Origin of the sequence: Kitasatospora sp. A2-31, assembly GCF_022288725.1 — a bacterium.
GTDB lineage: Bacteria > Actinomycetota > Actinomycetes > Streptomycetales > Streptomycetaceae > Kitasatospora.
In genome coordinates, this window is sequence record NZ_JAKNTA010000007.1 from 1 (window position 1) to 112198 (window position 112198).

The following is a 112198-nucleotide window of genomic DNA, read 5'->3' on the forward strand; positions in this document are numbered from 1 at the left end:
ATGCCGACGTTCTCGATCGGCGGGCCGAGCGTCAACACGTACTCGGCGGGCGTCCTCGGCGCCGCCTTCCCGGACTTCCGTATGGACTACCCGGAGGCGGCGCGGGCCCGGTGGGGCGGGATGACCTTCGAGGCGCAGTACAACGCGGCCGACGAGCTGATCCGTGACCACGGCTTCGTCTTCGTGACCCGGACGCCCCGGCACGCGCCCTGCGTCGTGCTCTGCGGGGTCTTCGCCTTCGGCTCGGCGATGGCGGTGGAGGCGCTGGCGGCGGCGACCCGGAAGTCGCCGCTGGCGGCACTGTTCCGGTCGGGGGAGAAAGGATTCGCCGCGGTCGAGGGCCGGGTGATCGGCCTGGACACCGTGGACGTGACCGTCGAGGTCTGCCGGGTGCTGCCGGTGGTGTGAGGGCCGGGCCACCGCGTCCACCGGGCCACCGGGCACGGCGTCCACCGGGCCCCGGCGTTCGCGTCCACCGGGCCACCGGGCACGGCGTCCACCGGGCCCCGGCGTCCACCGCGCGGCCCCGGCCGATGGGGCAGAATGGTCCGGACCGTGATACGGACAATCCGGACGGGTCGGGCGAGTTCGGGGCGGGAAGTGGCTGGAATCGCAGGGGTTCCGCCTCACCACAGTCACATCATCGGCATAATCGCGCCCATGACGACCAGCCGCGCGAACGTGAGCGCGATCGCCGAAGACCTGTACGTGTGGCTTCCGCCGAAGCGGGGCTGGGGGCTGGCCAACTGCGGTCTGCTGGCCTCGCCGAGGACCGCGCTCTGGATCGACACCCCCTACGACCCCTCCCTCGCCGCGGAGTTCCTCGCCGAGAGCCGCAAGCGGCTGCCCGAGGGCGTCGACGTCGACCGCGTGGTCGTCACCCACGCCAACGGCGACCACCTGTGGGGCGCCGGCGTGCTCCCCGACGCCGAGGTGATCGCCACTCATGAGGCGCTGGAGCACATCCACTACGAGCCGGCCCCGAAGCAGCAGCACGCGCTGGTCGCCGGCGGTGACCCCGACTCTCCGCTCGGCGGCTACCTGCAACGGCATTTCGGACAGTTCGACTGGTCGCAGACCGAGCCGGTGCACCCGCAGACCGTCTTCCGCGGCGAGCTGGAACTGCGGGTGGGGGAGTACCCCGTGCAGATCACCGGTCTGCCCGCCGCGCACACCGGCGGCGACCTGATGGTCCACCTGCCGTACCAGCGCACCGTGTTCACCGGTGACGTGGTCTTCGGCTCGACGCCCGAGCAGCCCGGTGACCACCCCTCGCACTGGTCCGGCCCGCTGGAGAACATCATCGGCGCCTGCGAGCAGGCCCTGGCCACCGGCGCGGAGATCTTCGTCCCCGGCCACGGCCCGGTGCTCGACCGCTCCGGCGTCCAGGCGCACATCGCCTACCTCGCCCACGTCCGCGAGCGCGCGCACGCACTCCACGCCGAGGGCACGCCCGCGCTGGACGCCGCCCGACGGATCATCGCCGAGCAGCGCTACCCCGAACTGGGCCTGCCCGAGCGGCTGGTGCTCACCGTGTCCGCCGAGTACCGGCACCTGGACGGCAGCGCCGCGCCGAACGTGCTGGAGGCGATGACCCAGGTGGCGCTGGTGGCCCGCGAGATCGAGGCGTCGGCGGGACAGACCGGCGCCACCGCGGGACCGCGTTCCGCGCACGCCGCCGCCACCCCTGCCTGATCGGGCTGCGGCCGGTCGGGCCGCGGCCCGACCGGCCGGGCAGTCGCCCGAAGGCCCGCCCCGCGCCACCGGTGCGGCCCCGCTCCACCTCCAGCCCCTTCGACCGAGGACCTCCGAGGACTTCGATGACGCAGATCGCGCTGCTCGCCCTGGCCGTGACGGCGGTCGCCGCGCTCGCGGCGGCCGGTCTCCTCGCCCGCGGACGGTCCCGTGCCCTCGCCCGTGCCGGCGCGGCCGAGACGGCCGCCGCCCACGGCGAGGAACGCGCCCGCGCCGCCGACGCCCGGCTGGCCCGGGGCGAGCAACAGCTCCGCGACGCGCAGGCGGTCACCCGCCGGGTCACCGAGGAGACCAAGCGGGCCGAGACCCGTGCGCTGGCCGCCGAGGGCCGGGTCCGCGAGGCGGACCAGCGCACCGCGGCGGCGGAGCACCGGGCCGCCGAGGCCGAACTGCACGCCCGCGCCGCCGAGGACCGCACCGCCGAGGCCGTGCGCCTGCGCGCGGCCGCCGAGGAGCGCACCGCGGCGCTGCTGGCCGAGATCGGCCACCTGGCCGAGGAACGGGTGGCCACCGCCGCGCTGCGGCTCAGCCACCCCAACGCCCCCGCCGCCGGGCCGCTGGACGCCGAGGCGGTCGGCCCGGAGGCGGTCCGGCTGCTGCAGGCCGTGCTGGACGCCTCGGCCGCCGCGGTGACCGAGGAGCGCGAGCGGGTCGACGCCGCCGCCCGGGCCGCGATGCGCGGTGCCACCTCCAAGATCCAGACCCTGCTCTACCAGATCCAGAGCCTCGTCCAGCAGCTCCAGAACGACAACGACGATCCGCGGCTGCTGGAGGTCGACTTCCGCAACGAGGTCGCGCTGCGCCGGATCCAGACCATCGCCGTGCTCTGCGAGGCCTGGCCGGGCCTGGCCCGGACCGACTCGCCGCTGGCCGAGGTGGTGGTCGGCGCGCTCTCCCGGGTGCCCGGCTACGCCCGCGTCAAGGTGGCCAACCACCTGCGGGAGAACCGGCTGGCCGTGGTGGCCCGCGCCGCCGAGCCGCTCGCCATCACCATCGCCGAGCTGCTCGCCAACGCCACCTCGTACTCGCACCCGGAGACGGACGTGCCGGTCACCGTCCAGCAGGGCGGCCGCGGGGCGCTGGTGATCGTCGACGACAGCGGGATCGGGATGGAGGAGGACCAGCTGGGCCGGGCCCGCCGCCTGTTGGCCGGCCCGTCCGAGGTGCTGCTGACCGAGCTGGGCAACCCTCCGAAGACCGGCTTCGCGGTGGTCGGCAAGCTCGCCCGGCAGTACGGCTTCGCCTGCCACATCGAGCCCTCGCCGTACGGCGGCATGCGGACCATCGTGCGGATCCCGGCCGCGCTGCTGACCGTGGTCGACGGTGCGCAGCCGCTCTCGGTGCTCACCCCGCTTCCGCTGCGGGCCGGCTCCGGCCCGGCCCCCACCGTGCAGGCGCTGCCCGCGCGGCGGGGCCGGTCGGACGAGCCCGGCGGGCAGGAGGGGCCGGACCGGGAGCAGGCGCCGGCCATGCACGTCGTGCCGCCGGTGCACGCCGTGGCGGACGACGGCAGCGGACTGCCCAGCCGGCGCCGGCGGCAGCCGCTCGCCCACCGTCCGCAGCCCGCCGACGGCGCGGCCGCGGCGGACTCGGCGACGGGGTCTGTGCCGCGGGTTCCGGCGGCCGACGACCCGGCGGAGGCGGACGCGCGGACGCCCGAGCAGGCGGCCGCCCGCTGGCAGGCGCTGCAACAGGGCACCGGCTCCGGCCGGGCCGCCGTCGCCGCGGCCGCAGCCGCCGACGAGGCGGCAGCCCTCGGTGGGGCCACTGCCGACCCCGTCCCCGCTGCCCTCCCCGTGGCCGACCCGGCCCCCGTCCCGACGGTCGTCCCCGCGACCGACCCCCTCCCCGCTGCCGACCCGGCTCCCGTGGCCGGCACCGCCCCCGCGACCGACCCGGCCCCCGTGGCCGGCACCGCCCCCGCACCGACCACCACGCAGCCCCTCACTGCGAGGACCAGCACCGACGCCCGGGCCGCCGACCACGGCGACCCCGACGGCGGCGGGGCCGACCACACCGGCCCCGCCGCCGCCCGTACGGGCCGGACCGGCCACCGTCCCGCCCCGTCCCCCGAAGGAGCCGAGCAGTGAGCAGCACCACCAGCCCCACCGCCACCGACGAGATCTCGTGGGTGCTGACCCCGCTGCTGGAGCTGCCGGGCGTCCTGCACGCGGTCATCGCCACCGGTGACGGTCTGGTCGAGGGCGCCTCCGACGGCCTCGGCCGCGCCTCCGCCGAGCGGGTCGCCGCGATGACGGCCACCCTGCACGCCGCCTCCCGGGCGTTCACCACCTCGTTCACCGACGTCGAACAGCCGCGGCTGGCCCAGACCGTGGTCGAGTCCGACCTGGGCTTCGCCATCGTCGTGCCGGCCGGCGAGAACACCTCGCTGGCGGTGTTCACCACCCCGGAGGCCCAGCTCGGCAACGTGGCGTACCAGATGCAGGTCCAGGTGGCCGCTCTCGGCCGTGCCCTGGCGAGCCCGGCCAGGCGGCAGGACGCGACAGCGCGGTCATGACCGCCGTCCCCCGCAGGCGGATGGTCCCCGCCTACCTGGCCACCGGCGGCCGGTCCCGGCCGGGCACCGCCGGTTTCGAGCGGCTCACCGTGCTGTGCGCGACGGGCACCGCGCCGTCGCCGGAGTCGCCGGAGCTGGAGGCCGAGCACCAGCGGCTGTGGGAGCTGCTGAGGCCCGGCGCACTGACCGTGGTGGAGGCCGCCGCGCACCTGCGGCTCCCGGTCAGTGCCACCGTCTTCCTCGCGGCCGATCTGGTCGAGGCGGGCTGCCTGCGCGCCCGCGCCCCGATCCCCCGTGCCCAGCAGACCGACCGCACCATCGTCGAGAGGCTCCTCGTTGGACTCCGCGCACTCCGGTAGCCCGGCCGACCGCACCGGTCGGGCGAGCCGCGTGGGCTACCTGCCCGACCGGGACCAGACCCTGATGAAGCTGGTCGTCGCCGGCCCGTTCGGCGTCGGCAAGACGACGCTGATCCGCACCCTGTCGGAGATCGCGACCCTCCACACCGAGGAGGCGATGACCGAGACCGGGGCGCCCGTAGACGACGCCGCGCTGCTGCCCGGCAAGCGCACCACCACGGTCGCGGTCGACTTCGGCCGTCTCACCCTGCCCGGTCAGGTGGTGCTGTACCTGTTCGGCACACCCGGACAGCGCCGGTTCTTCCCGCTCTGGCGGGACATCGCCCGGGGCGCCGTGGGCGCGCTGGTGCTGGCCGACACCCGCCGGCTGGCGGACTCCTTCGAGATCATGGACATGGTCGAGGAGCAGGGCCTGCCCTACGCGGTGGCCGTCAACGGCTTCCCCGACGCGCCGGTGCACTCCGTCGACGTGCTCCGGGCCCACCTGGACCTGCCCCCCGCCACTCCGCTGGTGCTCTGCGACGCCCGTGAGCGCCGTTCCAGCCTCGACGCGCTGATCGCGCTCGCCGAGCACGTCCTGCACGGCCTGCCCCCAGCCCCCGATCCCGCCCCGGAGGGGCCGTGACCGACACCCGCACCGCCACCGACGCCCCGGCCCCGGGCGCCACCGACGCCCCGGCCCCGGGCTCCGCCGCCCCCGCGACGGCCGAGCGGCCGACCCCGATCTACGGCCCGGCGTTCGCCGCCGACCCGCAGCTCGTCTACGACCGGCTGCGCCGGCACGGCGCCGTCGCCCCGGTGGAGATCGCCCCCGGCGTCGAGGCCCTGCTGGTCACCGACTACCAGGCGGCCCTGGACCTGCTGCGCGACACCGACACCTTCTCGAAGGACTCCCGGGCCTGGCAGCAGACCGTCCCGCCGACCTCCCCGCTGCTGCCGATGCTCGGCTACCGCCCCACCGCCCTGTTCAGCGACGGCGAGGTGCACGCCCGCTACCGCCGGGTGATCACCGACGGGCTCGCCCTGCTCGAACCGCACCTGCTCCAGCGCCGGGTGGCCGAGGTCGCCCACCGCCTGATCGGCGCCTTCGAGGCGGTCGGCACCGCCGACCTGATCGCCGAGTACGCCCGGCAGCTGCCGGTGTCCGTCCTCACCACCTGGTTCGGCGTGCCCGAGGAGCACAGCGCACGGCTGGTGGCCGGCATCGCCGGGATGATCGAGTCCACCGAGAAGGCCGTGGCCGCCTACGGGGACCTCGTCGCGGTGGTCACCGACATGGTCGCCGAGCGGCGCGAGCGCCCCCGGCACGACCTGACCTCGTGGTTCGTCACCCACCCCGCGGGGCTGGACAACGACGAGGTGATCCGGCAGATCACCCTCACGATGATCGCCGGGCACGAGCCGACCACCAACCTGATCGGCAACGCCCTGCTGCGCCTGCTCACCGACGCCCGCTACGCCGGCTCGCTGATCGGCGGCGCGATGACCGCCTACCAGGCGATCGACGAGGTGCTCTGGCACGAGCCGCCGATGGCCAACCTCTCGGCGCACTACCCGCGGTACGACATCACCTTCCACGGCCGGGAGATCGCGGCCGGCTCGCTGGTGCTGGTCTCCTACGCGGCCGCCAACTCCCAGGCCGCGCCGCCCGCGGAGGGCAGCGGGCTGCGCAGCGGCGAGTCCGCGCACCTGGCCTGGGCGGCAGGCCCGCACGCCTGCCCGGCCCGCGACCCCGCGCTGCTGATCGCGATCACCGCGATCGAGCAGCTCACCAGCCGGCTGAGCGACCTGGAACTGGCCACCCCCGCCGCGGAACTCCTCTGGCGCCCGGGCCCGTTCCACCGCGCCCTGGTCCACCTCCCGGTCCGCTTCCACCCGGTCTCCGGATAGCACGCGGGCCCGGGAGCCGGGGGTCGGCTCCCGGGCCCGCGGCCCCGCTTCGTCAGCCCTCGTCGGCCGGCTTCAGCGTCAGCGAGATGCTGTTGATGCAGTACCGCTGGTCGGTGGGCGTGCCGTAGCCCTCGCCCTCGAAGACGTGCCCGAGGTGCCCGCCGCAGCGGGCGCAGCGGACCTCGACCCGGCGCATGCCGAGGGAAGTGTCCTCGATGTACTGGACGCGGTCCTCGGCCAGCGGCGCGAAGTAGGACGGCCAGCCGCAGTGGCTGTCGAACTTGGTCTCCGAGCTGAACAGCTCGGCGCCGCAGGCCCGGCAGGCGTAGACGCCGACCGTCTTGGTGTCCGTGTACTCACCGGTGAAGGGGCGTTCGGTGCCCGCCTCGCGGAGGACGTGGTACTCCTCCGGCGTGAGCTGGGCGCGCCACTCGGCGTCGGACTTCTCGATCTCGTAGCTCATCACGGCTCCCGTCGGGCGGAATCAGACGTTGGTGGCAACGCTGTTGAGGTGCCGGAGGCCCCTCCCCAATTCTTCCAGGACGGCCGGCCCGAGGTTGGTGACGTCGCCGGCGCCCATGGTGAGCAGCAGGTCGCCCGGGCGGGCCAGGCCGGCCAGCAGCGCGGGGGCGGCGTCGAAGGCGTGCTCGGCGGTGACGTCGGCGCCGGCCCGGCGGGCCGCGTCGATGATCAGCTCGCTGGTGACGCCCGGGATCGGGTCCTCGCGGGCCGGGTAGATGTCGAGCACCACCGAGGCGTCGGCGAGGGCGAGTGCCCGGCCCATCTCCTCGGCGAGCTGCTGGGTGCGGCTGAACAGGTGCGGCTGGAAGACCACCAGCACCCGGCCGGACCCCTCCAGGCCCTCGCGGATCGCCTCCAGGTCGGCGGTCATCTCGGTCGGGTGGTGGGCGTAGGAGTCGATCACCTGGACGCCGCCGGCCTCGCCCTTGAGCTGGAGCCGGCGCCGCACGCCGGTGTAGGAGCCGAGCGCCTTGGCCAGGTCGGCGGCCGGGACGCCGAGGGCCGCGCCGGCGGCCAGCGCGGCGACCGCGTTGTGGGCGTAGTGGCGGCCGGGCACCGAGACGGTGAAGGTCAGCTCCTCGCCGTCCAGCAGGACGGCGACCTCGCTGGTCATGCCACGCGCGGTGACCGACAGGACGCGGACGTCGGCGTCCTCGGCGGCGCCGACGGTGACCACGTTCAGGCCCTCGCGGCCGGCCACCCGGGAGGTCAGCTCGCGGGCGCCGTCGTGGTCGGCGGAGACGACCAGGGTGCCGCCGGGGGTGATCCGGCCGACGAAGGTCTCGAAGGACTCGTAGATGTCGTCGATCGAGGCGTAGTTGGCGTGGTGGTCCAGCTCCACGTTGAGCACGATCGCCACCTCGGGCGCGTACTTGTGGAAGCTGCGGTCGCTCTCGTCGGCCTCGGCGACGAAGATCTCGCCGGTGCCGTGGTGGGCGTTGGAGCCGGGGGCGTCGAGGTCGCCGCCGATCGCGTACGAGGGGTCGAGGCCCAGCTCGCCGAGGGCGACGGCGAGCATGCTGGTGGTGGTCGTCTTGCCGTGGGTGCCGGCCACCGCCAGCGCCCGGCGGCCGCCCATCAGCGCGGCCAGTGCGTCGGAGCGGTGGACGACCGGGATGCCGCGCTCGCGGGCGGCGGCCAGCTCCGGGTTGTCCGCGCGGATCGCGCTGGAGACGACGACGCTGCTGACGCCGTCCGGGACGTGCTCGGCGGCGTGGCCGATGTGCACGCTGGCGCCGAGCGCGCGCAGCGCGAGGACGGTCTCGGACTCCTTGGAGTCGCTGCCGGAGACGCTGGCGCCGCGCACCGCGAGGATCTTCGCCAGGCCGGACATCCCGGCGCCGCCGATGCCGATGAAGTGCGGGGCGTGCAGGTCGTGCGCGGCGTCGTTCAAGGCGGGGCTCCGTACGGGCGATGGGCCCCTCCCGCCCGTACGGCGGGCAAGGAGGGAAGGACAGGTGTGCGGCCGGGTCCGCGAGCCGATGTGCGAATCGTCCTCGCGGGCGGACCGCAAGGACGATTCTGCACCACGTGAGCGTCCGGTCAGGAGTCGCTGGCGAACAGCCGCAGGACCGGGACGCCCACCTTGTGCCGGGCCTGGGAGGCCCAGTCGCGGTGGAAGAACTCCTCCACGAAGTGCGGCGAGGTGAGCACGACGACCTCGTCGGCCCGGTGCTCCTCGACCACCGACCGCAGCCGGTCCAGCGGCTTGTCCTCGACCAGCTCGCCGACCGCCTCGGCCCCGGCGGCCCGCAGGTGGCGCAGGCTGTGCGCCAGCGACTCGTCGCCCACCGTCGGCCCGCTCTCGGACTCGTCGTGCTCGTGCACCACCTTGTCCAGGTGGCCGAGGGCGACGTCGTCCAGTGCCCGCAGCAGCTCGTCCTGCTTGCCGCGCGGCTGCATCAGGACGACGAAGGACACCTTCTCGTCGCCGTGGAGCGTGGTGACCAGCTCCACGTCCGCGTCGGAGAGCGCCTTCTCGATCATCAGTACCGTCTTGAACACGTGAGTCCCTTCCAGTGGCCGGCCCCCGGGCCCCGGCATCGCATCCCATACTGCCCGGCGGAAGCTTTCCGCACGCTGCTCGCGGGCCACCTGGGCCGCGCGGGCGGGCCGGCCCCGGAGGGAGCGCGGCCGCGTCCGGCGCTCAGGGGGCCGAAGAGGCGGACTGCGGGTGAAGACGCAGGTAGCGGGTGAAGAGGAATCCTTTCTGCTCGATCAATGAGACCAGCCGCATCCGCTGCACGTCAGGCATTTGCGCATCGCGGATGATCCGCGGCGCGTCGCCGGCGGTGACCAGCGGCGCGACCGACAGGCACAGTTCGTCCAGCAGCCCCGCCGCGGCCAGCTGGCCGAGCAGTCGCGGGCCGCCCTCGGTCAGCAGCCGCGTCCAGCCCCGGTCCGCCAGTGCCGCCACCGCCGCCGTCAGGTCCACCGAACCCCGGCCGGCGACGATCACGTCGGCCACCGCGGCGACCTCGGCGAGGCGCGCGGCGGGCGCGTCCTCGACGGTGATCACCACCGTCCGGACCAGCGGCCCGGTGAACAGCGGCGCCGCCAGGTCCAGCCCCAGCGAGCGGCTGACCACCGCGATCACCGGCGCGGGGGCCTGGCCGGCCGCGCGGCGCGCCGCGGCGAACTCGGCGCGCGCCCGCCCGGGCCGGTAGCCCTCGGCGCGGACTGTCTCGGCGCCGACCAGCACCACGTCGGACAGCGCCCGCAGCACCCCGAAGATCCGCTTGTCGGCGTCCCCGGAGAGCCCCTCCGAGAGCCCGTCCAGCTTCGCCGCCCCGTCCAGGCCGGCCACCATGTTGGCGCGCAGCCACGGCCGGCCCCGATTCACCTGGTCGGGGTACGCGTAGACGGCGGCCAGCGACTCCAGCGAGGCGGGATCGGCGAACGGCTCGGCCAGCGGGCTGATCAACTGATGCATGCCACCAGTCTTCCACCGGCCCCCGCCGGCGGCCCCGGCCAGGCCGGTGCGCGACCAGGCGTACCCTCTACTACCGTGCCCGCAGCAGCCCCACACCCCGACGCCGCGACCGAGTCCATAGCGACCGCCGCCCCGTCCGCCGCGCCCACCGCCCTCACCGACCGGCGCCCCGTCGTCCCCGCCGAGCGCCTGGTGGCCGAGATGGTCCCGCCGCCGCGCTTCTCCGACGTGAGCTTCGGGACGTACCTCCCGGACCCGGGCCAGCCCAGCCAGTACGAGGCCGTGCAGGTCCTGGAGCAGTTCGCCGGCGGTCTCAACGCGGGGAACGGTTCCGCGCCCAGGCGCAGCTGGTTCCGCCGCAGCGCCCCCGAGCCCACCGGCCCGGCCGGCGTGTACCTCGACGGCGGCTACGGCGTGGGCAAGACCCACCTGCTCGCCTCGCTCTGGCACGCCGCCCCCGGTCCCAAGGCCTTCGGCACCTTCGTCGAGCTCACCAACCTGGTCGGCGCGCTGGGCTTCCAGCAGGCGGTGACCACCCTCTCCGGGCACAAGCTGCTCTGCATCGACGAGTTCGAGCTGGACGACCCGGGCGACACCGTGCTGGTCTCCACCCTGCTCGGCCGGCTGGTCGACAACGGCGTGAAGCTCTGCGCCACCTCCAACACCTTGCCCGAGAAGCTCGGCGAGGGCCGGTTCGCCGCCGCCGACTTCCTGCGCGAGATCCAGGGCCTGTCCGCGCACTTCCGCCCGATGCGGATCGACGGGCAGGACTACCGCCACCGCGGCCTGCCGGACGCCCCGCCGCCGTACACCGACGCCCGCGTCGAGGCCGTCGCCGCCGAAACCCCGGGCGCCTCGCTGGACGACTTCGGCGCGCTGCTCGACCACCTGTCCGCCGTCCACCCCAGCCGCTACGGCGCGCTGCTGGACGACGTGACCGCGGTCTGCCTGCGCGGCGTGCGCCGGGTCGACGACCAGTCCACCGCGCTGCGCCTGGTCGTCCTCGCCGACCGGATGTACGACCGCGAGCTGCCGATCACCGCCTCCGGCGTTCCCTTCGACCAGGTGTTCCCGGAGGAGATGCTGCGGGGCGGCTACCGGAAGAAGTACCTGCGGGCGATCTCCCGCCTGGTCGCCCTGGCCCGGGACAGCGCCCGGTAGGGCCCCGCGGGGCCCCGGACGGGCGCCGGCCGGGGCCGGGGCCGCGGAGCGGGCCGTCTTTGTCGGTGGTGGGTCGTACGGTGGACACGTGCGACCCATCACGAGCATTGAGCGGTCAGTGGCGCCCTTCGAGGTCGTCAGTCCCTACCAGCCCAACGGCGACCAGCCCGCGGCCATCGCCGAGCTGGAGCGCCGGATCCGCGCGGGGGAGAAGGACGTCGTCCTGCTCGGCGCCACCGGTACCGGCAAGTCGGCCACCACGGCCTGGATGATCGAGCGGCTGCAGCGCCCCACCCTGGTGATGGCGCCGAACAAGACGCTGGCCGCCCAGCTGGCCAACGAGTTCCGCGAGCTGCTGCCGAACAACGCCGTCGAGTACTTCGTCTCGTACTACGACTACTACCAGCCCGAGGCGTACGTCCCGCAGACGGACACCTACATCGAGAAGGACTCCTCGATCAACGAGGAGGTCGAGCGGCTGCGCCACTCCGCCACCAACTCGCTGCTCACCCGCCGGGACGTGGTCGTGGTCGCCTCCGTCTCCTGCATCTACGGCCTCGGCACCCCGCAGGAGTACGTCGACCGGATGGTGCAGCTGAGGGTCGGCGACGAGATCGACCGCGACGTGCTGCTGCGCCGCTTCGTCGACATCCAGTACACCCGCAACGACCTCGCCTTCACCCGCGGCACCTTCCGCGTCCGCGGCGACACCGTCGAGATCTTCCCGGTGTACGAGGAGCTCGCCGTCCGGATCGAGATGTTCGGCGACGAGATCGAGGCGCTGTACACGCTGCACCCGCTCACCGGCGAGATCATCAGCCAGGACGCCGCCGTCTACGTCTTCCCCGCCTCGCACTACGTGGCCGGTCCGGAGCGGATGGAGCGCGCCGTCAACGGCATCGAGCAGGAGCTGGAGCAGACGCTCGCCAGGCTGGAGAAGCAGGGCAAGCTGCTGGAGGCCCAGCGGCTGCGGATGCGCACCACGTACGACATCGAGATGCTCCGCCAGATCGGCACCTGCTCCGGCGTCGAGAACTACTCGATGCACTTCGACGGCCGCGAGCCCGGCTCCCCGCCGAACACCCTCCTCGACTACTTCCCGGAGGACTTCCTCCTGGTGATCGACGAGTCGCACGTCACCGTCCCGCAGATCGGCGCGATGTACGAGGGCGACGCCTCGCGCAAGCGCACCCTGGTCGAGCACGGCTTCCGGCTGCCCTCCGCGATGGACAACCGCCCGCTGAAGTGGGAGGAGTTCCTGGAGCGGACCGACCAGACCGTCTACCTGTCGGCCACCCCCGGCCCGTACGAGCTGTCCCGCGGCGACGGCCAGGTCGAGCAGATCATCCGCCCGACCGGCCTGATCGACCCCGAGGTGATCGTCAAGCCCACCGAGGGCCAGATCGACGACCTGGTGCACGAGGTGCGCAAGCGGGTGGAGCGGGACGAGCGCGTCCTGGTCACCACCCTCACCAAGAAGATGGCCGAGGACCTCACCGACTACATGCTCGGCCTGGACATCCGGGTCCGCTACCTGCACAGCGACGTCGACACGCTGCGCCGGGTCGAGCTGCTGCGCGAGCTGCGCGCGGGCAAGTACGACGTGCTGGTCGGCATCAACCTGCTCCGTGAGGGCCTCGACCTGCCCGAGGTCTCCCTGGTGGCGATCCTGGACGCGGACAAGGAGGGCTTCCTGCGCTCCGGGACCTCGCTGATCCAGACCATCGGCCGCGCCGCCCGCAACGTCTCCGGCCAGGTCCACATGTACGCGGACCGGATCACCCCCTCGATGGAGAAGGCGATCGAGGAGACCAACCGCCGCCGGGCCGTGCAGCAGGCCTACAACAAGGAGCACGGGATCGATCCGCAGCCGCTGCGGAAGAAGATCGGCGACATCCTGGACACCCTCGCCCGCGAGGACGTGGACACCGACGAGCTGCTCTCCACCGGGTACCGGGGTGCGGCGGCCAAGGGCAAGGCCCCGGTGCCGGCGCTGGGCGCGGACCGCAAGCCGGCCAAGTCGATGCCGGCCGCGGAACTGGCCGAGCTGATCCAGTCGATGACCGACCGGATGCACGCCGCCGCGACGGACCTCCAGTTCGAGGTCGCGGCCCGGCTGCGGGACGAGGTCAAGGAGCTGAAGAAGGAGCTGCGGCAGATGCGCGAGGCCGGGATCGCGTAGGGCCCGCCCGGCAGTGCGCACCCCGCCGGGTTTGGCCGGTTCCGGCACCGGTCAAGCCCGGCGGTGTCTCAGGCTCGCCACAAACGGGTAGGCGGCGGGCGAAGCGCCGGTCCGCAGGCCCTAGGCTTTCCTGCGGTGCCGCCTCCGGGACGGGGCGGGAGCACCAGGGGGCCTCAGCCGGGGGACGGCAACGGGGTGTTCCACCGTGGAGCCTGCGCGGCGAACCGCCGCGCGGCTGGGCAGAGAGGACGACGCCGTGTCGGTGAACCTTGCCAAGGGGCAGCAGGTCAGCCTGCAGAAGGGGACGGGCGAGTCGCTGACGGTCGTCCGGATGGGGCTGGGCTGGAAGGCGGCGCCCAAGCGGGGCCTGTTCGGCAGCCGGACCCGGCAGATCGACCTGGACGCCTCGGCGCTGCTCTACGCCGAGCAGACCCCGTCCGACGTGGTCTTCTTCCAACACCTGGAGAGCAACGACGGCTCGGTCAGGCACACGGGGGACAACCTGGTCGGCGGCACCGGCGCGGGCGGCGACGACGAGTCGATCCTGGTCGACCTGGTGCACGTGCCGGCGCACATCACCCAGGTGGTGTTCACGGTGAGCTCCTACACCGGGCAGACCTTCGCCGAGGTCCAGAACGCCTACTGCCGGCTGGTGGACGAGTCCACCGGGCTGGAGCTCGCCCGCTACGAGCTGGCCGGCGGCGGGCCGCACACCGGGCAGATCATGGCCAAGGTCTTCCGCGAGCCGTCCGGCGGCTGGGGGATGCAGGCGATCGGCGCGCCCGCGCGCGGCCGGACCTTCCAGGACCTGCTGCCGGCCATCGAGCCGTTCCTCTAGCTAGGCGGCCGCCGCCCCGTCACCCAAGGGTTCTTTACCTTCTTTACCTTCCCTTGGAGTTCCTGTTACCCTCGATGGCAGCGGAGGGGAGTATTCCCTGCAGCAGTCCCGTCATCACGGGCGCCCTGGAAGCGGCGTCCCGGGGCGCTGGTCCGAGCGCTCGCGGTCGCGAGCCCCACGGGCGGAAGAGACCTCCGGCAGTGACGATGACCGTCTCGCCTACCTGCCGGAGGAGCAGTAGTGGACGTTTCCGTAAGCATGTGGGTCGGCACGATCGGTGTGCTGCTGGCGCTGATCGTGGCCGACTTCTTCATCGGCGGCCGCAAGCCGCACGAGGTCTCGATCAGGGAAGCGGGAATCTGGACCACGGTCTGGATCGTGCTCGCCGCGGTCTTCGGCGGGTTCCTCTGGTGGCATTCCGGTTCGCAGCCGGCCGGTGAGTTCTTCGCCGGCTACATCACCGAGAAGTCGCTCAGTGTCGACAACCTCTTCGTGTTCATCCTGATCATGGGCAAGTTCGCGGTGCCGAGGATCTACCAGCAGCGCGTGCTGATGTTCGGCGTGATCATCGCGCTGGTGCTCCGCGCGGTCTTCATCGCCGGCGGCGCCGCCCTGGTGGCCCAGTTCTCGTGGGTGTTCTTCCTCTTCGGCGGCTTCCTGGTCTGGACGGCGTGGAAGCTGATCAAGGAGGCCCGGACCGAGGAGGAGGACGAGGAGTTCGAGGAGAACCGCCTGCTCAAGTCGATCGAGCGGCGCTTCCCGTCCACCGACAGGTACCACGGCACCAAGCTGTTCGTCCGGGAGAACGGCCGCCGGCTGATGACGCCGATGCTGATCGTCATGCTGGCGATCGGCACCACCGACGTGCTGTTCGCGCTGGACTCGATCCCCGCGATCTTCGGCCTGACCCAGGACCCGTACGTCGTCTTCACCGCCAACGCCTTCGCCCTGATGGGTCTGCGCCAGCTGTACTTCCTGATCGGCGGGCTGCTGAAGAAGCTGGTCCACCTCTCGTACGGCCTGTCGGTGATCCTCGGCTTCATCGGGGTGAAGCTGGTGCTGCACGCGCTGCACGAGCAGGGGGTGCACGTGCCGGAGATCGGCATCCCGTTCTCGCTGGGCTTCATCGTGGTGGTGCTCGCCGTCACCACCGTGACCAGTCTGACGGCCGCGCGGAAGCAGGAGCGGGAGGCGGTCGCGCAGGCGGAGAAGGTCGACGCCTGATCCCCCGGCCGGTTCGTCGAACGGCGGTGGCCCCCGCGACCGGAGACGGTCGCGGGGGCCACCGCGCGTTCCGGGCTACCAGCCGCGCTCGCGCCACTCCTGGAGGTGCGGGCGCTCGGCGCCGAGCGTGGTGTCGTTGCCGTGCCCGGGGTAGACCCAGGCCTCGTCCGGCAGGACGTCGAAGATCTTCTCGTTGACGTCCTTGTACAGGCTCTCGAAGGCCGCCGCGTCGCCCCAGGTGTTGCCCACCCCGCCGGGGAATCCGTAGGGTTCTCACTCGTGAACACTCTGACCCTGGCGATCCGCACCATCGCCTTCCTGTACGCGCGGATCTCCCTTGACCCGCGGGACCGCAGGCGAGGCGTCAACCGGCAGATGAGCGACCTACGGACGTTCACCCAGGAGAACGCCTGGGAGGTCGGCGGGGAGTACATCGAGAACGACGTCTCCGCTCATACGGGTGAAGAGCGCCCCGAGTACGACCGGCTGATGGCGGACGCCATCGAGGCCGCGCGCCAGCCTGGCGTCCGGGTCATCATCGTCGGCTACCACCCGTCCCGCGTCTGGCGGCGCCCTGTCGAGCGGGCCCAGGCGATCGAGGACCTGCGGCAGGCCAAGTGCTGGGTAGCGTTCGAGTCCGGCGGCCTGTTCAACATGACGAAGGCGTCCGACCGGTCGCAGCTGCGGAGCCTTGGCGAGTCCGACACGGCGGAGTCCGAGGTGAAGTCTGAGCGGGTGGCCCGGGCCGCCCTGGAGCGCGCCCAGGAGGGCCGCGCGAACGGCCCGGTGTCGTACGGGTGGCGCCGCCAGTACGAGTACGACGACCGCGGCCAGGTCTGCGGCTTCCACGACGTCGAGGACCGCGAACAGGCCGCCATCGTCCGCGAGGTCGTCACCCGCCTGCTGTCCGGGGCCAGCCTCCTCGGGATCACAGCTGACCTGAACGCGCGCGGGGTGCCGGCGCCCGGTGCCGGGATGCAGCTCAAGCGGCGCGCCGTGGGCCAGAACGCGGACGGCTCGCTGTGGAACAAAACCTCCGTCAAGAAGCTCGCGCTGCGGCCGGCGAACGTCGGTATCCGTGTGCACCAGGGCGTCGAGTACAAGGCGGAGTGGCCGGCGCTCATCACGGACGAGCAGTACGCGCAGTTGAAGAACCTGTTCGCGGAGCGGACCGTGGTGCGGGAGCTGCCGGGCGCGCGGAAGCACCTGCTGACGTGGGGCGAGGTCGCCACGTGCGGGCCGTGCGGGTCGGTGTTCCGGGTCGCTTCACGAGGCAACTCCAAGCACGGGACGAAGAAGCCGACTTACGTCTGTGACGCGAACGGCTGTGTCGGCCGGAATGAGGAAGCCCTCGACAGGTACGTCGGCAAGGTGGTGGTGAAGCTGCTGTCGAAGCCGGAGGCGGCCGACGTCTTCCGTGGTGACGACTCGGCCGCGCTGGCCGCCTTGGAGCGGGCGGAAGGGCTGAAAGCGCGCCAGGAAGCGGCGGCTGAGGACTACGCCAACGGGGACATCACCCGGGAGCAACTGCGGCGCATCACGGCGAATCTGGCGCAGCAGATCACCGAGGCGCAGAACGAGGCGCGCAGGCTGCGGCCGGCCTTCGACCTCAACGCGTTCGACGGCCTCGTGGGGCCGGGGGCGGAAGCGGCCTGGAAGGCGCTCCTGGTGCCGCAGAAGCGGCGCGTGCTGGACGGCCTCGGGCTGCGGTTGAAGGTGCACCCGGTGGCGCGGCGCGGCCCGGGATTCGACGAGTCCACCATCGCGCTCGGGTGGAGGCAGGCGGCCGAGTAAGGGTCTGGGCGGGCGTAGGTGCGGAGTGGCCCTCGGGGTGTCCTGGAGGCCACTCCGTCATTCCGGTGGGAAGCGAGGAGTTGGGCGGCTGCGCTCAGTCGTCGTGGTTGCCGTGCTCGTCGAACTCGACCGGCTCACCGGAGCCGACTTCGTACAGGCGGCCGTCCTTGTCACGCCGGTAGTACCCGTGGCCTCCGGAGTCCTCGAAGTGGAGGGCCCGGCTGGCCGGTGACCGGTCGTAGCGCCGGATGCCGAGGGGGCGGGCGTAGCGCTGGAAGTCGGCGCTCGCGGTCCCGTCGTCACCTTCGGGGACGGTGAGGGGACGGCGCCCCTCGGCCCAGGCCCACACGAACGTCGCGTCGACCGTGCCCGCGCCAGTCAGGCTGATGCTCCCTGTTCCCGTATGGGGGAGTAGCAGGGCGTTGGGGTTGACGCCCAACGCCGCGGCAAGGGCGGTGAGGTCATCGACGTCGATGCGCCGGACGTTCGTCGGCGGCTCGGCGCCGGGCTCGGGGGTGCGCCCGTTCTCGATCTTGTTGATGGCGTCGGCGCTGAGGTTGTGGCCGCGCCGCTTGAGGTCGGCCGAGAGTGCGCGGAGGCTCAGCCCCCGCGCCTCGCGTAGCCGGCGGATGTTGTCCGCGACGGCCCGGGAAGTGGGGCCGAGGTCCATGGGTCCTGTCGCCATAACCGCGACACTATCTGTCGAGATTTCCGAGACGCGCGCCTCTGTTCTTGCGACGGACGAAGATCGGCGGTAGCGTCTCCGATGTTCCGACAGTTACCGACCTTACGCCGGTTGCTGTCTTGATTACGTCGACAGGAACCTCGGAAATGACGCAGCTTCCCACGCCCGACGAACTCCGGGCCGGCGACTGGATGACGCCGCGCCAGGTGGCGGAGGCCACGCACTACGCCCCGCAGACGCTCGCCAACAATCGGTCGCTCGGCATCGGCCTGCCCTACATCAAGCTCCCGACCGGCCGGATCTGGTACCGGCGCGCGGACGTCGAGGCCCTGATCGGCCGGATGGTCGCCGCGTGAACGTCGACCCGCACGGCTGGTGCACGCCCGCCCCCGGACAGGGCGTCGACGCCTTCCTCGACGAGTTCGTCGCCTCCCGGGCCCCGCTCACCGGGGCGGAGATCACCGGGCTGCGAGCCATCTTCCGGCCGGCCCTGGCCGAGGTCGCGCAGCGCGCGGCCTGCGGGGCGGACGCCGATGCTGCCTGACCGCCTCCAGACATGCGAAAGGCCCGGCTCCCTCTCACAGTCGCCGGGCCTCTCTCAGCACTCCGCAGGGAGCACCGTTCGTGCGTAACACCGTAGCGGGCCCCCCGGCCCGCGCCAACTACCGGGCTGGTTTTGGGCCGCCGGGACGCCACGCCCGGCCTCGTGCCGCCAGCACGCCGGGCGTTCTCTACCCGGAGGCCATGGTGCCCTACCCGCCCGCCCGCCGCGCCGCAGCCGGCCTTGTCCACGCCGGGGGTGCCCGGTGAGCGTCTTCTACCCCCGCGTCACCCGTCGCGGCGCGGCCCTGGACTGGGTGAAGTTCGACGCCGAGCTCGCCCGCGACGGCAGCGTGGACACCGTCGACAAGGCCCTGTACGCCGCCATCGGGTCATTCGTCGACGCGGACACCCGGGAGTCGCCGGAGACGGTCGAGCTCGACCCGAACAACATCCCGCCGTGGGTGCCGACCCGTAAGCGCCTGGCCGAGTGCATCGGCAAGTCCGTGGACACCGTCGACCGGTCCACGAAGCGCCTGGAGGTGCGCGGGCTGCTCCGGGTCCACCGGCAGCCCGACCCGAACAACCCGCGCCGGATGCTCCCCAGTGAGTACGAGCTGCTGGACCACCACATCTGGGACGAGCGCGCGGCGCAGCGCGCGGCGGACCGGGCCGCCAGGAGGACCGGCGGGAGCCAGGACGGCAGCTCAGAGGGTGGCCGCACCGGTGCGGCCACCCCTGGCCGCATGGATGCGGCTACCCCTGGCCGCACCGGTGCGGCGGTAAAGGATCTAGGAGAAGTAGTTGAAGAAGAGGGGGAAGAAGAAGCGCCTTCGGCGCGCAGTGCCGGTGACGTCCGTAGGACTGGTGCAGGTAGTAGCGCGCGCACGGGCGCGAACAGCGGCTCCGCCGCGGCGGACAAGACCGGAGCGCTGACGGGGGAGAGCAACACGGCGGGCGTGCCAGGCCAACGGGCGGCCGACAAGCCGAAGCTGACGCGGGAGGAGGCCGCGGCCGTCCGCGCGGTTGAGGCACTGCTCCCCGCGGCTCTGGTGGCCAAGCTGCCGCACGGGCACATTCCGACGGTGAACCGGACGTCGGTCCTCGACGCCCTGGAGTCCCGGAGCTTGGAGCAGTTGGCGGCGCGGATCACCCGGCGCTGGGAGCTCGGCGGCCTGGAGCGCGACCACCTCGACGGCCTCCTCCGGTCCCCGGTCGGCGCCGCCCTGGCGCTGATCGCCCCCACCCCGTACTGCCCCGACCTCGGCTGCGAGGACGGCGCGCTGATCGGCAAGGGCGGCGCCCGGACGAACGAGGACTGCCTCCTCTGCCTCCAGCGCAAGGCTGACCGCCGCCGCGACCGCCTCGCCGGCCGCCCCGTCCCCACCGGGAAGCCCGGGAAGGGCGGCACCCCGGCCCCGGAGTGCCTGGACTGCCAGCGCCCGTTCTACGGCCGCGTCCCGGAGGACCAGGTGTGCGGTGCCTGCAAGGCGGAGGCCGCCGACTCGTGCGCCGCCCTCACCGCCCAGTGGGCGGCCGAGGAGGAGCCGCCGGAGGAGGAGCCCGTCCCCGAGGAGGACCAGGTCGAGGAGGAGGCGGTGGAGGCCGCCGGGGCGCAGCGCCCCGAGGTCGACGAGGAGACCGCCCGCCTCCACGCCCAGATCCTCGCCGAGAACCCGTGGATGGCCCGGTACCAGCAGCAGCCAGCCACCGCCCCGTTCTAGGGCCACCAGGTCGTCCGGGCGCCGCCATAGCACCCGGACGACCCGCGGGGCCCGTTGAGGCCGCCCCGCCTTCGGGCGGCCAACAGCAGCCACCTGCCGACCCCGGCAGGTCAGAACACACCCAAGGAGCCGACACCATGACCAAGCCCCCCACCGACTACGGACCGCGCCAGCTCGGCGACCGGCTCGACCTGCCCGAGTGGCAGCTGCTCCGCGCGCTGCGCCTGGAGCTGATCCCCGCCGTCGACGCCGGAGGCCGCTGGCCGGCCGCCGTCGTCAACGACGCCGTCGAGCGCCTGGACGCGATCCGCGCGGCAGTCGGCACCCTCCCCGACATCGGCGCGACCCGCGCCGAGGAACACCTCGCCGCCCGGTTCCGCCTCGACGTCGCGCCCGGCACCGCGGCCGAGCTGTCCCGGCGCGGACACCTCCCGCTCCGAGGGCACTACAAGGGCTACCCGCTGTACTGCGGGCTTGCCCTGGAGGGCCCCGGCCTCGACCGCCGCAAGGTTCAGCGGGCCTCGGCCGCCGGCCACCTCCACATGCGCGACCGTGCCGCCGAAATCCTCGAGGTCCGCGCCGCCGACTTCGACCACCTGGTGCGCGCCGGCCTGCTCGCCCCGACCGAGACGGTCCGCTCCAGCTACCACCGGCGCACCCTCGTCCCGCTCTACCGCCGCGGCGACCTCGACAGCCTGCTGCGGTCGTCCCGGATCGACTGGGACGCGGTCCGGGCGACGCCGCCGGGACGGCCGTCCCCGCTCGCCCAACTCCCCACCCGCGCCGCCAACACCTCCGCATGACCAGCCCCGACCACATCACCGAGGAGCCCGAGATGACCGACCGCTACGCCGAGTGGACCGCCCTGGAGGTCCGCCGCCCCGACGACGTCCCCGCCTCGACGCCGCTGTCCTGGCTGACCGAGAAGCACGGCGTGCACGCCGAGAGGATGGCGAACCGGGCGCTCCCCGCCGACTTCCCCTATGAGGTCGAGCGCGGCGACGCCGGCGACGCCCTGGCCGTGCTGGCGCTGGGTGAGGCCACCGCCCGAGCCGCCGTCCAGTTCCGGGCGCTCAAGATCCGCGACGCGCTGACCGCCGGGGCGTCCTGGACCGAGGTCGCCGCCGCCCTGGACGTCGAGCCCGCCGAGGCCCGTGCCCTGCTGCGCACCTGGGCGGACGGGCAGCGGGACCTGTGGGTCCGCTTCGAGGCCGAGGGGTGCCGGCCTTTCGGGCTCGACGCCGAGGAGTACGCCGCGGTGCTCGCCCTGTGCGCCACCGAGGAGGCCGCGCCGGTTGCCCCGAAGGACGACCCGTCGCTACCGCCGCAGCTCCGGGAAGCGCTGGCCATCATGGGCAAGCGCGGGCCGGTGGTGGAACTGACCGCCGTTCCCGGCGCCGTGGCGGCCGGGGCCGCGCAGGAGTGGACCGTGCAGCCGGAGACGCGGGAGTACGTGGCCGAGCTGTACGGACGGGACTCGCACGACGGACACACGGGCTGGGAGTGCGACGGGGGCGCGCCGCTGATCGCGGAGGCGATGACCCCCGGGCCCGGGAAGCTGGGCACCCTGCACGCGGTGATCTACGTCTGCCCGTGGCACTGGAACGAGGCGAAGGAGCGGATCACCCTCGGCGGATACGAAGCGGTGCTGACGGAGGCGCCGGAGGCGCACCGGCGGTCCCCGTGGCCGTGCGGGCACATCACCTCGTACCGGTCCGGGGCCCTGGCTGTTCTGACGGAGGCCGCCTCGAAGGGCTGACGGGCTGCCAGCAGGGCGTAGAGGCAAGGGAGGGCCCGCACGGCCGGGGAAGGTCGTGCGGGCCCTCTGCTGCGCCCTGGCGGGTGCTGGCGGTAGCGTGCGGCACGCTGGTCCTGCTCATGGGTCCATAGAGCCTGACGGCCCGACCGGGGAATCGGTCGGGCCGTCTGCGTGTGCGGGCTCAAGGAAGCTGGCCCCAGCTCAAGGCCCGGCGGGCCCCGGGGTGATCACCCCGGCCTGGGCCTGAGCCGCGCGCTCGGCCGCCCGGGTCTGGTAGGCGGCGGCGAGCGGGTTGTCCTGCTCGCCCTGCGCGGGCTCGACGTAGTGCTCCTGGACGGTCGTGCTGCCGGCCTTCCACCGGCCCTGGCCGGTCGGGTCCTCCCCGGCGTCGGCCATGAACTGGGCCGGGCCGCGGCGCAGGCCGTGAGCGGTCAGGTCGGCGAGCACCAGGCGGTGCGGGTCGGTCGGGGTGAGGAGGGCGAGCGCGGCGGCGGCGTGCCGCTTCACGATCTCACCGACCGAGTCCGGGCTGATCCGGCCCCGGACGCCGGCGGCGGGCATCGTCCCGTACCGGGTGATCCGCCGGAACAACGGCCCGGTGGTGTGGCCGTGACGGCGTAGCTCCTCCAGCCAGGCAGAGACCCGGGCGACCGGGCACACCGCCGGGTCGTCGGGGACGGCCGGGACGAACGTGCTCTTGCCCTTGCCCTCCTGGTCCGTCTTGGAGCGGCCGACGCGCACCCGCACCCCAGTGGGCTTCACCTGGATGTGCGAGATCAGCAGCCCGGACAGCTCGGAGCGGCGGGAGAGCATCCCCCAGCCGAGGGTGAGCAGCGCGGCGTCCCGAAGGCCGGCGGTGCGCCGGTAGCCGGTCTCCGCGTCGCAGGAGGCCACCAGGAGCGCCAGCACCTCGGGGGAGACACCCGGCGCCTTCTTCGGCTCGACGCCCTCCTCCTGGCGGCGGCGGGCGTGCCCGCGCAGCGCCTCGGAGGCCGCCTTGATGCCGGGCTGCTGGCCGTCCTGGTGGTTGGTGCGGATCGCCGACATGTGGACCCGGATCGAGGCCGGCGCCATGTCCCGGCCGATCAGCACGCCCACGTACTCGGTGAACGTCGCGGTGGTGCACGGCCACGGCACCCGCCCCTCTGCCCGGCACCAGGTCTCGAACTGCTGGCGGGCGGACCGGTAGGCGCGGGAGGTGTTCGCCGGGGCGGCGGAGTCGATCAGGTCGGCCGTCGACTGGCTGATCCGGAAGTCCGCTTCCGTGTAGACCGGGGCGTCGGCGGTCGTCGGGACGGCCTGCCCGGGGCGCAGCATCGTGTGCCGGTCGACCAGCGGGCGGGCGTCGGGGTCGGGGGAGCGGTGGCCGGTGCGGGCCGGGAGGAGCGCCGGGTCGAAGAACGGTTCCGGGTGGCGGCCGGGGTCGGCGGGCTCGGGGAACAGCGCGTCGTCGGCGTCGACGAGCTCGGCGTCGACCGGGCCCTCCTCGACGTCCTCCGGCTCCGCCGCGACGGGCAGCAGCTCGGCGACGACCGGCGCGGCGGAGGCCGGCATCTCCTCGGCGCGCAGCGGCTCGACGACGACCAGGTCCTCCTCCACCTCCAGGCCCCGGCGGCGGGCCGCCCGGTTCTTCGCCTCCTGGAGGGTGCCGCGCAGCCGTACGGCGTGCTGGCCCTCGACGGCGCGCAGCCTCTCCCGCGCTGCGCTGTCGGTGATGGCCGGGCCGTCGTGGACGAGGCCGCACCCGTCGCATCCGGCGGTGGCGGCCGAGGGCGGGCACGGGCTGACGTGGGCGCAGCGGGAGCACGTGATGGTGCTGGTGGCCGGGACGACGTCCGCGCCAGTCACGGTGTGCAGGTGTCCGCAAGGCTCGCACCGGACGTAAGCGTCCCCGCCGGTCCAGGCGTCGTCATCGACGCTGACGGCCGGATAGTCGGCGGACGAGGGGCGGGCGGTCAGCCGACAGGACGGGCAGCCGAAGTACAGCAGCATCGGCCGGGGGAGTCCGGTGCCCTCCGGCACCGCGGGCAGATCGGCGCCGGCGACCTCGACGGCGGTGGAGTCGAGCACGGGTGACGCTCCCTCAAGCTAGGTGGCGATAACAGGAATTATACGGACCTAGACGGGAGCGGAAGGGGACATCCGGTCACATGAGGGGGCGCACGGGAGCACGCCGAGCACGGAGGACGGCGGATGGGCTATGGTCCCCCGCCGCTCCCGTATGTCCCGGTGTGTCACCTAATGGCGCCGGGCGGGCCGACCAGCAGGAGACCGCATGCCCGATGACGCCCCGGAGTGGCTGACCCGCGCTCAGTTCGCCGCGCTCCTCCAGGTCCACCCGAAGACGGTGTCCCGGTGGATCGCCTCGGACCCGACCATGCGCATTCAGCGCCTCGGCCCGGCCGGACACCGCGTCCGCATCCACCGATCCGAACTCGACCGAGGCCGGCCGCGTGCCGACGCTGCCGCATCATGACCCCCGAGCGGGCTGCCGCCCCGCCGTCCTCCGGTGCGGTCGTCGACCTGTGGCGCGCCCTCACCGCCGGCCACTGGCGCCGGGACATGCCGCCCGCTCTACGCCTCGGCCGGGCCCGGTTGGCGCTGCACGCCCTCGCGGACCTCGCCGACGCCTCCGGCTGGATACCGGCCGAGGACGACGTCGGCGACGACCTGGCCGTCCGCGTCGCCCGCCGCTGTGCCCTACGACCGGAGGCCGCCGCCCGGCTCCTCGCCGCGTTCACCGCGGCCGGCGTGCTGGTCCACCGCGGCGGCGGCATCGCGCTGACGACCGCCGTCGCACCGGACTGGACAGCCGCGCTGGCCGCCCTCGACACCGTCCCGGTACCCCGCTCCGCTCCCTAGGAGGCACCCGTGCACCCGTACCTCGCCGAGGCCCGCGCCTACGCCGCCCGGCACCCGGAGGACACCAGCCACGCACTGCTCCTCGCCCGGCTCGACCCCGCGTGGAAGCCGCCCGCAGTCACCGCGGCCGCCGCTCCGCCGGTGAACCGGCCGCCGCTCGACCTGCGCGCGGCACGGGAGGCGATGCGGGCGCAGCAGGCCGCGACTGCCCGCCGCCCGGCAGCCGCCTCCGCCGCGCCTCACCGGCCGGCGCCCGCTGCGCCCCCGGCCAAGTCCCGGACGGTCGCCCCGCCCCGGGCCGCAGCAGCGGTCACCTTGGCCCGGGTGCCGATGCCGGAGCCGGGGCCGTGTGCGCTGCGCTTCGTCGCCTCGGCGGCGGAGGGCGGCGGCTGGCGCTGGGTCGACACCGGAAGCCAGACGAAGTGGTCCCGGCTGGCCGCGGGCCTGGTGTCCGCCGGTCCGCTCCAGTGCCTCCGGCTGCGCCGCGGCCGGGTCCTGCGCCCCCAGCACGCCGGGGAGACCCACATCCGGCGCGACCCCGGCGGCGCCCTCTGGGCGGACGTCGTGATCGCCGATGACCTGCGAGACGGCGCTGACCGCGTGATCCGGCACGAGCTCGGCCACGTCGCGGACGAGGTGGCCCGCCTGGCCGCGCACCCCACCGTGGACGCCTGGCGGGCCGAGTTCTCCCGGCCTGGCCGCACGGCCGCCGCCGAGCGCTTCGCCCGGCTCGCGGAGGACCTGATCGAGCCGGAGACCACCGCCGCCGCGCTGCTCGCCAGGGCCCGCGAGGAGCAGCGGAGGGAACGCCGTGGATGAGCGGATCACCGTCGTCTACCTCGGCCGGGCCATCCGGACGCACGCCGTGCAGGTGGCCGAGGAGGCCCGGGCCTCCGGGGGCTGCGGCCACGTCGGCGCGGTGTACGCCTCCGCCGCCGCCCCGGACTCCGGGGCCTGGTGCGTCGGCTGCGGTCACCGCCCGCTGGCCGACCTCCTCCTGACGCCCTGGTGCCTTCTGCCCGGGTGCGACGACATGGCCCGTCCCGGCATCACCCAGGCCCGCGCAGACGGCCTGGAGGTCCTGGTCCGCGCCTGCACAAGCTGCCTGACCCGCAATGAGTGACCACCACCGAGAGGAACCCCGATGACGTCCACCACCCCCGCCGCACCCGCCCTGACCCCGCTCCAGCGCTACCAGGCGATGAGCACCGGCGACCTCCTGGCCGAGCTGATCGACACGGCCCGTACCGCGCTGACCAGCGGCCAGTACTCCGACGTGATCGCCCCCGCCGCGACCGTCCTCCAGCACCGCGCCGGCCGAACCACCTCCATCGGCGGCCGGGACACGCGCGACGCCGCGGAGGTCCTGGCCGAGCAGGTGGACGGCGCCGGGGGCTACCTGTCCATCTCGACCGACACCGTCCGGCGGGCCCTCGGCACCCGCCGACTCTCCGCCCTCCACCGCCGCAACGTCGACCCCGAGGGCGACCACCGAGTCCCGACCCACGAGGAATCCCTGACGGACGTCGGGCTCCGGGTCTACCCGGGCCCCGCTCTGCCCGCCGGCATGCTCCGCGTCGTGCTGTACCTCGACGGACAGTCCGTCGGTGCGCTGCTCTCCGCGCTGACCGCCGGGGAGGACGTCGAGGACCTGGCCGCCGAGCTGCTGGCCACCACCCGCCGCTGACTGAGCCCGCCCCGCTGCGCCCCGCCGGCCTTCCCGACCACGGGGCGCAGCACCGCCCGCCGTCCAGGAGTGCACCGTGAACACCGCCCCCGACCACCCGCCGCGCCCCCGTACCGTCCTAGACCGGGTCGCCGCAGACCCCGCGCTGACTGAAGCCGCGGACCGGATGCGCGTCCTCGCGCAGCTCGGCGCCGCCGGGATCGGCTACCGCGTGATGGCGCGCAGCCTCGGCACGACCCCGGAGGCCGCGCACACCATGGCCCGGGCCGGCGCGCACCTCCTCCTCGCCGAGGGGACCGCACCCGAGCACCTGCGCTCCGCGCTCCAGGACATGCCGCCGCTGGAGCCGCCGCGCCGCCGTACGGCCCCTAGGACGCCCGTAGACGGCCCCGCCGGGCCCGTCCCGTCCGTCGACCTCACGGACGGCCGCTGATGCCCTCCGTGCCGGTCTCCCTGCGCGTCGCCCCTGCCGTCCATGCCCGCCTCGTAGAACTCGCCGAGGGGCGCGGCCGGTCCGTCGCCGGGACGGCCTCTGAGCTGCTGTCCGCCGCCGTCCTGGACGAGGAGGACCGGGCCCCGTTGTCGGACGGCGCTCTCGTCGCCTCCGTGCGGGAGCTGCTGGCTGACGTCACCGACCCGGCGGCCGTCTTCTGCCGGGAGGCCGCCCTGGTCCTCGCCCGCTCCGTCGAGCGCCGGGACCGCGGCTACGTCGCTGCCTGCCACGAGCTACGGGAGACCGTCGCCCAGGCGCAGCGGGCGCAGCGCGAGGCCGACAACCCGAAGCGTTCCCGCAGGAACAGCCTGGACGCCCTCCTCGCCGGCCTCGAAGAGGACTACGGCCTCTGACCTCCGTACGCCCCGCCCAGTCACCAGCACCCCCGCCGGAGAGCACCACCATGCCCACCCGCCGTGACCGCGCCCGCCTGCTGCGCGACGTCACCCAGGCCGCGCACCTCCTCGCCCTCCTCCACCCCACCCGGGTACCGGCACCGCCACCCCGCCCGATCCCTGACCCGGACGGCGACCTCCTCACCGCCGCCGTCCTCACACAGGCCACCCACCTCGCCATCCAGCCTGACGAAAGGCGACGAAACGCTGACGGATAGCAACACATTGCGCGCCGGAGGAGTAAGTGCCGAGACACATCAGCCCAGGTCAGGAGGCCCGCCCGCCGGTACAGATCGGCGGCCGGACGCTGGAACGCTGAAACGCAAAAAGGCCCCCGTGGGCCGCTCCCCAGCGAACGGGGAGCGGCCCACGGGGGCCTAGTGGGTGGTGCTGCTGGTCAGCCGGCCTTTCGGACGCGGGCGGCCTCGACGGTGCCGCCCGGCTCCTGGGCGAGGGCGGCGGCCTCGACTCCTGCGAGCAGCTGCTCGCCGGTCTCCTCGATCGGGCCGACGCCGTCGCCGCGGTAGACGACCAGTTCGCCGGTGGCGGTGCGGATCTCGACCTCGGCCTCGTAGCGGGCGGTGTCCACGGTGGTGTTCCTCCTGGGTGGTGCGGTAGTCGAAGGCCATGACAGTCGGTGAAATCCCGGGAGGCCATGACAGTCCGGGACACGACAAGCGGTTCGGTCAGCCGGTGATCTGGTTCCGCGCGAACATCCCGCGCACGTTGGAGGTGACGTCGGTCCGCTGGGTCACCGTGCCCTGGTAGACGTTCGTGGTGGACGTCGACGGCGGGGCGGCGGCCCGGGCCTTCGCCCAGGCGGCCCCGGCGGCGATGACGACCAGGGCGAGGCCGGCGAACGGCGCGGCGATGGCGAGGACGCCGGTCAGGGTCACCGCGGACAGGCCGTCGAGGACCAGCCAGGCGGCGGCGCCGAGGCCGGTCGCGCCCAGGCCGACGCCGAGGGAGGCGACGGCGATCCCGGTAGCCCACTGCGGGACGGCCCGGGTGTCGGGGAGGGCGGCCGGGGCGGTGTCGCCGACCGCGGGCACCGGGGAGTCGTCGCGGTAGGCGGTGGGGAGCAGCGGCGCGGCCTCCTCCTGGCGGTACGCCTCGGCGATGAGCCGGGCGGCCTCGACGGCGGCCTCGGCCTCGGTGAGCGGGCGGCGGGCGGCGGAGTCGTTCACGGGAGCCTCCAGGGCAAGAGAAGGGCCCGGAGCGGTGTGCTCCGGGCCCGGGGTGATGTGGTCGGGTTGCGCTGCCGGTCAGTCGTCCGGCGTCAGGTTGATGGCGCCGCAGTTCCAGCAGCTCCATTCGCCGGGCAGCTCGTACCAGACCGTGAGGAAGCCCTTCGGCTCCCCGTACACACAGTTGGTCTCCCAGCAGCGCCAGCAGTCGTACTCGTAGTCCATGCGGTCCTCCTGGCACCCCAGCATGGCGGGTGACGGGGCGTCAGGGGGACCGGAATTGATCAGCGGGTCAGGAGCCGTCACCGAGGGCGTACAGGCCCCGGTCGGGGCGGTGCGCTTCACCGGCGTCGACCAGGCCGCCGAGTTCCGTCTTCACGGAGCCGAGGCGGACCTCCTTCCCGCCATCGGCGTTGACGGCCGCGTGGACGTCGCTGGCGGTCATCGGCTCGTCGGCCTCCTCCAGGACGGCGAGGACGCGGTCGGCGAGCCGGGCGGAACCGCGGCCGGCCCCGGCTGCGCCTCCTCCACCGCCCCCGCCGCGGATCGCCTTGACCGGCTGCGCCTTCTCGGCCTGCTCCAGGAGGAAGGCGGCGATCAGGGCGTCCATGCCGGGGGTGCCGCGCATCGCGTAGGCGATGCCGGCCGCGTCGTGGGAGGCGGCCTCCAGGCGCTCCGGCTCCGCGTCGCCGTACAGGGCCAGGATCTCCGGGTCCAGGCCCGGGGTCGGCGCGATCGAGCCCACCCGGAAGTGCCGCATCAGGCTGGTCGGGTGGGGGCCGGAGAGCAGGTAGCCCATGCCCTGGGTGCCGGGCGCGTCCTCGTCGTCGTCGACCAGGTCGAACTGGGACCGGAGGACCTGGGCGCGGAACTGCTTCGGGATCGGCATCAGCTGTGCCCCGGCCGGGAGGAGGCCGTCCGAGACGAGCTGACGCATCATCGCGGACGACCAGCGGAGCAGCGTCACCTCGCCCTCCTTGAGCATCGCGCGGAGGGTGTCGGAGCCGCCCAGCTCCTCCAGGTGCGACGCCTGGGCGTCCAGCTCCTCGCCGACGCCCACTGAGCGGCCGGTGCGGCCGAGCTCCTTCACGAGCTGGGTGGCCTCCGCCCGGTACGGGGCGCCCTTCTCCAGCAACCTGTTCGCCTCGTCGATCCGGACGACGATCAGCGGGTCCGGGTCGAACCAGCGGAAGGCGTTGCGGCCGAGAAGCCGGTACCGGCGCTGCCGGGCCTCGGCGACCGCGACGGCCGCGCGGAGCATCAGGATCGCCTCCTCCTGGCTAGTGGCGTGCCAGTCGACCTGTCCGGCGGCCTCCGGGGCGGACTGGCCGCCCTTGAGGTCGGCGAACCAGGAGACGACCCGGTTCCGCTTCTCGGCGGCCAGGAGGTACTGGACCGTGCGGGACTTCCCGGCGCCGGTCGTGCCGAACACCAGCGAGCGCTGGGCGCTGCCGGTGTCGGGGTCGAACAGGCGGCGCTTCGCCGGGCGGCCGTTGTGGTACCGGCCCACGGTGATGTAGCCGCGGCGGTCCATCAGCATGTCGTCCAGGCTGGGCGGCGGCATGTCCGCGAGCGGGTTCGACGGGTACAGGGTGATCAGCCCGTGCCGGCCGGAGGTCTCGACGGCGATCAGCGACGGGTCGTCCAGCTCCAGCGCGGAGACCAGGGCGTCGAGGTCGTACCGCAGGATCTTGCCGGGCGGGACCTCGACGCTGATCTCGATGATCTCGGCGCGGGCCGGGGCGGCCGGGCGCCGGACGGCGGGCAGGGTGCTCACGGGCGGAGCTCCTTCGGTTCGGTGCTGACGGGCTGGCGGCGGATGCCGGTGATGACGGAGCCGGGCATCGCGTGCGGCGCGATCTGCTGCGCCCAGTAGGCGCCGGGGTCGGTCTCGATGACCTGGCCGACCGTCAGCCGGCGGACGGAGGCGCCGCGGCCGGGCAGGGGCCCGACCGCGATCAGCTCCTCCGGGACGTCCATCAGCGCGGACAGGTGCCGGATCGAGATGTCCGGGACCGGGGTGCCCGGGGTGACGGAGCGGATGACCGCGCGCATCGCCCGGGGGCCGGTGCGCTCGACGTCCTCCAGGACCGTGCCAGGGGCGGTGCCGCCCTCGACGGCGGCGTGCTCGGCCCACCAGCGGGCGGCCGGGTCGTCCGGCAGCGCCAGGTCGACGCCGAGGCCGGGGGCCTCCTCCTCGACCGGGGCCGGCGGGGCCGGGGGGCAGAGCATCCGGCGGGCGGCGCGGGCGGGGCGCAGCAGCCACGTCCCGGCGGACCAGACGGCGACCGCGACGGCCTCGCCCCAGTGGACGCCGGAGACCAGGCGCTCGACGACCAGGACGACGGTCAGGGTCGCGCCGGGCACCGCGTAGAGGATGCCGGCGGTCTGGCCCTGGTGGCCCTCGGCCCTGCCGGTCGGCAGGACCAGGAGGCCGAGGCCGGTCGCGGCGGCGGTGCCGAGGACGGCCGGGCCGGTGTAGTCGCCGGTCCACAGGCCCGCGGTCGCGGCGGCGGTCCCGGCGAGGGTGGCGAGGCGGCCGGTGTGGCTGCGGGCGGTGTCCAGGCGGCGTCGGGCGTCGGTGAGGTGCTGGAGGAACTGGGCGGGTGAGAGCATCGCGGGGTCTCCCTTCCCGGGGCCGTCGGTGCGGCGCCGGGGTCGACGAGCCGGGGGGACGACGGAGGGCGGCGGCCATCGTGAGTGGCCGCCGCCCTCCGCGCTGTCGGGGTGTCAGCGGTTGCTGTAGAACTCGGCCTCGGCCATCTCGACGGGCATGGCGTTGGCGGCCTCGGCGACGGTGCCGTAGTCGGCCTGGTGCTCGGCGGCGGTCTGGTCGAAGAGGACGGCCAGGTCCTCGACGGCGGAGGCCATGGCCTCGGCGTCGGCGAGGACGGACCGCATGACGGCGGCGGCCTGGTGGTGCTCGCCGACCGTGTCCGGGTCGACGGTCAGGCCGGCCATCTGGTCGGCGAGCCGGTCGACGCTGGTGGAGCAGTCCTCGATGTACCGGTACGTGTCGCGGACCCGCTCCGAGAGGCCGCGCAGCGACCAGGCGGCGGCGCCGAGGCCGGCCAGGACGATGCCGTACCGGACGCCCTCGACGATGGCCTCGCCGGTGCGGGCGATGATGCCGCCGTGCGGCTCGATCTCGCTCAAGATCGTCTCTCCTACTCGTTGTGGTAGTCGCGCTCGGCGGGGCGGGTGTGCCCGGCGTCGCGTACGGCGTCGGCCAGCGGGCGGTGCCGCTGCTCGGCGTTGCTGCCCGCGACGGAGATCGCCTCCGAGGCGCGGGGAAGGCCGGCGGAGATGGCCTCGGCGCGGGCCTTGACCTCGCCGGTGCGCTCCATCAGGCGCAGGACCATGCCCTCCAGGGAGCCGGGGACCTTGAGCTCCACGACCTTGGCGTGCAGGGCCTCCAGGCGGCTGATCAACTGGTCGCAGCCATCGGCGGCGGCCCGGGCGTCCTCGGCGCCCTCCATGATCTCCTCGGCCATGTCGGCGTCCGCGTCGGTGACGTCGAAGATGGTCAGCTCGGCGTCGGCGTACTGCGTGCTCGGCCGGGCCGCGGGGGCGGCGGGGGCCTTCGTGGTGGTGGCCGGTGCGGCCTGCCTGACGGCGGGTGCGCTCACGGGCTGGGGTCCTCTCTGCGGTGGTACGGCCGCCGGCGCCGGGGGCGGTGTCGGCGGGGGGGTGCTGGGCGGAACGACCGGCCCGGGCGTAGCAGGCGCGGCCGGGGCGGCGGGCGGTGCCGGAGGAGCGGCCGGGAGGGCCGCGACCGGGGAGGGGGTGGCGGGTAGGACCGTGACGGCCTGGACCGGCGCGGGCTGCGGCGGCTGCGTGGGCGCCGTGGGCATCCGGTGCAGCCACACCTGGTAGGGCGGCTGGGTGGCTCCCGGCGGCGGTCGCATCCCCGCGCCGAAGTTCGGCATCTTCGGCGGAGGCTGGGCGCCCGCCGTGCTGCTGTTGGCCGAGGTGCTGCCCCCCGCCGCGCCGGTCGGCGGAGGCGGAGGAGGCGGTGCGGCGGACCCGGGACCGGCCGGCCCCGTGGGGCCGCCGGGCTTGGCCTTCCCGGGCCCGGTGCCGCCCGGCTTGCCGGTGCCCGGCCCGGCCGCTTCCGTGCCCACGGTCGGCGGCGCGGTCGGCTTCGGCGGGGTCGCTGCGCCGGGCGCTGCTCCCGGCGGCGTGGTGGCCGCTCCGGCCGCCGGTGTGCTCGCTGCGCCCGGAGGGCCGGGCGTACTCGAGGACGGCCCGCCTGCGGGCTTCGGCGGCTTCGGAGGCTTCGGCGTGCTGCCCTTGCCGGTGCCCTTGGACGGGTCGCCAGCGGCCGTACCGCTGCCCGTGCCGCCCGTTCCCCCGCTGGACCCTCCGGCGGCCTTCTGCGCCCCGCCGGAGCCCTTCGCCGGGGCCTTCCCGCCGCCACCGTTGCCGGAGCCTCCTGACGGCCCGCCAGAGCCCTTGGAGCCGCCCGAACCTCCCGATCCCCCGCCGGACCCGGCCGGGGGCTTCTGCGCCCCGTCCTTGCCCTTCGCCGGGGCCTTCTGGTCGGTGCTGCCGGTGCCGGACTTGCCGGGCGGCTTCCCGCCGCCCTTCTGGTCGGTGCCGCCTGCGGGCTTCGACTTGTCGGCCGGCGGCTTGGTGCCGCCCTGCTGGCCACCGGCGCCGGGCTTGCCCGGGTCAGCGGCCTTCGGCTTGCCCGGGTCGACCGCCTTCGGCTTCGGCACCGGGGGCGTGGGCGCAGCCGGCTCCTTCTTGGGCTTGCCCTCGGACCGGAACGTCGCCGGGACCTTTGAGCCGCTGCCGGTGCCGCCGGTGGCTCCGGGCTTCCCGCCCCCTCCGGCCGGGCCGGTGCCGCCCGTCTTCGAGCCGCCGCCCTTGCTGGGCTCCGCCCCGCCGCCGGCCTTCGCCGCGGCCTTGTCGGCGGCCGTACGGGCCTGGTCGGCGGCGGCCTTGCGCTCCGCCGCTCCGGCCTTGGCGCCCTGGGCGGCGTGCCAGGTGCCCCGGGCGGCGGCGACGCCGATCGCGGCCATCACGGCCATGCCCATCATCGCCAGGTCCCGCAGGCCCGGCCGCTCGCCCGCGTCGCCCTCCGGCGCGGGCGGGACGAACGCCCCGGCCTCCTCCTCGGCCTGGTCCTCCTCGTCGTCGCCGCCGTCGATCGGCGGCGGGGGCGGGAGGGTCAGGGAGAACGGGACGGCGGGAATCCGGCCGAGGCCGGCCGGGAGGGTGGGCCAGCCGCCGACCGGCGGCCCGTCCTCCTCCGCCTCCTCGTCGCCGACCGGGTCGTCCGGCGGGTCGGCGGCGGCTCCGGCGGTCACCGGCGGGTCGACGTCCTCCTCGACGTCGAAGATCGGCGGGAGGTCGGTCGGGGCGTCCGTGGCGGCCCCGATCCGGGGCCGGAGAAAGATCACGTTGGGGTCGTCGTCCACTGCTGCTCCTTGACAGACGGTCACCGGCCGGGCAGCCTCGCGTGCGCCCGCGCCCGCATGTCGTGCGCCCGCGTTACGCGCATGCGCGAGGGGCGGCCCGGCCGGTGATGATGATGACGATGACGGCTACTCCGTGTAGCCGTCGCAGTAGTCCTTGAGGTAGGCGGAGAGGCGGGCCCAGGCGTTCGGGTCGCCGGCCTTCTCGCGCCTCTTGGCGATCGCCCGGGCGCTGTCCCACCAGGCGGCGGCGACGCCTCCCGGGCCCCTCGCCATCTGCTCGGCCCGGCGCTGCTCGGCGTGCGCCCGGCGGCGCTGCGCCGAGGTCACCCCGGCTTGCGGGTCGGTGCTGGGCTGCGTCATGCGGACCGCTCCTCACCGGTCCCGTGGACCAGGTCGAGGAAGGCGGCGCCGCTGGTGCTGCGCCCGGCGGCCGGCGCGGCGGCCGGGCGGGGGGCCGGGGCGGGCACCGGCCGGGGGCCGGGCGCAGCGGCGGCGATCGCCGCGGCCTCCTTGGCGCGCTTCTTCTCCAGGGCAGCGGCCTGCTTGGCGGCGGGCACCTCGTGCCGGTTGCGGCGGTAGCCGGCCTCCAAGGCGAACGTCAGCTCCCCGGCCTTCTCCAGGTGGCGCTGGATCTCGGCGAACGGGCTGACGGTCTGGCGGTGCCGCCACCACGCCTCGAAGCTGCTGTAGCCCTCCGGCGGGTTGGCCTTCCACATCGCCTCGGCGTCGCGGCGGACGCGGGCGACGAACTCGGCCTGCGCGTTGATGACGTCGCGGAGCTGGGCGCTGAACGCCTGGACCATCTCCGGGCTGGCGAGCATGTCGCCGGACCACCCGGGCGCTGCTGTCTCGTCCATCGTGATCTCTCCTCTACGGTGGTGGGCGTCGACCAGGACGGTTCGCTCGTCCTGGGCGTTCTGGGCCTGCTTCCGGCAGGCGCAGCGAAGGCCAGCCCGGTTCCTACGGGCTGGCCTTCACTGGTGGTGCCGGATGCTGCTGCCGGGTCAGGCGTTCGCCGTCTCCGGGTCGTAGCCGGTGGCCGGGTCGTAACCGGCCTCGATGAGCTTCATGGCGTCCGTGCGGTGCTCGGACGCCGTGCTCTCGGAGACGCCGATGGCTGCGGCGATCTCCCCGTTGGTCACCTCGGCGCCGTTGGCGGCGAGGAGCAGCCGGGCGACCGTGCGGACCCGGCGCTGGCGCGGGGTCAGGTTCGCGTGGTCCTCGGCGTCGATCGCACGGCGCAGGATCTCGGCCGCCGCCGCGCGGGCTTCGGCCGCTCGCCGGTCGGCTTCGGCCGCTTGCTCACGATCTTCGGCCGCTCGCCGGTCAGCTTCGTCCGCTCGCTGCGCGTCCTCCTTGGCGCGCTTCCGGTCGGCCGCCGCCTTGGCCTCCTCGGCCGCCGTCCGCGTGTCGGCTTCGGCCGCCGCCGCGCGGGCTTCGGCCGCTCGCCGGTCGGCTTCGGCCGCTCGCTCCCGGACCTCCGCGGCCTCCTGGGACTCGACCGCGTCCGTCAGGGCCGCCGCCGCCTTCGCCTGTGCGTCGGCCAGCGCCTCCGCCTCCGCGACGGCACCGCGGGCCTTCGCCCCGGCGACGCCTTGGACGGCCGTCAGGTCGGCCCGGAGCTCGGCCATCTCCCGCTGGTGGGCGAGCTCGGCCTTGTCCCGCTCGTGGTTGGCCCGGGCGGTGGCGAGCTCCAGCTCCCGGGCCCGCTCGTCGGCCGCGTGCTGGCGCTGGAGCTCCTGGCGGGCCATCTCGTCGGGCAGGGCCAGCGCCTCGTCCACGCTCAGCCCGAAGGGCTCCAGCTTGGACGGGAGCAGCGCCAGCGCCTCCGGGCTGCCCTCCGCGAGGCCGGCCTTCTGGACGTCCTGCTTGTACTCGGTCCAGGCGTTGAAGATCGCCCGGTCCCGCTCGATCCGCAGGGCCACCGAGTAGCCGACGTCCCAGAGCTTCATCATCCGGAAGATCCGGCCGGTGCGGACCGGGGCGAACAGCCAGCGGCGGCCGGGGACGACGTCATGGTCGGCGGGCAGCGCGGCCTGGTGCACGAGCGTCCGGCGGCCGGCCTCGACGATGATGACGAACAGCGCGGGCATCAGGCCGTGCGCGGCGGCCTTGTCCGGGTTCTCCAGGATGGAGCCCTGGGCGGCGGCGTTGAAGTAGATGCTCGCCGCCGTGAGGCCGTGCGCCAGGGGCCGCAGGAACGGCCAGGAGGCCCGCAGACAGGCCATGAAGAGGTCCAGGACCAGGCACGTCAGGATCGCCACGTCCACGCCCACGGCGAAGATCTTGCCGTCGTCCTCGGAGAACCCGAAGACGGTGTGCCCGGCCGTGGAGAGGTTCCCGAACGACAGGTAGAACCCGGCCGCGCCGACGACGAGGCCGCCGACGACACCGGCGACGCCGAGGAGCACCTTCACCCGCCGGGAGGGAGTGCCCGAAGGCCGACCCGGAGTCCCCGAAGGTTCCGCCGGAGCGCCCGAAGGCACGTACACGCCGTCAGTCTCCGGGAGAGCCGTGGCGGGCCCCTGGCGGGGCGGTGCGGGACGAGCGCCCGAAGGCCCGGCCGGAGTGCCCGAAGGCCGCCCGGAAGCGGCCGAAGGCGGCACCAGGTTGAGCCTGGTCGCTGCCGAGCCGGGCGGCTCGATGGTGGTCGTCATCGCGTCAGATCCCCTTCACGGTGCTGTAGTCGTGGACGCGGTAGGCGCTGTCGATCCGGATCGAGCGGGGGCCCCCGGACGGGGTGAGCGCCGGGTCGACGTCGTTCACCACACCGGCGAGGACGGCGTACAGGGTGGCACCGATGGCCTGGTCCACGGTGTCCGCCCAGTCGAGGCCGCGCGACTGCCGGAGGAGGGCGTCGAGGGCGTTGGCCAGGTGGACGCCGGAGACCTCCACCGTCACGGTGCTGTCCGCGTTGGTGGTGACCCGGTCGGTGAAGCCACCCCACTCGTCACGGCCGCGCCCGAGGGCGGCCAGGGACAGGCGGGCGGAGACGTCGGGGTGGCAGGTCACCAGGAGGTGGGAGATCCGCGCGGCGGTCTCCATCAGCCGGCGGTGCGTGCGGTTGGCGGCGAGTCGCTTGATCATGTGGGGCTCCTTCCGGCCGGGGGCTCCGGCCTGGGCGTGTGGTGCGGGGGCACGCCGCCGCCCGGTCACGCTGGGCGGCGGAGCGTACTTCGTTGAGGGGTCAGCCGGCGGCCGGGGCGGGCATCGACCGGCACTCGGTGGCGTGCGTGTTGGCGTCGCGCCGGGCGAGGTCGCGTTCGACGTCCAGGTACAGGCCGCCGTTGAACTGGATGCCGTCCGTGCCGTGGCTCTTGCCGGTCGCGCCGCACCCGGCGCAGCTCCAGCGGTAGCCGTCGCACTCGCGGGTGGAGCGGTCGCTGTGGACCATCGGGCGGCCCTGGTGCGTGTACCGGGTCACGAACCGGTGCGGCCAGAGCTCGACGGCCGCGCCGCCGACGGTGAGGAACCGCATCAGCGGAACCGGCTCCGGCTCCGGGGCGGCCTCGGCGGCGGCCGGGCTCTGGAGCAGCGGGGCGTACTTGGCGGGCTGGAGGGTGCCACCGCGGCGGCGGAGCTGACGGGGGAGACGGATGCGCATCGGGTGCCCTTTCAGGTCAGGTCAGGTCAGGTCGGCGCGGAGCCGGGCCAGGTCGGCGCGGAGGGTGTCGAGACCGGCGAGGAGGTCGTCCAGGCCGGCCGCGTCGAGGTCGGTGTTCATGGGCTCGATCCAGACGGCGACGGTCGGCGGGGCGCCGGGCTCGTCGGGGTCGTGGAACAGCTCGCAGCCGCCCAGGGGCGGCAGGTCGGCGGCGGTCACCGGGTGCCGTCCTCCTCGTCGTGGAGGACGTCCAGGAGGACGCCGAGGGCGTCGGCCCGGGTCTGCCAGGTGGAGCCGTCGCGCTGCCGGAGGCGGTCGGCCTCGGCGCGGGCGGCCTGGGCGGCGGCGAGGCTGGCGGAGGCCGACCGGAGGTGCTGGGCGGTCAGCTTCACCAGCTGGTCGTGCGCGACGTCCTCCAGCCAGGCCGGGACGGCGGCGGCGCTCTCGGCGCCGCAGCCGCTCACCGGCCGCGCCCGGCGCGGACCCGGCGCAGCGCCTCGTCCATGTCGGGGTCCGAGTCGCCGGGGGCGGAGGCGAGGCGGGTAGGGTTGATCATCGGTTCCTCCAGTGATGTGGTCGGGACCAGCAGGCGGCCCCCGGGCCCGGCGTCGGAAGCGCTGGGGTGAACCCGGGGGCCGCCGTCATGGGGGCGGCCGGTCAGCGGTGCAGGGGGCACCGGCACGGCGGCCAGACGTCCACCAGCGGCGGCGTCAGGTCGTCATCCGTGGTGTACGTACGGGCGGGCCGGAAGGTGCGCCCTCCGTCGTCGCTGACCCGGATGGTCAGCAGGACCCGCGGGCGGCCCTTGCGGGCCGGGCGGGCGCTCACGCCGCGACCGGCACGGCGGCCGGGGCCTCGGCGGCCTTGCCCGCCTTCTGCGCGCCGGACAGGTCCGTGACCCGCAGGGACGGCGCGCACGGCTTCATCGGGACGGGGCCCAGGCCGAGGGCCTTGTACGTCGCCCGGATCTCCTCCAGGTCCGGCGTCTGCCGGGAGGACGGCACCCGCTCGACGTTCCAGGACCCGTACATCCCGGCGGGGAGGCGGTCGAGGAGCTTGCGGCTCCGGCGCTTCCCCCGGTCGGCGGCGCGGGCCTGGTCGGCCGCCGCGTGGTAGTCGGCGGCGGCCTCGGCGATCTCCCCCTCCGAGGGCATCTCCTCCGGGGTGAAGACGTCCGCCGGGTCCGGCACCTCCTCGGCGGCGTTGCGGGTGACCAGCGCGGCCGGCGCGACGACCGAGCGGACGGCGTCGGCGACGGTGCGGACCAGGCGCAGCGCGCGGCGGGCAGTACGGCGGGTGGTGATGCGGTCGGACACGGTGGCCTCCAGTGGTACAGGGGTTGGTGCTGCGCCCCGTGGGCGGCGTCGGAAGCGCCGGCCTTCGGGGCGGTGGAGCGTAGGCGCCGGGGGCGCCTCGTGTCTCAGTCGGGACTCGAACCCGGTGCGCACCCTGTGCGGCTGAGACTCCGTCACCGTTACCCCTGCTCGCAGGGGCTCTCAGGTCGGTGACGACCGTCCGGGATGCCAAGGGGCCCGGCGACCTAAGGGGGTGACCGGACGGCGGACCGCCGGTGCCTTCCCTACTCCGGGCCTCGCTTCCGCTAGCCCGACTCTCCGCGCCCCGTAGGGAGCGGCCGTTGCCGTAGGTACTTACGTGTACCTTGCGACCCCTTGAAGGTACATGAATGTACTTGGAATGGCAAGCGTTGTACCTTCGGCGGGTATTGATGTACCTTCGAGGGGTACCGCCCAACCCGACCAAATAGGAGAAGTCGTGGCATACAAGACACCGGGGAAGGGGTACGCCGACGTGGCCGACCACTTCCGGAAGCTCATCAAGGACGGAGAGCTCGCCCCCGGCGAACTGCTGCCCTCCGTCGCGGAGATCCGGGTCCAGTTCGATGTCGCGGCGAAGACGGTCAGCCGCGCCCTGGGCGTGCTCAAGAGCGAGGGCCTGGTGACGTCCCGCGGTTCGCTCGGGACGGTGGTCGCCAAGTCGCCGATGGTCATCACCGGCACCGACCGGACGGCCCGGATCGCTCGGAACGGACGCCAGTACGCGCCCGGCGAGGACTCGACGGACCACCGCGTGATGCGCCGGTCCGTGCACGACGGCGATGTCTGCCAGGCCCTCGACCTGGAGCCGGGCGACGAAGTCGTGATCCGCATTCGCACGTTCCGCCAGGATGGCCGGCCGACCTCGGTCAGCCTGTCGGTCTACCCGCCGCGCACCGTGGCGCACGTGCCGGAGCTTGCGGCGGAAGGCCGGATGACGGCCGGGTTCTTCGGGCCGCTCTACACGGAGCGCACCGGTCGGGAAGTCACCGAAGGACAGCGCACGGCTTCCGCCCGGCAGGCGTCCCAGGACGAGCTGGACGCCCTCGCCATCGACGCCCCGCAGCACGTGGCCGTGGCCGTGCTCGTCACCCAGGTGACCTTCCACGACGAGGAGGGCCCAGTCGGCTACTGGGAGGACGTCTACGCACCCGGCACCAAGATGCCCGTCCCGAAGTGAGCCGATCCCGCCGATCGCTACGAGGGCCCGCCACCACCAGTGGCGGGCCCTATGTGCCTCAGAACCCATCGCAGCCCGCGTACAGCAGCCTGCGGTCCGCGCACGACATGAGGAGGTCACCATGCCCGCAGTCCTCGGGGGACGCCCGCAGTGCACCGCGCTGACGGTCACCGGCCGGCGCTGCAACGCGGTGGCGAACACCGGCGACATGTGCAAGACCCACGCGGAACGGGCGAGCAGCGGAGCCTACGTGCCGGACCGGACGTACGCCCCGGGGATCGTCTACGCCTTGGTTGACCGGAGGAACGGGGACGTTCGGTACATCGGGCAGTCCGTCCGGCCGCCCGGCGAGAGGCTTGCCGGGCACCTCCTCAGCCCGCCCAGCATCGCGTTCCGCGCGTGGCTGGCCGAGTGCGGCCGGCAGGTGGATATCCGGGTTCTCCGCGAGGGCGTGCCCGACGACGGCCTGGACGCCGCGGAGCACGAGGAGATCAGGGCCCACCTGGACGCCGGGTGCAACCTGCTCAACGAGGCCGGCGTCACCAGGCCGTTCCGGGGGTTCCCGGCCTCACGCCGGCCGCCGACCACCCAGGCGTGACCAGCGAGCAGCAGCGGCAGGGCCCGCCACCGGCCGGGGGCGGGCCCTGCCGCATGCTCGGGACGTCGGAGCGAAGCAGCGGTCACCAGCCTCGTGCACGCCACTCTGGCAGGTGCGGGCGCTCGACGCCCAGCGTGGTGTCGTTACCGTGGCCCGGGTACACCCAGGTCTCATCCGGGAGGACGTCGAACACCTTGGCCTCCAGGTCGCCCATCAGCGAGGCGAACTCCTCTGGGGTTGTTGTCCGTCCAGGACCGCCCGGGAACAGGCAGTCGCCGGTGAAGACGTGCGGGTGGCCCTGCGGGTCGTCGTAGACCAGCACGATCGCCCCCGGGGTGTGGCCGACCAGGTGCCGGACGGTCAGCTCCACCTGGCCGACCCGCAGCCGGTCGCCGTCGGCCAGCCGCAGCTCGGTCGGGACGTCGATGCCCTCGGCGTCGTGCTCGCCCGCCGCGGTCCGGGCGCCGGTGGTGGCGACCACCTCGGCGAGCGCGCCCCAGTGGTCGTGGTGGCGGTGCGTGGTGACCACGGTGGCGAGGTCGTCGCCGACGGTCTCCAGCAGGACGGGCGCATCGGCCGCGGCGTCGATCAGCAGCTGCTCGTCGGTGGCCCGGCAGCGCAGCAGGTACGCGTTGTTGTCGTACGGGCCGACGGCCACCTTGGTGATGATCAGGTGGGCCAGCTCGCGCACGTCCGGCGGTCCGCCGACCTTGACCGCTCCGTGGTACGTCATCCGTCCGCTCCTCGCTCTGTCGGTCCTGGGATCATCCTCGCGCGGTCAGCCCAGCGGGGGAAGCTGGGGGAGCGCCGCGTCGGGGGTGCGGCGCAGGCCGTCGCCGTCGGAGCGGCCGGAGAGCCAGGCGAGCAGCGCCCGGACCGGCCCCTCGACCGTCAGCGACGGCGTGCCGGTGCCGATCACGCCGCGGTCCTGCGTGTCGTCGGCGACCAGCTCGACGGCGGGCAGGTCGGCGCCGGCCAGTCGCGCGGAGAGCTTGCGGAACTCGGTGACCGCGAACAGCTCCGGCCAGTGCGCGGGGGTGTAGCCGGCGTCCAGGTCCACGTGGTGGTACTCGACCTCGGCGAGGCGCTTCCAGGGGATGTCGGAGGCCGGGAAGACGTAGCCGGTGCGGTGGCGGACCTCGGCCGTCCAGGCCTCGGCGGGCAGCAGGGCGGCGGCGGCCGCGAAGCGCTCGTCCGACGCGCGCAGGTCGGCCAGCTGGACGTCCACCGGGCGCGGCGCGCCGTCCTCGATGCCCCGGTCGCGCGCCTCGCTGCTGGGGTACTGCGGGATGTCGGTGCCGGTGCGGGCGCCCTCCAGGAGGTTGACCAGGGAGTCGGCGTTGCGGGCGACGTGCGCCAGTACGTGGCCCCTGGTCCAGCCGGGGAGCGCGGAGGGCTCGGCGACGGCCTCGGGCTTCAGCCCGGAGACGGTGTGCAGCAGGTGCCGGGTGCCCTCCTCGACCAGGCTCAGCCGGTCGGCGGCGAGGGCGGCTGCGGTCTGCGGGTCGGTCATCGAATCGGCCTTCCGGTCAAGGCGGGGCGTTGCCCGCGGGGGCTCCGCTCGTTCACCAGGTGACGCTATCGCCGATCCGGGCGCTGAGCAGGTGCTTTCCGGGACCGGGCGCGGACGGCCGGGGCCGGGCCTTCACTCGTTCGGGTGGACTCCGCTTGACGAGCTCGATAATCGAACGCCTGAGCTATAGGCTGGCTGCCGCATCCTGGAAAGAAGAACACCTCTCACCGCAAGCCGTCTCGCCCCGGAGAAAGGCGCCAGAAGCAGTGGCCGACCGCCTCATCGTCCGCGGTGCTCGCGAGCACAACCTCAAGAACGTCTCGCTCGACCTGCCCCGCGACTCCCTCATCGTCTTCACGGGCCTCTCCGGCTCCGGCAAGTCCTCGCTGGCCTTCGACACGATCTTCGCCGAGGGCCAGCGCCGCTACGTCGAATCGCTCTCCTCCTACGCCCGGCAGTTCCTCGGGCAGATGGACAAGCCCGACGTCGACTTCATCGAGGGCCTCTCCCCGGCCGTCTCGATCGACCAGAAGTCCACCAACCGCAACCCGCGGTCGACCGTCGGCACCATCACCGAGGTCTACGACTACCTGCGCCTGCTGTTCGCGCGGATCGGCAAGCCGCACTGCCCGCACTGCGGCCGGCCGATCGCCAAGCAGTCCCCGCAGGCCATCGTGGACAAGGTGCTGGAGCTCGCCGAGGGCACCCGGTTCCAGGTGCTCAGCCCCGTGGTGCGCGAGCGCAAGGGCGAGTTCGTCGACCTCTTCGCCGACCTCCAGTCCAAGGGCTACGCCCGCGCCCGGGTGGACGGCGCGACGATCCAGCTCGCCGAGCCGCCCAAGCTCAAGAAGCAGGAGAAGCACACGGTCGAGGTGGTCATCGACCGGCTCACCGTCAAGGCGAGTGCCAAGCGGCGGCTGACCGACTCGGTGGAGACGGCCCTGCGGCTGGGCGGCGGCATGGTCGTGCTCGACTTCGTCGACCTCCCGGAGGACGACCCGGAGCGCGAGCGGATGTACTCCGAGCACCTCTACTGCCCGTACGACGACGTGTCGTTCGAGGAGCTGGAGCCGCGCTCGTTCTCCTTCAACTCACCGTTCGGCGCCTGCCCGGACTGCTCCGGCCTCGGCAACCGGATGGAGGTGGACCCGGAGCTGGTCGTCCCGGACGAGGAGCGCTCGCTGGACGAGGGCGCCATCCACCCGTGGTCCGGCGGCCACACCAAGGAGTACTTCCAGCGCCTGATCGACGCCCTCGCCGGCGAGCTGGGCTTCCGCACCGACATCCCCTGGGCCGGGCTGCCGGCCCGCGCCAAGAAGGCGCTGCTGTACGGGCACAAGCACCAGGTCGAGGTGCGCTACCGCAACCGCTACGGCCGGGACCGCTCGTACACCACGGGCTTCGAGGGCGCGGTGCCGTTCATCCAGCGCCGGCACAGCGAGGCGGAGAGCGACTCCAGCCGCGAGCGCTTCGAGGGCTACATGCGCGAGGTGCCCTGCCCGACCTGCCAGGGCACCCGGCTCAAGCCGATCGTGCTCGCGGTGACGGTCGAGGGCCGCTCCATCGCCGAGGTCTCGGCGATGTCGATCAGCGACTGCTCCGAATTCCTGGGGGCGATGAAGCTCAACGCCCGCGACAAGAAGATCGCCGAGCGGGTCCTCAAGGAGGTCAACGAGCGGCTCCGCTTCCTGGTCGACGTCGGGCTGGACTACCTCTCGCTCAACCGCGCGGCCGGCACCCTCTCCGGCGGCGAGGCCCAGCGCATCCGGCTCGCCACCCAGATCGGCTCCGGCCTGGTCGGCGTGCTCTACGTGCTGGACGAGCCGTCCATCGGCCTGCACCAGCGGGACAACCACCGCCTGATCGAGACGCTGGTCCGCCTGCGGGACATCGGCAACACCCTGATCGTCGTCGAGCACGACGAGGACACCATCAAGACGGCCGACTGGGTGGTCGACATCGGCCCCGGCGCCGGCGAGCACGGCGGCAAGGTGGTGCACTCGGGTTCGCTGAAGGAGCTGCTCGGCAACAAGGAGTCGCTCACCGGCCAGTACCTCTCCGGCAAGCGCAGCATCCCGATCCCGCTCGTCCGCCGCCCGCGGGACGCCAAGCGCCAGCTGACCGTCCACGGCGCCCGTGAGCACAACCTCAAGGACGTCACGGTCGGCTTCCCGCTCGGCACCTTCACCGCGATCACCGGTGTCTCCGGCTCCGGCAAGTCGACGCTGGTCAACGACATCCTCTACACCCACCTCGCGCGGGAGCTGAACGGCGCCCGCAGCGTGCCCGGCCGGCACACCCGGATCACCGGCACCGACCTGGTGGACAAGGTGGTGCACGTCGACCAGTCGCCGATCGGCCGGACCCCGCGTTCCAACCCGGCCACCTACACCGGCGTGTTCGACCACGTCCGGCGGCTCTTCGCGGAGACGCAGGAGGCCAAGGTCCGCGGCTACCTGCCCGGCCGGTTCTCGTTCAACGTCAAGGGCGGCCGCTGCGAGAACTGCTCCGGCGACGGCACCATCAAGATCGAGATGAACTTCCTCCCCGACGTCTACGTGCCGTGCGAGGTCTGCCACGGCGCCCGGTACAACCGGGAGACGCTGGAGGTGCACTACAAGGGCAAGTCCATCGCCGAGGTGCTGGACATGCCGATCGAGGAGGCGCTGCACTTCTTCGAGGCCGTCCCGGCGATCGCCCGCCACCTGCGGACGCTCAACGACGTCGGCCTCGGCTACGTCCGGCTCGGCCAGTCCGCGCCGACGCTCTCCGGCGGTGAGGCACAGCGCGTCAAGCTCGCCTCCGAGCTGCAGAAGCGCTCCACCGGGCGGACGGTCTACGTGCTGGACGAGCCGACCACCGGTCTGCACTTCGAGGACATCAGCAAGCTGATCAAGGTGCTCACCGGCCTGGTGGAGAAGGGCAACACGGTGATCGTCATCGAGCACAACCTCGATGTGATCAAGACCGCCGACTGGATCGTCGACATGGGCCCCGAGGGCGGCTCCGGCGGTGGCACGGTGGTCGCCGAGGGCACCCCGGAGCAGATCGCCGCCGTCCCGGACAGCCACACCGGCAAGTTCCTGCGCGACATCCTGCCGGGGGAGTTCAACGACGCCCCGGTCGCGGTGAAGGCCCCGCGCAAGCGGGCCGCCGCCAAGAAGTAGCCGGCCCGACACTGCCGGCAGCCCTTCCGGCACCGCACCCGGCCGTCCCGCCACGGGACGGCCGGGTGCGGCGCATAGACTGCCGCTGACCGCCCCCACCCTTCGAGGAGCAGCCACCGATGTCCGAGGCCCCCGAGAGCCCCGCCGCCTCCCGTCGCACCGTGCTCTGCGGTGCCGCCGCCGTCCTGGCCGCCGGGGGCACGGTCGCCCTGTCCGGCTGCGCCTCCGGCGGCTCCGCCACCACCGCGAAGGCCTCGGCCCCCGCCACGCCCAAGGAGCCGGTGGTGGTCGGCCCCGCCGCGGACGTGCCGGTGGGCGGCGGCAAGGTCTACCGCGAGAAGAAGATCGTCGTCACCCAGCCGTCCGCCGGCCAGTACGAGGCCTTCAGCGCGGTCTGCACCCACGCCGGGTGCGTGGTCGACAAGGTCGAGGACCAGCTGATCAAGTGCCCGTGCCACGGCAGTTCGTTCAACATGTCCACCGGCGCCCGCGTCGAGGGCCCGGCCATCAAGCCGCTGCCCGAGTACCAGGTGGCCGTCGACGGCGGCAACCTCAAGGTGACCCCGGTCTGAGCGGCCGCGCCCATCACGGGGTCGCCTCGGCACCCCGCCTCGCCGCCCCACCCCCGTCGGGGCGGCGAGACCTCCTGCACGGGCTGCACGGCTCCATCGTGCGGTGGCGGGGCCGTGCAGCGACAGGCTTTTCGGTCCAGGCTTAAAACCCCTGCTGGACGGCGCGCGGCGGGGAGCGCGAGACTTCCGACAGCGGCGGAGGCATGGGAGGGACTTCGGTGCTGCGGATCCACTTCACGGCCGACGACCTGGCGCGGACGAGAACGGTCTCCACGGTCGGGGCGGCGGCCGAGACCGGCCACGCGCTGACGCTGCTGACCTGTCCGAACGTCCCCGCGGTCTTCCACCCGTGGCGCCAGGGCCTGCGGGGTCGGCTGGACGCCTCGTTGAGCCGCCGGTTGCGCCCGCTCGCCTCGCTGTTACCGCACAGCGGGCCGGGCCTCGACCTGATCGCCCTGACCGGCACCGAGCCGACCATCGAGTCCGGCGTCGACCGCCTGCTGAGCACCTCCGACACCGTGCTGCGCCTGGAGTTGGAGCACCTGTCGCTGCCCGGGGCCGCCCCGGGCTGGCTGCGGGCGCTGGCGGACGGCGACCAGGAGGCCCGGCGCGTCCTCGCCGACTCGCTGGACGCCTGCTACCGCGCGGCGGTGCAGCCCCACTGGCAGCGGATGCGCGGGCAACTGGACGCCGTCCGGGCCGACTGGGCGCGCACCGTGCTGGAGGGCGGCATCGAGCGGCTGCTGGAGGCCGTCTCCCCGACACTGGTCCGGTGGGAGGCCCCCGTGCTGAAGGTCCGCTTCCACCGGGAGGTGGACGTCCGCCTGAACGGCCGCGGACTGGTCCTGGTGCCGACGGTGTTCCTGGTCGGCCGTGCGGAACTGCTGACCGACGTCGCCGACGAGAGCGCATCGCCGGTCCTGGCCGTGCCCGCCCTCGCGGACCCGCTCGCCGCGGCCGCGTTCTGGGGGGACGGCGAGCCCGATCGCAGGCCCCTCGGCGCGCTGCTCGGCCGGACCAGGGCCGCCGCCCTGGGCGTGGTCGCGGAGGGCTGCAGCACCGGCGAACTGGCCCGCCGGCTCAACATCTCGGCCGCGGCGGCGAGCCAGCACGCGGGCGTCCTGCGCGAGGCGAACCTGATCACCACCCGGCGCCGCGGCGGCGCCGTCCTGCACTCGATCACCCCGCTCGGCACGGACCTGCTCAACCGGGGAGGCGGCCGGTGACCGCCCGAACCCCGGCCGCCCAGCGGGCCACCCGCCGGGCCACCGCCCGAGCTGCGGACCGGCCCACGGGGCGCCCCGCGGACTGGGTACGGTGGACCCATGGCTGACCCGTCCACCTACCGCCCGGCGCCCGGCGCGATCCCGACGTCGCCGGGGGTCTACAAGTTCCGCGACGCCCACGGGCGGGTCATCTACGTCGGCAAGGCCAAGAGCCTGCGCCCCCGGCTGTCGTCCTACTTCCAGGACCTCGCCGGGCTGCACCCGCGCACCGCGACGATGGTCACCACCGCGGCCTCGGTGGAGTGGACGGTGGTCGCCACCGAGGTCGAGGCGCTCCAGCTGGAGTACTCCTGGATCAAGGAGTTCGACCCCCGTTTCAACGTCAAGTACCGCGACGACAAGAGCTATCCGGAGCTCGCGGTCACCCTCAACGAGGAGTACCCGCGGGTCCAGGTGATGCGCGGGGCGCACAAGAAGGGCGTGCGCTACTTCGGCCCCTACGGCCACGCCTGGGCGATCCGCGAGACGGTCGACCTGCTGCTGCGCGTCTTCCCCGTCCGCACCTGTTCCAACGGAGTCTTCAAGCGTGCCCGGCAGGTCGGCCGGCCCTGCCTGCTCGGCTACATCGGCAAGTGCGCCGCACCCTGCGTCGACAAGGTCTCGGCGGACGAACACCGGGCGCTGGCCGAGGACTTCTGCGACTTCATGGCCGGCCGCACCGGCAACTACCTGCGCCGGCTGGAAGAGCAGATGCAGGAGGCCGCCGCGGAGATGGAGTACGAGCGGGCCGCCCGGCTGCGCGACGACATCGGGGCGCTCAAGCGCGCGATGGAGAAGAACGCGATCGTCCTCGCCGACGCCACCGACGCCGACCTGCTCGCCGTCGCCGAGGACGAACTCGAGGCGGCGGTCCAGATCTTCCACGTCCGCGGCGGCCGGGTCCGCGGCCAGCGCGGCTGGGTCACCGACAAGGTCGAGGACGTCGACACCGCCGGCCTGGTCGAGCACGCCCTGCAGCAGCTCTACGGCGGTGCCAGCGCGGAGGAGCGCAGCGAGTCCGTCCCGCGCGAGGTGCTGGTGCCCGCGCTGCCCGAGCCGGTCGAGCCGGTCCGCGACTGGCTGTCCGGCCTGCGGGGCAGCCAGGTCGACCTGCGCGTCCCGCAGCGCGGCGACAAGAAGGACCTGATGGCCACCGTGCAGCGCAACGCCCAGCAGGCGCTGGCGCTGCACAAGACCAAGCGCGCCTCCGACCTCACCACCCGCAGCCGCGCCCTCCAGGAGATCGCCGACGCCCTGGAGCTGGACTCCGTCCCGCTGCGCATCGAGTGCTTCGACATCTCGCACCTCCAGGGCGAGGACGTGGTCGCCTCGATGGTGGTCTTCGAGGACGGCCTGGCCCGCAAGAGCGAGTACCGCCGGTTCCAGATCAAGGGCTTCGAGGGCCAGGACGACGTCCGCTCGATGCACGAGGTGATCAGCCGGCGGTTCCGCCGCTACCTGCAGGAGCGCGAGGAGACGGGGGAGTGGGCCGTCCCCGAGGCCGACGACCCGGTCGCCCCGCACGCCCCGGACGCCCCGGACGCCCCGGACGCCCCGGACGCCCCGGTCGGCCCGGTCGGCCCGGTGGGCGCGGACCGGTCCGGGCCGGACGGCGCCGAGGCCCCGGCCGGCCCGATCGACCCCGACACCGGCCGCCCGCGCCGCTTCGCCTACCCGCCGCAGCTGCTCGTCGTCGACGGCGGTCAGCCGCAGGTCGCCGCCGCCAGGCGCGCCCTGGACGAGCTGGGCATCGACGACGTCGCCCTCTGCGGCCTGGCCAAGCGCCTGGAGGAGGTGTGGCTGCCCGGCGAGGACGACCCGGTGGTCCTGCCGCGCAGCAGCGAGGGCCTCTACCTGCTCCAGCGGGTCCGCGACGAGGCCCACCGGTTCGCGATCGCCTACCAGCGCAACAAGCGTTCCAAGCGACTCACCGCCGGGGAACTGGACTCCGTCCCCGGCCTCGGCGAGACTCGCCGCCAGGCACTGCTCAAGCACTTCGGCTCGCTGAAGAAGCTCCGGGCGGCCACCGTCGACGAACTCTGCGCCGTCCCCGGCATCGGACGCCGGACGGCGGAGACTGTTGCGGCAGCGTTGTCGTCCCGTACACCCGCGGCACCCGCGGTGAACACCGCCACCGGCGAGATCATCGATGACGGCGCGGACGCGACCGGCCCCGCCGGCGACGCCGCGGCCGGCGCAGCGCCCCAGACCGCACCATCCCAGGAGACGCCATGACGGCCGACGCCGCCCGTCAGCCGGCGCGCCCCGGGCTCACTCGCCCGAGTGAGCAGGGGAAGCGTGCCCGCGCGACGCGCGTTCTCCTCAGCAGAACCACCGAGAGCGGGGAACCGAAGTGAGCATGTCCGACGATGGGGGCACCCGGCCGATGGCCGGCGAGGAGAACGCCCCGGAGCTGGTGATCATCTCCGGTATGTCCGGAGCCGGCCGGTCCACCGCCGCCAAGTGCCTGGAGGACCTGGGCTGGTTCGTGGTGGACAACCTGCCGCCGGCCCTGATCCCGACCATGGTGGACCTCGGCGCCCGCTCCCAGGGCAACGTGGCCCGGATCGGCGTCGTGGTGGACGTCCGTGGCCGGCAGTTCTTCGACGACCTGCTCACCTCCCTGGACGAGCTGGAGAAGCGCGGCGTCCGGCTCCGGGTCGTCTTCCTGGACTCCTCCGACGACGCGCTGGTCCGCCGCTTCGAGAACGTCCGCCGCCCGCACCCGCTGCAGGCCGACGGCCGGATCGTCGACGGCATCGCCCAGGAGCGCGACCTGCTGCGCGAGCTGCGCGGCGAGGCCGACCTGGTGATCGACACCTCCAACCTCAACGTGCACCAGCTGCGGGCCAAGCTCGACGCCCAGTTCGCCGATCACGACGAACCCGAGCTGCGCGCCACGGTGATGTCCTTCGGCTTCAAGTACGGTCTTCCGGTCGACGCCGACCTCGTGGTGGACTGTCGCTTCCTGCCGAACCCGCACTGGGTCCCCGAGCTGCGAGCCCGTACCGGCACCGACGCCGACGTCGCCGACTACGTGTTCCAGCAGCCCGGGGCCAACGAGTTCCTCGACGGCTACGCGGAGCTGCTGCGCATCGTCGCCGAGGGGTACCGGCGCGAGGGGAAGCGCTACATGACGCTTGCCGTAGGCTGCACCGGTGGAAAGCACCGCAGCGTCGCGATGTCCGAGCGCCTGACCAAGCGCCTCATCGCCGACGGTGTGGAAACGGTGCTGGTCCACCGTGACATGGGACGGGAGTAGCCGCCGCACCCCTGCCGGGCCGCCGGTGGAGGCCGGCGGCCGGCAAGTTGGAACGCGAGGTGGGTGTGACGGGATACGTGCCCGGGCGGCAGCTGCAGAACAGGACCGCCGACCGGACGGGGGTCCCGCCGCGAGCCACGGCGCCCAGCCGGGCGCGCACCGGGCCGGTCCGCACCAGCCAGAGCCGTGCCAGCCAGGCACCCCGCCCCAACCAGGCCCCCCGGATCACCGCCCTCGGCGGCGGCCAGGGCCTGTCCGCCTCGCTCTCCGCACTGCGCCGGCTCACCACCGATCTCACCGCGGTCGTCACGGTGGCCGACGACGGCGGCTCCAGCGGCCGGCTGCGCGCGGAGCTCGGCGTGCTGCCCCCGGGCGACCTGCGCAAGGCGCTGGCCGCGCTCTGCGGCGACGACGACTGGGGCCGGACGTGGTCCGAGGTGATCCAGCAGCGCTTCACCGGCACCGGTGACCTGGGCGGCCACGCCGTCGGAAACCTGCTGATCGTCGCGCTCTGGGAGAAGCTGGGGGACCCGGTCGCCGCACTGGACTGGGTGGGGCGACTGCTCAACGTCCAGGGCCGGGTGCTGCCGATGTCGGCGGTCCCGCTGGACATCGAGGCGGTCGTCCGGGGCCACGACCCGGCCAACCCCTCCGAGCTGTCCGCCGTCCGCGGCCAGGCCAGCGTCGCGGTGACGCCCGGCACCGTGCAGTCGATCCGGCTGCTGCCGGACGAGCCGCCGGCCGTCCCGGAGGCCGTCACCGCCGTCCGCGAGGCGGACTGGGTGGTCCTCGGCCCCGGCTCCTGGTTCACCAGCGTGCTGCCGCACCTGCTGGTGCCCGAGCTGGCCAAGGCGCTCACCGAGACCCGCGCCCGCCGTCTGCTCACCCTGAACCTCGCCCCGCAGCCCGGCGAGACGGAGGGCTTCACCCCGCAGCGCCATCTGGAGGTCATCGCCGACCACGCCCCGGACCTCGCGGTGGATGCGATCCTGGTGGACGAGCGCGCCGTCTCCGGCGGCGCCTTCGGCCAGGCGGACCTGGCCGGTCTGGAGAAGGCCGCGGGGCGGATGGGCGCCGCCCTGGTGCTCGGCCGGGTCGCCCGCGCGGACGGCACCCCGCGACACGACCCGGAGCTCTTGGCCGCCGCGTACGACCGGATTTTCCGGACACATGGAAGGATCGGGCCATGGCGATGACTCCAGCGGTGAAGGACGAAATCAGCCGGCTCCCGGTCACCCGGGCGTGCTGCCGCAAGGCGGAGGTGTCGGCGATCCTGCGATTCGCGGGCGGGCTGCACATCGTGAGCGGCCGCATCGTGATCGAGGCGGAGCTCGACACCGGAGCCGCGGCCCGGCGGCTGCGCAAGGACCTCCTGGAGATCTTCGGGCACTCCTCCGACCTCGTCGTGATGGCCCCCGGCGGCCTGCGCCGCGGCAGCCGCTACGTGGTCCGGGTGGTCAAGGACGGCGAGCTCCTCGCCCGCCAGACCGGGCTGGTCGACGGCCGCGGCCGACCGATCCGGGGGCTGCCCCCGGCCGTGGTCTCCGGGGCGACCTGCGACGCCGAGGCCGCCTGGCGCGGAGCCTTCCTGGCCCACGGTTCGCTCACCGAGCCCGGCCGCTCGTCCTCCCTGGAGATCACCTGCCCCGGCTCCGAGGCCGCCCTGGCGCTGGTCGGCGCCGCCCGCCGGCTGGGCATCCCGGCCAAGGCCCGCGAGGTGCGCGGCGTGGACCGGGTGGTGATCCGCGACGGCGACGCCATCGGCGCGCTGCTGACCCGGCTCGGCGCCCACGAGTCGGTGCTGGCCTGGGAGGAGCGCCGGATGCGGCGCGAGGTCCGCGCCACCGCCAACCGCCTGGCCAACTTCGACGACGCCAACCTGCGCCGCTCCGCCCGCGCCGCGGTGGCGGCCGGCGCTCGGGTGCAGCGCGCGCTGGAGATCCTCGGCGACGAGGTGCCCGAGCACCTGGCCGCCGCCGGCCAGCTGCGGATGCAGCACAAGCAGGCCTCGCTGGAGGAACTGGGCGCGCTGGCCGACCCGCCGCTCACCAAGGACGCGGTGGCCGGCCGGATCCGCCGCCTGCTGGCGATGGCCGACAAGCGTGCCTCCGAGCTGGGGCTGCCCAGCACCGAGGCCAATCTGACCGACGAGATGGCGCTCAACTGACGCCCGCGCGCAGTCGCGGCGAACGGCCGGTGTCCCGGGTGTCCGGGGCGCCGGCCGTTCCGTGTCCGAACCGTGGGATGGCGCCGTCCGCGTGCGGCCCCGCGGCGCGCGCCCCAACTTTCAAAGCGGACAAGGGTGGACGACCTGGTCACATCCTCTTGACACGCCACGCCCGGGCGGCGTACCGGGCGTGATGTGCCCATACCGGCTTGAGAGGGGTAGGGTCAGAGGCGGTCGGGGACATCCCAAAATTCCACCCCGTCGGCTTAGCTCCGGCGTACCTAACGAGGAGATCGGTTCGTGACGATCCGGGTAGGCATCAACGGATTCGGCCGCATCGGCCGCAACTTCTTCCGGGCGGTGAAGTCCCAGGGCGCGGACATCGAGATCGTCGGTGTCAACGACCTCACCGACACGAAGACCCTGGCGCACCTTCTCAAGTACGACTCGATCCTGGGCACCTTCCCGGGCGAGGTGTCCCACACCGCGGACAGCATCACCGTCGACGGCAAGACCTTCAAGGTCGTCGCCGAGCGCGACCCGGCGAACCTGCCCTGGGGCGAGCTCGGTGCCGACATCGTCATCGAGTCCACCGGCATCTTCACCAAGGCCGAGGCGGCCAGGAAGCACGTCACCGCCGGCGCCAAGAAGGTCATCATCTCGGCGCCCGCCACCGACGAGGACATCACCATCGTCATGGGCGTCAACGACGACAAGTACGACCCCGCCCAGCACACGATCATCTCCAACGCCTCCTGCACCACCAACTGCGTGGCGCCGCTGGCCAAGGTGCTGAACGAGACCTTCGGCATCGTCAAGGGTCTGATGACCACGGTGCACGCGTACACCAACGACCAGGTCACCCTGGACTTCCCGCACAAGGACCTGCGGCGCGCCCGTGCCGCGGCCCTCAACATCATCCCGACGTCCACCGGTGCCGCCAAGGCGACCGCACTCGTGCTCCCGGAGCTCAAGGGCAAGCTGGACGGCACCTCGCTGCGCGTCCCGGTGCCGACCGGCTCGATCACCGACCTGGTGGTCACGCTGGAGCGCGACGTCACCGTCGCCGAGGTCAACGAGGCCTTCAAGAAGGCCTCGGAGAGCTCGCTCAACGGCATCCTGCAGTACACCGAGGACCCGATCGTCTCCTCCGACATCGTCAACTCGCCGTTCTCCACGATCTTCGACTCGCTGCTGACCATGGCCCAGGGCAACCAGGTCAAGGTCTTCGGCTGGTACGACAACGAGTGGGGCTACTCGAACCGCCTCGTCAACCTGACCGCCCTCGTCGGTGGCCGGCTTTGACGCAGCGGGAGCTGAAGTGAAGTAAGGGGGAGGGCCCGGAAGGCTTCGACGCCGTCCGGGCCCTCGTCTGCGCACCCTCAACTCCCCCTTGACGGCCCGCCGTTGTGCCGTCGCCTGCTCCACCATCTCGCCAGGAGACCGAAGACCGTGAAGACCATCGAAGACCTCGACGTCGCCGGTAAGCGCGTGTTCGTGCGCGCTGACCTGAACGTGCCGCTGTCCGGCGCGACGATCACCGACGACGGCCGGATCCGCGCTGTCGCCCCGACCATCGCCAAGCTCCTGGAGCGCGGTGCCAAGGTCGTGGTCGCCTCCCACCTCGGCCGCCCCAAGGGCGAGCCGGACCCGCAGTTCTCCCTCGCCCCGGTCGCCGTCCGGCTGGGCGAGATCCTCGGCAAGCCGGTCGCGTTCGCGGCCGACACCGTGGGCGAGAGCGCGAAGGCCACCGTCGCCGCCCTGGCCGACGGCGAGGTCACGCTGCTCGAGAACCTGCGCTTCAACGCCGGCGAGACCAGCAAGGACGACGCCGAGCGCGGCGCGTTCGCGGACGAGCTCGCCCGGCTGGCCGACCTGTACGTCGGCGACGGCTTCGGTGCGGTGCACCGCAAGCACGCCTCCGTCTACGACCTGCCGGCCCGCCTGCCGCACGCCGTCGGCGACCTGATCGCCACCGAGGTCGGCGTGCTCAAGCGCCTCACCGAGGAGGTCGAGCGCCCGTACGTGGTCGTGCTCGGCGGCTCCAAGGTGTCCGACAAGGTCGGCGTGATCGACAACCTGCTCGGCAAGGCCGACCGCATCCTGATCGGCGGCGGCATGGCGTACACCTTCCTGTACGCGCTGGGCCACGAGGTCGGCATCTCGCTGCTGCAGAAGGACCAGGTCCCGACCGTTCTGGAGTACCTGGAGCGGGGCAAGCAGAACAACGTGGAGTTCGTCCTCCCGGTGGACGTCGCGGTCTCCGCGAGCTTCCCGGACACCAAGACGCACGCCCCGGTCGAGGACTTCGAGGTCGTCGACGCGGACGGGATCCCGGCCGACAAGGAGGGCCTGGACATCGGCCCGAAGACCCGGGCCCTGTTCGCCGAGAAGCTGGCCGACGCGAAGACCGTGTTCTGGAACGGCCCGGTGGGCGTCTTCGAGCACCCCACCTTCGCCGAGGGGACCAAGGCCGTCGCGCAGGCCCTGACCGACAGCGACGCGTTCACCGTGGTCGGCGGCGGCGACTCCGCCGCGGCCGTCCGCATCCTGGGCTTCGACGAGGAGAAGTTCGGGCACATCTCGACCGGCGGTGGCGCGAGCCTCGAGTACCTGGAGGGCAAGACGCTCCCCGGTCTCGCCGCCCTGGAAGGCTGAAGCAATGACTGAGCGTCTCCCGCTGATGGCGGGCAACTGGAAGATGAACCTCAACCACCTCGAGGCCATCCAGCACACCCAGAAGCTGGCCTTCGCGCTGGCCGACAAGGACTACGAGTCGGTCGAGGTGGCGGTGCTGGTGCCGTTCACCGACCTGCGCTCGGTGCAGACCCTGGTCGACGGCGACAAGCTGAAGATCAAGTACGGCTCGCAGGACATCTCGCAGCACGACTCCGGTGCCTACACCGGCGAGGTCTCCGGCCCGATGCTGTCCAAGCTGAAGTGCACCTACGCGGTGATCGGCCACTCGGAGCGCCGCCAGTACCACGGCGAGAACGAGGAGATCGTCAACGCCAAGGTGAAGGCCGCCTTCCGCAACGGGATCGTCCCGATCCTCTGCATCGGCGAGCCGCTGGACATCCGCAAGGCCGGTACCCACGTCGAGTACACCCTGGCCCAGCTCGACGGCGCCCTCCAGGACGTCCCGGCCGCTCAGGCCGAGACCCTGGTGGTGGCCTACGAGCCGGTCTGGGCGATCGGCACCGGCGAGGTGGCGACCCCCGAGGACGCACAGGAGGTCTGCGCCGCGATCCGCGCGCGGCTCGCCGAGCTCTACAGCGCCGAGCTGGCCGGCAAGGTCCGGGTGCTCTACGGCGGTTCGGTCAAGTCCTCCAGCGCGGCCGGCCTGATGGCCAAGCCCGACGTCGACGGCGGCCTGATCGGCGGTGCCTCCCTGGACGCCGAGGAGTTCGTCAAGATCGTGCGCTACCGTGAGCAGGCAGTAGGCTAACGCCGCCGCAGCAACGTAGGCTTTGGGGCCGGACCGCTGATCGCGGGTCCGGCCCCTTCGCCGAAGATACGAGAGAGTTGGTCCCGTCGTGGTTATCGGGTTCTCGATTGCCCTGATCATCTTCAGCCTGCTGATGATCCTCCTGGTGCTGCTGCACAAGGGGAAGGGCGGCGGCCTGTCCGACATGTTCGGCGGCGGTGCGATGTCCACCGGCGGTGGTTCGGCGGTGGCCGAGCGCAACCTGGACCGCATCACCATCGTGGTCGGTGTCGCCTGGTTCGCCTGCATCGTCGTGCTCGGCCTGGTGCTGAAGTACAAGAGCTGACGTATCTCTGACGTCCCGTCGCCCCGAGGCCTATGCTGGAACGGTCCGGGGCGGAGCCGGTGGGTGGCACATCCTTAACTCCTGCTTACACTAGGACGACTTTCGCCACCGACGCGCACCGCGGCGGGTCGGCGCACCAGCACGCAGGGAGTCAGACCGTGGCAAGTGGCAACGCCATCCGTGGCAGCAGGGTCGGAGCCGGCCCGATGGGGGAGGCGGAGCGCGGCGAGTCCGCCCCGCGCAACCGGATCTCCTTCTGGTGTGCCAACAAGCACGAGACCCGCCCCAGCTTCGCCGCCGAAGCGGTCATCCCGGACACCTGGGACTGCCCGCGCTGCGGCTTCCCGGCCGGCCAGGACGAGCACAACCCGCCCGCCCCCTCGCGCAACGAGCCCTACAAGACCCACCTGGCCTACGTCCGCGAGCGGCGCACCGACGCGGACGGCGAGGCGATCCTCGCCGAGGCGCTGGCCAAGCTGCGCGGCGAGATCTGAGCCCTGTCCGGCACGTGACGAGCGACGGCGAAGGGCGCCACCGTCTTCCGACGGTGGCGCCCTTCGGTGTCTCCCGGACCGGGGCCGGTCAGGCCGAGGCCGGCGGGTAGAGCTGGGGCGGGATGCGGTCCGCCGCGGCCCGGTCCAGCAGCCACAGCGTGCGGGCCCGCCCGTACGCGCCCGAGGCGGGCGCCTGCAGCGCGCCGGGGCCGGACAGGGCGAGCGCCACGGCGTCCGCCTTGTCCTCGCCCGCCGCCAGCAGCCAGACCTCGCGGGCCGCCCGGATCGCCGGGAGGGTCAGCGAGACCCGGGTCGGCGGGGGCTTCGGTGCGCCCCGCACCCCGACCACCGTCAGCTCGGTCTCCCGGACGCCCGGGTGCTCGGGGAAGAGCGAGGCGACATGGGTGTCCGGGCCGACGCCGAGCAGCAGCACGTCGAAGGCCGGGACGCCGAGCCGGTCGCCCGGCCCGGCAGCCGTGGCCAGCTCCTCCGCGTAGCGGGCGGCGGCCGCCTCCACGTCCGAGCCGTCCACGCCGTCCGAGGCGGGCATCTCGTGAACCCGCGCCGGGTCGAGCGGGACGGCGTCGAGCAGCTCCGCCCGGGCCTGGACGGCGTTGCGCTCCGGGTCCCCGGAGGGCACGAAGCGCTCGTCGCCCCACCAGAGGTCCAGCCGGCCCCAGTCCACCGCGTCCCTGGCCGGGGAGGCCGCGATGGCGGCCAGCAGCGCGTTGCCGTTGCGCCCGCCGGTGAGCACCACCGAGGCGGTGCCGCGGGCGGCCTGGGCGTCCACGATCCGGGTGATCAGCCGGGCCGCGGCCGCCTGGGCCATCAGCTCCTTGTCCCGGTGCACGACCAGCTGGGGGGTGGCGGCGGTCATGCGCCCTCCCCGTGCCGTCGGTCGGCGCCGGCCCGCCCGGGCGACCCCGTGACGGTGAACCCGCTGCGCCGGCTCATGAGTCGCTCTTCCGGGTCGTCCGCCTGCCCGCCGCCCTCGCCGGGCTCTTGGCCTCGGCGCCGCCGTCGGCCGTCGCGGGCTCGGCCGCGTCGGTCCCGGAGGCCGGGGTCTCGGCCGCCGGCAGCTTGGCGGTCACCCGTACCGGGTCGGCCACCGCGGCCTCGGAGACGGCCGGTACGGCCTTCGGGCCCGACGAGGTCCCGGCGTCGCCCGGCTCGCGCAGCCGGTCCACGGGCGTGCGCACGGCCGTCGCGTAGATGTCGTCCGGGTCGAGCCGGCGCAGCTCCTCCGCGATCAGCTCGGAGGTCTCGCGCCGCTTGAGCGCCACCTGGCGGTCCGGCGAGCCGGGCATGGAGAGCGTGCCCATCAGGCCGTCCGGGCGGTCCAGGGTGATGTCCCCGTCCTTGGTGCGCAGGTGCACCGCGGTGATGCCCGGTCCGCCGGTGACGATCCGCTCGACCGGCACCCGCAGCCGGTTGTGCAGCCAGAGGCCGAGCAGCTCGACGCTGGGGTTGTACGACTCGCCCTCGACCACCGCGGAGACGATCGTGGAGGGTCGCTGGTCCAGCGCGGCGGCCAGCATCGAGCGCCAGCCGGTGATCCGGGTCCAGGCCAGGTCGGTGTCGCCGGGGGTGTAGCTCTCGGCCCGCTGGGCGAGCTGTCCGACCGGGGACTCGGCGGTGACGGCGTCGGTGATCCGGCGCTGGGCGATCGAGCCCAGCGGGTCCTGCGCCGGGTGCAGCGGGGCGTTCTCCGGCCACCAGACCACCACCGGGGCGTCGGGCAGGAGCAGCGGCAGGACGACCGACTGCGCGTGCGAGGCGAGCTCGCCGTGCATGCGCAGGATGACCGTCTCGCCGGAGCCGGCGTCGGAGCCGACCAGGACCTCGGCGTCCAGGCGGGTCTCGGCGCGGGCACGGGGCGAGCGCCCGGCGCGCTTGATGACCGCCAGGGTGCGCGACGGGTGCTCGCGGGAGGCGTCGTTGGCGGCCTTGAGGGCGTCGTACGCGCTGCCCTCGTCGGTCACGATCACCAGGGTGAGCACCATGCCGGCCGCGGTGGAGCCGCTGGCCCGCCGCGCCGCCATCAGCGCGGCGTTGATCTTGCCGGACGTGGTGTTCGTGAGGTCGATCTTCATGGCCGGCGCCAGCTCCTGCCGTCTCGTGCGAGCATCTCGTCCGCCTCGACGGGGCCCCAGGTCCCCGCCGCGTACTGGGCGGGCTTGCCGTGGGCGTCCCAGTACTCCTCGATCGGGTCGAGGATCTGCCAGGAGAGCTCGACCTCCTGGTGGCGCGGGAACAGGTTGGCGTCGCCGAGCAGCACGTCGAGGATGAGCCGCTCGTACGCCTCCGGGCTGGACTCGGTGAAGGACTCGCCGTAGGCGAAGTCCATCGTGACGTCCCGGACCTCGAAGGAGGTGCCCGGCACCTTGGACCCGAACCGGACCGTCACGCCCTCGTCCGGCTGCACCCGGATGACCAGGGCGTTCTGGCCCAGCTCCTCGGTCGCGTAGGAGTCGAACGGCAGGTACGGCGCGCGCTGGAAGACCACCGCGATCTCGGTGACCCGGCGGCCCAGCCGCTTGCCGGTGCGCAGGTAGAACGGCACACCCGCCCAGCGGCGGTTGTTGATCTCCAGCTTGATGGCCGCGTAGGTGTCGGTCTTGGAGTCCGGGTTGATGCCGTCCTCGTCGAGGTAGCCGACGACCTCCTCGCCGCCCTGCCAGCCGGACGCGTACTGGCCGCGCACGGTGTGCTTGCCGAGGTCGGCCGGGAGCTTGACGGCGCTGAGCACCTTGAGCTTCTCGGCCACCAGCGCCTTGGGGTGGAAGGACGCCGGCTCCTCGATGGCGGTGAGCGCCATCAGCTGCAGCAGGTGGTTCTGGATGACGTCCCGGGCGGAGCCGATGCCGTCGTAGTAGCCGGCACGGCCGCCGATGCCGATGTCCTCGGCCATGGTGATCTGCACGTGGTCGACGTACGACCGGTTCCAGATCGGCTCGAACATCTGGTTGGCGAAGCGCAGGGCCAGGATGTTCTGGACCGTCTCCTTGCCCAGGTAGTGGTCGATCCGGAAGACCTCGTCCCGGGGGAAGACCTCGTGGACGATCCGGTTCAGCTCCTGGGCGCTCTCCAGGTTGTGGCCGAAGGGCTTCTCGATGACGGCGCGCCGCCAGGAACCCTGCGGCGGGTCGGCCAGGCCGTGCTTCTTCAGCTGCTGGACGACGGTGGGGAAGAACTTCGGCGGGACGGACAGGTAGAAGGCGAAGTTGCCGCTGGTGCCCTGCGCCTTGTCGAGCTCCTCGATGGTCTGGCGGAGCTTGTCGAAGGCGTCGTCGTCGCCGAAGTCGCCCTGGACGAAGCGCATGCCCTTGGCGAGCTGCTGCCAGACCTCCTCGCGGAACTGGGTCCGCGCGTGCTCCTTGACCGCGTCGTGGACCTCCTTCGCGAAGTCCTCGTCCTCCCACTCGCGGCGGGCGAAGCCGACGAGCGAGAAGCCCGGCGGCAGCAGGCCGCGGTTGGCCAGGTCGTAGATGGCCGGCATCAGCTTCTTGCGGGACAGGTCGCCGGTGACCCCGAAGATGACCAGGCCGGACGGCCCCGCGATGCGCGGGAGCCGCCGGTCTGCGGGGTCACGAAGCGGGTTGACGGGGGTCCGCAGGGGGTCGCCCGCGTCCGAGTCCGACGTCAACTCAGGGAAATCGTTGCTCACTTGGTGTGCTCCGCTTTCGTGCGCTGGCTGTGAGCAGGAATCACTTCTCGGCGGCGAAGGAGGCCAGCGAGGCGGTGACGGTGTCGAGCAGCTCGTTCCAGGACTGCTCGAACTTCTCGACGCCCTCGTCCTCCAGGACCTGGACGACGTCGTCGTAGTCCACGCCGGCGGCCGCGATCGCGTCCATGACGGCCTTGGCGTCGGCGTAGTTCGGGACGATGGTGCCGCCGGTGACGACACCGTGGTCCCCGGTGGCGTCCAGGGTGGCCTCGGGCATGGTGTTGACGGTGCCCGGGGCGACCAGCTCCGTCACGTACAGGGTGTCCGGCAGGGCCGGGTCCTTGACGCCGGTGGAGGCCCAGAGCGGGCGCTGCGGCTTGGCGCCGGCGGCCTCCAGGGCCTTCCAGCGGTCGCTGCCGGCGGTCTTGCCGTCGACGGTGCCGAAGACCTCCTCGTACGCCTGGTAGGCGAGGCGGGCGTTGGCCAGGGCCGCCTTGGAGCGCAGGTCCCTGGCGTCGCCGCCGATCTTGTCCAGGCGCTTGTCGATCTCGGTGTCCACGCGGGAGACGAAGAACGAGGCGACCGACTCGATCTGGGAGAGGTCCAGGCCCTTGGCCTTGGCGGTCTCCAGGCCGGTCAGGTAGGCGTCCATGACGGCCTTGTAGCGGTCGAGCGAGAAGATCAGCGTGACGTTGACGCTGATGCCCTTGCCGATGACCTCGCTGATCGCGGGCAGGCCGGCCTTGGTGGCGGGGATCTTGATGAACACGTTCGGGCGGTCCACCAGCCACCACAGCTGCTTGGCCTCGGCCACGGTGGCCGCGGTCTCGTGGGCCAGGCGGGGGTCGACCTCGATGGAGACCCGGCCGTCGCGGCCGTTGGAGGCGTCGTAGACCGGGCGCAGCACGTCGGCGGCGTCGCGCACGTCCGAGGTGGTGATCATGCGGACGGCCTCGTCGGTGGTGACCTTGCGGACGGCGAGGTCGCGCAGCTGGCCGTCGTAGGAGCTGTCGCCGCTGCCGGCGATGGCCTTCTGGAAGATGGTCGGGTTGGTGGTGACACCGACCACGTGCTTGTTCTGCACCAGTTCGGCCAGGTTGCCGGTGTTGAGTCGCTTGCGGCTGAGGTCGTCCAGCCAGATCGCCACGCCTTCGTCGCTGAGGCGCTTCAGTGCGTCAGTCATGGTGCTTCAGTCCTTATTTCTTCTGTTCTTCGTGGGGTAGATCAGAGGGCCGCGCGTCCGCTGTGCGGGCGAGCGCGCGGCCGGGGGCCCGCGGGGGCCGGGGCGACCGCTAGCGGTTGACGGCTTCCAGCGAGCGCAGCGCGTTGTGGGCCTCGGCGACGACGCGCTCGGCGGTCAGGCCGAACTCCTCGAACAGCACCTTGTAGTCGGCGGAGGCACCGAAGTGCTCCAGCGAGACGATGCGGCCGTGGTCGCCGACCAGCTCGCGCCAGCCCTGGGCGATGCCGGCCTCGACCGAGACGCGGGCCTTGACCGACGGCGGCAGCACGCTGTCGCGGTAGGCCTGGTCCTGCTCCTGGAACCACTCGAAGGACGGCATCGAGACGACGCGGACCGCCACGCCCTCGGCCTCCAGGACCTCGCGGGCCTTGACGGCCAGCTGCACCTCGGAGCCGGTGCCGATCAGGATCACCTGCGGGTCGCCGTTGGAGGCCTCGGCCAGGATGTAGCCGCCCTTCGCGGTGCCCTCGGCGGAGCCGAAGACCTCGCGGTCGAAGGTCGGGACGTTCTGGCGGGTGAGCGCCAGGCCGACCGGGCCGGGGTGGCTGGTCTGCCGCTCGATGACCGTGCGCCAGGCGACGGCCGTCTCGTTGGCGTCGGCCGGGCGGACCATGGTGAGGCCCGGGATGGCGCGCAGCGAGGCCAGGTGCTCGACCGGCTGGTGGGTCGGGCCGTCCTCGCCGAGGCCGATCGAGTCGTGCGTCCAGACGTAGGTGACCGGCAGCTTCATCAGGGCGGCCAGGCGGACGGCCGGGCGCATGTAGTCGGCGAAGACCAGGAAGGTGCCGCCGAAGACGCGGGTCCGGCCGTGCAGCGCGATGCCGTTCATGGTCGAGCCCATGGCGTGCTCGCGGATGCCGAAGTGGATCGTCCGGCCGTACGGGCTGGCGCTCTTCAGCGGGTTGCCCTCGGGCAGGAAGGAGCTGTCCTCGTCGATCGTGGTGAGGTTGGACTCCGCGAGGTCGGCCGAGCCGCCCCACAGCTCCGGGATCACCGCGCCGATCGCCTTGAGGGTCTCGCCGGACGCCTTGCGGGTGGCGACCTCCTTGCCGGCCTCGAAGACCGGGACGGCCTTCTTCCAGCCCTCGGGCAGCTCGCCGGCCTGGATGCGGTCGAACTCGGCGGCGCGGTGCGGGTGGGCCGCACGCCAGGTCTCGAAGGACTGCTGCCACGCGTCGCGGGCGGCCTTGCCGCGCTTGATCACCTGGCGGGCGTGCTCGATCACCTTGTCGCTGACCTCGAAGGTCTTCTCCGGGTCGAAGCCCAGGACCTTCTTGGTGGCGGCGATCTCGGCGGCGCCGAGCGCGGAGCCGTGGGCCTTGGCGGTGTTCTGGGCGTCCGGGGCCGGCCAGGCGATGATCGTGCGCATAGCGATCATCGACGGGCGGGAGGTCTCGGCCTTGGCGGCGGCCAGCGCGTCGGCCAGGGCGGCGACGTCGATGTCGCCGTTGGGCTTCGGCGTCACCCGCTGGACGTGCCAGCCGTAGGCCTCGTAGCGCTTGAGGACGTCCTCGGAGAAGGCGGTCTCGGTGTCGCCCTCGATCGAGATGTGGTTGTCGTCGTACAGGGCGACCAGGTTGCCCAGCCGCTGGTGGCCGGCCAGCGAGGAGGCCTCGGCGGAGATGCCCTCCTCCAGGTCGCCGTCGGAGACGATGGCCCAGATGGTGTGGTCGAACGGGGACTCGCCGGCCGGGGCGTCCGGGTCGAAGAGGCCGCGCTCGTAGCGGGCGGCCATGGCCATGCCCACGGCGTTGGCGATGCCCTGGCCGAGCGGCCCGGTGGTGGTCTCGACGCCCGCGGTGTGGCCGTGCTCGGGGTGGCCGGGGGTGCGGCTGCCGGCGACCCGGAAGGCCTTGAGGTCGTCCAGCTCCAGGCCGTAGCCCGAGAAGTAGAGCTGGGTGTAGAGGGTCAGGCTGGTGTGCCCGGGAGAGAGGACGAACCGGTCGCGACCGGCCCAGGACGGGTCGGTCGGGTCGTGGCGCAGGAAGCGCTGGAAGATCAGGTACGCGGCCGGGGCCAGCGACATGGCCGTCCCGGGGTGCCCGTTGCCGACCTTCTGGACCGCGTCCATGGCCAGGACGCGCGCCGTGTCCACGGTCCGCTCGTCCAGCTCGGACCACTCGAATGCATTCGTCGGCGTCGTGCTCACCCTGTCTCAGGGCTCCTTCCGTATTGAAGAGTGACCCCGTGAGGGGGACCGGGTCGGCCACGTCGCTGGGGCCTGACGCTTGGGTGGTGCCGGTCACGGAGGGTAGATCCCGCTTCTCGGTGTGAGCCTACCGTCCGGGCCGAGGCTCACCCTCCGTGCTGAGAGAACGGTGATTTCGGTATGGCGATTCCCACGAGAGCCCTGTGGGCGGGTTTGTCCCAGGCTCTCCTGTTTTCACGGCCGCCGCCTGCCCGAGGGCCGGGACGGGGGACCGGTGCCGCACGGAACCAGCTTCGTCTGTTCACCCAGGGGTGTGCGTTACGCCTCGCCGGGGGACCCCGGAGCCGGTGGGGAGATATGGAGCGTCTAAGGTGGCGTGGTACGCGCAGAGCGGACGATTCGGGAACTTCGTTCCGGAGGACGCCTGCGAAGGTTCATCTTCAGTTGGGGTGTTAGTGACCGCCGTCGAATCCCGTCCCGCCGGGGTCACCGGGGCGACGCCTGCGCACCGGCCGTTCGGGGCCCGTGTCGGCGCATTCGTCGCACTGACCAAGCCTCGGATCATCGAGCTGCTGCTGATCACCACCGTACCGGTGATGTTCCTAGCGCAGCGCGGTGTTCCGGATCCGCTGCTGGTGCTCGAGGTGGTCGTCGGCGGCTACCTCTCGGCGGGCGGCGCCAACGCCCTCAACATGTACATCGACCGGGACATCGACGCGGTGATGTCGCGCACCGAGCGGCGCCCGCTCGTCACGGGCATGGTGTCCCCGCGCGAGGCGCTGGTCTTCGGCATCACGCTGGCGGTCGGTTCGACGCTCTGGCTGGCCGCCCTGGTCAACCCGCTGTCGTCGCTGCTGGCGCTGTCGGCACTGCTCTTCTACGTCTTCGTCTACACGCTGGGCCTGAAGCGGCGCACCGCGCAGAACATCGTCTGGGGCGGCATCGCCGGCTGCATGCCGGTCTTCGTCGGCTGGGCCGCGGTCACCAACTCGGTGTCCTGGTCGGCGCTGGTGCTCTTCCTCGTCATCTTCTTCTGGACGCCGCCACACTACTGGCCGCTGTCGATGAAGGTGCGCGAGGACTACGAGCGGGCCGGCGTCCCGATGCTCCCGGTGATCAAGGGCAACCTGGCGGTCGCCAAGCAGATCGTCGCCTACTCCTGGGTGATGGTGGCCGTCTCGCTGGCGCTCTGGCCGCTGGCACAGACCAGCTGGCTGTACCCGGTCTCCGCGGTGGTGCTGGGCGGCGCCTGGCTGAAGGAGGCGCACGGACTGTACGCCCGGGCCAAGGCCGGGATCGTCGGCGCGAAGCTGAAGGAGATGCGGCTGTTCCACTGGTCGATCACCTACCTGACGCTGCTCTTCGTGGTGATCGCGATCGACCCGTTCGTGAAGTAGCCCCGTTCGTCATCAGGAGGGCTCCGGTCTGCGGACCGGGGCCCTTCGGCGTTCCGGCCCGGCGGGCTCCGGCCCGGCGGGCTCCTAGCGGGGCGCGAGCTCGGACGGGCCGACGTGGCCGTCCAGCCAGTCCTTGAGCGGCTGGGAGGCGCGCAGGAAGGCGGTGATCCGCTGGTACGCCGTCCGGGTGCCGAGCCACTTCGCCGGCGGCCACTCCTGCCAGGCGACCAGCCCCTTGTGGCGCAGCAGCTCGATCCGGGGGTGGTCCCTGGGGTAGCCGCGCGGGGCGGACTTCAGGCTGTCCCGGCCGACCACCTGCGGGCCGGCCGCACGGACGGCGTCGATCACCCGCTCCAGCTCCGCGCCGGTGACGTCCTCGGCGACGGCCGTCCGGTAGCGCTCCAGCTGGTCGGGGGCGAGCCGGTAGAACCCGTTGCCGCAGGCAAGGCCGTCGGCGGAGAGCTGTACGTAACCGCCGGCCGTCAGGTGGGCGCCGATGTGCGTCTTGTACGGGGACTTGTCGGCGCTGAACCGGACGTCGCGGTTGGGGCGGAAGATCTTCCCCGGCCCGAACTCCGGCTCCAGCTCGGCCAGCAGCCGCTCCATCGGCTCGCGGACGGCCTGCTCGTACTGCTCCTTGTGGGACTGCCAGAAGCTCCTGGAGTTGTCGGCCTCTAGGTGTTCGTAGAAGTCGAGGGCCTCGGCGGGCCAGCCTTGGAAGGTCACGCCACCAGTATGTGGCCCGGTGCACAGCCCGCTCCCGTCGCCAGCGCCGCTACCGATGGGTAGCATGCGGGCATGAGCAGCGCAGAGACCGCCACCCCCGCCGCGCCGGACGCCCGCGCCGAGCGCCGCGCCAAGCGCATCGCCAAGAACCTGTCCAGCTTCGCCGAGCAGCACGGCGGCAGCGCCGACGGCGTCGTCGAGTACATCGGCGGTGTCGCGACCCGGATCGTCGTGGTGGGCGCGGACGGCGCCTGGGGCGACCAGGTCGCGCCGAGCTACGCGGTCGGCCGCCGGGCCGCCGAGCTGGCCGGGATCACCCTGCACGACGACTTCGAGGGCGAGCTGGCCCTCAAGGTGAAGACCGGCCCGTACGAGTGGAAGCGCATGGCCGGCATCCAGATCGGCGGCTGACCGCCCGGTCGCACGAACGCCGCAGGGCCCCCGGTCGACGAGACCGGGGGCCCTGCGGTGCGCTCGGCCCGCTCGGGGCCCGGGGCGGTGATCAGGCCGCTGTGGGCTGGCGTTCGCCGGCGGGGCGGAAGGCCGCGGGCGCGCCGTCCGTGCGGACCCGCAGGGCCAGCGGGACACGCAGCACGGCGATCCAGGTGAGCGCGGCGCCCAGCATGTGCAGGCCGACCAGGAGCTCCGGGACGTCGGTGAAGTACTGGACGAAACCGAGCACGCCCTGGAGCAGCAGCACCGCGAGCAGCTCCTTGGCCCGTGCTCGGGCGGCCGGCGGGGCCTTCACGGCGGCGAACACGAAGATCACCGCGACGGCGAGGCCGACCGAGAGGAAGGCCAGGTCGGCGTGGGCCTGGGCGAGGCGGTCGTAGTCGACCGGGATACGCGGGACGATCTTGTTGTCCCGCGGGGTGCCCGGGTGGTGGCCGGCACCGGTGACCAGGCTGCCGGCCGCGACCAGCAGGCCGACCACGGTGACCAGGACGTACGAGAGGCGGACGATCGGCCGGGCGACCGACGGCTGCGCCGGCCCGTCGCCCTCCTTGGCGCGCTCCCACATCAGCAGGGCGACCCAGACCAGCGCCATCGCGGAGATCAGGTGCACCGCGACCGTGTACGGGTTGAGGCCGGTCAGCACCGTGATGCCGCCGATCACGGCGTTGCTCATCACCAGCCAGAACTGGGCCCAGCCGAGCTTGGTGAGGCTGCGCCGCCAGGGGGTGGCGGACCCCTCGGCCGACGGCCGGCGGTGGCAGCGGGCGGCGAGGATGGCCCAGCCGACCGCTGCGCTCAGCACGTAGGTGAGCATCCGGTTGGTGAACTCGACGACGCCGTGGAAACCCATCTCGGGGGTGGGCGTCAGGCTCTCACCGGTACAGCGGGGCCAGGTGGTGCAGCCGAGGCCGGAGGCGGTGAGCCGGACGGCGCCGCCGGTGACCACGATCACCACGCTCATCACCAGCGCGGCGAACGCGGCGCGCCTGACCGTGGCGGCGGACGGCTGCCAGCGCTCGGCGAGCAGGGAAAGGGGGGTACGCACGGTGTCAATCGTAGGCGGCCTTACATGCGATCTTGGGCCGGGGCCGGGCCGGTGCGGCGCGGCACCGCCCTTCACGGGGTGCAGGTCGTGATCCGCGGGTGCGCCGGGGCAAAGAGGATCATTCGGGCAAGCCGGCGAGCGGTTCGTCGTCGCCGCCGGCGGCGCGATCGTGGTGGACACCCGCCGACGGGCGGCCGGGAAGGCCCGAGCCGTCCGTCGACCGGTCCGGGGTCGACCGTTCCGGTGCCCCCGGTGGTCGGGTTCGACCACCGGGGGCACCGTTTTCCGGCCGGCATGACGGAGATCGGTCAAGTGTGGCGATCCGGTGTTCTCCGAGGTCGCGGATGTGATGGGCTTCCGATGCACATCCGCGGCCGGACGGACAGCCGAAATCCGGTCGTGCGGCGGGGTGTGGGCAGGCGCGGGAGTGCCGGTAGAGTCCCCCGGACAGTCGTAGCGGGCCACCGCCAGACCACTCAACACGCCTGCTGCACAAGACCGTTCGGAGGAGACAGCGAAATGGCGCGACAGCAGCGGCAGCGGGGGATCAGGGGCGCGGCACTGGCCGGGACGGCGGCGGCCGCCGTCCTGCTGCCCCTCGCCCTGGCGGGGAACGCCTCGGCGCACTCGCCCAAGTGGCAGGTGACCTGCGACAAGATCGTGATCGACCTGATCAACTACAGCGACAAGGAGGGTGTGAAGAACGTCGTCAGCCTGACGGTGGACGGCGAGAAGGTGCTGGACCAGAAGGTGTTCGGCAAGGAGTTCCACGAGACGTTCCCCGTGAAGGACCACGACAAGCCGGTCAGCGCGACCTTCACGGTCACCACCACCGAGGACCCGAAGAACGCCGAGTGGAACAAGAGCGAGACCAAGACGATCGAGGTCTGCCACACGCCGACTCCGACGCCGACGCCGACTCCGACTCCCACCAAGACGCCGACGCCCACGCCCACTCCCACGGTCACGCCGACCGTCACGCCGACCCCGACCCCGACTCCCACGGCGACGCCGAGCCCCACCGCGTCACCCACCGCCACCCGGACGGCAACCCCCACCCCGACCCGCACGCCGACTCCGGCGCCGAGCACCACCACCCCGGCCCCGGCTCCCGCGCTCGCGGCGACCGGTAGCAGCGACGCCACCCCGCTGATCGCCGCCGCCGGCGGCGGCGTCCTCCTCCTCGGCGGCGCCCTCGTCCTCGTCGCCCGCAAGCGCCGCGGCGGCAACGAGAGCTGACACCTGCGGCGGCATCACGGCGGTCCCGTGCTCGACTCCGAGCGCGGGACCGCCGTGGCGTTCGGCGTGGTGGCCCCGGGCACCGGCCGCTGTCCCGTGACGGCCTGCCGTCACCGGATGGCGGCGCCCGGGTGCGGGGAGTCCTGCGGGCGGTGATCGTCTAGTGTCGGCGGTAGCCGATGGGGCAACCGAGGACTCGTGCTGAACGCCGCGGCGACCGACACGCGTGCCGGTCGGATTCCGGTCGGGACGGCCGCCGATTCCACAGTGCTGTTGCCCGTCGGCTCGGCCGTCGGGACCGCCGATCGCCCGACGGTCGCTCATGACGAGAGAGACGAGCACCCACGTGCCGACCGCACCCGTGATCCGCATCGACGTCCCCGGGTCCTTCGCCTGGGGCGTGTTCCACGAGCGCCACCCGAAGCTCGTCCAGCGGGTTCTCGACGCGCTGCCGTACGGCCCTGCCGAGCGCGCAGCGGTGGAGCGACTTCTCGCGGACAGCACCACCGGCATCCTGGAGCCGCCGGCGGAGAGCGACCACGACCACGCCCGGTGGACGGAGTGGGGCGAGGGGCTGTGGGGCCGACCCTGGAGCGAGGCCCCGTTCCTGTGGGCCGAGAGCTACTTCTACCGCCGCCTCCTGGGCGCCGTCGGCTACTTCCGGCCCGGTCCCTGGCAGGGCGTCGACCCGTTCGCGCCGTTCAAGAGCGCGGAGCTGGCGGGGGCGGCGGTGGACGAGGAACTGGCCGCCCTGGAGCAACTCGACGGTCTGCCGACCACGCGGAGGGCGGACGCCCTGCTGTCGTCCGCCCTGTGGGGCAACCGGGCGGACCTCAGTTTCCAGATGACCGCCGGGACCGGCGGGCCGACCGCGGCCGACCTGGTGGCCGACGAGAGCGCCGTTCTCCGGGCCGAGCTGGAGCGTACGCGGGGCGGGCGGATCTGCGTCGTCGCGGACAACGCCGGCCGGGAGCTGCTGCCGGACCTGGTGCTGATCGACCACCTCCTGAGCGGCGGCCTGGCCGCCCGACTCGACCTGTACGTGAAGCCCCAGCCGTACTTCGTGTCGGACGCGACGATGGCCGACGTCCTCGCCTCGGTCGAGCGGCTGCGCAGCGCGAACTCGCCGGCCGCTGCGGCGGTCGGCAGACGGTTGTGGCAGGCCATGAACGGCGGCGCTCTCGTGGTCCGTACGCATCCGTTCTTCTGTGCGCCGCTGCCGTACCGCGATATGCCCGCCGACCTCCGGGCCGAACTCACCGGTGCGGCGATGACGGTCCTCAAGGGCGATCTCAACTACCGCCGCCTGGTCGGCGATCAGCTCTGGCCGCCGACCACCTCCTTCATCGGGACGGCGGGCCACTTCCCGTCGTCCGTGGTGGCCCTGCGAACGCTGAAGTCGGACGTGATCGTCGGCGTCGACCCCGCCACCGTCGCCCGCCTCGACGGCAGCGGGACACCGTGGCGGACCGACGGCCGCCACGCCGTCGTCCAGGTCGCCCTCCGCCCGTAGCCGGAGCGCTCCGGAGGAGCCGGCAGCACGTCGGTCTGCTGCTCCGGCCCCGTCCCGTCGAGTGCAGGCGCCGGGTGCGTTGTTCGCGGGGCGTGCTCGAGGGTGTCGATCAAGCCACTCTGCCGCCGTGATCATGAGCGCAGCGTGACGGCGTTCGGTCACTGACAGCTACCGACCCGGCCCCGTGATCCGGTCGGCAATCGTCGATCGATCCTCCTCTATGTCTTCACAATCCCTTCACGAAAGATCCTTCGATGCTCCACTCGGTGGCGGGCGGTCGGCCGGGAGCGATCGCGCGTGGACGGTGTCCGCACAGTCTGTGACGCCTGTTGCACAAGGTGACCAGAGGGGCATGGCGGTGGCTGGAATCCCTCCTGGCCGATGCGTGGCAGCTCTGCCAGCATCCTGGCTCAGGCGGGCGGCTCCGCCGAGGCGCGCCCAGCGCCACCGAGCAGCCCGGCGTTCAGCGGTGGACGGCTTGAGAAGGCATCGACGCCTCCCGGTCCGGATCTGCGCTCATGCCGGCCGTGGGCGGGCCGCGACCCCCGCCGTCATCGGACATCTCCCATGGGAAGAGGACAATGAACCTCAGGAAGTTCGTGGTCGGCGCTGCACTCGGCGCCACCGTGCTCACCGCCGTACCCGCACTGGTCGCCCCGCACGAGGCCTCCGCCTCCGCCTGCGACCAACTGACCGAATGCGGAAACGGCCCGGGTGACCCGGGCGACGGCGACCTGGGTGGCGGCTCGGGCGGCGGCGGCGACGTCGGCGGCGGTGGTGGTTTCGGCGGTGGCGGCGGTGGTTTCGGCGGTGGCGGCGACGACGGCTACTTCGACGTCAGTTACGGGAACGTCGGCGACTCCGTGAGTGGCCTCCCCGCAGTCGTCATCCTGGGCAGGCGCATCGTGGATGTCTTCACTCCCGGCGACCCGGGGATCCCGACCGAGACCTACTTCGCGAGCAGCGCCGGCGGGAGTACCGGCGGCGGGTCGTCTGCCACGGTCTGGAGCGAAGGCCGGAAGTGGAGCGAGCATCAGAACTGCTACGGCAACACGAGCAATGTGCCGACGAAGCTGACCAGGACCGCCCAGTTCCAGTGGAGCGTCAAGGTCAGCGCCAACCTCTCGGCCAAGGCCAAGGAGGTGCTCACGGCCAGTCTCGGCACCGAGGTCAACACCCAGCTCACCGATACCCGGACCGTGGAGTTCACACTCAACCCGGGGGACAGCTGGGCGTTGGACGTGGAGTACCAGACCGTGGTCTACCAGATCACGATGACGGACTTCTGGGGCGATTACACCAAGGAGTACGTCAATGTCACCAAGCCGACCGGCGTTGTGAACGTCACCTCCTGCAAATGACCGACCGCTCCCTCACGACGACGGTGCGACGGGTGCTTCCCGTCGCACCGCCGCTCGACGCCGTGGCCGTCCCGCCCACCGCCCGCCGCCGGGCACTCGACGCGCTCGCCGAACTGGCGACCGCCGTCGGCACGCACCTGGACGACCCCGACCTCTTCCACCGCCCCCGATGGCGACCCAAACTCCACCTGAAGCGCATCGCCGGAATCGACCCGGCGCAGCTGGCCGAGCAACTCGCCGGCGCTGCCGAGAACCGCACCACGACCGGTCTCCTCGCCGTCCATTCGGTCCGCGCCGAACTGCTCGAAAGCCCGGGCCGACGGCCCTGCTTCACCCCGGAGGCGCTCGCCGAGCTGCACCGCATGCTGATCGCGGGGGATCCCAACATCACCGCCCCGGGCGGGTACCGTCGCTCGGCCTCCACCGTCACCTGGTCCGACGGGCAGACCTTCTCGATCGCGACCGAGGCCGGTGCGCAGCTGAAGGAGCGGATGGAGCACTGGCACCACTGGGGCACCCACACCACCGCGCACCCGCTGGACGCCGCCGCGCTCGCCATGGCGGGGCTGCTGACGATCCATCCGTTCCCCGACGCCAACGGCCGCATCGCCCGCCTGCTCGGCCAGTGCGACCTGGTGGCGGCCGGCCTGCTGCCCGGCCTGCTGCTCGATCTGGACGCCTGGGTCGAACAACACCGCGCCGAGCACGACACCGCCCTGGTCGCCGCAGCCGACGGTGACCTCGTCCGCTGGGGAGCCGTGTTCGCCCGCGCGGTGACCGAGACCGCCCGCCACCGGACCGGAACCCTCGCGGCGCACGGCCGGCTGCTCGACGCCGCCCTAGCGCAGGTCCCCGACGACCCGGCCGCCGTGGCCGTCCTCACCCGGCTCCGGGCCACCCCGGCGCTCTCGGCCGGCTGGCTGCGCGACCGCATCGCGTACGAGCCGCAGCCGGCGCTCGAACGCCTGCGCGCAGCAGGCATCCTCACCGACCACCCCCGCCTCCCCGGAGCTCTGATCCACCCACAGCTCCTCGAACTGCTCGACACCCCGTACCAGCCCGACCCGGAGCGGGAATCCGCCGCGACGGAAGAAGGGCTCGCCGCCGCCGTGCCGCGCCGGGCCGCAGCCGGCTGACGGCGGCGCCCCTCCTGATGCTCGTGGTCCCGGTCGCGGACGACAGCCCGGTGTTCCCGGAGGCCCGCCTCTCGGCCTACCGGGCTGAACAGCCGACGCGAAGGCCCCCGCCCACCGCCAAGCGGGGACGGGGGCCTCGCGGCGCCAGCGGGGCGGCTACTCCCAGCGGAAGAAGCGGGCCGCAGCCGCCAGAGCGACGACCGCCCAGCCGCCCAGGATGCCGAGGTCGGCCCACGGCACCCCGGCGCCGGTCTGGAGGACCGAGCGCAGGCCGTCGGAGAGGGCGGCGATGGGCAGCAGCTCCAGCACCGACTGCACCGCCGCGGGGAACTTCGACAGCGGGACGACCACCCCGCCCGCCAGCAGCAGCAGGATGAAGACCAGGTTCGCCGCGGCCAGCGTGGCCTCGGCCCGCAGCGTCCCGGCCATCAGCAGGCCGAGGCCGGAGAAGGCCGCCGTGCCGAGGACGAGGAGCGCGAGAACGCCGAAGGGGTCGCCGTGCGGGGACCAGCCGAGGGCGAGGGCGATCGCCGAGAGCAGCGCCACCTGCAGCGCCTCCGTGACGAGCACGCACCCGGTCTTGGCGGTGAGCAGTGCCCAGCGCGGCAACGGGCTGGCGCCCAGCCGCTTCAGTACCCCGTACCGCCGCTCGAAGCCGGTGGCGATGGCCTGTCCGGTGAAGGCGGTGGACATCACGGCCAGCGCCAGCAGCCCCGGCGCCAGGAAGTCGACCCGCTTGCCGGGGCCGTCCACCGCGACGATGTCCACGGCCGAGAAGAGCACCAGCAGCACGGTCGGGATGACCACGGTCAGCAGCAGCTGCTCACCGTTGCGCAGCAGCATCCTCGTCTCGAACGCCGTCTGGGCGAGCAGCATCCGGCCGACGGGCGCGGCGGCCGGCTTGGGGGAGTAGTCCACGGGGGTCACGAGCGCAGGTCCCGTCCGGTCAGGTCGAGGAAGACGTCTTCGAGGCTGCGGCGCTGCACGGCGAGCCGCTCGGGCAGGATGCCGGAGGCCGCGCACCAACCGGTGACGGTGGCCAGCAGCTGCGGGTCGACGGGGGCCTCGATGCGGTAGCTGCCGGGGACCGGCTCGGTGGCGGTGGCGCCGTCGGGCAGCTCCTTGAGCAGCGGGCCGAGGTCGAGACCGGCCGGGCCGTCGAAGCGCAGCGAGGACTCGGCGCCGCCGCGGCAGAGCTCCTCCGTCGTCCCCTCGGCGATCACGCGGCCGCGGTCGACGATCGCGACCCGGTCGGCCAGCTGCTCGGCCTCGTCCATGTGGTGGGTGGTGACGACCACGGTGACGCCGTCCCGGCGCAGGTCGCGGACGAGGTCCCAGGTGGCGCGGCGGGCCTGCGGGTCGAGGCCGGCGGTGGGCTCGTCCAGGAAGACCAGCTCGGGGCGGCCGACCACGGCCATCGCCAGGGCGAGCCGCTGCTGCTGGCCGCCGGAGAGCCGGCGGTAGGTGGTGCGGCCGCAGGAGCCGAGGCCGAGCCGCTCCACCAGCGCGTCCACGTCCAGCGGGTGGGCGTGCAGCTTCGCGGTGTGCCGGAGCATCTCGACGGCGCGGGCGCCCGCGTAGACGCCGCCGGACTGCAGCATCACGCCGATCCGGGGGCGCAGCGCGGCGCTCTGCGCGACCGGGTCGAGGCCGAGCGCCCGGACGGTGCCGGCGTCGGGGCGGCGGTAGCCCTCGCAGGTCTCGATGGTGGTCGTCTTGCCGGCGCCGTTGGGGCCGAGCACGGCGGTGACGGCGCCGCGGGCGATGGTGAGGTCGAGACCGTCCACCGCGGTCTTCTCGCCGTAGCGCTTGACCAGCCCGGTGATCTGGACCGCGGGTTCGGAATGCATACCGGCGAGTCTAAGAGGGGTGGACACGGCATCCCGCGCCGAGGCCGCGCCGACGCACGGCCGTGGCCCGCGGACCCGCGGCGCGGGCGCGGCCGCCCTGCCCGGCCTGACGTGGAAGCCTCGCAGGTCAGCCCGCTGCGGCCCGCGACGGCCGCGGCCCGACCGGGCGGGACGAGGCCCGTCCTGATCGTTCCCGCAGGTCAGGTAAGCCTTACCTGCGTGACAGATGACACGAGTGAGGCCTGCATCACGGCTTGTCTCGCCGGAAGTAATTACGCAACAATCGTGTTGTGAAAAACATGCGCGAGCACACCCCGCAGCAGGAGGCCGAGTCGGCCCCCGGCTGCGCCGTGCCCGCGACGGCGGCCGAGGTGCTGCTGGAGGGCCACCGCGCCACCCGGGACCGGGTCGCCCGGTCGATCCTCGACCACGGCCCCTCCTCCGCCGCCGACCTGGCGAGCCGGCTCGGCCTCACCGCCGCCGCCGTCCGCCGCCACCTGGACGGACTGACCGCCGCCGGCCTGGTCGACGCCCGCGAGCAGCGGGTGTACGGCAGCCGCGGCCGGGGCCGTCCGGCCAAGGTCTTCGCGCTCACCGACGCCGGCCGGGACGCCTTCTACCAGGCGTACGACCAGCTCGCCGCCGACGCGCTGCGCTGGATCTCGGACACCGTTGGCGGTGGCAAGGCCGGCGAGGAGGCGGTCGCCGCCTTCGCCCGGGCCCGGTTCGGGCGACAGGGCGAGCGCTACCTCGACGCCGTGCGCCGGGCCGAGGCGGGGGAGCGCGCCGAGGCCCTCGCCCAGGCCCTGAGCGCCGACGGGTACGCTGCCACGGTGCGGCGGGTCCCGTCGGCCGCGGCGAAAGCCCCGGCGGGCGCCCAGCTCTGCCAGCACCACTGCCCGGTCGCGCACATCGCCGAGCAGTTCCCGCAGCTGTGCGAGGCGGAGACCGAGGTCTTCTCCCAGCTGCTGGGCACCCATGTGCAACGGCTGGCCACCATCGCCCACGGCGACGGGGTCTGCACCACCTATGTGCCGGCACCCGGTGCCGCATCGTCGCCCACCCTGCGTTCCGCGGGCGGTTCCGATGCAGTGCCGACTGCCGGTACGTCCACCGAAGACTCAGCGTCCGCGCGTTAGGAAGCTCGCATGACTGACACCGTTTCGCACCCGGAGCTCGAAGGCCTGGGCACCTACGAGTACGGCTGGGCCGACCCGGACACCGCGGGTGCCGCTGCCAAGCGCGGTCTCAGCGAGGACGTCGTCCGCGACATCTCCGCGAAGAAGAACGAGTCCGAGTGGATGCTGAACCTGCGGCTCAAGGGCCTCAAGCTGTTCGGCAAGAAGCCCATGCCGACCTGGGGCTCCGACCTCTCCGGCATCGACTTCGACAACATCAAGTACTTCGTCCGCTCGACCGAGAAGCAGGCCGAGTCCTGGGAGGACCTGCCCGCGGACATCAAGGCGACGTACGACAAGCTGGGCATCCCGGAGGCGGAGAAGCAGCGCCTGGTCGCCGGTGTCGCCGCGCAGTACGAGTCCGAGGTCGTCTACCACCAGATCCGCGAGGACCTGGAGGAGCAGGGCGTCATCTTCCTGGACACCGACACCGCGCTGCGCGAGCACCCGGAGATCTTCCAGGAGTACTTCGGCACCGTCATCCCGGCCGGCGACAACAAGTTCGCCGCGCTGAACACCGCGGTGTGGTCCGGCGGCTCCTTCATCTACGTGCCGAAGGGCGTCCACGTCGACATCCCGCTGCAGGCCTACTTCCGGATCAACACCGAGAACATGGGCCAGTTCGAGCGGACGCTGATCATCGTCGACGAGGACGCCTACGTCCACTACGTCGAGGGCTGCACCGCGCCGATCTACTCCTCCGACTCGCTGCACTCCGCGGTCGTCGAGATCATCGTCAAGAAGGGCGGCCGCTGCCGCTACACGACGATCCAGAACTGGTCGAACAACGTCTACAACCTGGTCACCAAGCGCGCCGTGGCGTACGAGGGCGCGACCATGGAGTGGATCGACGGCAACATCGGTTCCAAGGTCACCATGAAGTACCCGGCCGTCTACCTGATGGGCGAGCACGCCAAGGGCGAGACCCTGTCGATCGCCTTCGCCGGTGAGGGCCAGCACCAGGACGCCGGCGCCAAGATGGTCCACATGGCGCCGAACACCTCCTCCAACATCGTCTCCAAGTCGGTGGCGCGGGGCGGCGGCCGCACCTCCTACCGCGGTCTGATCGAGATCGGCGAGGGCTCCAAGGGCGCCAAGTCCAACGTGCTCTGCGACGCCCTGCTGGTCGACACCATCTCGCGCTCGGACACCTACCCGTACGTGGACGTCCGCGAGGACGACGTGTCCATGGGCCACGAGGCGACGGTCTCCAAGGTCAGCGAGGACCAGCTCTTCTACCTGATGAGCCGCGGCATGACCGAGTTCGAGGCGATGGCGATGATCGTCCGCGGCTTCGTCGAGCCGATCGCGCGTGAGCTGCCGATGGAGTACGCGCTGGAGCTGAACCGGCTGATCGAGCTGCAGATGGAGGGCTCCGTCGGCTGACGGGAAGCCGCACGCAGTCCTTGTCCGCATTCTTAGGAAGAGAGCACTACGACAGCCATGGCTGACGTCAACACCCCCACCGGCTCCACCACCGCCGGGTCGATCGAGGTCGGTACCGCCGGCGCGGGCGCGCAGCTCGCCGGCCCCGGCACCGGCCGTGCCACCGTCCAGCAGCCGATCGACGCCCGCGTCGCGGTCAGGCCCTCCTACGAGGTCGGCGACTTCCCGGTGCCGACCGGCCGCGAGGAGGACTGGCGGTTCACCCCGCTGCACCGCCTCGGCGGTCTGCACGACGGCAGCGCCGCCGCCGCGGACAAGGGCGAGGACAAGGTCGAGCTGAGCCTGCCGGACGGCGTCACCGCCGAGACCGTCGGTCGTGACGACGCCCGCCTCGGCAAGGCCGGCAAGCCGGTCGACCGGGTCGCCGCGCAGGCGTACAGCGCCTTCGAGCAGGCGCTGGTCGTCACCGTCCCCAAGGAGACGGTGCTCACCGAGCCGGTCAAGATCGACGTGCACGGCGAGGGCGGCACCCGCTTCGCCCACGTGGTCATCGACGTCAAGCCGTTCGCCGAGGCGGTCGTGGTGCTGAACCACACCGGCACCGGCACCCGCGCCGCCAACGTCGAGCTGCTGCTCGGCGACGGCGCCAAGCTCACCTTCGTCTCGGTCCAGGACTGGGACCGGGACGCGGTGCACGCCGCCCAGCAGACCGCCCTGGTCGGCCGGGACGCCTCGCTGAAGTCCGTGGTCGTCACCTTCGGCGGCGACCTGGTCCGCATCCACCCGCGGGTCACCTACGCGGCGCCCGGCGGCGAGGCCGAGCTGTTCGGCCTCTACTTCGCCGACGCCGGCCAGCACCTGGAGCACCGTCTGGTCATCGACCACGACACCCCGCACTGCCGCTCCAACGTCGTCTACAAGGGCGCGCTGCAGGGCCAGGACGCGCACGCGGTCTGGGTCGGCGACGTGCTCATCCGCGCGGCCGCCGAGGGCACCGACACCTACGAGCACAACCGCAACCTGGTGCTCACCGACGGCGCCCGGGTCGACTCGATCCCCAACCTGGAGATCGAGACGGGCGAGATCGTCGGCGCCGGACACGCCTCCGCCACCGGCCGCTTCGACGACGAGCAGCTGTTCTACCTGCAGGCCCGCGGCATCCCGGCCGACGAGGCCCGCCGCCTGGTGGTGCGCGGCTTCTTCGCCGAGCTGGTCCAGCAGATCGGTGTCGCCGAGATCCAGGACCACCTGATGGAGAAGATCGAGGCCGAGCTGGAAGCGGCGGTCTGAACCCGATGAGTTTTCTCCGCGCCTGCGCGCTCAGTGAGCTGGCCGAGGACGTGCCCAAGCGGGTCGACCTCAACGGCGTGCCGGTGTCCGTCGTCCGCACTGACGAGGGGGTGTTCGCGATCAACGACACCTGCTCGCACGCGAACGTCTCGCTCTCCGAGGGCGAGGTCGAGGACTGCATGATCGAGTGCTGGCTGCACGGCTCCAGCTTCGACCTGCGCACCGGCAAGCCCTCGGGCCTGCCCGCCACCAAGCCGGTCGCTGTCTACCCCGTAAAGATCGAAGGGGACGATGTGCTCGTCTCCGTCAACCAGGAGTCCTGAGTACACATGGCAACCCTTGAAATCCGTGACCTGCACGTCTCCGTCGAGGCGGAGAACGGCCCCCGGGAGATCCTGAAGGGCGTCGACCTGACCGTGAAGCAGGGCGAGACCCACGCCATCATGGGTCCGAACGGCTCCGGCAAGTCCACCCTGGCCTACTCGCTCGCCGGCCACCCCAAGTACACCGTCACCGGCGGCTCGGTGCTGCTGGACGGCGAGGACGTGCTGGAGATGTCGGTCGACGAGCGCGCCCGCGCCGGCGTCTTCCTGGCGATGCAGTACCCGGTCGAGGTTCCCGGCGTCTCGGTCTCCAACTTCCTGCGCACCGCCGCCACCGCGGTCCGCGGCGAGGCCCCCAAGCTGCGCACCTGGGTGAAGGAGGTCAAGGAGGCGATGGCCGCCCTCCAGATGGACCCGGCCTTCGCCGAGCGCAACGTGAACGAGGGCTTCTCCGGCGGTGAGAAGAAGCGCCACGAGATCCTCCAGCTGGAGCTGCTCAAGCCGAAGATCGCGATCCTCGACGAGACCGACTCCGGCCTGGACGTCGACGCGCTGCGCATCGTCTCCGAGGGCATCAACCGGGTCCGCGAGACCGGCGAGGTCGGCACCCTGCTGGTGACCCACTACACCCGCATCCTGCGCTACATCAAGCCCGACCACGTCCACGTCTTCGCGGGCGGCCGCATCGTCGAGTCCGGCGGTGCCGAGCTGGCCGACAAGCTGGAGGAGGAGGGCTACGAGGCCTACGTGAAGGGTGGCGCTTCCGAGTGACCCGTGCTCACGAGTCGGCGGCCCTGAAGGGCCTGCTCGACACCGACGCGATCCGCAAGGACTTCCCCGTCCTGCAGCGGCTGCTGCACGAGGAGAAGCCGCTGGTCTACCTGGACAACGCGGCCACCTCGCAGAAGCCGCGCCAGGTGCTGGACGCGCTGAACGCCTACTACGAGCGGCACAACGCCAACGTCCACCGCGGCGTGCACGTGCTGGCCGAGGAGGCCACGGCGCTGTACGAGGGCGCCCGTGACAAGGTCGCGGCGTTCATCAACGCGCCCAGCCGCAACGAGGTGATCTTCACCAAGAACGCCTCGGAGTCGCTGAACCTGGTCGCCAACATGCTCGGCTGGGCCGACGACCCCTACCGGGTGGACCAGGACTCCGAGATCGTCATCACGGAGATGGAGCACCACTCCAACATCGTGCCGTGGCAGCTGCTCTCGCAGCGCACCGGTGCCAAGCTGAAGTGGTTCGGGCTGACCGACGAGGGCCGGCTCGACCTCTCCGCCATCGACGAGCTGATCACCGAGAAGACCAAGGTGGTCTCCTTCACCCTGGTCTCCAACCTGCTCGGCACCGTCAACCCGGTCGAGACGATCGTGCGCAAGGCCCAGTCGGTCGGTGCGCTGGTCGTGATCGACGCCTCGCAGGCCGCGCCGCACATGGTGCTGGACGTGCAGGCGCTGGAGGCCGACTTCGTGGCCTTCACCGGCCACAAGATGCTGGGCCCGACCGGCATCGGCGTGCTCTGGGGCCGCCAGGAGCTGCTGGAGGACCTCCCGCCGTTCCTCGGCGGCGGCGAGATGATCGAGACCGTCACCATGGGCTCGTCCACCTACGCACCGGCGCCGCACAAGTTCGAGGCCGGCACCCCGCCGATCGCCCAGGCGGTCGGGCTGGGCGCGGCCGTCGACTACCTGTCCGGCATCGGCATGGAGAAGATCGCCGCCCACGAGCACGCGATCACCGAGTACGCGGTCGAGCGCCTGCTGGAGGTCCCGGACCTGCGGATCATCGGCCCGCGCACGGCCGTGGACCGCGGCGCCGCGATCTCGTTCACGCTGGGCGACATCCACCCGCACGACGTGGGCCAGGTGCTGGACGAGCAGGGTATCGCCGTCCGGGTCGGCCACCACTGCGCGCGGCCGGTCTGCCTGCGGTACGGAATTCCGGCGACCACGCGGGCGTCGTTCTACCTGTACTCGACGCCGGGCGAGGTCGACGCCCTGATCGCCGGCCTGCACCACGTCCGGAACTTCTTCGGCTGACGGGACGGGGCACGCGATCATGAAGCTCGACTCGATGTACCAGGACATCATCCTGGACCACTACCGCAACCCCCACGGCAAGGGGCTGCGGGACGGCGACGCCGAGGTGCACCACGTCAACCCGACCTGCGGCGACGAGATCACCCTGCGGGTGAAGCTCGACGGTGCCAAGGTCGCGGACGTCTCGTACGAGTCGCAGGGCTGTTCCATCAGCCAGGCCAGTGCGTCGGTGCTGAACGACCTGGTGGTCGGCAAGACCGTGGGCGAGGCGCAGACCGTCCAGGAGGCCTTCTTGGAGCTGATGCAGAGCAAGGGCCAGGGCGAGGGGGACGAGGAGGTGCTGGAGGACGCGATCGCGTTCGCCGGCGTCTCCAAGTACCCCGCCCGGGTCAAGTGCGCCCTGCTGAGCTGGATGGCCTGGAAGGACGCCACCGCCCAGGCGCTGGCCGCACGACCCGCCCTGAACGACTGAAGCAGAAGAGGAGGACAGACCATGAGTGACACCGAGACGCCCGCCCCTTCCGCCGAAGAGGCGCCGCTGGGCATCGTCGGCACCACCGCCGGCACCGTCTCCGTCGAGGACCTGACCGAGGCCCTGATGGACGTCGTCGACCCCGAGCTGGGAATCGACGTCGTCAACCTGGGCCTGATCTACGGCATCCACATCGACGAGTCGGACGTGGCCACCATCGACATGACGCTCACCTCGGCGGCCTGCCCGCTGACCGACGTCATCGAGGACCAGGCCAAGACCGCCACCGACGGCCTCGTCCAGGACCTGCGCATCAACTGGGTCTGGATGCCGCCGTGGGGCCCGGACAAGATCACCGACGACGGCCGCGAGCAGCTGCGCGCCCTCGGCTTCAACGTCTGACGGTCGGGCCTTCGTCAACCCGCTGCCGCGCGAGTCTCTCCTTCGGGGGAAGTGTTCGCGCGGCAGTGGTATATCTGCCAGCGGGCGGCCAGGGTGGTGCCGCGACCGCACCTCCTGCCGGAGCAGATCGGCCTGGTGGTCGAGGTGACGTCCTCCTCCAACGCGCACAACGATCGCCGTCCCGTACTCGGTCGACGGGTCAAGCCCACGAAGTGGAGCGGCTACGCCCGCACCGGTGTGCCGTACTACGTGCTGGTGGACCGGGACCCACGAAACCCGGGGATCACCCTGTTCGGAGAACCGGACCGTAAGGAGGGCAGCTACGCGGTGCTCGGTGAGTGGAAGTTCGGCGATCAGGTGCGGCTGCCGAATCCGTTCGGATTCGACTTCCGTACGAGCACCTGGAAGCCCCGGACCGCTTAGGAGCCCTCACACGACGCCGCCGGCGGGACGGAGATCCGTCCCGCCGGCGGCGTTCGTGCGTGGGGTCAGCCGCGCTTCGGGCTCCGGGCCACGGCCAGGGCCAGGCCCGCGCAGGCGACGGCGGCGAGGGTGGCGAAACCGCTGACGGCGGGGAGCAGACCGTAGCGCTGGGTGAGGGCGCCGACGGCGATGATGGGTGCGGAGCTGCCGAGGTAGACGATGATCCACAGGGAGCTCAGCTCCGAGCCCCGCCGCTCCGGGTTCATCGCGGCGACGGCCGCGGTGAAGAGCGAGCGGAAGGCGACGCCCTGGCAGATGCCGCCGAGGACGCTGCCGATGAACAGCAGCGCCGGGGTGCCGGTGTACTGGGCCGTGACGACCAGGCCGAGGCCGGTCGCCAGGCCGGTCATGCCGAGGGCGATGACCAGGCGGTCCGCGGTCGGCGGGACGAGCAGCTGGGCGACGGCGGAGGAGCCGAGCAGCAGGGCGGCCACGATCGCACCGGTCAGGTGCGAGGAGGTGTGCAGCAGCCGGGCGGAGAAGGCCGGGGCGAGCGCCAGGTAGACGCCGAAGACGCCGTAGGAGACGAACCCGGCGCCGGCGGCGAGCAGGAACTCGCGGCGGCCGGCGGTCGGCAGGGCGAGGCGCTGCGGGCGCAGGTGGGCCGGGGTGGTGATGCGCGGCGGGGAGGCCGGCGGGCGGTTGCGGCCGGGCATCCGCGGGTGCACCACGGCGAGCGGCACGCAGAGCGCCAGCAGGCCGACGGCGTGCAGCAGGAACGGCGTCAGCAGCGGGTCGGACCCGCCGGACAGCAGGGCGCCGACGATCGGGCCGATCGCGACGCCGCCCGCGGAACAGGCCAGGGTGAGCTTGGCGGCCAGGGTGGGGCGCTCCGGCAGCAGGTCGCCGAGGGCGGCCCCGGCGGCACCGGTGGACAGGCCCACCGCGATGCCCTGGACGGCGCGGCCGGCGGCGAGCTGCCAGAAGCCGCCGGCGGTGGCGAACACGACGTCGCCGGCGGCGGCCAGCGCCACGGCGGGCAGGATCAGGGCGCGCCGGCCGAGGTGGTCGGACCAGTGGCCGACCACGGCCAGGACGGGGACCAGCGCGAACACGTAGACCGTGAAGAGGATCGTGGTGTCGAGCGGGGTCAGGGAGAGGCGCTGCTGGAGGAGCGGGTAGATCGGCGTCGCCAGATTGGCACCGATCAGCATCAGCAGCAGCGCGGTCGACACCAGGCCGACGCGGACGCCGCGCAGCGCGTTCCAACGGCTGATCGCGGCGAGCTGGAGCTGGGCGCGCGGCGCGAGCTCCAGAGGAAGCAGGGCCTCCGACAGTCGGCGTCCGTCGAGCTGCGCGGTGCGCAGCCCGGGGCCGGCGGGGGAGAGGTCCGCCATGTAAGGGATCTCCTGAGGCAGGGCACCACCGGGTCGGCGGGGTGTGCCGGCGCACCCGTCCTGAGGCGCTGTGGTGGTGGCCGCGGTGCGGGGGCTCCCTGGTGGAGCGGATGAGCTGTGGGGTGGGCGTCGTTGCCCGGTGGGCCGCGCGGGGTGGGCACGGCACCGCTTCGAAGGATAAGGGGTGGGCGCACGGTCGCGGCGCGCGCCCCTGGAGGCCGGGCGCCGGAGGTGCCCGGCCTATACGCTGAGGTGGTGGACCGGCACACGGAGCTGATTTCCGGGGTGTCGATCGGCTGACCGCTCGGTGTAGGGAGAACGCACAACGATGGCCGGACGACGTCGGAAGAACGCTGGGCCCTCGTCGGAGGGGGCGCCGGACGAGGGGTCGGCCGGGGCGGTGCTGCCGGCGGATCTGGAGCTGCAGGACCTCTACGGGGCGTTCGCCGCGCACGGTCTGGACGACGACGAGGACCTGGACGACGCGGCCGTGCTGGTGCCGCCGGTCAAGCTGCCGTCCGAGACGGAGCTGACCGCGCAGGCGAAGGCCGTACCGATGTTCGGGTACGCGCTGAAGCTGGCCCGCTGGACGGCCCCGCACCGGCCGGTGGACGAGCACGGCGACCTGACCGGCCCGGACCGGGTGCCCGCGGCCCGGCTGCTGGGACTCGCCCCGGAGCAGGGCGACGCGCCGGAGGAGGCGGTGGTCGAGGCGATGCGGGCCTGGTCGCTGGCGTGCGACCTGGACCTGATCGAGATCGGCACCACCGCGGCCGGCGAGCACGTGGCCATCCCGGGACCGGACCTGGAGCCGGCCGAGCAGGGGGACCCGGAGACCGTCCTGGAGCTGTGGCTGACCGCCGCCGGGATCGTCCGGGAGCTGGCCGTGGAGGCGGACTCGCTGCCCGAGGGCGAGGAGGCCGGCGGGGCGGCCGAGCCGGGTGCCGAGGCCGAGGAGGACGAGGAGAGGCTGGCGCAGGTCGAGGACGCCCGGGACGAGGCCGCCGAACTGCTCGACGAGGCGCTGCAGGTGCTGTACGAGACCACGGCGTTCGCCGAGCCGGGCACCGAGACCGTGCCGCTGGGCGTGCTGGCCGCGCTGCTGGTGGTGCCGGAGGGGGAGGAGCCGAGCGAGGAGCTGCTCGGCGACATCACCGATGTGATGGTCGCCCTGGATCCGATGCTGGGCGATCTCGCCGAGCTGGGCGTACTGGACTACCGCCCGATCGACCCGGAGCTCTTCGACGAGGAGGAGGGCGAGGAGGGCGGGGAGCCGGCGCTCACCGCGGCCGGCGAGGAGCCGCTGGACGAGGAGGAGTCGGCCCGTTTCGGGCTGGTCCGGCTGACCCCGCTCGGCCAGTACGGCATCCGGAAGTGGCTGCTGGAGGACGGCTACGACGCCCCGCTGGTCGGCGACCTGGCCCGGGGCGACGCCGTCGAGCTGCTGCGGGGTGTCTGCGAGGCCGCCAACGTCCTGCCGGACGAGGAGCTGAAGGTCTGGATCACCGGCCGGGAGCCGGCGGCGGCGGCGCGCGAGCTGCTGGCCGCGGCGCGCGGCAGCGATGCGTACGCGCCGATGCGGCGGATGCTCTGCCAGCTCGCGCTGACCATGCTGGGCGAGGGCGCCGAGCCCGCCGTCCGGGAGGTGTTGGACGACCCGGAGCTGGGCGGGGGCGCGCGGGCGTGGCTGGTCGGTCGCGGGGCCGCCGACGTGCCGGCGCCGGAGCGGGCGATGGCGCTGTGGACGGTGGTGGACACCTTCGCCGCCCAGCTGCTCGACACGGGCGGCGATGCGGAGATGCTGCGCGAGCTGATCGCCGACCTGCCGGTGACGGACAACCCGGCGAGCTACTTCGGCGAGCTCTGGCGGGTCGACCACCCTTACACGGCGGACGTGCTGGAGGTGGTGGGCGAGCTGCACCTGGACCGCGCGGTGGCCAAGGAGGCCCGCAAGGCCGCCTTCAAGGCGCGTTCCAAGGGCTGACGCCTGGATCGCCTGGATCCGCCCCCCCCCGCGGGAGCCCTCGGGCCCTGCGGGGTGCCGGGGCTCACGGCGGCAAGGCGTACGGCGGGCCGGGCTCGTGGCGCCGGCTCAGGCCGGGCGGGGCCCGGCCGGGCGGGCTCGTGGCGGGCCGCGCTCACGGGAGGTCGAGCGAGCCGTCCTCGGTGAAGGGGAAGAACGGGTTGTGGGCCAGCTCCCAGAGGTGGCCGTCCGGGTCCTCGAAGTAGCCGGAGTAGCCGCCCCAGCTGGTGGGCTCCGGCGCCTTGACCACCGTGGCGCCGGCCTCGACGGCCGTCCGCAGGGCGGCGTCCACCCGGTCGGGCGACTCAAGGTTCACCGCCAGGGTGACGCCCCGGAAGGACGGCTCGCCGGTGTCGGGCACGCCCGCGTCGGCGGCCAGCTCGTCGTGGGGGAAGAGGCCGAGCACCGAGTCGGCGGTGCGGAACCAGACGATCTCGGGGCTGGAGGCGGACGAACGGCTCCAGCCGAGCGCCTCGTAGAAGCGGGCGCTGCGGTCGAGGTCGCCGACGCCGAGGGTGACGATGCTGATCCGGGCCGGGAAGTCCTTGTGCGCTGTCATGCCCGACAGCGTAGGAAGCCGGACTGACAACCCGGGCCCTGACACGGCCGCGCCCGGCGGATCCGTGCCCCGGTCCGCCCCGGCGAACCGCCCCCCGATCCGTCCGGCGGGGCGCCTGAACTGGTGACCCGGCAGGTCGGGCGACGTATCGTGTCCGGAGGCGGCACGCAGACGGCGAGGACAGGGGGTGCGGCCCGGGATGACGCGGGAGCGGGAGCGGGAGAGCGGTGGCCGGCGGGACGGCCTCCGGGGCGGCGGTGAGCGGCCCGCGGAGCCGTGGGGCCGGGAGGACGGCTGCGCCGAGCAGGAGGACTTCGCCCGCCGCGCCCTCGCCGCGGCGGACTTCCCGGTGTACGGCGTCGCGGGCGGCGTGGCCCCGGACGGCGACGCGCTGGCCGCGTTCGAGACCTCGGACGGCCTGCTCTGCTGGGTCGAGGTCCAGTCCGGCGACTGGACTTCGGCCGACGGCCCGTACGTGACCGTGCGCACCTACCGGCCGGGCGCCGAGCGGTTCGGCGCGCTGCCGGACCTGGAGGACGTGGTCGAGGACGAGCGCGACCGGGTCTACGAACAGCTCGGCGTGGACGAGGGCGACTGTCCCGGGAGGGTCCGGGAGCTGCGCGAGTGGATCACCGTCGACGGCGAGCCGCAGGCGGTCGAGGTGCACGAGGACCGGCGCGAGCGCTGGGCCCGGGCGGACGCGCCGCTGCCCGACGTCTGCCCGCAGCCGGGTGCCGGGCCGGTCTGGGCCGGCCGGCTCCGGGTGGGCGGACTGACCGTCACCGTCTGCGCGCGGGGGGTCCGTCCCGGGGGCCTCGAACTGGCACCGGTGGCGGAGACCGAGCGGTACCTGGTGGGCCGCACGGCGCTGCTCCGCTCGCTCGCCGCGCGCCGCGGCCGGTACGTGCCGGTGGAGGAGCGCGAGCTCCCGCCGGTCACCGGGCTGGAGGCACACCGGGCGGTGATCGAGCACAGCATCGCCGAGTCGGCCGCGATCGAGGCGCAGGTGCGGGCCGGCCGGACGCCCCGGCTGCCCCGCGACCTGCGCGGCGAGGCCGGTGCGCTGCGCTGGGAGGCAGCGGTGCGCCAGCAGATGCGCCTCGCCTCGGAGTCCCGGACGGAGGCGGTGGCGGCGGTGACAGCGATGGTCGACCACCTGGAGCGGTTCGCCCGGCAGGTCCCGTGGGCACTCGGCACCCCGGACGGGGCGGCCGCCGTCGAGGAGGTGATCCGCCACACCGTGTTCGCCAGCGAGGTGCCGAGCCTGCCGGCCCAGCGGGCCTGGGCGCAGGTGTGGCGGGACCGGTCCTGCGCCGAGGGTGAGCACTGGGAGGAGCACCGGCTCGCCGAGCAGCTCTGGCTCGCCGCCTGGGAGCAGTGGCGGGTGGCGCGCACCGCGCGGTGAGGCCCCGCCGTCGGCCGGGCCGGGCGATGCGGCCGGCCGACGCCGCGTGACCTGTGGTGCTCACGGCAAAGGGCGGGTCATGGGTTCGAATACGGTTGGCAAATGACCACCCTGACGAGGGGTCCGATTCACCGGGTGTTCACCGCAGCGGCGGAGTCTGCTGGGCGTCGACGACCAGCCTCGACACCTCGCTCGCCACGCACCGGGCCCGACCCGGTCGGCGGCCCACCTCTCAGGAGTGACTGACATGTCGCTGTCCCGCCGGGACTTCGTCAACCGTTCCACCCTCGTCGGGGCCGGTGTCCTGATCGCCGGCAGCGCCGAGGCGCTGGCCAGCGCCCCGGGCGCGATCGCCGCCCCGGCCGGCGGCGAGGTGCAGGCCGCTGCGACCGCCGACGCCGAGCGCGCGGCGGTCGGCTACGGCCCGCTGGTCAAGGACGCCGAGGGCCTGCTCTCGCTGCCCCAGGGCTTCAAGTACACGGTGCTCAACCGCGCCGGCCAGACCAGGCTGCGCACGGGCGAGTTCACCCCGAGCAACCACGACGGCACCTCCGCCTTCGAGGACGAGCACGGCGGCAACCTGCTGGTCGTCAACCACGAGCTGAGCGGCGCCCGCGCCAACTGGCCGCACCCGGTGCCGCTGACCGAGGGCCACGTCTACGACCCGGGCGCGGCCGGCGGCTGCACCATCGTGCACGCCAAGGCCAACGGCAAGGTCGAGCAGTGGGTCGGCATCGCCGGCACCGCCACCAACTGCGCCGGCGGCGTGACCCCCTGGGGCACCTGGCTCTCCGGCGAGGAGACCGAGGACAAGGCCGGCAAGAACGGCTTCACCAAGGACCACGGCTACATCTTCGAGGTCGACCCGTTCGACGACGACTACAACCGCGACCCGCAGCCGGTGAAGGCCTTCGGCCGGTTCGCGCACGAGGCCGTCGTCGTCGACCCGAAGCGCGGCCAGGTCTACCTGACCGAGGACGCCTCCAACCCGAACGGCCTGCTGTTCCGCTGGACCCCGCCGGCCGGCTTCAAGCACGGCCGCTACCAGCTGCGCAAGCTCGCCGCCGACGCCGGTGTGCTGGAGGCCTTCAAGGTCTTCGACGCCCAGGGCAAGCTGATCGACGACCTCTCGCGCGCCACCAAGGTCGGCACCACCTACGGCGTGGACTGGGTCAAGGTCCAGGACCGCGACGCCAGGACGGTGTCCATTCGCAAGCAGTTCAAGGACGGCGAGGTCACCCGCGCCCGCAAGCTCGAGGGCATGTGGTGGGGTGACGGCGGCTTCTACTTCGTCTCCAGCTTCGCCCGCTCCGAGAGCCCGCTGCAGCACGACGGCCAGGTCTGGTTCTACAACCCGGTCCGCCGCACCATCACCCTGAAGGTGCTGCTCGGCGTCAACACCGACGTCTGGGGCGACCACGACAACTACGACGGCCCGGACAACATCACCGTCTCGCCCTACGGCGGCATCGTGATCGCCGAGGACGGCGAGGGCGTCTCGCACCTGTTCGGCGCCACCGAGGAGGGCCTGACCTACCCGATCGCCCGCAACGAGCTGAACATCGGCACCGCCGAGAAGCCGGAGTTCAGCGAGTTCACCGGCGTCACCTTCTCGGACGACGGCAAGACCCTGTTCGCCAACATCCAGACCCCGGGCATCCAGCTGGCCATCACCGGCCCGTGGCACCGGCTGAAGGAGCACAAGCGCGGCCAGGGCTACGGCGAGTGAGTTCGCAGCGCTGACGGCGGCTGACGGCAGCCGACGGGAGGGGCCCGCTCCGGCGGGCCCCTCCCGGCGTTCCGACCCCGGCGGCGGACTTCCCGGTGCGCTGGGTGGTCAGTCCTCCGGCGGCAGCCGCAGCTGGAGCATGGCCAGCAGCCGCTGCTGCGGCTGGGCCAGGTCGATACCGGTCAACTGCTCCGCCCGGCGGACCCGGTAGCGCAGCGTGTTGGGGTGGATGTGCAGGGCGTCCGCGGCCACCCGGACCTCGCCCAGGGCGTCCAGCCAGGCCAGCACCGACTCGGCGAGCCGGGTGCCGTGCCGCCGGTCGTACGCGGTGAGCGCGGTCAGCCGCGGGTCGCGCAGGCCGCCGCGCTCCTGGAGCAGCGCCAGCATCTCGCTCACCAGCACCTCGGCCTGGACGTCGATCAGTGCCGCGACCTCCAGGTCCACCCCGCCGCGGCCCATCGCGTCCAGGATCCGGTCCGCCTGGGCCCGCGAGTCCGGCACCCGGGCGAGGCCGTCCACGGTCGAACCGATCGCCGCCCGCAGCGGGACCCCCAGGTGGTCCTGCGCGGCCTCGACCACGTCCTGGGCCCAGCCGCGCACCGTCGTCATCGGCAGCCCCGGTGGCAGCTCGGGCAGCAGCACGTACACCCGGGACTCGATCGGGGCGAGCAGGGCGCTGCGGTGCCGGGCCGCGGTGTGCACCGAGATCAGGCCGGTCACCTCGGCGCGGGTGAGCGCCTCGGTGGTCCGGGCGCTGTACGCCAGCACGGTCGCCGGGCGGTGCAGGTCCAGCCCCAGGTGGGTGGCGAGCGACTGCGGGCCGGTGGAGCCCTCCAGCAGCCCGGTGAGCAGGGTCTGGGTCAGCCGGACGTCCGCCGACAGCTCGCGGCGGCGCCGGACCAGCTGCGCCGCCGCCACCCGGGCCGCGCCGACCAGCGCCTGTTCGGCGAGCGGGGCCAGCGGCTGCGCGCCCTCCTGCACCCAGATGGTGCCGAGCGGCTGCGCCCCGGCCCGGATGCCGATCGCCAGGCGCCGGCGCAGGCCGAGCTCCGGGTGCGGGTCGACCGCGATCGGTGCGTCGGAGGTGCGCAGGTGCTGGAAGATGCCCCACTCGCGGAGCTTGGAGAGGTAGGGCTCGGGGCCCTGCCAGCCGAGGATGGAGAGCCGGCGGAGGTCGTCCACCTCGTCCGAGTCCGAGGAGCGGGAGTAGGCCAGCACGCGGCTGGAGGTGTCCTCGATCGAGACGATGCCGTTGGTGAGCACGGCGACGGTCTGGGCGAGCGAGAAGAGGTCGCCGGCGTTGTGCTCGGGGGCGCCGGCCGTGTCCGGGGCGTCCGGCCCGGCGATGATCGCGCGGGCCAGCGAGTCCAGGTGCTCCCACCGCGTCTCCCGGCGGACCGAGAGCAGCGCGACGCCGGCCTCGGTGGCGGCCTCGCGCAGGGCGTCGGCCTGGCCCGGCGCGTCCAGCTTCACCGCGACGGCCGCGGCACCGGCCCGGCCGGCCGCGCGCAGCGCCGGGAGGGCGGCGCGGCCGCGGGCGCCGATGGCGAGCACCAGCTCGCCGGTCGCGGCGGTCGGCGGGTCCTCCGGGTCGAGGATCGCGACGTCGCGCACCGGGACGTCCAGCCCCTGCGGGGCGGCCTGGAGTTCGACCAGCGGCTCGCCGAGGGACATCAGCAGCCGGCGGAGCGGGAGTCCGGGGGTGGTCATCCGGCCCTCCTTCATCCGCTCGGACAACGCCGTGCGCCCGATTTTAGCCGGGCGGACAGGTTCGGCGGCCGTTCGCGGCTGGGGCGGGCGCGGGCGGCGAGCACTCCAGGCTCACGGGACCGGGCGACCGAGGGTGCGCCGTGACCCGCCCGTGACCCCCTTCGTCGGAGCGGACAACGCCGTACGGGGGACTTTAGCCGCCCGGCCAATCAAGTCGGGTCCTGCGCAGGAATAGCGTTCGTCGTGTGGCCGACGTGCGACCCGCGTCGGCATCCCCCGCATCAACCGAAGGAGAGCGTGCGCTCTATGGACGCTGTGACCCAGGTCCCCGCGCCGGTGAACGAGCCGGTCCACAGCTACGCCCCCGGCAGCCCGGAACGGGCCCGCCTGGAGGCCAAGCTGAAGGAGCTGGGCGGCCAGGAGCCGGTCCAGCTGACCATGACGATCAACGGTGAGCGCCGGATGGGCGGCGGCACCGAGATCCACGTCGTCCAGCCGCACAATCACGCGGCGAGGCTCGGCACCCTGCGCAACGCCACCCAGGCCGACGCGCAGGACGCCATCGACGCTGCCCTGGCCGCTGCTCCGGCCTGGCAGGCGCTCTCCTTCGACTCCCGCGCCGCGATCTTCCTCAAGGCCGCCGACCTGCTGGCCGGTCCCTGGCGCGAGACGCTGGCCGCCGCCACCATGCTCGGCCAGTCCAAGACCGCCCAGCAGGCCGAGATCGACACCCCCTGCGAGCTGGTCGACTTCCTGCGCTTCAACGTGCACTTCGCCCGCCAGATCATGGCGGAGCAGCCGATCTCCTCGGACGGCGTGTGGAACCGCAGCGACCACCGCCCGCTGGAGGGCTTCGTCTACGCGATCACCCCCTTCAACTTCACCGCCATCGCCGGCAACCTGCCGACCGCGCCGGCGCTGATGGGCAACGTGGTGCTCTGGAAGCCCTCCCCGACCCAGCAGTTCTCCGCGCACCTGCTGATGCAGCTGCTGGAGGAGGCCGGGCTGCCCAAGGGCGTCATCAACATGGTCACCGGCGACGGCCTGGACGTCTCCGCCGTCGCGCTGAAGCACCCGGCGCTGGCCGGCATCCACTTCACCGGCTCCACCGCCACGTTCCAGCACCTGTGGCGCGAGGTCGGCAACAACATCGCCGGCTACCGCACCTACCCGCGGATCGTCGGCGAGACCGGCGGCAAGGACTTCCTGGTCGCCCACCCGTCGGCCGACCCGGCCGTGCTGAAGACCGCGATGACCCGCGGCGCCTTCGAGTTCCAGGGCCAGAAGTGCTCGGCGCTCTCCCGCGCCTACGTCCCGGCCTCGATCTGGGCCGGCCTGAAGGACGCGTTCCGCGACGAGGTCGAGGGCCTCACCATGGGCGACGTCACCGACCTGGGCAACTTCATGTCGGCCGTCATCGACGAGCGCGCCTTCGCCAAGAACAAGGCCGCGATCGACCGCGCCCAGGCCGACCCGCAGGTCGAGGTCCTGGCCGGCGGCACGTACGACGACTCGGTGGGCTACTTCGTCCGCCCGACCGTCCTGGTCTGCCAGGACCCGGCGAGCGAGTACTTCAAGGACGAGTACTTCGGCCCGATCCTCGCCGTGTACGTCTACGAGGACGAGAAGTACGAGGAGATGCTGGCCCAGATGGAGTCGGTGTCGGCCTACGGCCTGACCGGCTCGATCATCTCCCAGGACCGCGCCGCGGCCCAGGACGCCATGCACAAGCTGCGCTTCGCGGCCGGCAACTTCTACATCAACGACAAGCCGACCGGCGCGGTCGTCGGCCAGCAGCCGTTCGGCGGCGGCCGGGCCTCGGGCACCAACGACAAGGCCGGCGCCAAGCAGAACCTGGCGCGCTGGACCTCCACCCGTTCGGTGAAGGAGACCTTCGTCCCGCCGACGGACTACCGCTACCCGCACATGGGCTGACCCTCCGCCCACCGGCGCCCGGCCCCGCAGCCGGGCGCCCCCCGCCGGGGCGGCGGACCACCCCCGAGCCGCCGCCCCGGCCCTTCTGCCACCCTTGGAAGCACCAGCCCCAGGAGTCACGATGCTCCGTTCCGCCCTCCTCGCGGCCTCGCGCTCGTCGCAGGTCCGCACCGTGGTCGAGAAGTTCCCGCCGACCCACGCCATAGTCGAGCGCTTCGTCGCCGGCGAGAAGCTCGACGACGCGGTCACCGCCTGCGACGACCTCGTCGCCACCGGCCGCAAGGTCACCCTGGACCACCTCGGCGAGGACACCCAGGACGCCACCCAGGCCGCGGCCACCGCAGAGGCGTACGAGCACCTGCTCGCCGCGCTGAAGGACACCGGCCTCGCGGCCGGCGCCGAGGTCTCGGTGAAGCTGTCCGCGGTCGGCCAGTTCCTGCCGGTGGACGGCGAGAAGATCGCCCTGGAGAACGCCCGCCGGATCTGCGAGGCGGCCGCCGCCGCCGGCACCACGGTGACCCTCGACATGGAGGACCACACCACCACCGACTCCACCCTCTCCATCGCGCGCGAGCTGCGGGCCGACTTCCCCTGGCTGGGCGTCGTCCTCCAGGCCTACCTGCGCCGCACCGAGGCCGACTGCCGCGAGTTCGCCGGCGCCGGCTCCCGCGTGCGCCTGTGCAAGGGCGCCTACAAGGAGCCCGAGTCGGTGGCCTTCCAGGGCAAGCACGAGGTCGACCTCGCTTACGTCCGGGCGCTGAAGATCCTGATGGCCGGCGAGGGCTACCCGATGATCGCCTCGCACGACCCCCACATGATCAAGATCGCCGACCAGCTGGCCCAGTGGAACGGTCGCAAGCGCGACTCCTACGAGTACCAGATGCTGTACGGCATCCGCCCCGAGGAGCAGCTGCGCCTCGCCGGCGAGGGCAACACCATGCGCGTGTACCTGCCCTACGGCCAGGAGTGGTACGGCTACTTCATGCGCCGCCTCGCCGAGCGCCCGGCCAACCTCACCTTCTTCCTGCGTGCGATGGCCACCCGCGGCTGACCCGCCGCCCCGCAGGACCGCTCGGCGGCGGTGCTGCCCGAGCGCAGTGCCGCTGTACCCGGACGGCCCGCACCCCTTGTGGAAGGGGGGTGCGGGCCGTTGCGCGTGCTCGCTCGCCCGGGCGGCGGGGGCGGCATAGGATCGCCACGGGCCGGTCAACCGGCCCGGGAGCCGGAGGAGTTGGCGTGCAGAAGAGATTCGCCGAGTTGTCGACGCCGCTGCTGGCGGACGCCTGCGTGCGGCTGGGCGTGGAGCCGCGCCCCGCGCCGGCCGGGATCGCGCCGGTCGCCGCCGGGAGCCGGATCGCCGGGCGGGCGCTGCCGGTGCGGCACTACGGGAGCGTGGACGTCTTCCTGGAGGCGTACGGCGCGGCGGGGCCGGGTGACGTGCTGGTGATCGACAACGACGGGCGCACGGACGAGGCCTGCGTCGGCGACCTCGCGGTGCTGGAGGCGCGGGCCGCCGGGGTGGCCGGGGTCGTGGTGTGGGGCCTGCACCGGGACACCCCGGAGCTGGTCGAGATCGGGCTGCCGGTGTTCAGCTACGGGTCGCTGCCGCTCGGCCCGCTGCGGCTCGACGAGCGGGAGCCGGAGGCGCTGGTCACCGCGCGCTTCGGGCCGCACCTGGTGAGTGCCGGGGACGCGGTGTTCGGGGACGCCGACGGGGTGCTGTTCGTGCCCGGTGACCGGGTGGACGAGCTGCTGGAGACGGCGGCCGGGATCGCGCGCACCGAGCGCGCGCAGGCGGACCGGATCCGCTCGGGCGACACGCTGCGCCGGCAGACGGCCTTCGACGAGTACCTGGCGCGGCGCGCCGCCGATCCGTCCTACAGCTTCCGGCAGCATCTGCGGCGGGTGGGCGGCGCGATCGAGGAGTAGTCGGCTACCGGTCCGGCTCCGATTCCGATTGCGGCTCCGATTCCGCCTCCGGCCCCAGGCGCCGGCTCAGAGCGCGCGGTGCATGATGTGCAGGCCGACGTAGCCCAGCTCGGGGTGGCGGAACCCCTCGGGGAGGGTGCCGATGACGTCGAAGCCCAGCGACCGGTAGAGCCGCACGGCGCGCTCGTTGGTGGCGACCACCGCGTTGAACTGCATGGCCCGGTAACCGGATTCGCGCGCCCAGTCGAGGGTGTACTCGGCCAGGGCCCGGCCGACGCCGCGGCCGGAGTGCGCCGGGTCGACCATGTAGCTCGCGCTGGCGATGTGCGAGCCGTTGCCCTGGTGGTTGCGGTTCATCTTCGCGCTGCCGAGCACCGCGCCGGTCGCCTCGTCGACGGCGACCACCGTGCGGTTCGGGGCGTCGAGCAGCCACCAGCCCCGGCCCTGCTCGACGTCGAGGTCGAGCGGGAAGGTGAAGGTCTCGCCGGCGGCGACGATGGTGCGGAAGAACGGCCAGATGGCGGGCCAGTCCGCGGCGGTGGCTTCCCTGATCAGCATGCGGACATGATGACAGCGGGGTCGATCGGGTGCCACGGGTTTACCGTGGTGCCCGGGCCGGTGCCCGGGCACCACCGACGGTGCGTCAGAGCATCGACGCGGCGGGCTGGACCATGGCGCGGGCGGTCTTGGCGTCGACGTACTCGCCGATCGCGGTCATCACCCACTCGCCCGAGTACTGGCGGACCAGCTTGCACATCACCACGCCGGTGCGCGGCTCGGAGGAGGTGAGGTCGAAGCGGACCAGCTCCTGGCCCGAACCGGCGTCCACCAGGCGGCAGTAGGCGTTCTTGACCTCGGTGAACTTCTGGCCGGAGAAGGAGTTCACCACGAAGACCAGCCCGCAGACCTCGGGCGGCAGGCCGTTCAGGTGGACGGTGATCGACTCGTCGTCACCGCCGCCCTCGCCGGTGAGGTTGTCGCCGGAGTGGGCGATGGCGCCGTTGAAGATGCCCAGCTTCATGAACCAGGCGGTGTCCAGCTTCTGGCGCTGGGCGTCGAAGGCGATGCAGGAGGCGTCCAGGTCGATGTTGCGGCCGCGGCCGGCGGGCTCCCAGCCGAGGCCCATCCGGACCGAGGAGAGGAAGGGCTTGCCGTTCTTCTCCAGCGAGACCGAGCCGCCCTTGGTGAGGCTGACCCGGCCCTTGTCCAGGGTGACCTTGGTCAAGGAGGGGGCGGGCTCGGCCGGCGGGGCGGGCGGCACCGGGCCGCCGGCGGCCATCGCGACGCGCGGGTCGACCGGCGCGGCGGGCGGGGCCGGGGGTGCCTGCGGGGCCACGGGCGGGGCCGGCGGCGCGACCGGGGGCGCGACGGGTGCGGCGACCGGCGGCGCCACCGGGGCGGCGGTCGCGGGGGCGGGCGCGTCGTCGACGCTGACGCCGAAGTCGGTGGCGATGCCCGCCAGCCCGTCGGCGTAGCCCTGGCCGACCGCGCGCACCTTCCAGGCGCCGTTGCGCTGGTAGACCTCGACCACGATCAGCGCGGTCTCGCGGCTCAGCGGCGGCGGGGTGAAGGTCACCAGGACCTGGCCGGAGTCGGCGTCGCGGACGGTGGCGGTCGGCTCCATCCCGGCGAAGGTGGCGCCCGCCTCGTCGGGGCTGGCGGTCACCACGATCTTGGTGATGCCGGCCGGGACGGCGGCGGTGTCGATGGTGATGGCGTCCGGGGTGCCGGCGGAGGCCGGGCGGTGGGTGACGCCGGGGCCGACGGGGGCGTTGTAGAAGACGAAATCGGCGTCCGAGCGGACCTTACCGGAGTCGGTCAGCAGCAGGCCGGAGACGTCCAGCGCCTTGGGCGCGGTGACCTCGACGGTCACCCGCGCGGCGGTCAGCGGGGCGTTGCCGCCTTGGGTCAGGACCGTGGACACGAACTCCTCCTCGGATGCGGTGGCACGGCATCGATCCCGCCTCAGGGGCGCCGTGCCGAGTGGTACCCACAGTAACGAACGGGCCTGCGCGGAAGAGCCCGCGCGGGCCGGTGACCTGTCGGGCTGTCGGGCGGACGGTCAGCGTGCCGCGGCGGTGAAGGTGCCGAGTGCGGCGACGGCCCGCGGGTGGTCGATGGCGAAGGCGGCGGCGTTCCAGCTCTCGACCGCGGGGGCCTTCGGGGCGGCCGTGCGCGGTGCCCCGGTCGGTACGGCCGCGCCGGAGGGGGCGCTCGGGCCGGTGGGGGCCCCTGCCCGGGGGCGGCTCGTGGAGCCCGGGCCGACGGTGCCGGTCGGGCCGACGGCGCCGCTGTGGCCGGCGACGCCGGTGCCGACCATGCCGGTGCCGACGATGCCGGTGCCGGGGCGCCCCGGGACGGTGGTGGCGGGAAGCGGCGCGGTGGTCGGCAGGGGCTCGGCGGCGGGCAGCGGGCGGACGCCCCGGACCCCGAAGCCGTACCGCCCGGGCCGGACGTCGGTGCCGGGCAGGGTGGTGAACCGGTAGACCAGCGTGCCGCGCTCCTGCTGGACGGTGGCCACGGCGCCCGGGAGGTCGGTCCACGCGGTTCCGCTGCCGGGCGCCAGCTCGCCGGGGGAGAGGCGGAACTCGGCCTGCAGCGCGGTGACCGGCTCGGTGACGGTGAGGGTGAGCAGGTGGTGGCTGCCGTCGCGGCCGAGCGGCTGGACGACGGCGGTGCCGGTGAGCGCCAGGTCGGCGGCGTCGTCGTCGGTGGGACCGTCGGTGGGACCGTCGGGGCTGCCGGTGCCCTCGGCGGGGCCGGGCGCGCCGTCGGCTGGCCGGCCGTCCCGGCCCGACCCGGTGGTGAGGACCTCGGGGAGCTGCGGCCCGGGCGCGCCGGTGCCCGGGAGGAGCGGCCGCGGGGAGACCGGCTGCTGCTCGGCCGGCTGCGGGGAGCCGGGGTGCGCGGCGGACGGCGAGGCCGAGGGGGTCCCCGACGGGCTCGCGGCCGCCGGACCGGTGGTCGGCTCGCCCGGCGCGGCCGTACCGCCGGTCGCGGTCGCGCGGCCGTCGGGGACGCCCCCGAGCACCTCGGCCGGCGCGCCGGACCCCCGGCCGGCTTCGGCCCGGCCCGCCTCGCCCCGGGCGGCACGGCCGCCCTCGGCGAGCGGCAGGGACGTGGCCGGGGCCGAGGGCTGCGGCGCGGGACCGCCGGAGGCCGGCGGGTGTGCCACGGCGGCGCTGGGCGAGGACTGCTCCGCCGGACGGACCCCGGGGCGGCCGGGCGGCGGCGCGGTCCTGTCGCGCGGTGCGGCGGCGGAGGTGTCCTCCGTCGCGTCGCCGGTGTCGGGCGTGGGCGGCGGCGTCGAGCCGACCCGGGACACCCCGGCGCGGCGGCCGACGCCCTGCTGCTCGTTGAGCAGGAAGGTGGTGGCGATGCTGATGCCGACCACGGTGGACATCGCCATCGCGGCTCCGGAGAAGCGCAGGGTGGGCAGCCGGAGCCGGCCGCCGAACGGCTTCGGCCGACCGTGCCGGCCGCGGCGCTCGCGCTGCCGCTCGTAGCCGTACGGCGCCCCCTGCCCGGTGTCCTCGCGCACAGCCACCGGACCCCTCCCCTCCCCGAAGTCCCCCGAAGTCGCCGTTGCGGTCGCCGCATTCTCCCATGCGACGCCGTCGGTCCCGCATCACCGCCGCGAGCGCCGGGTGTGCCCCGGCCGCCCCTGGATCCGGCCGCGACGGTCCTCGGGCGCGCACGCGGGCGCGCCGGTGGACGCGCGCGGGCCCGCGTCGGCAGGGGGACGAGCGTACCAGCGGGGGCCGGGCGGGCGGCCAGCCCTCGGCCGGAATCGATCCGGTCCTCGGAGTCCTTTCGGGTAGCGGAAGTTGACGGTCCGTCCGACAAGCGGCGCCGGGTCTCCGCGGCCGGGTGCCGGGGGTGGTTGCAACCCCCTTGCAACCCTTGCCGGTTCGGCGCCGGGTAGCGCAGTCTGAGGGCATCCCACGCCGTCCCGGAGAGACCGTCATGCCGCCCGACCCGCTGCCCGCACCCTCCAGTGCCCCTCTCGCCGCCACCCCCACGGGCGGCGATGAGGCAGGCTCCACCGCCGCTCCGGCGGCGGTGGAGGAGGTGCTCACGCTGCGGATATCGCTGGGCGAGGAGGTCGTCGGCGAGGTCCGCACCCGGTTCCGGTTCGACGCCGAGCGCCCCTACGAGGTGCTGCTGACGTTCCACTTCGGCCGGCCGGACGAGGCCGACTGGGTGTTCTCGCGCGACCTGCTGCGCGACGGACTGCGCTCCCTGAGCGGCCAGGGCGACGTCAAGCTGTGGCCGGCGTACTGCCCGTGCCACGGCTCGACGTTGCACCTGGCGCTGGAATCGCCCCACGGCAGCGCCCTGTTGGAGGTCTCCAAGCCCCGGGTGCGGGCCTGGCTGGACCGGACCTACGCGCTGGTCTCCGAGGAGGCCGAGCAGGCCTTCGGCCCGACCGACGCCCAGCTGTCCGCGCTGCTCGCCGGCGGCTGACGGCGGGTCGGCACGGCCCCGGCGTCCCCGGGGCCGCGCGGCGCCGGGACCGCCGCGGCGCCCGGCGGGACCGCCGCGGCCGGTGGCGGGGCGCCGTCCACACCCGGGAGCCGGACCGTCCCGGCGGCCAGACCGGCCCGCAGCCGGCGCACGGCCGGGGCCGAGGAGGCCGGCAGCAGGTCGTACGGATCCTCCGGCCCCAGCACGGTGACCAGCACCGAGTCGGCGAACCGGTAGGGCCGGTGGGCCAGGAGGCCGCCGAGGTGGCGCCGCAGCCGGGACAGTTCGGCCCGCACCGTCACCGTCCGCCCCGGGTCGCCGAAGAGCGCGTCGGCGAGCTGGGCCGCGCTGAGCCCGTCGCGCTCGACGGCGAGCAGCAGGAGCAGTTCGGCGTGGCGCGGGCTCAGCGCGTGCGACCAGCTGCCGGCCACGCCGTGCACCGACAGTTCGGGGCGGTCCGGGCGGCGCAGGTCGACGCGGAGCCGGGCGCCCTGGGCCTGCTCGGCGACGGCCGCCCCGGCGTCGTCCGGACGGCCGCTCCCCGGCCGGTGGACCGGGCGGATCAGCCAGCCGTCGGCCAGCGGCTCGATGGCGCACTCGCCCAGGCTGGGCAGCCAGTGCACGGTGGCCGGGTTCCAGCCCTCGGAGGGCAGGCGCAGCCGGGTGGGCGGCGGCAGCCCGGCCGCGGCGGCCGTCCAGCCCGCGGCGTCCACCACCAGCGCCGGGCCGTTCACCCGGGCCAGCAGCGGGGCGGCCAGCGTGCGCAGCTGGTGCAGCGACTCCAGGCGGCGGGCGCGCAGCTCGGTCTCGGCGAGCCGGGCGGCGGTGGCGGTGAGCTGCAGCAGGTAGGGCTGGAAGGTGTGGGCCGGGCCGCTGAGGTTGATCGCGCCGACCAGCCGGCCGGTGCCCGGATCGTGCACCGGGGCGGCGACGCAGGTCCAGGAGTGGTGGCTGCGCAGGTAGTGCTCGGCCGAGTGGACCTGCATCGGCCGCCGGGCGCGCAGGGCCGCGGCGATGCCGTTGGTGCCGACGGCCTCCTCGACCCAGCGGGCTCCGGTGAGGAAGCCGATCCGGTCGGCGCTGCGCCGCAGCCCCCGTTCGCCCTCCTGCCACAGCACGTGGCCCTCGGCGTCGGCGATGGCGAGGAGCAGCGGGGCGCTGCCGGCCGGGTCGAGCAGCGTGTCGCGCAGCACCGGCAGCAGCGGGTCGAGGCCGCTGGCCCGGCGGCGCTGCTCGACCTCGGCGGGGCCCAGGTGGACGGCGGCGGCGCCGGCGTCCGGGTCGAGGCCGAGGCGGCGCAGGCGGGCCCAGGAGTCGCCGATCTCGGGGCGGGGCTGCAGGAACGGCCGGTCGCCGTCGGGCGGCGGCGCGCCCTCCCGGGCGAGGTCGCGGGCGGCGGCTTCGGCGAGGGTGCGGTCGTGGACCTTGGCCAGTTCCGCCGCCGACTGCGGGGATCGGCGCTCGGGTCGTCGGGTCTGCCGTCCGGTCTGCCGCACTCGGTTCGCTCCTCGCCGCCGTCCGAGGGCGCGCCGGGGCCGACGCGCTGACGAAAGCGTACGGGGGGCGCCCGGTCCTGCGGGTGGGGTCTGCCAAGTCGGCACGGGCGAGCCCATGAGAGTGGACATGCCAAGGCGGAATGGCGGGCCGCCGGTTCCGTAAGGCCCGGACGACCACCCCCGCGCCGCGGCGGCGGACCCGCGGTGACGGCGCCCGGATCGTCTAGATTCGAGTGGATCGTCCGCCGCCCCGGAGGCGGTCGAGGGCGTGCGCCGCCGTGCCGCCCGTCAACGCACGGAGGTCCGCCGCCCTTGCTCCCCTCGCCCGCCGGTCCGGCCGTCGCCGCCCTCGCGGTGAATCCGTTGGACGCCTCCTCGCTGCTCACCGCGTTCGGCGCGCTCGGCATCGCCGTGGTGCTCTTCGCCGAGACCGGCCTGCTGGTCGGCTTCTTCCTGCCCGGTGACTCGCTGCTCTTCACCGCCGGGCTGCTCTGCGTCCCGCGTGCGACCGAAGGGCCGCAACTGGAGCTGTACCAGGTGATCCCGGCGGCGCTGGCCGGCGCGCTGGCCGGCGCCCAGGTGGGCTACCTGATCGGCCGGCGGGGCGGGCGGGCGCTGCTGCGCCGCAGCGGGCGGAGGAGCCTGGAGGAGGGGGTGCGGCGGGCGGAGGGGCTGCTGGCCAGGTACGGACCGGGCAAGGCGATCGTGCTCGCCCGGTTCATCCCGGTGGTCCGCACCGTGCTGAACCCGCTCTGCGGCGTGCTGGAGGTGCCGGTGCGCCCGTTCACCTTCTGGCAGGTGGCCGGCGGTTCGGTCTGGGTGATCGGCCTGGTGCTGGCCGGGTACGCCCTCGGCTCGTCCGTGTCGGATATCGACCGCTACCTGCTGCCGATCGTCGGTCTGGTAGTACTTGTCTCCGTGATTCCCATTGTTCTCGAAGTGTTCCGCGCCCGGAAGTCCCGTCGTGGGGGCGGTGACCCCCGGTGACGGTTCCGGTGGTGCCCGCGGCGGTGCCGGCCCGCGCCCTGGCCGTGTACGACGGCAGCGGCATCGACGGCGGCCTCTACCACCGGGTGGTCGGGTGGGCGGACGCCGCGCCGTACTGGCTGGACGAGCTGGTCCGGATCTGGTCCGCGCTCGGCCTCGGGCTGTTCGCCGTGCTGATGGCCGTGGCCTGGTGGCGGGCGCGCGGCGCCGGACCGGCCGTGATGGCCCGGGTGCTGGCCTCGCCGTTGATCGTGGTCGCGGCCTACGCCGTCAACTCGGTGTTCAAGGGCGTGGTGGAGGAGGTCCGTCCCTGCGCCCAGCTGGGGGTGCGGAGCACGCTGGAGGCCTGCCCGGCCACGGGTGACTGGTCCTTCCCGAGCAACCACACGGTGATCGCCTTCGCCGCCGCGGCGGCGCTCTGGAGCGCGAACCGGCGGCTGGGCGCGATCGCCGCCGTCGCCGCCGTACTGATGGGCGCGTCCCGGGTCTGGGTCGGCGTGCACTACCCGCACGACGTCCTGGTCGGTGCACTGGTCGGCGTGCTGGTGGCCGTCCCGACGGCCCTGGCCGCCGGGCGGGCCGCACCGCTGGTCGACCGGGCGCGCGGCGGGGCGCTGCGGCCGTTCCTCGGCGCCGGTGCCGCCGCGCCCGCCCCGGGCGGCGTCCCGTTGGAGCCGCAGCGGCGTTAGGGCCTCCGCTTCGCGTGGCCCGGCCCCTGCCGGTCGGGCCATGGCGTAAGGCCCTTGTGTGGCCGGGGCGGCGGGGAGAGCATGTGAGCCGGGCGTGAGGCCCCCGGGGAACCGGGGCGTCCGCCCGGCTCAGTCGTGCGTGGGGCGCGACGGCGCCCGGCCGTGCCAGCGGAGGGATGTGCCCATTGCCGTACCGACTCGACATCACGCAGGGGGAGTGGCCGGAGGGGGAGCTGCGCAAGGGCGTGGAGGGCCTGCTGGCCGAGGCCATGGTGCTCACCCTCGCCACCGCCGGGCACGAACACGGCCCGCACGCCAACCTGGCCTTCTTCGCGTACGACGACGACCTCGTCCTGTACTTCGTCAGCGAGCGCGCCACCCGGCACAGCCACCACCTCGCCGAGGAGGCCCGGGCGGCGGCCACCGTCTTCCTGCCGCCGCCGGTCTTCGGCGAGCAGCTGCGCGGGATACAGCTGACCGGGAGCGCGGGCGAGGCGTGGGGGCGGCAGGCGGAGGCGGCCTTCGCGGCGTACCAGGGGCGATTCCCGTCCTTCGGGCAGGACCCGGAGGTGCGCCGGCAGTACCTGGCCAACGCGGGTGCGGCGGCGCTCTACCGCTTCCAGGTGGAGGAGCTGACGGTGGTGGACGAGCCCGCCTTCGGCCGGCGCAACTACCTGCGGGCCAGCGTCGTCCGCTGACCACCGGTGCCGGCCGGCCGTTCGCTCGGGTTGTCTGTACAACTTTTCGACCGGTTCACCTCCGGGACCGGCTTCGGCCTCCCCCCGTCCACCTCGCCGCATCAGCCTGGCCGCATGAGAGTCATCGTCGTAGGAGCAGGCGTGCTCGGCACCATGCACGCCTGGCAGGCCGTCGAGCGCGGCCACGAGGTCGTCCACCTGGAGCGCGAGGCGCAGGCGCGCGGTGCCTCCGTGCGCAACTTCGGTCTGGTCTGGGTCAGCGGCCGCGCCGCGGGCGAGGAGCTGGACACCGCGCTGCGTGCCCGCGAGCTCTGGGAGCGGATCGGCGCACGGGTGCCCGACCTCGGCTTCCGGGCCAACGGCTCGCTCACCGCGATCCGCACCGAGGCCGAACTCGCCGTCGCCGAACAGGCGCTGACGCTGCCGGACGCCGCCGCGCGCGGCTACGAGCTGCTCGACGCCGACGAGACCCGCGCCGCCAACCCGGCCCTGCGCGGCGAACTGCTCGGCGCCCTGCGGTGCGGACGGGACGCCGCCGTCGAGCCGCGCACCGCCCAGCCCGCGCTGCGGGCCGCACTGGAGGCCAGCGGCCGCTACACCTTCCTGCCCGGGCGCGAGGTCCGCGACGTGATCGGCGAGAACGCCGTCCGGGACGACCACGGCGACGTCCACACCGGCGACCTGGTCGTCCTCTGCACCGGTGCCTGGCTGGGCGGCCTGGTCCGCGAGCTGGCGCCCGCCCTGCCCGTCCGCAAGGTGCGGCTGCAGATGATGCAGACCGACCCGCTGGGCGAGGACCTCACCACCTCGGTCGCCGACGGCGACAGCTTCCGCTACTACCCCGCCTTCGCCGGCAGCGCGCTGGAGCGGCTCCGGGCGGCCCAGCCGCAGCCGCCGGTCGCCGCCGAGCACCGGATGCAGCTGCTCATGGTCCAGCGCCGTGACGGCGCACTGACGATCGGCGACACCCACGAGTACGACCAGCCGTTCGGCTTCGACGTGGTCGAGGACCCGTACGACCACCTGGTCGGCGTGGCCGAGGAACTGCTCGGCCGCCCGCTGCCACGGATCCGTCGCCGCTGGGCCGGCGTGTACGCGCAGTGCCTCGACACCACCCGGGTCGTCCACCGCGAGCGCGTGCGTGACGGCGTCTGGCTGGTCACCGGCCCGGGCGGCCGGGGCATGACCTGCTCGCCGGCCATCGCCGAGACCACCGCCGACCTCGCCAACCTGTAAGGAACACCGCACATGTCGCTTGACATCCGCTTGGTCGTACTCGACATGGCCGGCACCACCGTCGCCGACGACGGCCTGGTCGAGCAGGCCTTCCAGGCCGCCGCCGGCCGGCTCGGCGTCGAGGCCGGCAGCCCCGAGCACGCGCGCATGCTGGACCACGTGCGCGCCACCATGGGCGAGTCCAAGATCTCCGTCTTCCGGCACCTGTTCGGCGAGGAGGAGAAGGCCCGGACGGCCAACGCGGCCTTCGAGGCCGCGTACCACGACCTGGTCGACGCCGGTCACTGCGCCGCCCTGCCGGGTGCGGCCGAGGCGATCGCCGAACTCCGCGGCCGGGGCCGCAAGGTGGTCCTGACCACCGGCTTCTCCCGGTCCACCCAGGACCGCATCCTCGCCGCGCTCGGCTGGGAGTCGATCGCCGACCTCACGCTCTGCCCGGCCGAGGCCGGCCGCGGCCGCCCGTACCCGGACCTCGCCCTCACCGCCCTGCTGCGGACGGCCACCGACTCCGTCCGGCAGGTCGCCGTCGCCGGGGACACCGGCTACGACATGCTGACCGGCACCCGGGCCGGCGCCGCAGTGGTCGCCGGTGTGCTGACGGGCGCCCACGGCGAGGAGCGGCTGCGGGCCGACGGCGCCACCCACGTGCTGGCGTCCGTCGCCGAGCTGCCGGCCCTGCTGGCGGGCTGAGAGCCCCCGGACGGCCGGGCGGGCGCGGCCAGCGCCGCTCCCGCCCGGCCGCCGGCACCTGGTGCGGGTGGGCGGTTCAGCCGCCGGTGATCCCCACGCGACCGGACGTCGCCCCGGACACGCGACCCTCAAGGTCAAGGCTGCATCCGTCCACTTCTCGGACCAGTTCTTCAACGGCGACACGGCGGTGAACCCCCTCGGATTCGACGGCCTTCGGAAACGCCTGATTAGTCGACAGGTCATCGACGCCAAGGGAGTTGGCCCGGTCGCCAACGGTTACGAGTTCTTCGACGCGCTCGACGCGCTGACCGCCCAGGTGCGCGGGCTCACCGGCCAGAACGGCGCCCTGTACATGAACGCCGCGATCATCGCGAAGATCCGGTCCGGCTTCCGCCGGTTGGGCGGCGCCGAGCTGCTGACCGCCGAAATTCTCGGCAAGGAGACGACCATGTGGAACGGCATCCCCATGCTTGACCCGGGCCAGAAGCTCGACGGCACGGACGTACTCCCGCTGACCAGCGGGACCGGGGGCAAGGACACAGGCGACATCTACGCCGTGCGCTTCGGCACCTCCGAGGCGGACGCCGGAGTTACCGGGCTGACCAACGGCGGAATCCAGGTGACGGATCTGGGTGAGGCTCACGACAAGCCCGTCTACCGGACTCGCATCGAGTTCTATTGCGGTATCGCGTTGTTCGGCGGCAAGGCCGCGGCGCGTCTCATGAACGTACTCGCTGGCTGAGTTGCCGGTAGATCAGAACGGCCCCGTGCCTTCCCTGCGCTGCGGCGGTGGGCACGGGGCCGTTCTGCGTTTTCCGCTACTCCGTGGGGGGAGAGCCGTACTGCGCAAGGACTTCGTCGGCTGTCGACTTCTCCAACAGACGAAGCTCCCAGGGGCCGGTATTCACGTCAAATTCCTTGCCGAAGCCAACCCATTTCCCGGCCATCCGCCGCCCAGTGGGATCAACCAGAAGCTGAATTGCCCCGTGATATCTCGCGCCTTGGTAGTAGCCATCCTGTGCGGTTTGCTCGACCCACGTTCCAGTCACGATGTTCCGATCTGCGGTCAGATCGAACGAGACTGGCGAGTCCGGGTTGGACGATGCGCCGGGCAGCGATCGCCCAGTGATTCGGTTTCCGTGCTGCGTCAGCACGACGTGATGGAGGCCGGTGAACGTCCCGTCCCGGCTGCTGCTGTAGAACTCGTACCGGCTCAGCCACACCCCGGAATAGTCCTCGCCTATCGGCGCTGGCGCCGCCTGCACCGGGACTCCCGGCTCGCCGCTGGCCATATCGTGTCCTCCTGTGCCATCCACGGTTACCCCGGACGGTAGCTGCGCTGACTCGAAGCCGAGGCGGTCAACGGAAAGCTTCGTGACAGCCTCAAGGGCACGAACGTACACCGGTCGAGGTGCCCGTACCTCCCCGGATTCCCAGCGCTGAACAAGGCGCTTGCTCGCCTCGTTGGGCTCCCCTTGCTCCGTTCCCACCGCACGCAGGCGCTTCGCAAACTCGTCTTGGCTCAGGCGCAGGCGAAGGCGCACGGCCCGCAGAGTCTCGTTCGGCGTCGTCATGAGTCCAAGGTACGTCCAAGCGTCGCCCAACGACACCAAAATGACGCCTTGTCAGGACACCTGAGAGACGCCTTCCCGTCGTCGCAACGGCCAGGTCGGACAGGACACTATCTCGGGGTCAGCAAACGGAGCGACGCAGGACCAGAGGTGGCCAGCCGTGGCAAAGACCTACGAGGAGTACAAGGCCGAGCAGCTCAAGCGGCTTGCAGCGGGCAACCCTCTGGACGAGTACGACCCCGAAACGAGTGCCCGAGTCGGCAGGCACCCCGCGAATGGCTGGCCGCCTTGCACGTGCGTCAACTGCACTGCGAAGGCCGCGTGATGGACCCGTATGCGGCCCCGGTGTTCGGTGTGGGCGCCTTCTCGGCGGGTGCACGTCGGGCCCGGACCGGGCTGCCCCCGCCTGTTCCGTGGTGGGCGCAGGGGCGGCCCGCGTGGGCTCCGGACAACGAGGAGAGGCGCATCTATGGCCGTTCGCAAGCGGTACCGGTTCCTGAACTGGACCATCACCCACGACAGTGCGCCCGATGCGCCCCCGACCCGGCACATGTTCCGGTGCCTCGGCGAGGACGAGTACGGCAAGCCGTGCGGCGTAGAAGGTCCGGTGGTCGAGGACTTCCAGGAGGCACAGCGCTGGCCGTTCGAGCACCTGCGAGAGCACCAGGACCACCGCAGCTTCGCGCACGTCGCCGAAGTGCCGTGGCTGATGATCCCCGAGGTGGAACCGTCATGATCGGCGCTGACCAGGACGAATACCGCCACGCGCGGGGGAAGCCGGTCAGCCGGCGATCCGCCTATGGGGTGTCGGTGGCGGCCGTGGTGCTGCTCGCAGTGACGCTGCTCGCGCTGGCCCGGCCGCACTGACTCAAGACTCCCGCTCCGGCCGTCATCCCTGGCAGGCAGCCGACCGGAGCGGGCTCCGCAACACCGCACGCCCCGGATACCAACCGGTGCCGGGCCGCAACGATGCGAGGAGACACCAGTATGAGCACACCGACCGAGCGACCGCCGGGCGACACCGGGCCCGGCCTGTTGCCGCTCGACCCCCGCGAGTTGATCACGGGGCAGACCTTCGACGCGGTGGTGTACACCGTCTGCGACAACAACCCCGGTATGGCCGTCGAGATGGCGGAGCGAATCGTCACCGACGCGCTCAAGTTCGTGGCCGCCGCAGCCACGTTCCCCACCGTGAGCATCACCCCGACCAACGTCGTGGACGAGGGCTGGCACGCGCTCATCCTGCACACCCGCCCGTACGCCGAACTGTGCGAGCGGCTGGGCAGGTTCGTTCACCACTACCCCGAGCGCCCCGACCCGACGCGCCACAACGAGGCCGCCGTTACCCGGACGGTCGCCCTGATCGAGGAGACCGGATACCGGCCCGACTACGAGTTGTGGACCGGGCCCACCCGGGCGCTGGTGTCGGTGGCGGCGAACTGCTCCCACACGCCCGTGCCCGGTGGGTGCGGCCCCATCAACCCCGGCGGGTGTGCCTCCCACTGCAACGGCGGTGGTGGCGGTGGTGGGGGCGGCGGGGGTAGCAGTCAGGGCCCGAGCCGGGGCATGTGAGGCCGCTAACCTGACCCCACCCCAACAGAGAAAGGGCGGGACATGAGCGAGGACGAAGCCGAGCGGGCGGCAAGTGCGCTTCGACGTCGGGGCGTTCGGGCGGCCGCTGTTCCGGAAGACCCGCACAACCCCGACGGGGAATGGCGGGTCTACGACAGCACCGACCCGGTCAGCCGGCGGGACATCACCGAGGAAGCGCGAGAAGCGGCCATGGACAGGCCCGGTACGGGCGGCCCGACGCGCGGATTCGTCATCCCTCCCCGTCCCTAACAGGCACCCTTGAGGCCCCGTCCCGCTGGTGAACTCCGGCAGGCGGGGCCTACTGCTCTCCGCGCTCGCTCGGGTGGGTCACGAAGCTGCCCATGCCGGTCCGGGTGACCACCAGACGGTCAGCCCGAAGCGCGGCAACCGCCTTCCGGACCGTCTTTCGGTCTACGCCGAATTCCTCGGTCAACTCAACCTCGGACAGCTTGTCGTCCGGGCGAAGCTCACCGGACTTGACCCGCTCCGCGACGGTCTCGGCGATCTGTTCCCACTTTGAGCGGGTTGGGCTGAACTCGAACACCCCCCGACCGTAGCCGTAGGGGCCTACCAGGCATAGCCAGGGATGGCCATGGACAGGTATGGACAGGTTGAGTACCGTCGTCAACGAAAGAACCCCCAGCGGCCTGGCCGGGCCACCGGGGGTCAACAGCATCGACCAGCTATTTGGGAGCTGAATCGACATGCGCGAGCTTATCGCGGACCTGTTCGCCGCACTGCGGCTGTTCCTCGCCCCCGGAGTCGGACGCAGGGGGAAGCCCTCGCCCCTCACCCCGCTTCGCCGGCGAGCCCTCGCACTGATCACCCCCGACACCGAGCCGGAGCCCGCCGCCCCGGTAGCAGTCGAACAGGACGACACGGAGCAGCCGGGCGAAGAACTGGTGTGGGGGCCGCTGGTCCGCCCCTACATCGACCCCGCCGCATGGCGGGCCGAGCTTGACGAGATGCAGCGTCAGTACGAGCGGCGCGAGGCCCTGCGGGCGGTCGCCGAGGGGAAGCCCGATCCGGGCTACACGTACCCGGGTGCGCAGCGTCTCGCCGTGGCGGGTGTGTGATGACCCTCGCTGCCACCAGGAAGCCCATATGCGGCGCCCCTCGCCCCGGGCAGTACGACGGAGCCCCGTGCAACCGTGACCCGTTCCACCGGGGCGACCACGCGAACGCCCTCGGCGAGACGTGGCCCCGGCTCGCTCCGGTGCGCTGCGCGCGCTGCAAGGGTCCGGCACCCACGCCGGTCCCGATCGGCCACCAGGAAGCCGCGAGTGGCCCCGGGCACACCGTGTGGGCGTGCTCGCTGACCTGCCCCGAGTAGAACCCCTCGCCCCGTCCGGGACCGATCCGGGCGGGGCTCTCTCGGCTCTGCCGTAGAACCGCTAATCGCCTGTGTCCGGAGATCCCGAGGGGAACGAATTCTGCGTCCTGGAGCCGAAGCGCTCGCTGGTGGCCTGACGGCCCGCCGGCCTGCCCGACGGACCGCCCGCCGGCCTGCCTGGCGGACCGGCGGGCTCAGCCGGCGGCGAGCAGGGCCGGCAGGTCGCGCATGTCGTGGAAGACGGTGGCCCCCGCGCCCGCCAGCCGCTCGGCCGGGGTGAGGCCACCGGCGTAGCCGAAGGCGCGCATGCCGGCGGCGCGGGCTGCCTCGACACCCGGCCGGCTGTCCTCGACCACCGCGCAGGCCGCCGGGTCGACGCCCAGCTGCCGCGCGGCGTGCAGGAAGAGGTCGGGGGCCGGCTTCCCGCGGGCGACCTCGGTGGCGCTGAAGATGCGGCCGGCGAAGTGGTCGTGGAGGCCGGTGCGGCCGAGGGTGTGGCGCATCTTCTCGTGCGAGCCGCTGGAGGCCACGCAGGTCGGCAGGGTGATCGCGGCCAGCGCCTCCGGGAGGCCGTCGACCGGCGTGAGGCCGGCGTCGACCGCCTCGGCGTGCAGTTCCTCGAAGCGCTTCGACCAGACCGCGGCGGTCTCCGGGCCGAGCCGTTCGGCGACCTGTTCCCCGATGGCGGCGTGGGAGCGCCCGATGAACCGCTCGACCACCTCCGCCTCGGTGAGCGGCCAGCCCAGTTCGGCGCCCAGGGCGACCTGGACGCGGGCCGCGATGCGCTCGCTGTCGACCAGGACGCCGTCGCAGTCGAAGACGACGAGTTCTATCGGCTTGATCATTCCGGCAGCCTACGGGCGGACGCCGGGCCGGCGGGCGCGTTCGCGCAAGGCTGAGCGGAGAGCCGCAGCGGAGGGCCGGAGCGGAGGGCCGGAGCGGGACGCCGAAGCAGGGAGGTCGGACGCGGCGGGCCCGGCGGTGCCGACACCGCCGGGCCCCGCCCGTTCCTCAGTGGCTGCCCTTCAGATTCAGCACCACCACTCCGACGATCACCAGGGCTATGCCCACCCACTGCAGCCGGCCCAGCGACTCGCCGAAGGCGACCACGCCGATGCCGGCCACCGCGGCCGTGCCGGCACCCGACCAGACCGCGTACGCGACCGAGACCGGGATGTGCTTCAGGGCCCGGCCGAGCAGCACGAAGGAGAGGACGTAGCCGATGGCCACGCCCACGCTCGGCCAGAACCGGCTGAAGCCTTCGGTCAGCTTCAGGCAGCTGGTGGCGCAGACCTCGCTGAGGATCGCCAGGGAGAGGAGTACGTAGGGCATAGGAGAATCAAACCCCGGGCGCAGTGCTGATCTTTCCGAGGAGGGCGAGGTCGGCCCGCTCCAGGCTGTCCAGCAGGGTGATCCGGGACCCGTCCGGGATCGGCACGTCGCTCGACGGCACGGCCAGCACCGCGCACCCCGCCGCGGTGGCGGAGGCCACGCCGGTCGGGGTGTCCTCGACGGCGACGCACACGGCCGGGTCGAGGCCGAGGCGCTCGGCGGCCGCGAGGTACGGGTCCGGGGCGGGCTTGGTGCGCGGGGTGTCCTCGGCGGCGAGGGTGACCGCGAACCAGTCGCGGCCGATGGTGCCCAGCACCATGTCGACCACCCGGCGGGGTGAGGCGGAGACCAGCGCGGTGGGCACCCGGGCGTCCCGAAGCTCGGCCAGCAGGGCGAGGGCCCCCGGCCGGGGGACGGTCTCGGCCGCGACCTTGCCGGCGAAGGAGTCGCCGAGCCGGGCGGCGAGCTCGGCCTCGCTGAGCGCGGTGCCGCTGACCCGGTGCAGGTGCGCGGCGGTGTGCTCGACGGCCTGGCCGAGAACCTCGGGTGCGTCGGTCTCGGTGAGCGGGTGGTGCAGCTCTTCCGCGAGCTCGGCGGCGGCCCGCCACCACAGGTGCTCGGTGTCGACCAGGGTGCCGTCCATGTCGAAGAGGACGGCGGCGGGCAGGGCGGGAACGGCGGATTCAGGCATGGCGGTACCTTCGGTGGATCGTCAGGAGGGAGCGGCGGATCAGACGGTACGGCGGTCCACCAGGACCGGGCGCTCCGGCAGCGCCAGCGCGGCGCGCGATCCGATCGGCAGCGCGGCGGCGGCCTCGGTCGGCAGGTCGGCCTTCACCTCGGTGCCGTCGTCCAGCCGGACGGTCAGCCGGGTCACGGCGCCCAGGAAGGACGCGCCGACCACCAGCGCCCGGCCGTGCTCGTTCGGGGCGAGCGCGACGTTCTCGGGCCGGACGAGCACCTCCAGGGAGCCATCGGCGGGCACCTCGCCGTCCACCGCGTGACGGCGGCCGAGCACCTCGACGCCGTCCCCGCCGCGCACGCACGGGATCCGGCTCATGGTGCCGACGAACTCGGCGACGAAGGCGGTCGCCGGGCGGGCGTACAGCTCGGACGGGGTGGCGCACTGCTCCAGCCGGCCGGCGCGCAGCACCGCGACCCGGTCGGCCATGGACAGCGCCTCCTCCTGGTCGTGGGTGACGAACAGGGTGGTGATCCCGAGCTCCTGCTGCAGGCGGCGGATCTCCTCGCGCAGCGAG

117 protein-coding genes and 1 pseudogene (1 of these 118 cut by a window edge) are annotated in these 112198 nt (G+C 73.3%); 71 read left to right on the forward strand and 47 right to left on the reverse strand.

Annotation, left to right across the window (positions count from 1 at the left end; genetic code table 11):
• From MCM47_RS20195 to MCM47_RS20225, 7 genes are all read left to right on the forward strand, one after another.
• Positions 1-408: hypothetical protein (locus MCM47_RS20195; RefSeq protein WP_238863054.1), on the forward strand; the 408-nt coding region annotated here is incomplete at its 5' end.
• Between the two features lie 252 nt (positions 409-660).
• The gene (locus MCM47_RS20200) at positions 661-1695 is read left to right on the forward strand and encodes an MBL fold metallo-hydrolase (protein ID WP_238863055.1); all 1035 of its coding nucleotides are present in this window, start codon (positions 661-663) and stop codon (positions 1693-1695) included.
• Between the two features lie 125 nt (positions 1696-1820).
• Positions 1821-3845 (forward strand): ATP-binding protein, encoded by a 2025-nt coding sequence (locus tag MCM47_RS20205; RefSeq protein WP_238863056.1) that lies wholly within the window; start codon positions 1821-1823, stop codon positions 3843-3845.
• Positions 3842-4273: a roadblock/LC7 domain-containing protein gene (locus MCM47_RS20210; protein WP_238863057.1), complete on the forward strand. Its 432-nt coding sequence runs from the start codon at positions 3842-3844 to the stop codon at positions 4271-4273. Before MCM47_RS20205 ends, MCM47_RS20210 begins: the two co-directional genes overlap by 4 nt.
• Positions 4270-4632 carry a DUF742 domain-containing protein gene (locus tag MCM47_RS20215; RefSeq protein WP_238863058.1) on the forward strand — a complete coding sequence of 121 codons (363 nt, stop codon included), beginning with the start codon at positions 4270-4272 and terminating at the stop codon, positions 4630-4632. The genes MCM47_RS20210 and MCM47_RS20215 overlap by 4 nt, the downstream gene beginning before the upstream one ends.
• Complete coding sequence (locus tag MCM47_RS20220) at positions 4610-5257, forward strand: ATP/GTP-binding protein (protein ID WP_238863059.1); 648 nt, start codon at positions 4610-4612, stop codon at positions 5255-5257. The genes MCM47_RS20215 and MCM47_RS20220 overlap by 23 nt, the downstream gene beginning before the upstream one ends.
• Positions 5254-6522, forward strand: coding sequence for a cytochrome P450 (locus tag MCM47_RS20225; protein WP_374209177.1), 1269 nt, complete (start codon positions 5254-5256; stop codon positions 6520-6522). The genes MCM47_RS20220 and MCM47_RS20225 overlap by 4 nt, the downstream gene beginning before the upstream one ends.
• A 52-nt stretch (positions 6523-6574) precedes the next feature.
• On the opposite strand, the gene msrB is transcribed toward MCM47_RS20225, so the two are convergent.
• The 4 genes from msrB to MCM47_RS20245 all read right to left on the reverse strand — a co-directional run bounded on the left by msrB (position 6575) and on the right by MCM47_RS20245 (position 9976).
• On the reverse strand, positions 6575-6985 hold the full coding sequence (msrB, locus tag MCM47_RS20230; RefSeq protein WP_238863060.1) for a peptide-methionine (R)-S-oxide reductase MsrB: 411 nt from the start codon (positions 6983-6985) through the stop codon (positions 6575-6577).
• 21 nt (positions 6986-7006) lie between these two features.
• Positions 7007-8437 (reverse strand): UDP-N-acetylmuramate--L-alanine ligase, encoded by a 1431-nt coding sequence (gene murC, locus MCM47_RS20235; protein ID WP_255752587.1) that lies wholly within the window; start codon positions 8435-8437, stop codon positions 7007-7009.
• A 149-nt stretch (positions 8438-8586) separates the two neighbouring features.
• The gene (locus MCM47_RS20240; protein ID WP_238863061.1) at positions 8587-9048 is read right to left on the reverse strand and encodes an indole-3-glycerol phosphate synthase; all 462 of its coding nucleotides are present in this window, start codon (positions 9046-9048) and stop codon (positions 8587-8589) included.
• 142 nt (positions 9049-9190) lie between these two features.
• Positions 9191-9976 carry a pyrimidine reductase family protein gene (locus MCM47_RS20245; RefSeq protein WP_238863062.1) on the reverse strand — a complete coding sequence of 262 codons (786 nt, stop codon included), beginning with the start codon at positions 9974-9976 and terminating at the stop codon, positions 9191-9193.
• 75 nt (positions 9977-10051) lie between these two features.
• On the opposite strand from MCM47_RS20245, the gene zapE reads away from it, so the two are divergent.
• The 4 genes from zapE (at position 10052) to MCM47_RS20265 (ending at position 15381) form a co-directional block, all read left to right on the forward strand.
• A complete protein-coding gene (gene zapE, locus MCM47_RS20250; RefSeq protein WP_374209178.1) occupies positions 10052-11137 on the forward strand; it encodes a cell division protein ZapE in 1086 nt (361 codons plus the stop codon).
• An 88-nt stretch (positions 11138-11225) separates the two neighbouring features.
• The gene (uvrB, locus tag MCM47_RS20255; protein WP_238863063.1) at positions 11226-13319 is read left to right on the forward strand and encodes an excinuclease ABC subunit UvrB; all 2094 of its coding nucleotides are present in this window, start codon (positions 11226-11228) and stop codon (positions 13317-13319) included.
• Positions 13320-13575: 256 nt separating this feature from the next.
• The gene (locus MCM47_RS20260) at positions 13576-14157 is read left to right on the forward strand and encodes a TerD family protein (RefSeq protein WP_238863064.1); all 582 of its coding nucleotides are present in this window, start codon (positions 13576-13578) and stop codon (positions 14155-14157) included.
• 240 nt (positions 14158-14397) lie between these two features.
• The gene (locus MCM47_RS20265; RefSeq protein ID WP_238863065.1) at positions 14398-15381 is read left to right on the forward strand and encodes a TerC family protein; all 984 of its coding nucleotides are present in this window, start codon (positions 14398-14400) and stop codon (positions 15379-15381) included.
• Positions 15382-15456: 75 nt separating this feature from the next.
• Here the strand turns inward: MCM47_RS20265 and MCM47_RS20270 are convergent.
• Positions 15457-15642, reverse strand: a pseudogene (locus tag MCM47_RS20270) (MBL fold metallo-hydrolase); the annotation flags it as partial.
• Between the two features lie 18 nt (positions 15643-15660).
• Here MCM47_RS20270 and MCM47_RS20275 point away from each other — a divergent pair.
• A complete protein-coding gene (locus MCM47_RS20275; protein ID WP_238863066.1) occupies positions 15661-17175 on the forward strand; it encodes a recombinase family protein in 1515 nt (504 codons plus the stop codon).
• 94 nt (positions 17176-17269) lie between these two features.
• Here MCM47_RS20275 and MCM47_RS20280 read toward each other — a convergent pair whose 3' ends face one another.
• Positions 17270-17860, reverse strand: coding sequence for a helix-turn-helix domain-containing protein (locus tag MCM47_RS20280; protein ID WP_238863067.1), 591 nt, complete (start codon positions 17858-17860; stop codon positions 17270-17272).
• A gap of 146 nt (positions 17861-18006) precedes the next feature.
• On the opposite strand from MCM47_RS20280, the gene MCM47_RS20285 reads away from it, so the two are divergent.
• The 5 genes from MCM47_RS20285 (at position 18007) to MCM47_RS20305 (ending at position 21883) form a co-directional block, all read left to right on the forward strand.
• The gene (locus MCM47_RS20285; RefSeq protein WP_238863068.1) at positions 18007-18216 is read left to right on the forward strand and encodes a hypothetical protein; all 210 of its coding nucleotides are present in this window, start codon (positions 18007-18009) and stop codon (positions 18214-18216) included.
• Positions 18213-18404 (forward strand): hypothetical protein, encoded by a 192-nt coding sequence (locus MCM47_RS20290; RefSeq protein ID WP_238863069.1) that lies wholly within the window; start codon positions 18213-18215, stop codon positions 18402-18404. The genes MCM47_RS20285 and MCM47_RS20290 overlap by 4 nt, the downstream gene beginning before the upstream one ends.
• Positions 18405-18666: 262 nt before the next feature.
• Positions 18667-20124: a helix-turn-helix domain-containing protein gene (locus MCM47_RS20295; protein WP_238863070.1), complete on the forward strand. Its 1458-nt coding sequence runs from the start codon at positions 18667-18669 to the stop codon at positions 20122-20124.
• A gap of 137 nt (positions 20125-20261) precedes the next feature.
• On the forward strand, positions 20262-20927 hold the full coding sequence (locus MCM47_RS20300; protein ID WP_238863071.1) for a hypothetical protein: 666 nt from the start codon (positions 20262-20264) through the stop codon (positions 20925-20927).
• Positions 20924-21883, forward strand: coding sequence for a hypothetical protein (locus MCM47_RS20305; RefSeq protein WP_238863072.1), 960 nt, complete (start codon positions 20924-20926; stop codon positions 21881-21883). The genes MCM47_RS20300 and MCM47_RS20305 overlap by 4 nt, the downstream gene beginning before the upstream one ends.
• Before the next feature lie 201 nt (positions 21884-22084).
• Here the strand turns inward: MCM47_RS20305 and MCM47_RS20310 are convergent, their stop codons facing one another.
• Positions 22085-23953 carry a hypothetical protein gene (locus MCM47_RS20310; protein WP_238863073.1) on the reverse strand — a complete coding sequence of 623 codons (1869 nt, stop codon included), beginning with the start codon at positions 23951-23953 and terminating at the stop codon, positions 22085-22087.
• Between the two features lie 205 nt (positions 23954-24158).
• On the opposite strand from MCM47_RS20310, the gene MCM47_RS20315 reads away from it, so the two are divergent.
• The 8 genes from MCM47_RS20315 (at position 24159) to MCM47_RS20350 (ending at position 27538) form a co-directional block, all read left to right on the forward strand.
• Positions 24159-24359 (forward strand): helix-turn-helix domain-containing protein, encoded by a 201-nt coding sequence (locus tag MCM47_RS20315; RefSeq protein WP_238863074.1) that lies wholly within the window; start codon positions 24159-24161, stop codon positions 24357-24359.
• The gene (locus tag MCM47_RS20320) at positions 24356-24745 is read left to right on the forward strand and encodes a hypothetical protein (protein WP_238863075.1); all 390 of its coding nucleotides are present in this window, start codon (positions 24356-24358) and stop codon (positions 24743-24745) included. Before MCM47_RS20315 ends, MCM47_RS20320 begins: the two co-directional genes overlap by 4 nt.
• A gap of 9 nt (positions 24746-24754) precedes the next feature.
• Entirely contained in the window at positions 24755-25564 is an 810-nt protein-coding gene (locus MCM47_RS20325; protein ID WP_238863076.1) for a hypothetical protein, read from the forward strand.
• Positions 25557-25868, forward strand: coding sequence for a hypothetical protein (locus MCM47_RS20330; protein ID WP_238863077.1), 312 nt, complete (start codon positions 25557-25559; stop codon positions 25866-25868). Before MCM47_RS20325 ends, MCM47_RS20330 begins: the two co-directional genes overlap by 8 nt.
• Positions 25869-25889: 21 nt before the next feature.
• Complete coding sequence (locus MCM47_RS20335) at positions 25890-26432, forward strand: hypothetical protein (protein ID WP_238863078.1); 543 nt, start codon at positions 25890-25892, stop codon at positions 26430-26432.
• A 76-nt stretch (positions 26433-26508) separates the two neighbouring features.
• Positions 26509-26865 carry a hypothetical protein gene (locus MCM47_RS20340; protein ID WP_238863079.1) on the forward strand — a complete coding sequence of 119 codons (357 nt, stop codon included), beginning with the start codon at positions 26509-26511 and terminating at the stop codon, positions 26863-26865.
• Positions 26865-27278: a hypothetical protein gene (locus MCM47_RS20345; RefSeq protein ID WP_238863080.1), complete on the forward strand. Its 414-nt coding sequence runs from the start codon at positions 26865-26867 to the stop codon at positions 27276-27278. The genes MCM47_RS20340 and MCM47_RS20345 overlap by 1 nt, the downstream gene beginning before the upstream one ends.
• A gap of 50 nt (positions 27279-27328) precedes the next feature.
• Positions 27329-27538, forward strand: a complete 210-nt coding sequence (locus MCM47_RS20350) for a hypothetical protein (RefSeq protein WP_238863081.1) — start codon at positions 27329-27331, stop codon at positions 27536-27538.
• A 179-nt stretch (positions 27539-27717) separates the two neighbouring features.
• Here the strand turns inward: MCM47_RS20350 and MCM47_RS20355 are convergent, their stop codons facing one another.
• The 16 genes from MCM47_RS20355 to MCM47_RS20430 form a co-directional block, all read right to left on the reverse strand.
• Complete coding sequence (locus MCM47_RS20355; protein WP_238863082.1) at positions 27718-27909, reverse strand: hypothetical protein; 192 nt, start codon at positions 27907-27909, stop codon at positions 27718-27720.
• A 97-nt stretch (positions 27910-28006) separates the two neighbouring features.
• A complete protein-coding gene (locus MCM47_RS20360; protein WP_238863083.1) occupies positions 28007-28507 on the reverse strand; it encodes a hypothetical protein in 501 nt (166 codons plus the stop codon).
• A gap of 78 nt (positions 28508-28585) precedes the next feature.
• Positions 28586-28732, reverse strand: coding sequence for a hypothetical protein (locus MCM47_RS20365; protein WP_238863084.1), 147 nt, complete (start codon positions 28730-28732; stop codon positions 28586-28588).
• Positions 28733-28799: 67 nt separating this feature from the next.
• Positions 28800-30284: a transfer protein gene (locus tag MCM47_RS20370; RefSeq protein WP_238863085.1), complete on the reverse strand. Its 1485-nt coding sequence runs from the start codon at positions 30282-30284 to the stop codon at positions 28800-28802.
• Complete coding sequence (locus MCM47_RS20375) at positions 30281-31123, reverse strand: hypothetical protein (protein WP_238863086.1); 843 nt, start codon at positions 31121-31123, stop codon at positions 30281-30283. Before MCM47_RS20375 ends, MCM47_RS20370 begins: the two co-directional genes overlap by 4 nt.
• Before the next feature lie 114 nt (positions 31124-31237).
• Positions 31238-31663: a hypothetical protein gene (locus MCM47_RS20380; RefSeq protein WP_238863087.1), complete on the reverse strand. Its 426-nt coding sequence runs from the start codon at positions 31661-31663 to the stop codon at positions 31238-31240.
• Between the two features lie 11 nt (positions 31664-31674).
• Complete coding sequence (locus MCM47_RS20385; RefSeq protein ID WP_238863088.1) at positions 31675-33933, reverse strand: hypothetical protein; 2259 nt, start codon at positions 33931-33933, stop codon at positions 31675-31677.
• A 126-nt stretch (positions 33934-34059) separates the two neighbouring features.
• Complete coding sequence (locus MCM47_RS20390; protein ID WP_238863089.1) at positions 34060-34293, reverse strand: hypothetical protein; 234 nt, start codon at positions 34291-34293, stop codon at positions 34060-34062.
• Entirely contained in the window at positions 34290-34790 is a 501-nt protein-coding gene (locus MCM47_RS20395; protein WP_238863090.1) for a hypothetical protein, read from the reverse strand. Before MCM47_RS20395 ends, MCM47_RS20390 begins: the two co-directional genes overlap by 4 nt.
• A gap of 147 nt (positions 34791-34937) precedes the next feature.
• Positions 34938-36350: a DUF2637 domain-containing protein gene (locus MCM47_RS20400; protein ID WP_238863091.1), complete on the reverse strand. Its 1413-nt coding sequence runs from the start codon at positions 36348-36350 to the stop codon at positions 34938-34940.
• 244 nt (positions 36351-36594) lie between these two features.
• Entirely contained in the window at positions 36595-37020 is a 426-nt protein-coding gene (locus tag MCM47_RS20405; RefSeq protein WP_238863092.1) for a hypothetical protein, read from the reverse strand.
• Between the two features lie 100 nt (positions 37021-37120).
• Positions 37121-37537, reverse strand: a complete 417-nt coding sequence (locus tag MCM47_RS20410) for a hypothetical protein (protein ID WP_238863093.1) — start codon at positions 37535-37537, stop codon at positions 37121-37123.
• A 21-nt stretch (positions 37538-37558) separates the two neighbouring features.
• Entirely contained in the window at positions 37559-37756 is a 198-nt protein-coding gene (locus MCM47_RS20415) for a hypothetical protein (RefSeq protein WP_238863094.1), read from the reverse strand.
• Positions 37753-38001 (reverse strand): hypothetical protein, encoded by a 249-nt coding sequence (locus tag MCM47_RS20420; protein WP_238863095.1) that lies wholly within the window; start codon positions 37999-38001, stop codon positions 37753-37755. The genes MCM47_RS20415 and MCM47_RS20420 overlap by 4 nt, the downstream gene beginning before the upstream one ends.
• A gap of 193 nt (positions 38002-38194) precedes the next feature.
• Positions 38195-38365: a hypothetical protein gene (locus tag MCM47_RS20425; RefSeq protein ID WP_238863096.1), complete on the reverse strand. Its 171-nt coding sequence runs from the start codon at positions 38363-38365 to the stop codon at positions 38195-38197.
• Positions 38362-38853 (reverse strand): hypothetical protein, encoded by a 492-nt coding sequence (locus tag MCM47_RS20430; protein WP_238863097.1) that lies wholly within the window; start codon positions 38851-38853, stop codon positions 38362-38364. Before MCM47_RS20430 ends, MCM47_RS20425 begins: the two co-directional genes overlap by 4 nt.
• 457 nt (positions 38854-39310) lie before the next feature.
• Here MCM47_RS20430 and MCM47_RS20435 point away from each other — a divergent pair, with 457 nt between their 5' ends.
• Entirely contained in the window at positions 39311-40051 is a 741-nt protein-coding gene (locus tag MCM47_RS20435; RefSeq protein ID WP_238863098.1) for a GntR family transcriptional regulator, read from the forward strand.
• A gap of 121 nt (positions 40052-40172) precedes the next feature.
• The gene (locus tag MCM47_RS20440) at positions 40173-40649 is read left to right on the forward strand and encodes a hypothetical protein (RefSeq protein WP_238863099.1); all 477 of its coding nucleotides are present in this window, start codon (positions 40173-40175) and stop codon (positions 40647-40649) included.
• An 82-nt stretch (positions 40650-40731) separates the two neighbouring features.
• On the opposite strand, the gene MCM47_RS20445 is transcribed toward MCM47_RS20440, so the two are convergent.
• Together MCM47_RS20445 and MCM47_RS20450 are read right to left on the reverse strand one after the other, a co-directional pair.
• Positions 40732-41382 (reverse strand): MBL fold metallo-hydrolase, encoded by a 651-nt coding sequence (locus tag MCM47_RS20445; protein WP_238863100.1) that lies wholly within the window; start codon positions 41380-41382, stop codon positions 40732-40734.
• Positions 41383-41427: 45 nt separating this feature from the next.
• The gene (locus MCM47_RS20450; protein WP_238863101.1) at positions 41428-42162 is read right to left on the reverse strand and encodes a maleylpyruvate isomerase family mycothiol-dependent enzyme; all 735 of its coding nucleotides are present in this window, start codon (positions 42160-42162) and stop codon (positions 41428-41430) included.
• Between the two features lie 266 nt (positions 42163-42428).
• Here MCM47_RS20450 and uvrA point away from each other — a divergent pair, with 266 nt between their 5' ends.
• From uvrA to MCM47_RS20510, 12 genes are all read left to right on the forward strand, one after another.
• Positions 42429-45329 (forward strand): excinuclease ABC subunit UvrA, encoded by a 2901-nt coding sequence (gene uvrA, locus MCM47_RS20455; protein WP_238863102.1) that lies wholly within the window; start codon positions 42429-42431, stop codon positions 45327-45329.
• A 119-nt stretch (positions 45330-45448) separates the two neighbouring features.
• On the forward strand, positions 45449-45901 hold the full coding sequence (locus MCM47_RS20460; protein WP_238863103.1) for a Rieske (2Fe-2S) protein: 453 nt from the start codon (positions 45449-45451) through the stop codon (positions 45899-45901).
• 203 nt (positions 45902-46104) lie between these two features.
• Positions 46105-47127: a DUF5937 family protein gene (locus tag MCM47_RS20465; RefSeq protein WP_238863104.1), complete on the forward strand. Its 1023-nt coding sequence runs from the start codon at positions 46105-46107 to the stop codon at positions 47125-47127.
• 99 nt (positions 47128-47226) lie between these two features.
• The gene (gene uvrC, locus MCM47_RS20470; RefSeq protein ID WP_238863105.1) at positions 47227-49401 is read left to right on the forward strand and encodes an excinuclease ABC subunit UvrC; all 2175 of its coding nucleotides are present in this window, start codon (positions 47227-47229) and stop codon (positions 49399-49401) included.
• 124 nt (positions 49402-49525) lie between these two features.
• Entirely contained in the window at positions 49526-50428 is a 903-nt protein-coding gene (gene rapZ, locus MCM47_RS20475; RefSeq protein ID WP_238863106.1) for an RNase adapter RapZ, read from the forward strand.
• 92 nt (positions 50429-50520) lie between these two features.
• Positions 50521-51624: a uridine diphosphate-N-acetylglucosamine-binding protein YvcK gene (gene yvcK, locus MCM47_RS20480; RefSeq protein ID WP_255752612.1), complete on the forward strand. Its 1104-nt coding sequence runs from the start codon at positions 50521-50523 to the stop codon at positions 51622-51624.
• A complete protein-coding gene (whiA, locus tag MCM47_RS20485) occupies positions 51615-52595 on the forward strand; it encodes a DNA-binding protein WhiA (protein WP_209411690.1) in 981 nt (326 codons plus the stop codon). The genes yvcK and whiA overlap by 10 nt, the downstream gene beginning before the upstream one ends.
• Positions 52596-52895: 300 nt before the next feature.
• Positions 52896-53900, forward strand: coding sequence for a type I glyceraldehyde-3-phosphate dehydrogenase (gap, locus tag MCM47_RS20490; protein ID WP_238863107.1), 1005 nt, complete (start codon positions 52896-52898; stop codon positions 53898-53900).
• Positions 53901-54047: 147 nt separating this feature from the next.
• Positions 54048-55253 (forward strand): phosphoglycerate kinase, encoded by a 1206-nt coding sequence (pgk, locus tag MCM47_RS20495; protein WP_238863108.1) that lies wholly within the window; start codon positions 54048-54050, stop codon positions 55251-55253.
• Positions 55254-55257: 4 nt separating this feature from the next.
• Entirely contained in the window at positions 55258-56043 is a 786-nt protein-coding gene (tpiA, locus tag MCM47_RS20500) for a triose-phosphate isomerase (protein ID WP_238863109.1), read from the forward strand.
• 88 nt (positions 56044-56131) lie between these two features.
• Positions 56132-56368, forward strand: coding sequence for a preprotein translocase subunit SecG (gene secG, locus MCM47_RS20505; protein WP_238863110.1), 237 nt, complete (start codon positions 56132-56134; stop codon positions 56366-56368).
• Between the two features lie 206 nt (positions 56369-56574).
• The gene (locus MCM47_RS20510; protein ID WP_030308030.1) at positions 56575-56862 is read left to right on the forward strand and encodes an RNA polymerase-binding protein RbpA; all 288 of its coding nucleotides are present in this window, start codon (positions 56575-56577) and stop codon (positions 56860-56862) included.
• 88 nt (positions 56863-56950) lie between these two features.
• Here MCM47_RS20510 and pgl read toward each other — a convergent pair whose 3' ends face one another.
• From pgl to tkt, 5 genes are all read right to left on the reverse strand, one after another.
• Positions 56951-57739 (reverse strand): 6-phosphogluconolactonase, encoded by a 789-nt coding sequence (gene pgl / locus MCM47_RS20515; RefSeq protein ID WP_238863111.1) that lies wholly within the window; start codon positions 57737-57739, stop codon positions 56951-56953.
• A gap of 73 nt (positions 57740-57812) precedes the next feature.
• The gene (opcA, locus tag MCM47_RS20520) at positions 57813-58955 is read right to left on the reverse strand and encodes a glucose-6-phosphate dehydrogenase assembly protein OpcA (RefSeq protein WP_238863112.1); all 1143 of its coding nucleotides are present in this window, start codon (positions 58953-58955) and stop codon (positions 57813-57815) included.
• Positions 58952-60478, reverse strand: a complete 1527-nt coding sequence (gene zwf / locus MCM47_RS20525; RefSeq protein WP_238863422.1) for a glucose-6-phosphate dehydrogenase — start codon at positions 60476-60478, stop codon at positions 58952-58954. Before zwf ends, opcA begins: the two co-directional genes overlap by 4 nt.
• A 91-nt stretch (positions 60479-60569) precedes the next feature.
• On the reverse strand, positions 60570-61712 hold the full coding sequence (tal, locus tag MCM47_RS20530) for a transaldolase (protein ID WP_238863113.1): 1143 nt from the start codon (positions 61710-61712) through the stop codon (positions 60570-60572).
• 109 nt (positions 61713-61821) lie between these two features.
• Positions 61822-63921, reverse strand: a complete 2100-nt coding sequence (gene tkt / locus MCM47_RS20535) for a transketolase (RefSeq protein WP_238863114.1) — start codon at positions 63919-63921, stop codon at positions 61822-61824.
• A gap of 455 nt (positions 63922-64376) precedes the next feature.
• Between tkt and MCM47_RS20540 the strand changes: the two genes are divergently transcribed.
• Positions 64377-65318, forward strand: a complete 942-nt coding sequence (locus tag MCM47_RS20540) for a heme o synthase (protein WP_238863115.1) — start codon at positions 64377-64379, stop codon at positions 65316-65318.
• Positions 65319-65402: 84 nt separating this feature from the next.
• Here the strand turns inward: MCM47_RS20540 and MCM47_RS20545 are convergent, their stop codons facing one another.
• Positions 65403-66044, reverse strand: coding sequence for a DUF2461 domain-containing protein (locus tag MCM47_RS20545; protein ID WP_238863116.1), 642 nt, complete (start codon positions 66042-66044; stop codon positions 65403-65405).
• Positions 66045-66116: 72 nt separating this feature from the next.
• Between MCM47_RS20545 and MCM47_RS20550 the strand changes: the two genes are divergently transcribed.
• Positions 66117-66455, forward strand: coding sequence for a hypothetical protein (locus MCM47_RS20550; RefSeq protein WP_238863117.1), 339 nt, complete (start codon positions 66117-66119; stop codon positions 66453-66455).
• 91 nt (positions 66456-66546) lie between these two features.
• On the opposite strand, the gene MCM47_RS20555 is transcribed toward MCM47_RS20550, so the two are convergent.
• Positions 66547-67554, reverse strand: coding sequence for a heme A synthase (locus MCM47_RS20555; RefSeq protein ID WP_238863423.1), 1008 nt, complete (start codon positions 67552-67554; stop codon positions 66547-66549).
• A 510-nt stretch (positions 67555-68064) separates the two neighbouring features.
• On the opposite strand from MCM47_RS20555, the gene MCM47_RS20560 reads away from it, so the two are divergent.
• From MCM47_RS20560 to MCM47_RS20575, 4 genes are all read left to right on the forward strand, one after another.
• Complete coding sequence (locus MCM47_RS20560; RefSeq protein WP_238863118.1) at positions 68065-68784, forward strand: LAETG motif-containing sortase-dependent surface protein; 720 nt, start codon at positions 68065-68067, stop codon at positions 68782-68784.
• Positions 68785-69106: 322 nt separating this feature from the next.
• On the forward strand, positions 69107-70297 hold the full coding sequence (locus MCM47_RS20565) for a damage-control phosphatase ARMT1 family protein (RefSeq protein ID WP_238863119.1): 1191 nt from the start codon (positions 69107-69109) through the stop codon (positions 70295-70297).
• Between the two features lie 581 nt (positions 70298-70878).
• Positions 70879-71658, forward strand: a complete 780-nt coding sequence (locus MCM47_RS20570; protein ID WP_238863120.1) for a DUF6426 family protein — start codon at positions 70879-70881, stop codon at positions 71656-71658.
• Entirely contained in the window at positions 71655-72794 is a 1140-nt protein-coding gene (locus MCM47_RS20575) for a Fic family protein (protein ID WP_238863121.1), read from the forward strand. Before MCM47_RS20570 ends, MCM47_RS20575 begins: the two co-directional genes overlap by 4 nt.
• 156 nt (positions 72795-72950) lie before the next feature.
• Here the strand turns inward: MCM47_RS20575 and MCM47_RS20580 are convergent, their stop codons facing one another.
• Together MCM47_RS20580 and MCM47_RS20585 are read right to left on the reverse strand one after the other, a co-directional pair.
• Positions 72951-73670: an ABC transporter permease gene (locus MCM47_RS20580; RefSeq protein WP_255752619.1), complete on the reverse strand. Its 720-nt coding sequence runs from the start codon at positions 73668-73670 to the stop codon at positions 72951-72953.
• 47 nt (positions 73671-73717) lie between these two features.
• A complete protein-coding gene (locus MCM47_RS20585; protein WP_238863123.1) occupies positions 73718-74644 on the reverse strand; it encodes an ABC transporter ATP-binding protein in 927 nt (308 codons plus the stop codon).
• 299 nt (positions 74645-74943) lie between these two features.
• Here MCM47_RS20585 and MCM47_RS20590 point away from each other — a divergent pair, with 299 nt between their 5' ends.
• From MCM47_RS20590 to MCM47_RS20630, 9 genes are all read left to right on the forward strand, one after another.
• Entirely contained in the window at positions 74944-75783 is an 840-nt protein-coding gene (locus MCM47_RS20590) for a metalloregulator ArsR/SmtB family transcription factor (protein WP_238863124.1), read from the forward strand.
• A 9-nt stretch (positions 75784-75792) separates the two neighbouring features.
• On the forward strand, positions 75793-77208 hold the full coding sequence (gene sufB, locus MCM47_RS20595) for a Fe-S cluster assembly protein SufB (RefSeq protein WP_238863125.1): 1416 nt from the start codon (positions 75793-75795) through the stop codon (positions 77206-77208).
• Between the two features lie 57 nt (positions 77209-77265).
• Positions 77266-78498, forward strand: a complete 1233-nt coding sequence (sufD, locus tag MCM47_RS20600) for a Fe-S cluster assembly protein SufD (protein WP_238863126.1) — start codon at positions 77266-77268, stop codon at positions 78496-78498.
• A 5-nt stretch (positions 78499-78503) separates the two neighbouring features.
• On the forward strand, positions 78504-78821 hold the full coding sequence (locus tag MCM47_RS20605) for a bifunctional 3-phenylpropionate/cinnamic acid dioxygenase ferredoxin subunit (protein WP_238863127.1): 318 nt from the start codon (positions 78504-78506) through the stop codon (positions 78819-78821).
• Between the two features lie 6 nt (positions 78822-78827).
• The gene (gene sufC, locus MCM47_RS20610; RefSeq protein WP_238863128.1) at positions 78828-79592 is read left to right on the forward strand and encodes a Fe-S cluster assembly ATPase SufC; all 765 of its coding nucleotides are present in this window, start codon (positions 78828-78830) and stop codon (positions 79590-79592) included.
• Between the two features lie 23 nt (positions 79593-79615).
• Entirely contained in the window at positions 79616-80863 is a 1248-nt protein-coding gene (locus tag MCM47_RS20615; protein ID WP_255752620.1) for a cysteine desulfurase, read from the forward strand.
• A gap of 19 nt (positions 80864-80882) precedes the next feature.
• Positions 80883-81335 carry a Fe-S cluster assembly sulfur transfer protein SufU gene (gene sufU / locus MCM47_RS20620; protein ID WP_238863130.1) on the forward strand — a complete coding sequence of 151 codons (453 nt, stop codon included), beginning with the start codon at positions 80883-80885 and terminating at the stop codon, positions 81333-81335.
• A 21-nt stretch (positions 81336-81356) separates the two neighbouring features.
• Entirely contained in the window at positions 81357-81737 is a 381-nt protein-coding gene (locus MCM47_RS20625) for a metal-sulfur cluster assembly factor (protein WP_255752591.1), read from the forward strand.
• Positions 81738-81833: 96 nt separating this feature from the next.
• Positions 81834-82160 (forward strand): Uma2 family endonuclease, encoded by a 327-nt coding sequence (locus tag MCM47_RS20630; protein WP_238863131.1) that lies wholly within the window; start codon positions 81834-81836, stop codon positions 82158-82160.
• 65 nt (positions 82161-82225) lie between these two features.
• Here MCM47_RS20630 and MCM47_RS20635 read toward each other — a convergent pair whose 3' ends face one another.
• Positions 82226-83557 carry an MFS transporter gene (locus tag MCM47_RS20635; RefSeq protein ID WP_238863132.1) on the reverse strand — a complete coding sequence of 444 codons (1332 nt, stop codon included), beginning with the start codon at positions 83555-83557 and terminating at the stop codon, positions 82226-82228.
• Positions 83558-83885: 328 nt separating this feature from the next.
• Between MCM47_RS20635 and MCM47_RS20640 the strand changes: the two genes are divergently transcribed.
• A complete protein-coding gene (locus MCM47_RS20640; RefSeq protein ID WP_238863133.1) occupies positions 83886-85541 on the forward strand; it encodes a hypothetical protein in 1656 nt (551 codons plus the stop codon).
• Positions 85542-85695: 154 nt separating this feature from the next.
• Here MCM47_RS20640 and MCM47_RS20645 read toward each other — a convergent pair whose 3' ends face one another.
• Positions 85696-86139: a VOC family protein gene (locus MCM47_RS20645; RefSeq protein ID WP_238863134.1), complete on the reverse strand. Its 444-nt coding sequence runs from the start codon at positions 86137-86139 to the stop codon at positions 85696-85698.
• A 199-nt stretch (positions 86140-86338) separates the two neighbouring features.
• On the opposite strand from MCM47_RS20645, the gene MCM47_RS20650 reads away from it, so the two are divergent.
• Positions 86339-87544: a hypothetical protein gene (locus MCM47_RS20650; RefSeq protein WP_238863135.1), complete on the forward strand. Its 1206-nt coding sequence runs from the start codon at positions 86339-86341 to the stop codon at positions 87542-87544.
• A 247-nt stretch (positions 87545-87791) separates the two neighbouring features.
• Positions 87792-89273: an alkaline phosphatase PhoX gene (locus MCM47_RS20655; protein WP_238863136.1), complete on the forward strand. Its 1482-nt coding sequence runs from the start codon at positions 87792-87794 to the stop codon at positions 89271-89273.
• A 108-nt stretch (positions 89274-89381) separates the two neighbouring features.
• Here MCM47_RS20655 and MCM47_RS20660 read toward each other — a convergent pair whose 3' ends face one another.
• Positions 89382-90983 (reverse strand): CdaR family transcriptional regulator, encoded by a 1602-nt coding sequence (locus tag MCM47_RS20660; protein WP_238863137.1) that lies wholly within the window; start codon positions 90981-90983, stop codon positions 89382-89384.
• A 306-nt stretch (positions 90984-91289) separates the two neighbouring features.
• Here MCM47_RS20660 and pruA point away from each other — a divergent pair, with 306 nt between their 5' ends.
• The 3 genes from pruA (at position 91290) to MCM47_RS20675 (ending at position 94847) form a co-directional block, all read left to right on the forward strand.
• The gene (pruA, locus tag MCM47_RS20665) at positions 91290-92918 is read left to right on the forward strand and encodes an L-glutamate gamma-semialdehyde dehydrogenase (protein WP_238863138.1); all 1629 of its coding nucleotides are present in this window, start codon (positions 91290-91292) and stop codon (positions 92916-92918) included.
• Between the two features lie 121 nt (positions 92919-93039).
• Positions 93040-93969: a proline dehydrogenase family protein gene (locus MCM47_RS20670; protein ID WP_238863139.1), complete on the forward strand. Its 930-nt coding sequence runs from the start codon at positions 93040-93042 to the stop codon at positions 93967-93969.
• A gap of 185 nt (positions 93970-94154) precedes the next feature.
• A complete protein-coding gene (locus tag MCM47_RS20675; protein WP_238863140.1) occupies positions 94155-94847 on the forward strand; it encodes an RraA family protein in 693 nt (230 codons plus the stop codon).
• 66 nt (positions 94848-94913) lie between these two features.
• Here MCM47_RS20675 and MCM47_RS20680 read toward each other — a convergent pair whose 3' ends face one another.
• From MCM47_RS20680 to MCM47_RS20690, 3 genes are all read right to left on the reverse strand, one after another.
• A complete protein-coding gene (locus tag MCM47_RS20680) occupies positions 94914-95405 on the reverse strand; it encodes a GNAT family N-acetyltransferase (protein WP_238863141.1) in 492 nt (163 codons plus the stop codon).
• Positions 95406-95490: 85 nt separating this feature from the next.
• A complete protein-coding gene (locus MCM47_RS20685) occupies positions 95491-96759 on the reverse strand; it encodes a TerD family protein (RefSeq protein ID WP_238863424.1) in 1269 nt (422 codons plus the stop codon).
• 150 nt (positions 96760-96909) lie between these two features.
• On the reverse strand, positions 96910-98394 hold the full coding sequence (locus MCM47_RS20690; RefSeq protein ID WP_238863142.1) for a hypothetical protein: 1485 nt from the start codon (positions 98392-98394) through the stop codon (positions 96910-96912).
• A 419-nt stretch (positions 98395-98813) separates the two neighbouring features.
• On the opposite strand from MCM47_RS20690, the gene MCM47_RS20695 reads away from it, so the two are divergent.
• Positions 98814-99314, forward strand: coding sequence for an SsgA family sporulation/cell division regulator (locus MCM47_RS20695; protein ID WP_238863143.1), 501 nt, complete (start codon positions 98814-98816; stop codon positions 99312-99314).
• Here MCM47_RS20695 and MCM47_RS20700 read toward each other — a convergent pair.
• Positions 99233-100810, reverse strand: coding sequence for a GAF domain-containing protein (locus MCM47_RS20700; protein ID WP_238863144.1), 1578 nt, complete (start codon positions 100808-100810; stop codon positions 99233-99235). The genes MCM47_RS20695 and MCM47_RS20700 overlap by 82 nt on opposite strands.
• A gap of 312 nt (positions 100811-101122) precedes the next feature.
• Between MCM47_RS20700 and MCM47_RS20705 the strand changes: the two genes are divergently transcribed.
• The 6 genes from MCM47_RS20705 to MCM47_RS20730 all read left to right on the forward strand — a co-directional run bounded on the left by MCM47_RS20705 (position 101123) and on the right by MCM47_RS20730 (position 105852).
• On the forward strand, positions 101123-101797 hold the full coding sequence (locus MCM47_RS20705; protein ID WP_238863145.1) for a DedA family protein: 675 nt from the start codon (positions 101123-101125) through the stop codon (positions 101795-101797).
• On the forward strand, positions 101794-102486 hold the full coding sequence (locus MCM47_RS20710) for a phosphatase PAP2 family protein (protein ID WP_238863146.1): 693 nt from the start codon (positions 101794-101796) through the stop codon (positions 102484-102486). The genes MCM47_RS20705 and MCM47_RS20710 overlap by 4 nt, the downstream gene beginning before the upstream one ends.
• 185 nt (positions 102487-102671) lie before the next feature.
• On the forward strand, positions 102672-103184 hold the full coding sequence (locus MCM47_RS20715) for a pyridoxamine 5'-phosphate oxidase family protein (RefSeq protein ID WP_238863147.1): 513 nt from the start codon (positions 102672-102674) through the stop codon (positions 103182-103184).
• 114 nt (positions 103185-103298) lie between these two features.
• Positions 103299-104420, forward strand: coding sequence for a TIGR03364 family FAD-dependent oxidoreductase (locus tag MCM47_RS20720; RefSeq protein ID WP_238863148.1), 1122 nt, complete (start codon positions 103299-103301; stop codon positions 104418-104420).
• A 12-nt stretch (positions 104421-104432) separates the two neighbouring features.
• Positions 104433-105110, forward strand: coding sequence for a phosphonatase-like hydrolase (locus MCM47_RS20725; protein ID WP_238863149.1), 678 nt, complete (start codon positions 104433-104435; stop codon positions 105108-105110).
• A 67-nt stretch (positions 105111-105177) separates the two neighbouring features.
• Positions 105178-105852, forward strand: coding sequence for a major capsid protein (locus MCM47_RS20730; RefSeq protein WP_238863150.1), 675 nt, complete (start codon positions 105178-105180; stop codon positions 105850-105852).
• 76 nt (positions 105853-105928) lie between these two features.
• Here the strand turns inward: MCM47_RS20730 and MCM47_RS20735 are convergent, their stop codons facing one another.
• Entirely contained in the window at positions 105929-106684 is a 756-nt protein-coding gene (locus MCM47_RS20735; RefSeq protein ID WP_238863151.1) for an XRE family transcriptional regulator, read from the reverse strand.
• A 466-nt stretch (positions 106685-107150) separates the two neighbouring features.
• Between MCM47_RS20735 and MCM47_RS20740 the strand changes: the two genes are divergently transcribed.
• From MCM47_RS20740 to MCM47_RS20745, 3 genes are all read left to right on the forward strand, one after another.
• Positions 107151-107417 carry a hypothetical protein gene (locus MCM47_RS20740; RefSeq protein ID WP_238863152.1) on the forward strand — a complete coding sequence of 89 codons (267 nt, stop codon included), beginning with the start codon at positions 107151-107153 and terminating at the stop codon, positions 107415-107417.
• Positions 107414-107548, forward strand: a complete 135-nt coding sequence (locus MCM47_RS41805; RefSeq protein WP_255752592.1) for a hypothetical protein — start codon at positions 107414-107416, stop codon at positions 107546-107548. The genes MCM47_RS20740 and MCM47_RS41805 overlap by 4 nt, the downstream gene beginning before the upstream one ends.
• A 120-nt stretch (positions 107549-107668) precedes the next feature.
• Positions 107669-108253 carry a hypothetical protein gene (locus MCM47_RS20745; RefSeq protein WP_238863153.1) on the forward strand — a complete coding sequence of 195 codons (585 nt, stop codon included), beginning with the start codon at positions 107669-107671 and terminating at the stop codon, positions 108251-108253.
• A 319-nt stretch (positions 108254-108572) separates the two neighbouring features.
• Here MCM47_RS20745 and MCM47_RS20750 read toward each other — a convergent pair whose 3' ends face one another.
• The gene (locus MCM47_RS20750) at positions 108573-108818 is read right to left on the reverse strand and encodes a winged helix-turn-helix domain-containing protein (RefSeq protein ID WP_238863154.1); all 246 of its coding nucleotides are present in this window, start codon (positions 108816-108818) and stop codon (positions 108573-108575) included.
• A 160-nt stretch (positions 108819-108978) separates the two neighbouring features.
• Here MCM47_RS20750 and MCM47_RS20755 point away from each other — a divergent pair, with 160 nt between their 5' ends.
• On the forward strand, positions 108979-109350 hold the full coding sequence (locus tag MCM47_RS20755; protein WP_238863155.1) for a hypothetical protein: 372 nt from the start codon (positions 108979-108981) through the stop codon (positions 109348-109350).
• Positions 109351-109801: 451 nt separating this feature from the next.
• On the opposite strand, the gene MCM47_RS20760 is transcribed toward MCM47_RS20755, so the two are convergent.
• The 4 genes from MCM47_RS20760 to MCM47_RS20775 form a co-directional block, all read right to left on the reverse strand.
• Positions 109802-110452, reverse strand: a complete 651-nt coding sequence (locus MCM47_RS20760; protein WP_238863156.1) for an HAD family phosphatase — start codon at positions 110450-110452, stop codon at positions 109802-109804.
• A gap of 166 nt (positions 110453-110618) precedes the next feature.
• Positions 110619-110939, reverse strand: a complete 321-nt coding sequence (locus tag MCM47_RS20765) for a multidrug efflux SMR transporter (RefSeq protein WP_238863157.1) — start codon at positions 110937-110939, stop codon at positions 110619-110621.
• A gap of 7 nt (positions 110940-110946) precedes the next feature.
• The gene (locus tag MCM47_RS20770) at positions 110947-111630 is read right to left on the reverse strand and encodes an HAD family phosphatase (RefSeq protein ID WP_238863158.1); all 684 of its coding nucleotides are present in this window, start codon (positions 111628-111630) and stop codon (positions 110947-110949) included.
• 39 nt (positions 111631-111669) lie between these two features.
• Positions 111670-112198 carry the final stretch of an ABC transporter ATP-binding protein gene (locus tag MCM47_RS20775; protein ID WP_238863159.1) on the reverse strand. 557 nt of this gene lie beyond the right edge of the window, so only the last 529 of its 1086 coding nucleotides appear in the window; the start codon falls outside the window, past its right edge; the stop codon is at positions 111670-111672.

Coding starts and splice junctions, on each gene's coding strand:
- MCM47_RS20550 (WP_238863117.1), top strand. CDS start 66,117: ATGAGCAGCGCAGAGACCGCCACCCCCGCCGCGCCGGACGCCCGCGCC.
- pgl (WP_238863111.1), bottom strand. CDS start 57,739: ATGACCGCCGCCACCCCCCAGCTGGTCGTGCACCGGGACAAGGAGCTG.
- MCM47_RS20670 (WP_238863139.1), top strand. CDS start 93,040: ATGCTCCGTTCCGCCCTCCTCGCGGCCTCGCGCTCGTCGCAGGTCCGC.
- MCM47_RS20200 (WP_238863055.1), top strand. CDS start 661: ATGACGACCAGCCGCGCGAACGTGAGCGCGATCGCCGAAGACCTGTAC.
- MCM47_RS20510 (WP_030308030.1), top strand. CDS start 56,575: ATGGGGGAGGCGGAGCGCGGCGAGTCCGCCCCGCGCAACCGGATCTCC.
- MCM47_RS20650 (WP_238863135.1), top strand. CDS start 86,339: ATGACGCGGGAGCGGGAGCGGGAGAGCGGTGGCCGGCGGGACGGCCTC.
- MCM47_RS20735 (WP_238863151.1), bottom strand. CDS start 106,684: ATGACGACGCCGAACGAGACTCTGCGGGCCGTGCGCCTTCGCCTGCGC.
- MCM47_RS20375 (WP_238863086.1), bottom strand. CDS start 31,123: ATGCTCTCACCCGCCCAGTTCCTCCAGCACCTCACCGACGCCCGACGC.
- MCM47_RS20450 (WP_238863101.1), bottom strand. CDS start 42,162: ATGACCGACCCGCAGACCGCAGCCGCCCTCGCCGCCGACCGGCTGAGC.
- MCM47_RS20465 (WP_238863104.1), top strand. CDS start 46,105: ATGGGAGGGACTTCGGTGCTGCGGATCCACTTCACGGCCGACGACCTG.
- MCM47_RS20215 (WP_238863058.1), top strand. CDS start 4,270: ATGACCGCCGTCCCCCGCAGGCGGATGGTCCCCGCCTACCTGGCCACC.
- MCM47_RS20390 (WP_238863089.1), bottom strand. CDS start 34,293: ATGACGCAGCCCAGCACCGACCCGCAAGCCGGGGTGACCTCGGCGCAG.
- MCM47_RS20605 (WP_238863127.1), top strand. CDS start 78,504: ATGAGTTTTCTCCGCGCCTGCGCGCTCAGTGAGCTGGCCGAGGACGTG.
- MCM47_RS20440 (WP_238863099.1), top strand. CDS start 40,173: ATGCCCGCAGTCCTCGGGGGACGCCCGCAGTGCACCGCGCTGACGGTC.
- MCM47_RS20660 (WP_238863137.1), bottom strand. CDS start 90,983: ATGACCACCCCCGGACTCCCGCTCCGCCGGCTGCTGATGTCCCTCGGC.
- MCM47_RS20655 (WP_238863136.1), top strand. CDS start 87,792: ATGTCGCTGTCCCGCCGGGACTTCGTCAACCGTTCCACCCTCGTCGGG.
- MCM47_RS20635 (WP_238863132.1), bottom strand. CDS start 83,557: ATGGCGGACCTCTCCCCCGCCGGCCCCGGGCTGCGCACCGCGCAGCTC.
- MCM47_RS20580 (WP_255752619.1), bottom strand. CDS start 73,670: ATGCTGCTCGCCCAGACGGCGTTCGAGACGAGGATGCTGCTGCGCAAC.
- MCM47_RS20565 (WP_238863119.1), top strand. CDS start 69,107: ATGACGAGAGAGACGAGCACCCACGTGCCGACCGCACCCGTGATCCGC.
- MCM47_RS20405 (WP_238863092.1), bottom strand. CDS start 37,020: ATGATCAAGCGACTCGCCGCCAACCGCACGCACCGCCGGCTGATGGAG.
- MCM47_RS41805 (WP_255752592.1), top strand. CDS start 107,414: ATGATCGGCGCTGACCAGGACGAATACCGCCACGCGCGGGGGAAGCCG.
- MCM47_RS20395 (WP_238863090.1), bottom strand. CDS start 34,790: ATGGACGAGACAGCAGCGCCCGGGTGGTCCGGCGACATGCTCGCCAGC.
- MCM47_RS20640 (WP_238863133.1), top strand. CDS start 83,886: ATGGCCGGACGACGTCGGAAGAACGCTGGGCCCTCGTCGGAGGGGGCG.
- MCM47_RS20205 (WP_238863056.1), top strand. CDS start 1,821: ATGACGCAGATCGCGCTGCTCGCCCTGGCCGTGACGGCGGTCGCCGCG.
- msrB (WP_238863060.1), bottom strand. CDS start 6,985: ATGAGCTACGAGATCGAGAAGTCCGACGCCGAGTGGCGCGCCCAGCTC.
- rapZ (WP_238863106.1), top strand. CDS start 49,526: ATGTCCGACGATGGGGGCACCCGGCCGATGGCCGGCGAGGAGAACGCC.
- sufB (WP_238863125.1), top strand. CDS start 75,793: ATGACTGACACCGTTTCGCACCCGGAGCTCGAAGGCCTGGGCACCTAC.
- MCM47_RS20350 (WP_238863081.1), top strand. CDS start 27,329: ATGCCCACCCGCCGTGACCGCGCCCGCCTGCTGCGCGACGTCACCCAG.
- MCM47_RS20585 (WP_238863123.1), bottom strand. CDS start 74,644: ATGCATTCCGAACCCGCGGTCCAGATCACCGGGCTGGTCAAGCGCTAC.
- tal (WP_238863113.1), bottom strand. CDS start 61,712: ATGACTGACGCACTGAAGCGCCTCAGCGACGAAGGCGTGGCGATCTGG.
- uvrC (WP_238863105.1), top strand. CDS start 47,227: ATGGCTGACCCGTCCACCTACCGCCCGGCGCCCGGCGCGATCCCGACG.
- MCM47_RS20300 (WP_238863071.1), top strand. CDS start 20,262: ATGACCAAGCCCCCCACCGACTACGGACCGCGCCAGCTCGGCGACCGG.
- MCM47_RS20320 (WP_238863075.1), top strand. CDS start 24,356: ATGACCCCCGAGCGGGCTGCCGCCCCGCCGTCCTCCGGTGCGGTCGTC.
- MCM47_RS20560 (WP_238863118.1), top strand. CDS start 68,065: ATGGCGCGACAGCAGCGGCAGCGGGGGATCAGGGGCGCGGCACTGGCC.
- opcA (WP_238863112.1), bottom strand. CDS start 58,955: ATGAAGATCGACCTCACGAACACCACGTCCGGCAAGATCAACGCCGCG.
- MCM47_RS20335 (WP_238863078.1), top strand. CDS start 25,890: ATGACGTCCACCACCCCCGCCGCACCCGCCCTGACCCCGCTCCAGCGC.
- MCM47_RS20770 (WP_238863158.1), bottom strand. CDS start 111,630: ATGCCTGAATCCGCCGTTCCCGCCCTGCCCGCCGCCGTCCTCTTCGAC.
- MCM47_RS20570 (WP_238863120.1), top strand. CDS start 70,879: ATGAACCTCAGGAAGTTCGTGGTCGGCGCTGCACTCGGCGCCACCGTG.
- MCM47_RS20305 (WP_238863072.1), top strand. CDS start 20,924: ATGACCAGCCCCGACCACATCACCGAGGAGCCCGAGATGACCGACCGC.
- MCM47_RS20760 (WP_238863156.1), bottom strand. CDS start 110,452: ATGATCAAGCCGATAGAACTCGTCGTCTTCGACTGCGACGGCGTCCTG.
- MCM47_RS20315 (WP_238863074.1), top strand. CDS start 24,159: ATGCCCGATGACGCCCCGGAGTGGCTGACCCGCGCTCAGTTCGCCGCG.
- tpiA (WP_238863109.1), top strand. CDS start 55,258: ATGACTGAGCGTCTCCCGCTGATGGCGGGCAACTGGAAGATGAACCTC.
- MCM47_RS20445 (WP_238863100.1), bottom strand. CDS start 41,382: ATGACGTACCACGGAGCGGTCAAGGTCGGCGGACCGCCGGACGTGCGC.
- MCM47_RS20645 (WP_238863134.1), bottom strand. CDS start 86,139: ATGACAGCGCACAAGGACTTCCCGGCCCGGATCAGCATCGTCACCCTC.
- MCM47_RS20745 (WP_238863153.1), top strand. CDS start 107,669: ATGAGCACACCGACCGAGCGACCGCCGGGCGACACCGGGCCCGGCCTG.
- sufU (WP_238863130.1), top strand. CDS start 80,883: ATGAAGCTCGACTCGATGTACCAGGACATCATCCTGGACCACTACCGC.
- sufD (WP_238863126.1), top strand. CDS start 77,266: ATGGCTGACGTCAACACCCCCACCGGCTCCACCACCGCCGGGTCGATC.
- MCM47_RS20590 (WP_238863124.1), top strand. CDS start 74,944: ATGCGCGAGCACACCCCGCAGCAGGAGGCCGAGTCGGCCCCCGGCTGC.
- MCM47_RS20285 (WP_238863068.1), top strand. CDS start 18,007: ATGACGCAGCTTCCCACGCCCGACGAACTCCGGGCCGGCGACTGGATG.
- MCM47_RS20740 (WP_238863152.1), top strand. CDS start 107,151: ATGGCCGTTCGCAAGCGGTACCGGTTCCTGAACTGGACCATCACCCAC.
- MCM47_RS20725 (WP_238863149.1), top strand. CDS start 104,433: ATGTCGCTTGACATCCGCTTGGTCGTACTCGACATGGCCGGCACCACC.
- MCM47_RS20345 (WP_238863080.1), top strand. CDS start 26,865: ATGCCCTCCGTGCCGGTCTCCCTGCGCGTCGCCCCTGCCGTCCATGCC.
- MCM47_RS20365 (WP_238863084.1), bottom strand. CDS start 28,732: ATGGACTACGAGTACGACTGCTGGCGCTGCTGGGAGACCAACTGTGTG.
- pruA (WP_238863138.1), top strand. CDS start 91,290: ATGGACGCTGTGACCCAGGTCCCCGCGCCGGTGAACGAGCCGGTCCAC.
- MCM47_RS20575 (WP_238863121.1), top strand. CDS start 71,655: ATGACCGACCGCTCCCTCACGACGACGGTGCGACGGGTGCTTCCCGTC.
- whiA (WP_209411690.1), top strand. CDS start 51,615: ATGGCGATGACTCCAGCGGTGAAGGACGAAATCAGCCGGCTCCCGGTC.
- MCM47_RS20720 (WP_238863148.1), top strand. CDS start 103,299: ATGAGAGTCATCGTCGTAGGAGCAGGCGTGCTCGGCACCATGCACGCC.
- MCM47_RS20280 (WP_238863067.1), bottom strand. CDS start 17,860: ATGGCGACAGGACCCATGGACCTCGGCCCCACTTCCCGGGCCGTCGCG.
- MCM47_RS20765 (WP_238863157.1), bottom strand. CDS start 110,939: ATGCCCTACGTACTCCTCTCCCTGGCGATCCTCAGCGAGGTCTGCGCC.
- MCM47_RS20625 (WP_255752591.1), top strand. CDS start 81,357: ATGAGTGACACCGAGACGCCCGCCCCTTCCGCCGAAGAGGCGCCGCTG.
- MCM47_RS20695 (WP_238863143.1), top strand. CDS start 98,814: ATGCCGCCCGACCCGCTGCCCGCACCCTCCAGTGCCCCTCTCGCCGCC.
- MCM47_RS20410 (WP_238863093.1), bottom strand. CDS start 37,537: ATGCGCATCCGTCTCCCCCGTCAGCTCCGCCGCCGCGGTGGCACCCTC.
- MCM47_RS20460 (WP_238863103.1), top strand. CDS start 45,449: ATGTCCGAGGCCCCCGAGAGCCCCGCCGCCTCCCGTCGCACCGTGCTC.
- MCM47_RS20680 (WP_238863141.1), bottom strand. CDS start 95,405: ATGCTGATCAGGGAAGCCACCGCCGCGGACTGGCCCGCCATCTGGCCG.
- MCM47_RS20245 (WP_238863062.1), bottom strand. CDS start 9,976: ATGCATCAGTTGATCAGCCCGCTGGCCGAGCCGTTCGCCGATCCCGCC.
- MCM47_RS20755 (WP_238863155.1), top strand. CDS start 108,979: ATGCGCGAGCTTATCGCGGACCTGTTCGCCGCACTGCGGCTGTTCCTC.
- sufC (WP_238863128.1), top strand. CDS start 78,828: ATGGCAACCCTTGAAATCCGTGACCTGCACGTCTCCGTCGAGGCGGAG.